This is a genomic window from Ignisphaera sp., assembly GCA_038735125.1.
GTDB lineage: Archaea > Thermoproteota > Thermoprotei_A > Sulfolobales > Ignisphaeraceae > Ignisphaera.
In genome coordinates this window covers 156,487-260,182 of sequence record JAVYNU010000002.1, presented here as the reverse complement: position 1 = coordinate 260,182, position 103,696 = coordinate 156,487, and the positions used below count along the sequence as shown (strand labels likewise).

Genomic DNA, 103,696 nt, shown 5'->3' with positions numbered 1-103,696 from the left:
CTTACCACTCCCATTAGGCCCAACCAAAGCATATATCTCACCATCGCCAACAGTAAAAGAAAGGCCATCAACACCTACAGACCCCCTACCATAGACCTTAACAAGATCCCTAACAACAACAGCAGACACAACCACCCAAACAAAAGGCCGTCAAAACCCAGATAAACGGTTACAAAACACCAAACAACTGCCTAAACATCCCAAAACACAGATAGGCCAAATACATAACATTAGCTAACACAATACTTTCTAGCCAACAATGTGAGGATGGCAATGATGGCCAGAAGAAGTGCAAATACGTAGACCAGGAAGACAATGATAGCAAAACTGATATCTGTATTGAGTAGTCTCTCTAAAACTAGTTTCGCATACCATGCAAATTCAGGCGATAGTACGCCTGTAATAGGCACAACTAGTGTATATAGTTTGAAGCTGATCCTCATCACTCCAAGCCCACAAAATAATATAAATGTATATGCCATTGCTAGGGACATTAATAAAAGCACTGCAAACGCCACCCAATACCCAAAAGCCTTTATCAAAAGCAATGAAAACCAGGGAAGGGAAAACCCAACAGCCACAACTATTGCACCATCAATAAACAAAAGTAGGAGCACAATCTTCAAAGACAGCTCTTTCCCCGAAACCTGCTGCACCATACAATACATCACCTAAATATTGAATATTAATAAAAAATTATTAAGTTCTTATCTCTGTCCCCTAGCCAAAGGACATTGCTTTTACATACAAACCACTTGTTCTACCATGATTCACTGTATATATTGTCTATATTGTATTGTGCCACGACGCAAAAACCAAGATATTTATTTTTCGCTGGTTTGCTAACAAGAAATGTGATAGGTGTGGCTATGGGATGTTTTTGCGGTTTTGGCACACCGACAACTTTTTGAATATAAACACGAAGATCGTGTTCATCAGTATAAGAAAGGCGAGGAAGGGGGCCATAACAGTAAATGATTTGACAATGTCTTCAGCAAGGTCTTTGACGTCTGTGAGCTCCTCTAAGCTAAATGTAACGCCATTCACAGCCACAACTGCTAATGCAAGAATGAGATACTCCACAAAATTACTTATTTCGAGTGTGAAAGGTTGACAAAATGCTGAAACTGCTACCAACAATGCATATATACACATCAGCGACATGGCCAGGAACAGCATTATCAAAAACGTTGGCCAAGAACCCAAAGAATCGATAAGCGAATAGATAAACACCCTTGAAAATAAGACAATTGCTATAAACAATGCAGCGGCGATCAACACAACACCAAGCAACTTAATCTCTTTATTTTTAAGAGGTTGCCGAGCCATAAACAACACCAAAAAAGTCAATTAAAAATAAAATTTTTAAGTTTTGTTTGCTACCCTCCAGCAGGAGGCGGCCAACGACAGTTAGAACCCATAACCCGACCACTAAGTATTCCACCTATCCCAATACCAATTGATATATAATCTCTTGTCGTCGCGCTGATTGCTATCACCCCTACTCTTATTGCTGCGTTTATTCCCGCCCCAAGAACAAGTAATCCAATACCTACTGCAAAGGCTCCATAGCATGCAAGATCTCTATTACCAGTTGCATAACCAATTATTGTAGCAGCAATTCCTGCTGCTGTAATTATTGCTCCAATAGCCAAAAGCCATGGAAAGTCTATCACTAGTGCATATCCTTTTTCTACTGGCTTGTCTATTTCTTTTGGTATATTGTTTGCCAACCCATTTAATGCGTTGGCTATTTGCGGATATGCTGTCGGTACGTATCCTCCCTTTCCACCTGTTTTAGCATAGCCTGGGCTTGTGCCGTTGTAGAGGTTTGCTGATAGCCATTTGACTCCGTTTGCAATTAGGTTGTAGTATTGTGATAGTGTATTAGCTCCTTCTGGTAGCACTATCCAGTCTCCGAAGAATGTTGTTTTGTTTTTGAACCAGTAGTTTGCTAGTGTGAAGACATAGCTATATCCGCTTCCATCTGGTGTTAGTTCGCCGATTGTAGTAACATATATTCTGTGGGTGGTGCTAACATTTCTGGTTAGCCCTATCAGGATGTAGTTGGCTATACTGTCGCTATAGTTTGCCTTCACCTCTCTCCAGTACATGACTGTGTTGCTGTCAATGCTCTTGTTGTATACTGGGCCTAGCCACAGACTCCAGCTGCTATCGTTAGACATGTATTCGAGTCCCATGAACAGACTGTTGTTGACATATATGTATATGCCTGTACTGTTAGAGACTGTAGAGACGTTTAGCTGCCCAGATCTAATCTCGTTTCTTATGTCAATAGCGATCTTAGTTAGATTCAGCACCAAGTTGCTGTCTAGATAGGGCTGGTTGACGAGAGCCATAGAGCCGTTTCTATAGATGTATAGTGTGTGGAAAAGCTCATACCTCTCAACCTGGTCTAGAGGCATGTTGCTCAAAGCCATAGCCAAAATCGATAACATTATAAGCTTGAATTCGTCAGACCCATCGTCAGCTCTAACAACTCTGAAGACAGCTGACACTGGAGCTAGGCTATAGATTGTTATGGCTACTGCAACCACTATTGCTATTGATTTGAACAACAGATTTCTACTCATTTGAAACACCAAAGAGTGGTAGGAGTATCCTCGATATATATATCGCTCAAAAAAGAGTTGAAACAAACACGAAAAACAATTGAACAACACAAAACATAAACATATAAAGAGTATTACTGCGAGATAATATGGCGCTAGAATAGATATGTTAGCTGCATCGAATCTTTGTACATAGCACTAGCTATAATTATGTATTTACATTGGCGAGTCATCGGCAGGTGTTTGCAATTTGTGCATACCTAGGCTACGTTAAAACAGGTGGAAGTGGAGGATATATATCAACAGCATACCACGGATAGCCAAAGCATTATTCTTTTTACTTTGATCGGTGCACCAACCTTTTTTTAAGTTTTTAGCCAGCTTAGCTATTCGCGCCTTAGCTTCCCCACCCTTACTGCTTGTACGCATCATATGTTTAATTAAATTAAATCTTTTGGAATTTACTAAGGCCTTGAAGAATCTAAGAAAACTCCTTTAGAGTACATGTTGATAATGCATATTACTTCTATTAGCCATAGGCCTAGCCTATGCTTCGACATTCAATGTGTTGATAAGGATGTCAGGCAACATATTAGGTTAACGACCTAGCTGCAAAAGAGCCAAAACAGTACTTAGGGTCTTCTAGAGCTGTCTCAGCCACCACCATCCATAATCCTTTGACAGCTGCTTTCCTTGAGATTCTGTGTGTTCCTGGTGGCCGGGGTCTACTCACCTTCTAGACCTTTTGAAGTTGGATAGTCTGAGAGAAGTCGATATGGGTACCCCCACGCAGTGTCCACAGGAAAAATTAAGAGTCTTTGTGTAGTCGCAACGCATTAATGGGAGCCATCTACATGTTTGATGGATAAGCAAAACTTATATAGGACTTATCACTAAGGATAGCTATCTTGAGGGGTTGAACATGAGCCAATGGTAAATAACCTAGATCTTATAAAATATAGAGATGAGATTCTACCAAAGTATTGGTATAACATAATCCCTGATTTGCCAAAGCCGTTGCCGCCTCCGATGGATCCAAAAGACGGGTTCTCAAGAATAGAACTGTTGCAGAAGATACTGCCGAGAGAGGTTCTCAGACAGCAGTTCACTGTCGACAGATTCATTAGCATTCCTGATGAGCTTCTAGAGAAGTACACTATAGTTGGTAGGCCAACACCGATCTTCAGGGCTATTGGTCTAGAAAAGTATTTGGATACCCCGGCGAGGATCTACTTCAAGTATGAGGGGGCTCTTCCAACAGGCTCTCACAAGATAAATACTGCTATTGCACAGGTTTACTATGCTTATAGCGATGGTGTAGAGGGGGTTACTACAGAGACTGGCGCTGGTCAGTGGGGGTCTGCTGTAGCTCTTTCAGCGTCTCTCTATGGGCTAAAGTCATTTGTGTTTATGGTGAGGGTTAGCTATGAGCATAAGCCCGGTAGAAGGGGTCTTATGGAGTTCTACGGCGCTGAGGTGATTCCAAGCCCATCTAATTTAACTAGATTTGGGTCTGAGTTGCTTAAGAAGGATCCCAGCAACCCTGGTTCGCTTGGCATAGCCATTAGCGAGGCTATAGAGTATGCCCTTGACCACGGCTATAAATATGTCATGGGAAGTGTGATGGATGTTGTCCTACTGCATCAAAGTGTCATAGGGCTAGAGGCTATGAAGCAGATGGAGATCATTGGTGAGGAGCCAGATGTTATAGTTGGTTGTGTTGGTGGTGGAAGCAATTTTGCTGGCCTTGCCTATCCGTTCATAGGTCTTAGGGGGAAGGGGAAAAGATTTGTTGCTGTAGGCTCGGCGGAGGTTCCAAAGTTTAGCAAGGGTGTGTACAGATATGACTACCCAGACGCTGCCGGCATTCTGCCAATGCTGAAGATGATAACACTTGGGAAAGACTTTGTCCCACCACCTATATACTCTGGTGGCCTGAGATACCACGGTCTCGCACCATCGCTTAGTCTGCTGGTTAAGGAGGGTGTTGTCGAGTGGGTTGAGTATAGAGAGCCAGAGATATACAGGGCTGCAGCAATATTTGCTAGAACACAGGGGATTGTGCCAGCACCAGAGTCTGCACATGCTGTAAAGGCTGTTATAGACATTGCTCTAGAGGCTAAGAAAAGGAATGAGAAGACTGTGATACTATTCAATATGAGTGGCCATGGACTGCTCGACATAGACAACTACAGGTCTATGATGATGAGGTATGGAAGGCTGTAGCGAGGAAGAGGACTGGTGGTCTGTCTATGAAGAGGATACTCGTAGCTTATACCACACTTGGCTATCCATCAAAAGAGAGGTTCCTAGAGTTTGTTTCAAAGGCTGGGAAATTTGGCGTAGACTATCTAGAGATTGGCATACCCCCAAGCTTTGCAAAATATGATGGGCCTGCTATTAGGAGAAGCTATGAACATGTCAAGAAACTTGGCATAGACACTAGAGAAGCTCTTAGGGCTGTAGCTAAAAATGCTAGTGCACCCATTATAGCATTGACCTATCTAGACGACTATGCAACTGTGCTAAACAGATTTGCTGAAGAGTTGAGCAGTATCGGTATAGAGTATCTTCTTCTGCCAGATCTGCTAATAGACTATCTAGACTCCTACAAAGAGGTTCTAGAGACTCTTAGAGCCTGTGGTGTGAAGCCCACACTATTTGTATCGTCTTCAATGCCCGATAGACTCATAGAGGAGGTTTCGAAGCATTCAGAGCCGTTTCTATACCTCGGCATAAGACCGGCTACAGGTATTCCGATTCCCGTTGACCCTGTTGTCGTGGTCAGAAGGGTTAGAAAACTTGTTGACAACACTCTCGTTGTCGGCTTTGGGCTATCTATAGACGACATAGCTAATGCTGTGAACGCTGGGGCAGACGGTATTGCTGTTGGGACGGCGATTATAGAGGCTATTGAGAGGGGTGGTATTGAGGAGGCATTCAAGTTGTTGACCAAGCTTAGAGGTGTCCTCAATGAGCTATAACACAGCTCTTAGAAGGGTTGTGGAAGGCTATAGCCTGTCTGAGGAAGAGGCTAGAGAGCTGGCAACAGGCATAATAAACGGTGCAATACCAGACGTCATCGTATCGGCTATTCTAGTCGCTTTGCGAATGAAGGGAGAGTCGCCTGAGGAGATCGTGGGGTTCGCCAAGGCTATGAGGGAAAAGGCTCTGAGGATAGAGGCTAGCCATGCAATAGATGTTGTTGGCACAGGTGGGGATGGGATCGGCACACTAAATGTTAGCACAGCCACAGCCATTCTAACATCAATTGTTCATCCAGTTGCCAAGCACGGGAATAGAGCTGTTAGCGGTAGAAGTGGTGCAGCAGATGTTCTAGAGGCTCTTGGCTATAGAATCGATGTAGAGCCTCAACAGGCTGCAGAGCTTCTAAGAAAAACGGGGTTTGTATTCCTATTCGCCCCTAGGTATCATCCGGCAATGAAAAATGTTGCGCCAATTAGAAAGGCGCTGGGGATTAGAACGATATTCAATGTTCTTGGCCCCTTGACCAACCCCGGTGGCACTAAGAGACAGGTTATAGGTGTGTTCTCAAACAGCTTTGCAAGGACTGTTGCTAAAGCTGTTCGAAGGCTGGGCTACGAACATGTTGTGGTGGTACATGGAGAGCCTGGGATGGATGAGGTTAGCCCGGCTGGGAAGACACATGTATACGAGGTTAGAGGAGACAAGGTGGAGTACTACACTGTTGAGCCAGAGGACTTCGGTGTTAGCAGAATATCGGTGGAGAGGCTAATTGTGTCAGATCCCACAGAATCTGCTGTAAGGATATTGAGGGCTTCGAAAGGTCTTGACAAATATGCTGAGATTTTCATAAAGCTGAACACGGCATTCGCTCTATATGTAGCACATGTTGTTAGAGATCCTAGAGACGGTTTTGAGTATGCAGATCAGCTTTTGCCGATGCTAGTAAATAGGATTGAAAGTCTCGTAAAATACAATGGGGATGTACGGAAATTCGAGGAGCTGATGAGGATGATACAATGAGGGTAAAGCTCAAAATATGCGGTGTTGCAAACATCGACGACGCTATTGAAATTGATAGAATTGGCGTTGACTTCATAGGGATGGTAACAGATCCGATAAGCCCTAGGTACGTGCCGGAAGACATCGTTGCAGAGATTAGGAAACATGTCTCTACACCAGTTGTTAGTGTAAAGGTCCGCGGATCTCCTGCGGAACTCGCCAACAGCTTTGCCGATTACGTGCAGGTGCACAGAGTTTTGAGTATCGACGAGCTTGAGGAGCTTGCAAGCTTCAATTCAAAAAGGTTTATACTATATGTTCCCGCATCCCTCGACTACATAGACTATCTCAAAAAGGTTCAGAAATACTTCGACCTAGTACTGTTTGACTCTCCTGCCAAGGGACAGCCAAGCGATCCGAAGGTGCTGAAGACCCTTCTCGACTATCATCCAGGGGCCGGTGTGGCGGGTGGCATAACTCTTGAGAATGTTCATCTCTACCTAGCTTTGGAGCCTGGCTGGATAGATGTATCGAGTGGTGTGGAGGTTAGACCCGGTAAGAAGGATTTGGACAAGGTTAGAAGATTGAGGGAGGTGGTCTACAAGTGGAGGTCATGAAGCTAGGCGATGTTGCTGGAATAGAGGATGTTGTTAAGTGTCTCTACGAGGAAGAGGATGTGTTTGCCGTGTACGAGGATCTGACAAAGAGTCTTTACAGCATTGTTGCATGGGGCTCTAGAAACACTGTGAGTAGTAGTGGCAGCAATGCTCTTGATGAGGTTGTGCAAGCTCTGAAAAATGCTAGGAAGAGGGATTATCTCTACCCACTGGACATAGGGTTGATAGGCTATGTAAGCTACGATGCTGTGAGGCTATGGGAGAGGATACCAGATATAAAGCCATATCCAGAGGAGTGGCCGCTAATCCAAATGTTTGAGCCGATTAACATGGCTGTGTATGACCATGGCAAAGGCGTTGTATATGTAGATGGAGATCCGAGTCTACTGAAGATCTGTAGAAGCAGAAGAGGAGACACAAACGCTGTACACAAGGTCAGTTTGTATGACTCTATGCTAGATGGAGACAAATTTGTTAGAGCTGTTGAAGAGACTCTAAAATATGTTAGAGACGGCTATGCGTTTCAAGTAGTTATATCGAGGTTCCAGAGATATGTCTACAGCGGCGATCTCACACAGTACTATTTGAATTTGAGAGCGATTAATCCATCGCCATACACATACTTCATAAAATTTGGTGACAGAGCACTGATTGGCGCTAGTCCAGAGCTTCTATTCTCTCTTAGGAGAGGGGTTGTCGAAACATATCCTATTGCGGGTACTAGGCCTAGGGGCAGAACAGAGGAGGAGGACAAGGCTCTTGAGAAAGAGCTTATGGAGTCTGAAAAGGATAGGGCTGAGCATCTAATGCTCGTCGACCTGGCTAGAAACGATATTGGAAAGGTTTGTGAGCCGGGGACTGTGAGGGTAGAGAACCTCATGTACATAGAGAAGTATAGCCATGTGCAGCACATAGTATCTCGTGTTGTGGGAACCCTAAGAAAGAGGTTTACAGCAGTTGATGTGCTGAAAGCTGTTCTGCCTGCGGGGACTGTGAGCGGAGCTCCAAAGCCATTTGCCATGAAACTGATTGAAGAGCTTGAGGAGTATAAGAGGGGGCCATATGCAGGCTCAGTAGGGTTCTTCACAACATCTGGAGAGGCCACAATGGCGATAGCGATAAGAACGGCGTTTGTGTTTAGAGACCTTATCAGGTTGCAGGCTGGTGCAGGCATTGTCTACGACTCCAACCCGTATATGGAGCTGGAGGAAACAGAGCACAAGCTGGCTGCTTTAAAGAAGGTTCTCGGCATAGGTGGTTGGTGAGCATGGTGGACGTTGTTCTCATAATAGACAACTATGACAGCTTTGTCTATAACATTGCTCAGATAGTTGGAGAGCTTGGTGCAATGCCGATTGTTGTGAGAAACGATGAGATTTCGATTTCAGCTGTTGAGAGAATCAATCCCGATAGAATAATCATTTCTCCTGGCCCTGGGTCGCCGGAGAAGGCTGAGGATGTTGGGATTTCCACTGAAGTTGTTAGAAGATTCTATAGGAGTATTCCAATTCTAGGCGTTTGTCTGGGGCACCAGGTGATAGGCTATGCATTTGGCGCGAAGATTAGGAAGGCTAGAAGGATAATGCATGGAAAGATATCAACAATAAAGATTGTGAATAGGACAAACCTGTTTAGGGGTGTCCCAGAGGTTTTCAAGGCCACGAGATACAACAGCCTTGTGGTCGGCTCTCTACCAAACAACCTTGTTCTAGACGCCATATCTCTAGACGACGGCGAGATCATGGCTATTCACCACATAGAGTATCCAGTCTATGGGGTGCAGTTCCATCCAGAAAGCATTGGGACGGAGTATGGAAAGGTTATACTCAGAAACTTTCTGGATTTGGTGTAGCTGATGAGTAGGGCTCTTCCAGAGTGGTTGGAGAAGGTAATTAGATACAATATGTCTAGACAGCCAATGAAGATGAGCAGGTTTAGAGCTGTTCACAGCCTTAGATCGAGAATCGAGGAGTTTTACAACGCTGGTAAAACAGCTATTATAGCTGAGTACAAGACCAGGTCCCCATCCGGTTTGCATGTGGAGAGGGATCTGATGGACTATATAAGAACTGTTGAACTGCATGCAGTTGGTTTGAGTGTTCTAACCGAGGAGCTATACTTTGGAGGTTCTTACAGCAATCTTGTTAGAGCGGCTTCTGCAACCAGCATACCTATACTCATCAAAGATATTATTGTTTCGCATAGCCAAATAGAGACGGCTTATAATGTTGGGGCAGACGCTGTTCTTCTAATAGCGTCTATACTAGGTGATAGAGAGCTTGACAAACTATATGAAGAGGCTAGGGGATATGGTCTAGAAGCCTTTGTAGAGGTTCACACAGTTGAAGAGGCTAGAAATGTTGTGGAGATGGGCTATCCGATGATCGGTGTAAACTCTAGAAACCTGTTAACACTAGAGGTTAGCGTGGATCATGCATACAAAGTTCTAGAGATAATACCAAATAGGTTCACGAAAGTTGCTGAGAGTGGTATTAGAGGCAGAAGCGATATTGTGTACCTCAGGAGAGCAGGAGCGAAGGCTTTTCTAGTTGGGACAGAGCTTATGAAGAACCCTCTAAAGATATTTGATCTAGTATCTTCATTTTAGCTGTATTAATATTAACATTTTTAATGTTGCTAAAGCCCTTTAGTGTGTGGCTGGTCATATTGGAATGCAAAGACATTGAGTGTATTCTTGACGAGGTTGACCAAAAAATTTTTGAGAAGATTGTTGAACGTGTAAAGGCTTTGCAGAGTCTTGGATATGACCAGGCCAAGCAGATTCTTTTGTCGAGAAGAGAGAGGGTTGCTGAGATCATTAGCCAGGGGAATGGGCTTCCCAAAGAATCTGCCAAGCTGCTGCTCAGCTACATAGACGATCTAACACTTCGACTCATAAAGCCTTTGACAGTTGCTTTCCTCGGCCCTAGAGGCAGCTTCACCGAGGAGGCAACACTAAAAATCTTCTCTGGTGCCGGTGTCAAGTTAGTCCCATACCCATCAATCTCAGATGTTTTTAGAGCTGTTGAGAATGGAGAGGTAGACTATGGTGTTGTTCCTCTTGAGAACTCTACCGAGGGTAGTGTGGGGGAGACCCTAGATATGCTGGCCACATCATCTGTTAGAATCTGTGGAGAAACCGAGGTGAGGATAATCCACAACCTAATAGCCAAGCCAGGTACGAGACTAGAGGATATCAAGGTTGTTATAAGCCACCCAATGGCATTGGCACAGTGTAGAAACTTCATATATTCGAGGCTCAAAGGTGTTAGGATAGAGACGAGGGCCAGCACGGCAGAGGCTGTTAGAGAGGCTATCGAAACAGATGGTGTAGCGGCCATAGGATCTGAGCTAGCAGCCAGAATCTATGGCGGTGAGATAATTGTTAGAGGTATAGAAGACAATAAAGAAAACTACACAAGATTCGTAGTAGTTGGTTTCAAGCCCCTTGAAAAAGGCTCGGAAACAAAAACATCCATCATTTTCACCGTTAAACACATTCCAGGAGCATTATACAAGGCTCTAGAGCCATTTGCAAATAGAGGCATAAACCTGACAAAAATCGAGTCAAGACCGATAAAAGGAAAGCCGTGGGAGTACATGTTCTTTCTAGACCTCCAAGGTTCACTAGATAATCCAGAGGTGGCAGAAGCAATAGATGAGCTAAGAAATAGAACAACATATATAAAGATTTTAGGATCATATAAGAAAATATAATAAATATTTAAGTTATGTAGAAACTGTTTTCATTTCTATTTCGAATAATGAATAACATCATAAGACATGTCATGAGATTGGCTATAACGTGTATGTTGAATGTGAATAACATATTAATTGATGAAAAAGAATTTCTATTTTGCGAAATCTAATATACGCCATATTTAAGAGCTGCATTGATATATGCTCTCACATTCTGAGGTGGTGTTCCAGCAGGCAATTCGTTTATACCTAGAGACAGCATGAAGCCTCCTTCTGGCTTTATTTCTTTGAGCAAATTCCTTATATACTCATCGATTTTCTCTGGGGTTCCACCAGCTACTAGAGATACTGGGACTCCTCCCATAACTGTTGTATGTCCTTTCAATTTTTCCCAAACTTTTACGAAGTCTTTTGGTCTTTCAAACCATGCTATACCCCATCCCTTCGGAAGCTCTAGTAATGTGTCTACATGTGGTGAGTGATCACCTTCGAAGAATATGAATCCCTTGTATCCCTTTCCAACAAGTGTCTCGATAATCTTCTTTAGGTATGGCCAGTAGAATTCGTTGTATAGCTTTGGCGGTAGCATTTCGTTGAGATGTAGAGGTATGAAGAATGTTGTTAATGGTTGTATTGGTGGTATGGCTGTGGCGACTTTTAGAATGGGTCCAACAAGTGCTTCGCAAGCTGCTTTGAATTCATCTGGATGTCTTCTCATGTCAAGCATTGCACCGGTTGGATGTCTAAGGAAGTCGCCTATTATATCTGCTGGTGCATATGCGTTTGTCAATGGAAAAGCTGGGTTGCCTGCTTTTGCAATTTCTGTAAATACATCCATTTGATATGTTGTTATTCTCTGCATAGTCATTCCAACCCTAATCCATGTACCGTTCCACTGTGCCGTCCCTGGTTTTCCAAGGCCTTCGCATACTCTTGGTAAAATGGTTGTATGCATGAACTCAACAGGATTTTCAATCAGTTTCTTGTACTCTTCAGGCTTCATATATTCTCCTCCTGGAAACTGTGGATGCATATCCTCTCTAAGCTCTCTACCAGGCCATCTACTCCACTTATCCTTTAAAATATCGTGAACAGGTCCTGTTAAGAACCTAATTGTATTGGAGAAGTCCGGAAAGTCGGCAAAGGCAAGTGCAAGTGCAAAGCCTTCTAGCATCATAGGCACGAATATTATGCCCCAATCACTTGGAAAGTCATGTACAAACTTGAGAACAGCATTCTTAACCTTATCAGTTAAGCTATATGATAACTCATACCACGTTATTCCTGTATATTTGCAGAGGAAGTCCCCCATAACACCTGCAACAGGAATTCTGTCAGGAACTTTGAGATCTACGATTCTTAAGAATCTTTCAGCCTTTTCTTTAGCAACTATATCTGGTTCTTTTTCGTGTCTTTCAATCCATTCGTCTATGGGTTCTTTTCTTGTTGTGGTCATTTGTCTTCACCTCTTTTTCTTTTCTTCTATCCATTTTAGCATTATTTTTATTCCTTGTGATGCGTCGTTTGTCCATGCGTCTGCTCCTATGTATTGGCATGCGTGTTGGTCTACTCTGCCCCCTCCTATTATTATCTTTACCTTGTCTCTCAAGCCAGCTTCTTTTATTGTGTCTACGGTTCTCTTCATTGAGTCTATTGCTAGTGTTAATAATCCTGACATTCCCACTATATCTGGGTTGTACTGTTTTATTGCTTCAACGAATTTTTGTGGCGGTACATCAACACCTAGATCAATAACCTCGAAGCCTGCTGCCTCAGCCATTGTGATAACAATGTTCTTCCCAATATCATGTATATCACCCTCAACAGTACCAATAACAAACCTTCCAACAACCTCCCTAGCCTTCCCAAGAGCCCTAAGCTTTTCTCTAGCCAACTCAGAAATTGTTTTGAGAATCTCGCCAGCCATAACAAGATCAGCAACAAAATACTCACCCCTCTCATACCTCTCACCAATAATCTCAGCAGCCCTCCTCAAATCATTCAAAACAACCGCTGGATCCTCAACCTCAAGCCTCCTCCTAGCAATCTCAACAGCCCTAGCCTCATCCAAATCAACAATAGCCCTAACAAACTCCTCCGACAAAGACATAGAGACCACAAAAAAGTTGTAAGAAGTAGAAATATAAAAAGTTTACTAATCATATGGCTAGGCTAACCACATTTAGTTGCATATATCTTAAGAAAAATCTGAGTTATACAACGTTATAAATGTTCTAGGCGGTTTTATAAGGTATCTAGCTACGAATACTAAGAAGGATTCAACATCCATTAAGTACAGAACTAAAAACAGTTTCACCAAATTTATATGAATAACCCCTTGCATACACATATTACAAATTAACTTAAAATTAAAGGTTATGCTGAATCTATAAATGGCTATTGGCAAAACAATTTTATCTATATTATCTATAGAGAGTTATTAATAGCGTTTATCATTAAACAAATATGGTATAGGATTAAGAAATGTAGTATAATTCTTGTGAAAAATACGATGAGGTTGGTAAATCCAAAAGGCGAACTATTTCATAAACATAGATGGAGGATGAAACCTAAGTAAGAAAGAATTTTTATCATTATTAAGTTATGCTTAAGTATGGGGAAATGAAAGATGAAAACTTATATGCTATAGTTTTTCGTTTTCCTTTTTGGTGTTTTGAATGAGAGTTTATGCTGAGGATATTGTGAGGCTATTGAACAACTATATTTTGCAGTATTCTTTGGGTTGGTATACCCTCTCTTACTTTAGTGGTGGTTGGAGAGATATCTATGAGTGGAGGGATGCTGCTAGGGAGAAACTAAGGGAAATTCTTTTGCCTAAATTCCCTACGCGTTTTTCGAAGCCTTCCATAGACTCGACTTTTAGGAAAAATAACTTAGTTGTTGAGAGAATATCCTATGAGCTTCCCTATGGATCTAGGGTAGAGGGGTATTTTATGTATCCAGCCAATAGGGGTAGTGGTGGCAGGTTTCCCGGGGTATTAGCGCTTCACTGTCATGGGGGTTTCAAGTACTTCGGTAAGGAGAAAATAGTTGAAGTTGATGATGAGCCTCCAATTCTTAGGAACTATAAGATAAGGCTCTATGGTGGTAGAAGCTGGGCTACAGAACTAGCTAAAAGAGGCTTTGCTGTATTGGTTACCGATGTTTTTCTTTTTGGGAGTAGAAGAATACCTGTAGTGGATTTTGTTGGCAGGTTAAGCTTAGATATCGATGAAGAGGTGAAGAAGTATAATGAGGTTTCGTATATGGTAGAGAATTTCGCTTCTAAAGCTCTTTTATTAGCAGGGCTAAGCATAGCGGGTTTAATAGCTTATGAAGATCTTGTAGCATTAGAGTATCTGGTAAGTAGGCCGGAGGTTGATTCTAGTAGAATTGGTGTTGGCGGTGTATCACTCGGTGGTATGAGGAGCATGTTTATATCTGCTCTCGATGATAGGGTTAAGTGTGGTGTAGTTGCTTCTGCTGTATCCACAATCGATGAAATAGTTAAAAGAGGTATTGAACATACATGGGCCCTCTACATCCCGGGAATGGCTAAGTTCTTCGACATACCAGATATTGCTGCATTGCATGTACCCCAGCCACTTCTAGTTCAGTACGGTAAGCAAGACCCTATATTCCCCTACGAAGGACAGCTAAAGGCACATAAAAAAATCTCTGAGGTGTATCGGGCGGCAGGTGTTGAGGAAAACTACAAGGGTATGTTCTACGATAAACCACATGTATTTGATGTAGAGATGCAGGAAGACGCATTTAACTGGCTAAGCAAATGCCTAGGCAACAGCTAATAGAGGTGTACTTTGAAAATCAAAATAAAAATATTTGTAGATCTAATTAAATTACCACTACCTCCTTCTTAAAAACAGCGACCCTACCCCCAAGCCCACGCCAAGTAATACTATTCCTACAATTGCTGTTGTTGTCCACTCCACCTCTCTTATTGTTGTTGGGCTAGCAGTTGTTGTAATTGTTTTCTCGCTGACAACTGTAGTTGGGCTTGCCACAGACACTAGCACAGTTGTTGGAACTGTTACCGATGCTGTTGTGGCCATTGTTGTAGTGACAGCTGATGTAACTGTTGTTGGCATAGCGATTGTCTGTGTAGTGACATAAGATGTTGTATAAGTTTTCTCAATAGTTGAGGTAATAGTTGTTGGAACAGCAGTTGTCAGTGTCCTCACAGAAGTTGTTGTATACATTGATGTGTATGTCGTCGGCGATGTAACAGTTGCCGGCGAAGGCGTCACCAAAACAACTACTGGGGCGATGGTTTGAACCATTGAAATATTTACGTATGCTGTGCTAGATACTAATAGGATAGACCCTCCTACAGTCTTCATTAGTACGATAATATTGTAAATGCCTGGAGCTGAATATGTGTGTCGTACCACCAAATCTCTTGTGGTTAGGTTTAAGAAGTCTAGGGGGGTTCCCACATATTTAGTTCCATCGCCCATGTACCACTCTATTTCTATTATCTCATTCTCTGGGGATTTGTATGGAGTTACATCGATTATGAAATACGCTGTAAGCCCTGAAATGTATGCTGGTAATGGTAAATCCCATTCATATTCGCCCCACAGAATCATTGGGTGGTATGTCATTAGCCTCGGTGATAGGGGGAAGTCTGTACCTGCATACATCATTATTTTACGCTTAAGATCTTCATTAGCAGGTTCAACTCTTGCTGGGTAAGGTCTTGAATAGGTGATGTTGGTCCAACATCCATCTATTATAGCATTTGCTCCTGGAGGTCTTATGATCCGGTTGCTAATGTTGAAGAAGTAGCCAGGGGCCTCGCCTGGCCATGTACAATCAGCTATCTCAGTATCTTTTCCAGGCACCAATTCGTATATGTTTGCCTCAGCATACACTATACCTCCTTGAGAAATACTGCTGCCTTCGCCTACCCAGTAGAGATAGTTGTTATACATATCAACAATTCCGAATCTAAGCCTTGGATGTCTGTACTCGGTCATAAAGTAGAAGTTGTGGTGTAGGGTAACCCTGAAGTTTCTATCCGTTGTTCTTGTAGCAGTATTACCTATTAATGTGACTTTGACATGGTTCCAGAACCTTGACCAAGATATAGTTATATTGCTTGTTCCTGTCGATAAAGCTTCAGCTAAATCTACTGTTCCATCAGACCAGTTGGTGAAGTCACAGTGATGAATCCATATATTTGTTGATCTTCTAATCTCAATAGCATCAATATTTTGCGTATCAGTAGAGTCAAACCTTATATTCACAATAATAATATTTCTAGCATCATATATACGCAAAGCTTGGCCACGAGCAGAACCTCCAAAACGCGTGGTTATGGTTATCTGTGCCCCTCTACCATCTATCGTTTTGTCAGAAGTGACTGATATCCTGTCTTTAAGAACTATTGTACCATTAACTAAGAAGAATATCCATAGAGGCTCTGGCTGGGTTAATGCATGTCTAAGTGTACCAGGCTGAGGGTTGTTGGGATCGTCTTCGAGTGATGTAACAAAGTATATGTATCCGTTTAGTCCCCCAGTAGCATTGCGTGCATAACCTTCTCTTTCAGCAAGCAAATCTCTTATACAGTAAACGCCCTTAAAACAGTAATCTGGAGTAGCAATAATATTGGTTTTACCCCCTGCAGTCTCTGAACCTACTTTAACCATATGGTTAGATATGCTTATTGGTAGTATAAATCCCAAGACTATTATTAAAGCCACCAAAACCGATGTTGCAAAGAGCTTTTTATTTTGTTTTTCTTCCATAGTTTTTGAGACACCTCCATATAAATTATGTTAATTGTTTATAAATAAGTCTTTTGCATCATTATATAAAAATTCGTTTTAGGTTCAACCTGAAAGTATAAGAAGTTTAATAGCGATTATATTCTATGGCATTGAATGGGCAGATAGAGAAACAAAGCCCGCAGTTATCGCATTTATCTTCATCTATTACCGGAGGTTTTAATCCTCTATCAATTATCGCTCTATACGGACATACTCTAATACATATCTTGCAAATAGTGCACTTGCTTTCGTTAATTGTATACCTGTAGATCTTCTCTCTATTTAATTTATCGAGAGGAATTACATTGTTTAATGCTTTTCCACGAAAATCATCAATGCTTGCGAATCCATGTTTCTTCATCCAGTTCTTTAACTCGTCTAGCAAAACTTTTATTGCCTCATAGCCTTGAACAATAATCGTTGTACAGACTTGCGTAGCTCTAGCACCAGTTAATATGAATCTGGCCATATCCAGACCCGAGGAAATGCCTCCAGATCCTATAACAGGTATGTCGCCCACTTCCTTCATTATATAATATGTCCAGGCCAAGCTTATTGGCAGTTGCCATGGTCCTCCATATCCCCCTAAACCACCCCATAGAATAGGTTTCATAGTTTCAACATCTATTACTAATCCTTGGAATCTAGCTGTAGACACCAAAATATCTGCACCTGCTTTAACCATTGTTTTTGCTAATTCGATAGGATTGGCGCCATGAGGTGTTAGCTTCCCTATAACAGGAAGATTAGTATTTTCCTTAACTATTTTCACTATGTTTGACACAACCTCAGGATTCGCGGCAGCTGCTCTACCCATAAGCTCTGGGCGAGAGGGGTCGACATGAGGGCAGGATAGGTTAAGCTCTAGCGCATCTGCACCTGCTTCGGTCATTAGTTTCGCTAGTTCTTCCCATTCTTCATAAGTTCTCCCAGCTATGCTAGCTATAAGAACTCCCTCAAGCTTCCTCCTCCTTATCTCATCTTTCGCCCTTCTTATGAACTTAACCCACTGTTCTGGAGGATGCTCAGACATCAAGTCCACGGAATAGAAGGAATAGAACTTTGTTCTAGCTAATGCACTATGCTTATCAATTACATACATCCTAGGCTTTGGCTGTATCTGCATATTAGTGTCGTAGGTTATTGTTTTAGTGACAACACCTCCTGCACCTGCTTCCAAACCCCGTATAATATCTTCATCATTTTTAACTGAGGGGCCTGAGGCTATTATAAGGGGGTTTGGTAGTAAAAGATATTTATGGAGCTGAACTACAAGGTTTAGCTCCATATACTAAAAACCCTATATTAATTTCAGTTGCTTCAGTACTGCTCTAATCCTTTCTTTTTCTTCGCCTGTTATAGGTTGGAGGGGTGGTCTTACATAAGCTGTCTCTAGTACTCCCATCATAACTAAAGCTTCTTTCAGTCTTACCCTATAGTTTCTCACAGGTGGAGCAAATATTACCTCCTCTAAGGGTAATATTGTCTCCCAAATTTCGAAAGCTTCTTGGTACCGCTTTTTAGCCACCAGGTTAAACATCTCGACCTGTTCCTTAACAGCTATAGTTCCAAAGCCTAGTAACCCCCCTTCTGCCCCAAGAACAAGAGATTCATATATGAAATTATCGTTTCCTGTAAGAATCATTATCCTATTTTCTAGTCTTTTGATAGCCCTAACTATGTCAATAAATTTCTTTGCATCAAAGGATGCCTCTTTAATAGCCACAACAGTTCTTAAGGAAGATAACATCTCTATAGCTTTAATAGTATACTCAACTCCTCCTAGAGCTGGTTGAAGATTGAACACTATTAGAGGGATTTCAACATTATCAGATAATGCTTTATGGTAGTAGTATATAACATCTTCGTTTGGATAACCTATGAACGATGAATGAGGAAATACCAGAAGAACCTCTGCCCCTACCTCCTTTAGCTGTTTGGCTGTTTCAACAGCATCCATAGTGTTTATAGCTTGCAGCCCTGCTACTACCGGCACTCTTCCTTTTACAACTTGGCTCACAAATTTAATTAGTTCGAGTTTCTCGTGTTTATACAGCGAAGGTCCCTCACCTGTATCTACAGCTACAGCAAGACCTCCTATATCGAACTTTAGCAGCCATTTAAGATAGTTTTCCATCTGGCCAAAATCTATACTGTAATCAGCTTTCATGGGTGTTACTATTGCCGGAATCAAGCAGTAGGGCTTAAATGGATTGGAAATTTTATTGTGCATCATTACACCTACATATGCGTGGAGTTTAGAAAATAAAAATTTTTACCTTTATTTATAATAAAATCCTTTAACCTTAGCGAATTTGCCTAACATTGTAGCTGGCTAAGCTATTATTTGAGGGTGAAGAGGTAGCTTCACCGGCTGCTTTATAGTGGATGAAATGTATAAGGCCCTAACTATTTCTAGGCTTTTCAATCCTTCTTCCCCATTTATGGGAAAATCTCTATCTTCTCTTAATGCTATTAAGAAATCCTTTAATAATCTTGCATGAAGTTCATGTTGAACTCTCAGCGTTTCTGATGCAGGTGTTGATATCTTATCTATGTCTATACCTGAATCGGATTTAAGTATTCGGAGTTCATCGTTATGCAGCTCGGCTAATCCTTTTGAGCCAAAGATTTTTATTTTTGTGTACTGGTAAGATGGTGGCCTTGTGCATAAGCTAGCTGATATGGATGCATATGTCTTTCCTCTGAATTTTATCAACGCTATACCCATATCTTCTACATTTATTGAGGGGTGCATTAGGTTGTCTATGTATCCGTAAACCTCTTCAGCTACGCTGCAGCTAAACCATTGAATTAGGTCTACGATGTGTATTGCTTGGTTTATCATTGCTCCTCCTCCTTCTGTGCTCCACATACCCCTCCAGCTCCTGGCAACCTCGTCTTTTAAGTAATATGCTGATTCCTCTCTCCACCACATAACCTCTCCCTGAATATAGTGTATATCTCCCATTACTCCCTCATCTATATACTCCTTGAGAAGCTTCACATCATCTGCATACCTATGCTGAAAAACCACACCAAGCCTAACACCTTTTTTCTTAGCCTTAGATATCATCTCCTTTGCAGCTGTAATGTTTATAGCTATAGGTTTTTCAACTATTACATGTTTTCCATACTCCATTAACAGCATTGCTTGGCCATGGTGAAGATAATGTGGTGTAGCGATTACCACAACATCGATCATGTTGTCCTTTGCTACTTCGTTTAATGACATATATGTTTTGCATCCGTAAGTATTTTTGTAGTAATCTGCTTTAGCAGGACTAGATGTGAGAACCCCTATTGTGTCTACGTATCCCTCCTTTCTCAATTCCGACAACGCTTTTACATGGATTTCGCCTATCATTCCCAAACCTACAACACATACATTAAATTTTCTCATAATGAAACCCATTTCTTTTGATCAGTTTGGGCTCTATATTAACATGATGTTTTTGAGGTAAATTTAATTTTATATAGGTGTGAGCGGATAAAACAGAATCTAGATAGTGTAGATAAGATTAGCCTCTAGAACAGCTACAAGTAGGGCTATAAAAAGTGCTTTGCCGAAAGGGCTTTTGTAATAGAGTCTAATCCTAAGTTAGTCTATGGACTTATTAATCTAAGTGGTATCTCCGATGCAAGTAAATACTACGTTGAGATATTCTATAAATTATGTAGAGTCTTGTGACTTGTTTTCCTCCTTTACATAACTTTATTTTAAACTTAAAAAGGATTTACATAATAATATTGCTAATAGTGTGATTACTATGAACATTGTAAAGGTTAAGATCTGCACAAATGAGATGGGGTGTATAGATGCTGAGCTAACTGATTCGTATAGCCCAAATACGTTTAAAAAAGTAGTTGAGGCACTTCCAATAGAGTCCACAGCATATAGATGGGGAGACGAGATATACTTCTCAACAAACATATCAATGCTGGAAGAAAATGCTAAAGAGGTGGTTGAAAAAGGAACGATAGCCTATTGGCCACCTGGACAAGCACTATGCATATTCTGGGGACCAACACCGGTAAGCAGATCAGAAGATGAGATAAGACCTGCAAGCCCCGTTAACATAATTGGAAAGGTTTTAGGGGATCCAACAAAATTTTCAAAAGTTAGAAATGGAAGTCGTATAAAAATTGAGAGAGTATCTTAAACAGTAGATAAATCCAACCAAAAATATTTTCTTCCATAAAATTTAATGTTGCTAAACGATAAACCATGTAATCAATGACCACATTCATAAAATATGTATAATTCTTGGACTAAAACACCTTAATTTATAGTTGAATTTGGATAGTACCATAGATAAGACAAAAACACTTAGTTAGGGTGGGTGGGGGTCGTGTAAAAATGGTTTTATTTTGGTTTTTGTTTAAAAAATGTTTATTTTCTTTTTATTGTCCATCCGATTGCTATTCCAACTACTAGAAGCACTATTGCTATTACTGTTGTTGTTGTCCATTCTGTTACTGTTATTGTTGTTGGTGTTGTTGATACCGTTGTTGATAGTACTGTTGACATTATTGTTGCTGTTGTTGGTATTGTAACGCTCTTCACAATTGTTGCTGTAACTGTTGCTGTTTGTGTTGTTGTTGGTGTGGTGGTTGTGGCCGGGGATGTTGTTGTAGTCACTGGAGATGTTGTAGTTGGTGTAGTGGTAGTCACAGTCGTGGTTGGGGATGTTGTTGGAGGTGTGGTGGTTGTTCTAGGCTGTGTAGCTGGAGATGTTGTTACTGTGGATGTTTGTTGTTGAATAACCTTCAGAGCGTCTTCCCAGAATTTGTCTGCTGGTATTAGTAAACCTCCTTCAGATATTGGTTTAACCCATTTTGGTGGCGATGGCTGTTTTCCACTAGCTGTACTGACTATTCCGAAGAGTACTGGAAATGTATCAGAGGTTGATGAAGCAACCCAGGCTGGCCACCACCATGGGTTGTCAGCTGTTGGCCAACCAATCCAGTAGTTGAAGTTGTATTGAACCCATGTAGCCCTCTGTGCATATGCTATTATCGGCATGTCTCTATATATTATCTCCTGGATCTTGCTAGCCGCTATCATTCTTTCAGTTTCGTTAAGTGATGCTAAAAGATCTATCCACTTTATAATCTCGCTGTTGTTGTATCTCGGCTGATTACCTGACGGTGGTTTGAGTCTCGGGTCTAATCTTAGCCTATAGTAATCCCATGGAAATTGCCATGAAATGCTTGGCATGCCATATCGAAGCACCATATCAAATGTTCCTTGCTCTACATAATTGTCTATCACTGATGAACTAACCATCTGCACTGTGATATCAAAGCCCAACTTTCTAAGTTCATTAGATATCAGATCTGAAATTATTTGTCTTACAGTCCAACCACTTTGTACTAGTATAGTGAAGCGTACGGGGGTTCCATCTGGTAGCTCTCTAATACCATCACCATTTCTATCGAAAATCCCAGCTTCGTCTAGTATTCTCCTAGCCTTTCCTGGATCATAGGGTATTAAACACTGTTCATTGCCCCAATACTGTTTACATAGCGTTCTGTTAATGTATTTCGTTAGATCTCCTACATCTGGAATCAAAGATGCTGATGGCTGTTTTGCTGCACCGCCGAATGCATATTCAATTATTTGGCTATAGGGTATTACATATGCTATAGCCTTTCTAATAGCTACATTCTGGAATATCTTGTTTTGAAGATTCATCAGTATTATATCCATTATATCAGTAACATAGTATGGTGCTGATGTAGACCATGTGTAGACGTTATATGGCCATAGATTCCAGGGGTCAGTCAAAGCTACGTTGTCCCAGTCAAGATCGCCTTGCTGTAATGCTAGAGCTCTCTGTTGATCACCTCCATAGTTAGTCCATACTAAGTATTTTGGTCCTGGAAGGCCAAATATGTCTTTGCCCCACCAATCGTCTATTCTCACATAGATTATGTAGCCAGCAGCTTTGTCGTAGGAATATAGTTTGTAGGGTCCTGAAACGACCTGTGTTTTTGGATCGTCATTTAGCCAGCTCTTTATTTTTCCTGTGGCATTTATTTGTTCGAATATGTGCTTAGGATAGACTCTTACATCTACCCAACAGCCTAGAAATCTCATGTAATCGGTATTGCCATTGATATAAGCAGTTCTATTCATTCTTATCTCCATAACCTTATCGCTAATCTTCTTAACATACTCAAAATGTGTTGTTAAACAGCCTTGGCCCGGCCCTCTCTTAGCAAAATCTGAAAGCCTGAATGTGTATATATAGTCGTCAACAGTTATGGGAGTGCCATCACTCCACCTAGCCTCAGGCCTTATATAAATCCTGACAGTAAATGGGTCAACCCACTCATACTTCTCAGCCAGCAAAGGTAAGAACCCATCCTTATAATAGCTATATGTGAACAGCGACAAATACATATATCCGAAAAGGTGAGGAACACTACCTGCATATTCATTCCAGTTATATCTAGCTGTACCAGAGCTTGCATAAAGAGTCTCTGCCCTAGGTAGTTGCAACGCCTTTGTTGTATACAATGCAGAATACGACGTTAATATTATCTGCATTAACAGCAACATTAATAGAGGTGATATGTATAAAATCCTATTTAGTTTTATTGGCATTCACCTTCACCAGTTATGCCCCACCTATAATAACTTGTGTAGCTCGCTCCTTAATATTCTTTTTGATATATCGGGTTATAATTTTTAGAATGTGGCTACGAATTTTTAAGTTGTATAAACTTATAGAGATTCAAGTTTAAGGCATACAAAAACAGGTAAAGTATGAGATTCTATGATTTTGGTTTATTTGTCAAACAAAATCGGGGTTTATACTATGATTTTGTTTATATGCCGAGGTTATGGCATGTCTTCCCATTTTCTGTATAGTCTAGGCATGCTCTCAATTAGATGTTTTGTGTATTCATTTTTAGGCGAGCGTATTATTTCATCAGGCTCGCCTTCCTCAACTATCTTTCCACGATACATAACCAAAATTCTATCCGATATAGAACTGGCAAGAAATATATCATGCGTGATAAACAGTATTGATGTGCCATAATCATCACTCATTTTCTTAAACAAAGCCACAATACTACCCCTAAGCGATGCATCAACCATAGAAACAGCCTCATCCGCAACAATAAGTTTCGGTTTAATTATCCAGCACCTAGCTATGAGTATTCTCTGTCTTTGTCCACCAGATAACTGATGAGGATATTTGCCGAGGATCTCTGATGGGTTAAGACCTACATACTCTAGCGCCTCTCTTATCATATCTCTTCCTGTAGCACTATCTTCGTCTATTCCTATGAACCTTAGGGCAAGGTTTAGTACCCTATCCACTTTATAAGAGGGGTTGAAGCTTGCATATGGGTCTTGAAAAACTGGTTGAACCATACGCCAATAGTTTTTAACTTCAGAGTTATTTTTGATATCTCTCCATATATCCTTTCCCTCAAACTTTACGCTGCCTGAAGTTGGAGGAAGCAATCTTAATATTATTCTGCCTGTAGTTGTCTTTCCTGAGCCGCTTTCACCTACAAGTGAGACTATCTCTTTGCTTTTTATGTCAAATGATACATTATCTACAGCGACAGTAGCTCTACGGCTTAGAAATCCTGATTCAAATATCTTTGTAAGATTTCTTACTTCAACTAAAGCCATTTTACAGTCACCTCTTTGCATATAGCCAGCATGCAACAAAACGATTCTTCTCAACCTCTATCATTGGTGGCTCCTCCCTCCTACAAACGTCCATAGCAAACGGGCATCTAGGATGAAACCTACAGCCAGGCGGCGGATTGGATAGATCTGGTGGTTGTCCTGGTATATATGATATTTTCTTTTTTATAATCTCTCCTCCTCTAATCTCTATATCGGGAACAGATGCTACAAGACCCTGAGTATACGGATGAAGGGGATTATCGATAATAGTCTCAATGGGTGCTTGCTCAACCAGTTTTCCTGCATACATTACACCACCTACATTAGCTATTTGCCTCACTGTTGCAATATCATGGGATATGAACACGAGGCTCTCAATAAGACTCTCTTTTAACATTATTGCCAGAGTCTTCAAAACGCTTCTCTGTGTAACAACGTCTAAAGCGGATGTGGGTTCATCTGCTATTAGAATTCTTGGATTTAGTAGTGCAACAATAGCTAAAACAGCTCTTTGTCTCATACCGCCAGAAAGCTCAAAAGGATATCTATTTATTGTGTCTTCCGGTAGCCCAATAGCGGAGAATATCTTTGTCAATTTTTGTTCAACAGAGTATTCATCTATATCAGGATAATGTGCATGCATTATATCATATGCTATTTTTCTGATTCTCAGCGTGGGCATTAGTGCATTCATAGCAGATTGAGGTACCATAGCTACTTCCACTCCCCATACATATCTCTTTAAGGCATCTCTATGAAGTTTAGTTAAATCTATCTTTTCGCCTCTCTTTGAATGTAGCACTATTTTTCCATCAACATATTTGAGGGGGGGATTGAAATTAGCCATCATTACGCTAGCTAGTGTTGATTTTCCACACCCACTTTCCCCCATTATTCCTAGGCTCATACCTTTTGTTATGGTTAGCGAAATCCCATCTACAGCTCTAATCTCTCTTCTTTCTAACCCTATTTTTTGTATATACCAAGCCCTAACATTATCCAACTCCATTATGATGCTCATTTCACCACCCTATCCTTTTCTTAATCTCGGATTGAATATTTCATCAAGTGATGTAGAGATCAAGAGAAGTGAGATTAAAACAAGTGTAGTAATGGCTCCTGGTGGTACAAACCACCACCAAACACCCATTCTAATAGCACCCATACCCTGTGCTTGCTGAAGCATTAGACCTAGTGAATAAACTTTTGTACCTTGTGGCTGAAGACCTAAAAGACTTAGGGTTGCTTCTCCAAGTATACCATCATCTACATGGCTTGCAAATCCTATTAGTATATATGGCATGAGGCCTGGTAGCATATCCTCCAAAACGATTCTTATGGTGCTTAGACCTGACACCCTTGATAGGTATATGTAGTCGAGTTCTTTAAGGCTTAACAGTCTTGCTCTTAAGGATCTTGCAAAACCAGGCCAACCTGTTAGTGCTATTATGAATGCTATAACCTCAAAGCTTCTGATAGGTGAATAGAATGCGAATATGAGTGCTAGGAGTGTTGATGGGATTGAAAGGAAGAAGTTTATAATGGCCATTATCACATCGTCGACTATACCTGGAAATGCTACTGCTAGAACAGCTGCTGATATACCTATAGCAACAGCGAATAAGGCTGTCAGCAATCCTACGTAGAGGGAAGTTCGGACTCCCACCATAAGAAGTGCAAGCACATCTCTTCCGAGGACATCTGTTCCCAGTGGAAATTCTTTACTTGGTGGAGCTAGCCTACGTCCCACTATCGCAAATGGATCTCTCTGATACATTAAAGGCCCTATAATGCCGAATAGAGATACTCCTAACAGAATTGCGAATCCTATCATAAACCTTGTATTCGTTAGTATCATGTATAAGGTAGTAGGCATTTTAATCAGCTTTTTTTCTGACTTTACTCTTATTCTAAAAATTGAAGGGACTTTTGCAATCATCTTCTCATCCCTCTAGGTGTTGCATAACCTAGTCTCACACGCGGATCTATTAAAGCATGGATAAAGTCTGTTAAGAATGTTGCTATATAGACTGTTGCAACCAATATCACAAATATGCCTTGTAGAAGCATGTAATCCATATTGCTTATTGCTTGCGCAAGATAGTACCCCATCCCAGGATAACTAAACAACGTCTCGATGACAGCTTGGCCCGCGATTATTCTTCCAAATCTTATAGCAAGGTTAACAACTTGCGGCATCATGGCATTTCTGAAAGCGTATTTGTATAACGTGTTATCTGGTACGCCTAAACTATCGGAAAAGGTTAAGTAATCTGCCCTCAGTTCATATATTATAAGATTCCTCATAGATATTATTTGAGCAAATAAATATCTAGTTGTTACAGCTATAAATGGTAAGGCATAGTGCCATAGCACATCCAAAATGAATTTAGGGTCTGTCCAGTTAGGGATATAGCCTTTGGAATAGGCTTTCCCTAATGGGAACCATCCTAAATATACAGCAAAAGCAAATATCAATAACATGGCAAACCAGTATTCTGGAATCTGGGAAATGACCATAGACAGGCCAACAGATGCTCTTTCAAAGTTTGAACCACGTTTATAGCCTGCTCGAGCCCCCCATGTATTGCCAATATACCATCCCACTATTGTTGATGGTACCAAGAGAAGGAGTGTCCATGGAATGGCGGTAGCTATAACATCATTGACTTTCAGGGGGAAAAATTGTGATGATATGCATGTCCCTAAATCGCCTCGAAAAACTTTGCTAAGGAAATCTATATATTGTTGCCATAGTGGCTTTCCGTACCCAAATTCTTCAACAAGGGATCTGTATATAGCAGGTATCTGTTCATAAGTATATGCACCACTATAATATGTTCCATAAATATCTTGAACAAGACTTAAGATGGGGTTAGCCGGTATAAGTCTAGGTAACATGAAAAGTATTGTAAGTGTTACAAAATACATGACTACCAAATATGCTATTCTAGTAGCTAGATATCTAACAATAGTTCTCGATATCATTAACAATCCCAAGAAGCAACTGGCGCCGGAGATTTAAATACTTTTTTTGTTTTTAGAGTTCATAATACTTTACACCAAGTTTAAAAATTAAAGCCTTGGCTATAAACTCTAATTACATAGATTAATGCGATGTTGATTTATGATTAAAAATCCTCGGCTGATTTGTGTAAAAAGTTTGCTAAGCTAAAGGATAGCAGAGATTGCTTGTTTTTCCATCAAATTGTTGGCATTTAGGGCTTGCCACATCTTCTTTCAAAGCTTTCTAAGAATTAGCTTCTATGATAATCAGATGCCAAAGCAGATTCATTTGTAGAGACTGTTGTTGCATAATTGTTGGATATGTAAAATACCTTATATTTGGTGTCTTCCGTGAATGTTATTCGCCAAAGCTAAAATCTGTGGTATACAAAGGCATGGTTGTTGAGCAACATGTTTAGAATCTTCATCAGCTTCTACAGCAATGTTGCTAGGGTTTCTCCGTTTCTTAGATATAATTAAATTAATTATATTTAAATTGTGTGAATTTTTAAAACTAATAATCTTGAGTTTTGATTAGTTTATGGTGGGTGGTAGTATTGAAAATGTTGGGTACGGCAGTTGTAGGTTTGGGGGCTATTGGGCGTAGGCATGTGGAGAGCTTGAAGGAGCTTGAGCAAGAAGGTTTTAATGTCAAACTAGTTGGTGTCATGGATGCTATAAAGGCTAGGGTTGACGATTTTGCCGCTAAATACCATTGTAAGGGGTATTACTCCTACGATGAGGTGGTTAAGGATCCTGCTGTAGATGTTGTCTTCATTGCAACCCCCCATTATTTGCATGCTCAGCAATCTATTTACGCTATGGAGTACAAGAAGCATGTTATAGTGGAGAAGCCTATGGCGATAACCCTTGCCTCAGCTAGGGAAATGATAGCAAAGGCTAAGGATAATGGGGTTAGATTGGGGGTTATATACCAGAGGCGCTATGCCGATGGTGTTCAAAAACTAAAGCACATTGTCTCAAACGGTATGTTGGGAAAGACATTCTTGGCAGAAGCATCGTTGATGTGGTATAGAAGTGAAGAAGAGTACTTCCTAAAAGATGAGGTTGCTAGGAGCTGGAGGGGTATGTGGAGCACAGAAGGAGGTGGACTGCTCATGACACAAGCCATACATGTAATAGATCTTCTGCTATACATTCTTGGCGATGCAGAGGAAATCTATGGCTATATAAGCAATGTATCTCATCCTGCCGTAACTGTCGAAGATACAACTGCAGCCATTATAAAGTTCAAGAATAATGTCATGGCCACTCTCACCTCATCTATTTCGTTTCAGCCCCAGGATAAGCAATACTGGAGGATAAGGGTTTTTGGATTAAAAGGTTTTGCCGAAGTAGAAAATGAGTATTTATCTCAGGTAGCGTTGAAAGATCAATCCGTAGACCCTTCATTACTAGAAAAAAGGAGGGAAAATCTGCATAAAAAACTGTTTAAAGACTTTCTAACGAAATTAATGAACGATGAGGACTTTCCGATAAACGGAGAAGAAGGTTATAAAAGCCTTGAGCTAGCAAAAGCAATATATTTTGCAACGTTAGTAAATAAACCAGTAAAATTACCTCTTAACATAGATTTAGTAATATAATAAAAAATATAACAACATTTTTTAATTAAACCTAAATGTGGTATGCCAATTAGCTAAGTTGCACCTCTACAGAGTTCAGGTACATAAAAATACCTAGTTCCAAGTTCTGGGTTTGCATTGTTTAACGTTTTATTAAAATGGTTTTCATTATTGTCTATTAATTGTTGAAAAGCAATTTTTAAGTTAGTCAACAATCTATGTTATGTATTAGATTGCTGTGGTGATGTAGTTGCAAAGATTTATATACTTTTGAATAGGAAATGCTATTTAGAATATCATGGTATTGTGATAACATGGAGGATTTAGTTAAGGTAGTGTTATCGTTTGCTTATACAATTATTTTGCTTGCCTTATTTTCAATATTTTTGAGCGGGGGCGAAGTACTTCATACACCATTAGCACCATTACTAGCTTTTTCTATAGCTGTAGGCATAATTATGATTATTTTAGCTATACTAATAGCTAAAGGTAAAATAGGTTTCTTAGTCGTTAAAGGCGCGGAAGAAGAACAGGGTTAAATCTATAACATTGTTTATGATCAACACCAAGTATAGCTGGTCATAGCAAATGTTATTCAATGCTAAAAATAGACTAAGGTTTATTGCTACTATATATCATCTATTCTATCTTTTTTCGGTATAACAAAACTTTTAGCCCTTTTAAACCAAATGGTCTTAGAACATAATGGTCTTTCCACTTCTCATCTATGGTATAGAATGTTTCTGGAGACATCCACCATGTATCTTCTTTATGGAGAGGTCCAAGAGTATTTCTAAGCGTTCCCACAAGTATTATCTTGATCACGTTTTCACCTTTTTTAACTAAATTCGTTATATCTATTGACGACCTTGAGGTGTGTATTATTTTCCCAGCTTCAAAGCCATTAACATAGACCAAAGCTAGCGCAGCATCTAGTTTCTCTATAAATAGCTCAGCTTTATCGAAATCCATGGACGGCTCAATATATACCCTGTTTTCAAGTTCCATCTCACCGCTATAAAATGGGTAACCATATTGGCACAAATCTAGGTCATCTTCTGCATCAATCTCCAGAACCTCTGGTATAATGCGTGATTCACCATAGGGAGCCTCTTTTACAGCAAAATCTCCGAGTATATACATAGGCTCTATCTCTGGTTCTAACGTTACAACACCTTCTACTTCTATAATGTTTTCCCCAGCCTTAATTAAATTGGTCACATCGTATTTCTTGAAGTTCCAATCTATCCACAAACCACAACTTTTTGAAAGATCTATTTCAACTCCATTAACTCTCAAACACTTGTACATAGACGGGTTTTCGATAACGAGGTAAGTATTGGTTTTGGGTTTGAATTCAGCTATAAACCTAAACCTCAGCTTATAATTTGATCCAAAACCTGTTGAAACAAGGTCCTCTCTAATCCTTATTAAATGCTTGAAATCGCTCCACATAGTGTTGTTTAGGGATAGCTGAGCAAAGTCAAGTACAAGTATATTTGGATTTCTTCTTCTTATTTTGTAGTTACCTTTAACATATATTTCATATATTTTCTCGAAAGCTTCACGAACCATGCCTTTGGTGGGGGTACCAGGTTTTAAAACAAACAGTCTTGATTCAACAGGTTTTAATGTTAGGTAAATCCATGTTCTCCCATTCTTAATATCTCCACTATATTTCGTTATATTACCTGTAAACGGATCCCACAACTCAACATCGTAGAGGCCTTTTACCCCTATTTTTATTGCGTAGTCTCTATCTCTACTAACGTTAGCTATGAAAACAACTCTAGAGCCATCAACATCTCTTGTGTGGATCAGTATGTTCTCATCTAAGTTCTCTCCTTCGACCGTTACTTCCATATCTATTGCTTTTAGAATTTTCACAGCCTCTTCCTCGGATTGCACCACCAAGGCCTTTCTTAGCAATTCTTCTACCTTAGGCGACTCAGAGCCATCTACATACTTTGGGAAGCCGCCAACGAGTATGACCATGCCTCCTGAATCAAGGTATCTCTTCAGCAGTTCAAGAACTGGATATGTAATATTGATTGCTCTAGGCATTATAACTGCCTTATACCTAACTCTTCCCACAACAAGCTCTCTGCCATCAACTCTGCCATAGCGTGCAAGAATCATTTCATCTCCTAACTCAAAGTCTATATGATTCCTTAGCAGAGTCATAAGCAATTTGGAGAATTCTTCATCTATCTTCTTAGCCTTTGATACATTGAGAGGCGTGTACAAGCACCATACACTTGTTATAGGACTTATCACCAAAACCTCAGCAACTCTAACACCCTGTGATAGCACATAGCTTAAGCGTGAAAAGTAGTCTTCCAAAACCCTATTATACTTCCACCAAGGCTGCCCCCAATGAAAGTTTAAACCATAATCAGCTTTTCTTCTACCCCTCATCGAATATGGGACTAGGTGGTGTACCAACATATTTACTCCTAGAGCATAGAGGAAATCCCCTATCCATTTCCTATCTTCAAATGTTGGGTAGTTTCCTAAGCAACCATATGTTTCACACATAACCCTATCTCTGCTAAGCTGATTAGCAACACTTGCAACTTGTTTTACTGTGAGAAGGGAGTTCCATATCTGATAGCCTAGATGATCTATGCCAGGGATGTGCATGTACTCGTAGTGAGGCATTGCAGCTCCTACAACAATTTGTGACACCAGGGCGTCTTCGGATAGTAGATGACCTGTAAACTTAAGACCGTGTTTATCGCACCAATCATATAACTGTTTTGTGAAAGCCTCTAAGAATAGCTGTGTAATGGTTTTCCAGAAATCGTAGCGTGTTTTAGTATAATCACCTATATCGAAGAATAGTTCAGGTAGTTTATCAAGAATATCATACTTATTTATTCTCCTAAAGTACTCTGGGAAGTTATCTGTCCAAGGAATAGCAAATATATGGAATCTACCCCCTCTAGGGGGTACCAAGAACCTTCTACCAGTTGGAGCAATCCTAAAATGGTAGGCTCTAGGTTCATCTGTGAAAACCCCAGGTATAACAGAACCTATATAACTCTTGAATCTATCTACATAAGGCTTGTATGCTATATCTATGAATTTTTGTATAGCCTCAGGATTCAAGGTATCTACATAGGAGAATCCCGAGTACCATACATCGCCTATAGGCGCAGTATACCTTACAAAGGTTAGATATAAGTATTTGCTATGTGCCTCGCCCTTATATATTCTCTCGCATTCTGTGGGTAACCCAAATTCGCTAACCTTACATCTAAACATAGCAACAGTATCAACACCTTCAAAACATTTAGAATCGATAATCATTAACAACGCCTTCGCTCTATATCTATCACTAAGAGCAGGTACATACCCTCCAGCAAATCCAGAAGGCCACCTATCTTCATCATAGATCCAGATAGTCATACCTCTTCTAAGAGCCTCTTCAACAGCTGCTTCAAATGAATTGAACCATTCCTCACTTAGGAAAGGCGTAACCAGACCTTCTCTAGCATGAAAGAAAGCCCCGCCAAAACCAGCCTCATCCAAAATAGATACTTGTTTCGAGATCTCCTCTTCTTTAAGCACATCGTTTATAGACCAAAAAGGCACACCCCTAAATATCTTTGGAGGATTTAGAAACAACTCACGATTTACCATATACCTGCCACAGAGATGATCTTAGCATGGAGCAATTTATAAGCTTAACATCTAAAGCTTTCTCAAGGCCATAAATATGTAACAACAGTGAATTCTACCACAAACTTTAATCTTTAAATGTTATTACAACTGAAAGCCTCGCCCTTTGGGGGTGGGAGAGGAGGTCAGAGTTACCATAGCAGTTGTGATAGTCTCAATAGCTATTCAGTGATCTGTATGCAAGGTTTTAGGCTTTTATTATTGCTTTTTCATCTTCTATGGATTTGTATCGCTATAGAGGTTCAATAGGCTAGCAACCTCTTCTTGTAGGTAATATTATGTGCACATCTTTATGTGATGTATAACATAATGCTTGGTAGGTAAATACATCGTTAATGTGATCATAGAGTTGATTACATAATCAGTGAGAACATAGCTTAAATCTAGTTTTCGTTAAACTGGTTTCTATAGTCTGATTGGCGTCTTATGATATAGAATTCATTATATAAATAAGGCTTTAGTAAAGTTTTTAAAACTGGGTTGTCATTATCCTTGAATTAAGTTTTAACATGAATCTAATGTAGGGTGTGATGATTAAATGAAGGTTGTGGAATGTTTAGGTAGAGGTGTTATTGCACTTAGGGTTTCTGAGAATGAAGTGTTTGTTAGTTGGAGGTTTTTGGTTAATGATCCCGATGATATCAGGTTTAATGTCTATAGGAAGATTGCTGATAATGCTATTAAGATTAATAGTGAGCCCTTAACCCAAACTAATATGCTGGATAAGGTTGGAGATTTCTCTAGAGGTATAGAGTATCTTGTTGTTCCAGTTGTTAATGGTAAAGAGCTTTGGGATAAAGCCTCTAGCTCCCCCCTAGGAAAACTACCTCCCAACCCACCTATAAGAAACTACATATCGATACCTCTAAGACAAGATGCTTTCGATTTCTTTGGCAGGGTTCAAGGGGTTCAGGCTGCAGCTGTAGGCGATCTTGATGGGGATGGCGAGTACGAGTTGGTGGTTAAAAGGGGTAACCAGGGTCTTGACCCAGCTTTTAAGGTTTACCCAATCCATATGCCTATAGAGACCTACAAAATTGAGGCATACAAACTAGACGGATCTTTTCTATGGAGGATAGACCTAGGGCCAAACATAAGGCCGGGTGTATGGTACTCGCCCTTCATAGTGTTCGACTTAGACTCTGATGGAAAGGCAGAAGTTGTTGTTAAAATTGGTGAAGGAGCCAAGTTCTACACTAGGAATGGAGAGGTTATAGATGTTGGTGACATCAATGGCGATGGCATTGTGAATTACGTTGATGAGCTGGGAAGGCAAACACACGGTCCAGAGTACTTTGCTATAGTGGATGGTTTTACAGGAAAGCCATTGGCTATAGCTCCATGGATTCCAATGCGTGATTGGAGCTTCTGGGGCGATAACTATGGTAATAGAGCGTCGAGACATATGATGGCTGTGGCTTATTTGGATGGTGAAAAACCTTCGCTTATAATTGCTAGGGGCATCTATACACATATCTTTATTGAGGCATGGAATTGGAGGGATGGAAAACTTGAGAAGGTATGGAGTTTCTATCTTCCAAATCCAGGTGTTGCTAAAGGTGGACACAATATAAGGGTTGCTGATATCGATGGGGATGGAAGGGATGAGATAGTATATGGGGCGATAGCAATTGACGATGATGGTAAGCTGCTTTGGGATTCAGGGTTGGTTCACGGTGATAGATTCCATGTAGCGGATATAGATCCTTCAAGACCAGGGCTAGAGATATTCTATGTCCAGGAATTTGCTGATGTCAAGGAGAAGAAAAAACCTGGTATAGCTATGGTTGATGCTGCGACAGGGAAAATTCTATGGAGTCTTTCAGGGCCAGGTATAAGCGACGTTGATGTTGATCAAGCTGTCTGTGCAGATATTGACCCTAGGTATCCTGGGTTAGAGTGCTGGACCAGTTATGGAGCCCCCCACGCAGGTAAGGGGGCATTCATAGGGTTGTTCAACGCAAAAGGGGAGATAATAGGGCCTGCTCCACCACTTTGCAACATGGCTATATGGTGGGATGGAGATCTGCTTAGGGAACATATAGACATAGCCTATGGATTGCTATACATAAACAAATGGGATTATGAAAAACAGCAATTCAAGCCTCTATTTGTTGGTGACTGCATGGGCTATAGAACTCCCGCTCTTTACGGCGATATAATAGGTGATTGGAGGGAAGAAGTAGTATGCATATCAAATGATAAGAAAGAACTAAGAATATATGTAACAACAATGCCAACCAACTACAGATTCCATACCCTTGTGCAAGACCCACAATACCGAATAGATATTGCACAAGAAAGCGTTGGATACATGCAAACGACTTACACAAGCTTCTACCTAGCATCGGATATGAAACTCCCACCTCCAAAACCTAATGTAAGACCATGCTGTAAATAAATATGAAAGCATTTCAAATAAAGATGTTAACAAATGAAATCAGATAAAAAAATGCTAAACCTGGAATATGATAAAACTATTTCTTATCTGAAGGTATTAACCAAAATTTCTCCTAGTCTCCTCCAAAGCTCCCCTAATAATATCACTTATAGCCACACAATATCTTTTCAACTTTTCATGGAGCCCCTTATCCTAGTAGAAACAGTTACATATCCTAATTGAGGCACTATCATATAGTATGGTGATTGTGATGCATAAGATTTGTTATAGTTATTTTGGCAAAACTTAACATAGAGTTCAAAGAACTTGCATCGATGCTTATTAATTCGCTTGGTAAAGAGCTAGCTGGCTTAGGGTTAAGGGTTAGGTTAGGTGTATAGATATGAAGTTTGATGTCATTAAACTCAGAGATGATAGACTTGTAAAACTGTATACATATATTCTTGATCTTTCACCACAGATAGCATGGAGAAAAAGACCAGCTGTAATTGTTTGCCCTGGAGGATCATTTCTTTATACATCTGATAGAGAGGCTGAACCCGTAGCCATGACGTTTCTGTCTAGGGGGTACCACGCTTTTGTCTTAAGGTATACCACGGCTGATATGGGGGTCAGAAAAGTCTACCCAGACATTATCTACGACTTGGCGAACTCTTTGACCTTAATCCGGGGTCATGCAGGCGAATGGGGGGTAGACCCAGATAAGATAGCTATTATCGGGTTCTCAGCCGGAGGTGCTTTAGCGGCTCTATATAGCGTTAACTGGCATAGGGATTGGCTAAGCAAATCACTTAATATTTCGAAGGAGAATCTAAAGCCAAACGCGGTTATACTCGCTTATCCAGCAGCACTAGACTATATAACCATGTATGAAGCTCTTAAAAGACGTGGTGGCGCAGCTATAGAGGCTTTCCACAGGATAATCTCAGCATTACTTGGCGAAGCAAATATCTCAGTAGAAAAACTGAAAGAAGTTAGCGCTGTGTATTATGTTGATCAGAATACGCCACCAACATTTATATGGTCAACGGCTGATGATAGTATAGTACCTGTTGAGAGCATTCTTACCTATGTGAAAGCTCTTGCAGAAAACGGGGTACCGTTTGAACTCCATATATTTGATAAGGGTGTGCATGGACTGTCGTTAGCTAATAGAACTACTGCTAAAAATCCTGAGCAAATAAACCCACACGTCGCAAAATGGGTTGAACTTGCCTTAAACTGGCTAGATAAACAATTCGAAGCATATCCCTAAAAACAATAACCTAAAATTTAATCATCGAATATTTTATTGACAACTACACGGAAAAATGAAGGGTGAGCTAATTTGCATTGAGTTAAAACCATAGCTTACCTCGGTACCGGCAGTTAATGCAGTTAGATCTAAATACATCACTGTGAGGAATCTGGTGATTGAGAGAACCACTATAGGGATAGAGTTTTCGAGACAAACTTCTCAAGGATAGAAAGTAGAATTATGGACAACAGCTGGCACGGCACAAATCTTTACAGAGCATCATACACGTTGTTACAAATAACACAGTTGTTAACGGTTATGTGAACACAGCCCTTGGAGAATCTTTTTTAACAATACCATTGCAAATAACAGTGCTGTTGGCATTTTCATAGTATATTCCAATAAAAATATCATTTATAACAATTGTTTAATAACATTGAAGATGTTGACATTATCGATAGCATGAACTACTGGAATACCATCCTATCCCCTGGCAAGAATATTGTTAGGGGCAACAGGAGTGGTGGAAACTACTGGGCATCGCCAAATGGAACAGGCTTTAGCTAGGTATGCAGAGATTTTGAGGAGCCTTGTAGAGACAATATAAAGCTTTTTCACTACAAAGTAGTTAAAATACAATGTGCTGGATAGTCTGTGCTGTGAGCTAAGTGCTTTCTTTGGTTTTTCAGAGTCCAATCCTATAGTGAACTATTTTTGTGTGGGGGAGAATAGCTTTAACTGCATCGGCAACATTTTTGTTGTTGTCTTAGATCTTGGTTATTTTGTATTTGTTTTGGGTTTGTGATCTTTTTTGTAGTTTTTTGTGGGTCTGAAGAATATTTTGTTGTATGGTGTTATAGCTTCTTTAAGCTGCTTGTTTGTGTAGTGTTTTTGTTCAAACAAAACACCATCCAAATCAAAAACAGCGCATCTAATCATAATCTCATCCTGTATTCTCTAGAAACATGCTAGCCAAGCACACAAGCCATAATCCTAGCTTTGTCCTAGCAAAGAAGATGCCTAGATAGCTAGGTTCAAGGTGGGCATTGTCAGCAACACCATCTAACATATAAATTAGTCTAGGTGTTCGACAGTCTTTTCTCAATATATTCAGAAAAGCTTACATATGTAGCTGTATGGATAACCACATCAAAGTTTATACAGCCTTCAAAGAATCTGGCGCCCAGCTCTGGCTACAGGTGTACCAGTATTCCTAAGTATATTTAAAACGGTTGCATCAAAGTCCTTCCCAGCTAAATACAAGACTAAGTTATGTCCTATAAGCCCAGCACCATTAATTATCAAAATCTTCATAAATGACCTTTGCCTCTATTCTCGTTAGTTCTACGGGGGTTTAACTTCTCTGAACTTCACATCTGCTATCTCTCCCCCAACACCCCAATTCTCTTTGGGAACCTCGTGGATTATCACCTCAACAGCTTGGGGCGGAATTCCAAGCTCTTCAAAAACCTTGGTTATACCCTTAACTATCCTCTCCTTAGCTTCTCTAGATACGCCACTCCACATATACACAACAACTACAGGCATAGAACAAACCCCCGAAAAGTTATACAAAAACTTTTACATATTTGCACATATTTTTAGTTTTCGTAAAATAAATAATACATAGCTGGAGATTGTTGTTGATCTTACCTTTTTGATATTTGTAGATGTTTCTATGCGCTCAATGAGGGCACAAAAAGCTGGGTCTGGATGACATTTCTAACAGCCTAAAACACTTTAGAATGCTTTGCCTCATACTCTCATACCTGGCTCCCTTTTCTTCTACAAGAGCTAGTGCATAGCTAAAAAAGCCTTATTCTTTGTTGTAAGAGGTAGAACTGTCGCTGATCATAGCTTTCAACAAATTCTTTAAATTCTCAATGCTTTCTTGCGACAATCTTTCCAGCTTACTTATAACAGGTTTAGCTATAGACTCTACATCTATTTCATTGAAACATTTTTCGAGAACCTTCCTCAAACTTCCTTCTGCTAGCTGAAATAGGCATGGGTATTCGCCAACAATACTTTTAATAGCATTTGTTTTAGATGCTATAAATGGTTTTCTAAATCCTACAGCTTCCCATATCGCTGATAACATTGTGTATTCTCTATTAGTTGCCGCTATAACGGCTCTGCTATGCTCTATAACCCATCGATACTGAGGCTCCTCAAGATACCCAGATATCACAACCTTGTCTAGACTAGAAAACTTTTTTAGAGTGTTTTCAACTCTTCTATATAGCCGCATATTTCTTCTAAAATCGTTTGTTATAACGAGCTTGAACTCCTCGGATATTTCTGATGACAAAAACTCTTTAACTATAAAGTCTATGGGCTCGTCTGAAGCCCACGAAGCTGGGAATACAATGTATTTTCCAGGATCCAAACCCTCAACTTGTTTATCAACATCCTTAATGTATTTTGGTATCGGATCATAAACAACAATAGTCTTTTCCTCTACAAGCCCAAGCTTTTCAATAATATAGCTTCTCTGCAAAGGATTGTGAGCAATAACTAAGTCAGCATCTTTAAGCATGTGGTTAAAAGGCTTGTTGAGTACAAAGCCTTTAAAAGATGTGATATAAACAAAGCCTGTATGAACATCGGCAACAATCCTAAAGCCAAGCCTCTTAGAAAGTCTTAGAGCAAGCCAGAGGAGAGGGCCCTGAGGAAGCTGGACAAAGACAACATCAGGTTTCTCACGCTCTAAAAACCTTCTAGTCTTCTCAAATGTAGATAGATATGGGGGTTTATCGGCAAAGAAAATGAGGTTTGCACCAAGCTCTCTAGCTAAATCACGAGACCTTCTACTAAGCTTAGACCAAGCAATAAAAACAATTCCTTGTTTCATAAACACCGCCTAGTGAAACATATAAACAAAAAGCATTTAAAGATACTATGCAATCTAGCAGACATTATCATATTACATCCTCAACGCTTTTCTGATGATAGCCACCTCCTCCATTATCTCTCTCCAACTCTTTCCCGAACGGCGGACGCAACAAGAAGAGGTGCATTTTGAAGTGCCTTGAATACTCCTTTAATGATCTTAAAGCCCTTAAACCTCCGCCACTATAAATAGGCGAAGGATTTGCTACGCATATTATACTAGGCTTTTCTGTAGTGTTGTAATAGCTTTCCATGCCTACAAGACCCTCGTTAGAATTTTCGACAACCTCTCAACGAATTTCTCTAGTGTTAGATCCTTTGCTTTCTCAATAGAATGCCTTGAGAGTTTTTTCCATGTTTTTTCATCTGTTAAGAGCTTTGCTATAGCTTCTACAGCCTCTTCTGGGTTTGTATACCCTAGCGCATATACCCCCTCTTCTGCTAGGTCGCTCCAAGCACCACCAGACTTGTGTAGCACTACAGGTAGGCCTCTAGCCATCGCCTCTGCTATTGCTACTCCCCAATGCTCATTGACCGTTGCATGCAGAAATACTTTTGCATTGTCCATAACCATATTTATTGCGCTTCTTGATGCATTTGGTATTAGATACACATCTGCCTCTGCATCAATATCCTTAGACACCTTGAATCCCATTTCAAATGCTAATTTCTCTAACTTTGCTAGATAATTTAGACTTGTTTTTGTTTTTGCACCTCCAAAAATGTACAGCTTTGTATTTAATGCTTCTCTTCTTAGTTTTGGCAAAACCTCTCTTACAATCCAGTGATACCTTTTCTCTTCTGCAAATCTCCCCAACATAACCACAGCATTCTCTCTTTCACTAAACTCTCTTGGTTTCTCAACAATCTCTACATTTGGTGCTATTGGAGGATTTAAAACTTCTGGACTCTCGCCATAGAGTTGCTTAATGATGTTTGCAGTCCACTTAGAGTTTGCCAAAACGAGTGACGCTACTTGAAATGGATTTTCCCTTAAATATCTTGGCAAAAGCTTTACATACATCTTCCAATAGATGCTAAGTGGAAATTTGCTAAATCTCTCAAGGATATAGGGATCTTCTGTATAGTGAAGCCCAGAACCTTTAAATCTCGCATCTATCGATGCTTCAATTGGCGAGTGGATATATTCGATAAGTTTCACATTTCTCTCCTTTAGAATATTTATAACAGGTCTGTATGTAGGCTCATCAACAAAAACTATTTGTGGAGAAAACCTCTCTACAGCCTTCTTAATAACTCTCCACATCAAAAGTCTTAGATAGATACCGAAAAACCCAATCTTAAAGGGATATAAAGTAATTTTAGGGTATTTATCCAAGAAATTTATCCCAAACCAACTATCATATTCACCAATATCAATACCGCCAATAGATGCCAGAACAGGTTTGAAGCCCATAATATCGAATGTATATGCCGTTGCTGCGCATACAACCTCTCCTCCACCAGGTCTATTCCAAAAGCGATGAGCTATAACAGCATAGCTATCCATATTAAATAACACCCATGTATAACAAAACTGAAGAGGCCAAGGTTTATAAATTTACTAACCTAAAATGCTTTAGTTTAAGCTATATGAATCTGCTATATAATGTTAATATGTAATGCCATGCAGTACAACATCACATAAGCTTCTGTTTCCAAATTTTCTTGTCCTTTTTAATAAGTAAATAATATAATAATAGTAGTACTTGGTGTAGTAAGAGGCTCTTTCTCTCCATATTGTAATGCCTTTGCCTAGAGACTTGTATGCCTTGCTGGAATAATAGATGTAGCCTGGCAAACCAAAAACTACTTTAAGTACTTGTGATAATGATATGGTTTTAAGATTTAACAGCGAGGCTGCTTTCGCCATTGACACAAAATCTTCTTTAGAAAGTCTATCTCCAGCATATCTAAGATGTATGTTGTTTACGTCAATTATAATCCATTTAAAGCCTTTACATTCAACATATCTCTTTATCCATGCATCTTCATATACATGTAGCCATGGGGGCAGCCTAACCCCCTCTATAGCCTCGCGCCTGAGCAAGGTATCATGTAAACCACCTCTAATAGCAAAGTTTTGTATGGCATAGCTTTTCTCTTGAAATCCTCTTGCTGACATCCATTCAATTCTTCCTCGCCAATACGGTGTATAATCTATACCCCAAATTAGCCCAACATCACTTTGTGAGATATGCTGTAGCGCCTTCTCCCACCAGCCATCGCCAAGAACGAAGTCGTCATCTTGGAAAAACAGCCAATCTGCTTTGGTATTCTCAAAGAATATGTCTATAGCTGTTTGCCTAGCAGTCGCTCTTGTCGCTTTGTGATAGCCATAAAGCCTGCTCTTCAACACTATTAGCTCTTTTCCATGCTCATCAGCAAACCTTTTAACAAAATCTCTGGTTCTAGAAGAGATAGAGTCATCGACAAGTATTATGAGTTTATATGGTATCTGAAGAGAGGACTTCCATACCTTGTAAAATGCCTCCTCCCCAACCTTCTCAGTGCTATCCCTTGTAATCATAGACATTACTATATCCATGATGAAACCACACAAGATCATATTATCTATGTGCAATATATAAAGGTTATTCATATGGGCATTGAAGTTGAAGAATTATGAACACATCATAGTATTCTAATCTTCTCTTTAATAGTGATAAAATGTTGATAAGATAAAAAGGTGATTCATATCTGTTTTCTTATGTTTCTCTAAGTCTAGGGTTAAATATTATTTCGGCTCCTAGTGAAAGTAATTGCATAGACAGCATTAATAGGATTATTGTTAGGCCTGCTGGAATGAAATACCACCATGCACCTCTTACATATGCTTGGTATACCTGTGCCCAGTAGAGCATCATACCAAGGGAAACGTGTTTTGTTACACCAACGCCTATTACAGCCAAACCAGCTTCTCCACCAATCCCTGTAGCTATAAATGATGTGAAAGATGATAGTATGAATGCGCCCATGTTAGGTAGTATATCTTCGAAAGCCACTCTTAAGTCGCTGTAGCCTGCAATTCTTGATAGATAAACAAAATCTCTTTCCCTAAAGCTATAGAATTGTGCTCTAATAGCTCTTGCAAACCAGGGCCAGCTGAATAACCCTAATATTGCACCTACGATTTCTACACCTCTTTGTTCTGAGGGAATCATAGATAAGACTAGAATTGCCACTAACCATGATGGTATAGACAAAACTATGTTTGTTAACCCCATTAGCACCTCATCCAAAAACGTGCCTCCTCTCATACCTGAAACAACACCTATGGGTAACCCTATTAGTGTTGCTATCACAGCTGTTATAAAGCCTACGTATAAGGAGTTCCTTATGCCATTAAGAAACATTGCAAACACGTCTCTCCCTAGAGCATCGGTGCCTAGGGGATGCTCCAAAGATGGCGGTAAATCGGCTGGATAATTCCCTATAGCTAATGGGTTTACTCTATATATCAAAGGCCCGATAGTTCCCATAACAAAAAGCACAACAAATATTATTAAGCCCAAGATAAATCTTCTGTTACCCAAAAGGATGTATAATAATGTCATTTTTGGCCTACGCATTGTAGTTTCTAAAGCCATTTCTATCGCCCCCCACCAATTCTTATTCTAGGATCTATAATAACATAGATGAAGTCAACTAAAAAGTTTGCAAGATATGTTGTAGCTATTAAGATCACAAAGATTCCTTGTATAAGTGGGTAATCTATTGATCCTATTGCCATCTGCAAGTAGTATCCAAGACCTGGATAACCAAACACAGCCTCAACCAATGCTTGACCAGCTATTGCAGATCCTAGTGATAGTGCTAAACCTGTTACTTGAGGCAATAGAGAGTTTCTGAGGACGTATCTAAATAGAATTCCATCTCTGGTTCCAAGAGATTCGCTAAATTGTATGTAATCCGAGCCAAGTTCTGGTGTCGCTACGAACCTCATACTCCTCATCCAGCCCGCTATACTAATTATGACAATTGATAGAAATGGTAATGTGTAGTGCCAGAGGAAGTCAGTGATAAATGACAGTGACAATGATGGTGGAATGCTACTACCTCCAAAAGCTGGGAATAATCTCAATCCATATGCAAATACAAATATCAGCATCATTGCAAGCCAATACTGAGGAATGAAAGATGCTATGAATGAATATCCGAGAATAATTTTTTCAGCTGTCTTACCTCGTTTATAGCTAGCATAAGCACCAATATAGTTTCCAAGAGTCCATGACACAATTGTTGCTGGAACCATCAGTGCCAGCGTCCATGGAAGGGCCATCATGATTATGTCTGAGACGCTCCTAGGGAACATTGATATCGAAATCCCAAAATCCCCGACAAAAGCTCCCTTTAAAAACGTCAAAAACTGTTCATAAACAGGCTTGTCTACAGCGAAATAGCTCAGTACTCTCGCATAGACCTCTGGGATTAGTTCAGGGGTCCAGATATATTGGCTAATAATTCTGCCTAATAATGTTGCAAAGGGATTGGCAGGTATGTACCTAGGAAGTAAAAAAACTATTAGCAAGGCAATTATATAAACAAATACGAACATAGCCAACTTTTCTATTACATACATAACCAAAGGACTTCTGAATGCATCACTTATTTTCCTTATTACATAGCTCGTACTTGATACACCCCTTAACCTTTTTAATATTAAGGTTGAGCCACAAATTTAAGATTAAAATTAAAAAATATATATTTATATATTTATTTTCTTTTTATTGTCCATCCTATTGCTATTCCGACTGCTAGAAGCACTACTGCTAACACTGTTGTCATAGTCCAATTTGTTTGAGCTATTGTTGTTGGTGATGCTGATACTATTGTTGTTATTTTTGTTGATAATACTGTTACTGTTGACGGTACTGTAACACTCCTCTCAATTGTTGCTGTAACTGTTACTGTTGGTGTTGGTGTGGCAACGGTCTGTGTTTGTGTTGGAGATGGGGATGTTGCAGGAGGTGTTGTTGTGGCTGGGGATGATGTTGGGGGAGTAGTGGTTGTCGCAGTTGTGACAGGAGTAGTCGGGGATGTTACAGGAGTAGTAGTTGTTGGTGAAGATGGTACTACAGTCCATGTTGTCGATGTGGCATTTCTTATAGCAAGTCCCTGAGCTTTGTAGAAGTCGTACCATCCATGTATTGTTGCACCTCCTTTTGATATGTGTTTTAGATACCACGGCATTTGTGGAGTTTGTCCCTTAGGAACTATTAGGAAGTAGAAGAAGGTTTCACCCCACCAGCATGGTATATACCACCAAGCTCTTTCTGCATTCGGGAACCCGTCCCAGTACTTTGTGTTATACATGTAATACACTATATCGTACATTACTGGTATTGCAGGCAGTCTATCGAATAGTATAACCTCTTGGAATGTTTTCACAACATCTTTTAGCTGATCTGGGAACATGTAGTTGAAGTTCATCTCACTTATAAATGATGTAACATCGTCGTCTCTATAGTTGAACCAGAGAGCCCACTGCTTGTAGTTGTTGTATTCAAATGCGTTTCCATACATGTCTGTAAATGGTGTGGCCGTCCCTATCCCACCGCCTGCGTTTCCGAGGGTTGCCATGAGTTTGCCTGCTCTACGATTCTGATCCCAAACTCTATAATCTTGTGTATCCACATCAACTTTCATTCCAATTTGGTTTAGGGCGTTGGCTATTAGCTGTGCAGCTATCACATAGGTTGTATAGGTTGCTGGAACAGCTATCGTGAACTTCAGCTTTGTTCCATCTGGAAGTTCTCTAATTCCATCTTTATCCCTATCCACAATACCAGCACTATCCAGTATCTGCTTTGCTTTAGTCAAGTTTTGTGCAGGTCTACATGTTGGTGTGCCCCAGTACTCTTTGCATGCATCTGTATTGATGAAGTCTCTTAGGAATGGGTACTGATCATTTAGACCTGTCATAGATGGCTGTACTGTCAAGCCTAGCGCTGCATAGTTTACTATCTGATCCCATGGCATTGCCCATGCAATAGCTCTTCTAACCTCGATTGGCTGGAATATTGAGTAGTTGAAGTTGAAGAAGAGCCACACTGCTCCAGAAGATAGGAAGTATGGCGATTTTTTATACCATGTCCCTATACCTGCAGCAATCAAATCTTGTGGGCGTGGTGCATAACCGAGGTATACATCGACATCTCCACTCTGTAGTGCTGCAACAGCTGTTTGTGCATCTCTGTAGTAGACGAACTTTATGTACTTTGGAGCTGGAAGGCCAAATATATCTTTGCCCCACCAATTGTCAATTCTCTGGTAGATTATCTGTGTTGAGTCGAAGTAGTATAGTTTATATGGTCCTGACACCACTTGCTCATCTGGTTTATCGTTACACCACTTGCTTTTCATTGCATCGCCCATTTCATCAACCTTAGCTTTTAGCACATGGTATGGCAGTGGTCTTACATATATAACTCCTCCTTGTACTACGCTTCTTATTGATTCTCTCTTCGGCATATCCTGACCTGGCCTTCTCCCTATGTAGTATTCAAATGTTTTATCATCTACTGCAACATAGTTGTAGACATTCCAGTCACCCCACCAGCCACCGCCAATTTGTCTGCTGAGATTGAAGCTCCCTATAATGTCTTTAACTGTTATTGGTGTTCCATCACTCCACTTAGCATTATCCCATATTTTTACCCTAGCGACAATGTTTTGGCCATCAAATGTTAGGCTTTGTGCTAGTAGAAATGTCCATGTAAGGTTGTATCCATTTAGAGCAGCTGTTGGAATGTAGGATAGATGTCTCATTGCATCATCAATTCCAACTACTCCCCCAGCAAATGGATTCCAACAAAGGGTTGGGTTTGAACCGGCATATGCTATTACTAGTGTTTGCTCTCTTGGGAGTGTTACTTGGGCTTGGACAATGAAGGTTTTGATTTCCAAGGCAATCAATAATATGAGTATTGCAGATATCATTAGTGCTCTTGACACATCCTTTCTTGAAATACCGAGATATGGCATTCTTCACACCATAAATAAGAAAAATCGTTCTGGCTTTAAAAGTTTTATCGTTCTAGTGCGGTTTAAACTATAAAAACTGTATTTTAAATTATAAAATTGTTTTAAGTTTCTGTTAATCCAATGCCGCTTGCAATCATTTGTAGGTGTTGTAGCTCTGCTTTCTTCATACTAGCTTGTAGTTCGTCTTTGGTGATTTCACCACTATTTATAGCTTTGGCAAGCTCTAGCGCTGTACTGATATCTAGCTTAATTGGGGTGTTTGTTCTAGGATCTGTAAAGGTTGGGATCTTGCCCATTTCGTTGATAATGCTGTAGTATGCATTTAAGTCAATCGAGCCTTCTATATATTTCTTTGCTAGCGCCTTGACAATATTTTTGAGCATCGACTGAACCTCACTATCGAAGAGAACTCCTAGATATGTCTTCACAACAGGATCTAACTTTGATGCTAGTGTGCTGTTATACTTGCCATAGATATTATCAACTAGTTGTTTGTAGTAAACAGCAAATTTGCTGGGGTTGTTAGTTGGGTTTGTCGGGTATTCTCCTCTCCAACGGGTAAGCATGACATCGTTTTGTGCAGCTGTTAACATATATCCTATGAGTCTTGACATTCCTTCTGTAGCCTCGGCATCCGCATTTCTAGCAATACCTGCAATACCTATGCTATATGTTACTAAGCCTCTGGGAACAATTATTGTCAGGTTCTTGCCAAGAGCTGTTCCATCAGCAGCACTACCAAAGTCCATTACAGCCATCATGGTTTTTGAGAATGCAACCTCTGACCTGGCTTCAGGGACGCTTGCTGCCATATGGGAGATGGCAACAAGATATTTTATATAGACCCAGCCCTGCTCCCAACCATAACGCTGAAGAATTGCATCAAACATTGCAATAGTTGGGGTCTCATCAAGGCTACCCCAAACTAAGACATCTTTACCTTTGAGTAAGACCGCGGCGTACTGTGGATTAAGAAGATCTTCAATGGATTGCGGTATACTAACATTTAGCCTTTGTGCTACCCTGGTATTGACAAACCATACATTGTTTGCATAAAACCACATCGCAACCCAACACAGCTTTCCATCATCAGTATAACCCTTAAAGATTTGGGGAAGATTTTGAGCTACCGAAACTACGTATACAGACTCAATGGGCTTGAAAACCCCGGCTTTACATAGCTTGGTGGCATTTTCATAGCTTATTCCTTCTGTCATAAAGCCTGAAACTTCGCCAGACATCGCCAGCTCAGCCCATTTGCTGATATTAAGTTTACTCGATGTGAACTCCATTTTGGTTATTCCAAGAGTTTGTGCGGCTGGGGGTTTTACTATCATAGCCCCTCCCAATCCAACACCACTTTGATAATACATCCACTGCCTAAAGTCATCGATACGCCATTGACTCCATGTAGTCACAATGTATAGTGTATAATTGCCTTTGGCACCCAGTTCAGGTAGTTGTACGACGGGTTTAGCTGCTAGTAGAAGGTATATGACTGATGCAACTAAAATTATTATGATTGCCCAACCAACAATAGTGTCTATATTCTTATTCATTTACAACACACTTCACTTAGCTTTTTCATTATATTACGAACTTTTATAGAGTTTAAAAATATTCATAATGTCGCGCTGAATGCCGTGACAAGATCGTTATATTATGATAGGGGCCATGGCATGGCATCATTTCATTCGTTTTCTACTGCCCAATCTCATCAATAGAGTATCTTTCCCAATAAACATTATTGTTCCTATCACTATAAACATTGAGCCTATATTCATTGTAAATATTGATATCGCTAAATAAGTTACGTTTAATCCCTTAACATACTTTATGAAGTAGTTATACGCTGTTTGAGGGGAGAAGTTTATTCCAAGAACACTTCTTGTATTATTTACTATTGCTATGCCAGATACTGCTAAATAGTATATTGTTGTGTTATAGTTAGATAAAACATTAACTCTGTAGCTACCCTGTGGAAGAACAGCGTCGACTATGAATTGTCCATCTAGATATGGTGTGCTATTAGATGGTGTTATCCCCCCAATTACAGTGTTTGTAGAGGCATTTATGAACTGTATATAGAGGTTGATAGGCTGTTTAATCGATCTAGCTCTAATCGTTATGATTATTGGGTAGTAGGATCTATTCTTAATACTGAACTCCGAGATATCCTTAGCCACCCCTCCAATTAATTCAACATTTCTCACTAAAGAAATATTCTCATAGACTATACGGTATGGAGGAACACCTATCTCTACTTCGCCATAGAAAGACCTAGGAATAGATAATACCGATTCATCAATTATCACATCAATGCCTTTGAAAAGCAGCAACATAAGCCCCCCAATTTCTAGCATAATGCCAACAATTATCAAAACGATTGGTACACCCCCTCCAATAATATTTCTGATGGTACTACCTCTAGATTTTACACGTTTTGACATGGTTAACAGCCACCTTTACAACTCGACTTGAAATATGCATTTAAAAACAGTGTTGAGACTTGTATTAAGTATTGTCTTGATGATATCATGTCACAACATTAAAGTCGCCAGAAAATCGATAATGGTTCTACCACAATGTAAATGTGATACTGGCTTTATTCGATGTATTTGAATCCCATGCACATTATTTCTAAACCTAGACCTAGAATAACTAGAGTTAGCGAGTACATCATAACTGCTACGACTTTTCATTACCATATGATTTTCCTCATATAACACTCTTGGTTGGAGTTTTTGAAAATCTTGACATGATATCACAACTTGTGTACTTTTAAGTGTCCCTATATGCTGTGATACAATGTCATAATCATTTACAAACGATTTGGCGAAGGTTTATAGAGATGGGTTTTACTACTTGTATAGAATGCTGGTTTCTGATGGACTTGTAGGAGTTCTCTCTAAGCAGTATGGTGCTAGGATAGAAGTTGTCTATGGTGAAGAACCTAAAGATGCATACCAAGAGCTAGTCGAGGACTTGGCAGCCACAGTAACATCATTCGCTGGAAAGCTCTACAGTATGAGAAGCCACAGGAAGAAGAAGCTAGTAGAAGACTTCAGAGGACTCCTAGAAGAGGTTGAGAAGAGTGGCTAGAATAGCGAGGACTGTTATCGTTAGAAGTGTTAAGCTCCCGAGAAAAGCATTTAGGGTATTTGCTGAGCTGGAGGGCATGTACTGCAACATCGTTGAGCAGCTAACAATATTTGCTGTTAGAAGCAATGCAAAGAGTTTCACGAGATTAAAAGCTTTGAAGTACCGTGAGGGTGGAAACGCCTCACTCTTGCTGGTAGCCGCGGGGCTTTTTCCACTGTCTGGTGGATGCTTTGAGTCCAAGCCATTCGATTGCTGTTGTGAGCCCCAGTCCTGGTAGGAGGCCTGCGTGACCTAGTGTGTAGGTGTGGACGTAGTGGATGAGGTTATGGTCTGAGAGCCCCACAAGTACGAGGACTAGGTTCAGGAGATAGATTGCTATGGCAACGTACAGGTAGGGTTTGGAGAGTCTGAGAACACCCCACAGAGTTGAGTAGAGTGCTAGATGCACCAGCACCACATAGAACACCCATACAATCGTGTAGACGCCGAGGAGAAGGCCATACCTATTACAGACCAGTGGAGGTTTCTCGCAAAAGCCTTTAGCCTAGCAGTCAACGAGAAGATCACCATATACGATGCACTCTTCATTGTAGCCGCAAAAGAGATGGGAACAGAGCTTGTGACAAGCGATAGAAAACAAGTGGATATAGCTATTGTCTGTGCAACTATCCTCATAGAATATGTCGAATTTTTCTGCTATTCGTCGAACATCCTATTGAAGTTTTGGGTCATTATCCTATCAAGCCAGCTAAGAGCTTCTCCTCTGTCAGGAAACACCCCATTCTATTATGGGATCACTCAATCCAGTTTAACATCGCTCTAGGAAAATAGTTAATGAAACTTAGATCAAATTCGATGAACATTAAAAATATTCTGAACAATGTTTATACCTAAAAACTGCATTAAATAGGATCAACCTATAACATATACGTAAGCTCCACGCCTATCACCATGTTTTTAAGCTTGTTTTCTCTTACCTATCTTCTCGGTGGTTTGAATGGCCTGTACAAAGCCTGTTAAGGTTAAGATGCCTGAGGGTGGAGAGAAGGAGCTTGTTCCAAAGAAGGTCTGGAGCCTGTCTCCAAAGGGTAGGAAAGGGGTTAAGATAGGCCTATTCCAAGATCCAGCATCAGGAAAATACTTCAGAGCAAAAGTACCAGACGACTACCCAGAATGCAGCTAAAACAAAATTTAGATTTAGAAAAGCAAATATTTTTTAATAACGTTCTACAAATATTCTTTAAGGATACCTCCTTGAGGATGGCTAGATTAAACAACATTTTATCTGACATAATCAGAAGTGGTAGGGTTGTTGTTATATCACCTTACAGCAACTTTAACATAGCTTTCTCTATACACCTTTTAGAGGGTTTGGATAATAGAGGTATTGGTGCATGCATAGATTTTGGGGGTTCCAACATCTCAGAACATGTGGTTGTAGATCTATGTGGCGATAGCGAGATTAGAAATGGTCTTTGCATATCCTCTACCAGACAATATCATGTCATAAAAATTGTTGATGAAGCTAGTAATTGTTTTGGTAATGAGGGCACAAACGTGATATGTATTACAAGTCGCTTTGGGAAGAGACCAGGGTTTGAGAAAATGTCTTATGCTGTTTATAGTGTGAGGGGCTGCGGGCCTAATCTATACAGATTATCGAGGATTTCAGGTGGCAGAGAAGAGTTTTACACATTTCTAAAGATTGCTAACTGCAGGGTTGTCGAGTACGAGATTCCCCAAGATCTCCAATACATCATTGATGAGTTGGATGTTATTGTTAGAAACTTTGGATCTGTGAAAGCCTCTGATTTCCTCAAATATGTCTCTAAAAAGTTGAATATGGATAGAGAAAGTGTTTTAAACTTGATTAGGCTTGGCATATCTCTAGGTGTTATAAAATATGAAGGAGGCTATCTATTTGTTTACCAATGAGTTTATAATCTAAAACCATAATATTCTATATCAGGTGTTCGTGAATTGGGTGGAATATTCGCTGCACTATCCCCTAAGAAACTCAATGTTATTGACGTTGTCTCTAAGGGTCTTAAGCTTCTTGAGTACAGAGGCTTTAATGGTAGCGGAATAGCGATAACAGGTGACAATGGCGTTGCTGTATACAAAGATGTTCTGAGGATAGATGGTGTGTATGACAAGTATGGGCTGGGTAGCCTCTCTTCATGGATTGCACTAGGGCATACGAGATATCCTACACATGGCAAGCCACATATAAGCAATACCCAGCCACACACAGATTGCAACAATAGAATAGCTGTAGCTGGAGACGGGGCTATAGCCAACTATGAAATGCTGAAAGACGAGATGATTATGAGGGAACACAAAGTTATTTCTAAATGCGACTTCGAGGTTGTTGCACATATCATTGAGGAGCATCTCAACAAAGGTGAGGACATTTTAACTGCTGTTAGAAACGGTTTGAAGGATGTTAATGGATACTACAGCTTATCTATATTGGATTCGAGGTGTAGATGCATTGCAGCCTATGTTCATGGGCCACCTCTATACATAGGTGTATCCAGCGACTATGTGGTGGTATCATCTGGTAAAGGAGCTATGCATGGACTTGCTGAAAAGTATTTCAAGCTTAATGAAGGTGAAATAGCTGTCGTCAGCGAAGATGGTGTTGTCGTTGAGAATACTAAGGGGTATAGAGTAGATAAGGAGTTCAAACAAATGGATATCGATGCCAGGTATGTTGATAAAGATGGGTATCCACACCACATGCTTAGAGAAATTTATGAGGTTCCAGAATCTCTTTTAAGAACCTTGTATTCTGTTCAAGAGAAATACCTATCTTTTGCAGCCAAGCTTGTTGCAGATGCTGAAAAAGTTTTTATTATAGGCAACGGCTCTAGCCTCTACGCGGCTAATATAGGCTCTTACTACCTCTCGGAATTAGCTGGAATAGCATCTACTGTTGTGAGTGCTGCTGAGTTCCCACTATACCATGTAGATAGTGTTAAGCCTGGAACAGTTGTTATAGCAATTTCACAATCTGGTGAAACAAGTGATGTACTAGCATCTGTTTTCGAGGCTAAGCTAAGAGGAGCAACAATTCTCGGCATCACAAATTATATCGGCTCTAGATTAGCTAATCTATCGAATCTTTACCTACCAATTGGTGCTGGTCCAGAAGTGGCTATTCCAGCTACCAAGACGTTTACATCTACCTTATTGCTACTATACCTCCTTGCATTGAAGGCTGGCGTTGCGAATCATAGGATTGGCAAAGATGAATATGGTGACATGGTTGAGAAGGTTAGAAGGCTTGCTAGCGAATTGGCTAGCTATACAAGTTTTGTTGATGTACAGGTGGGGAATATTGTTAAAAGTATAGCTGGTTGTAGGAGTGGTTATGTGATTTCCAGAGGTATTACATATCCGCTAGCATTAGAAGCTGCACTAAAATTGAAAGAAACTGCGTATATCCACGCTGAAGGTATTGAAGCAGGCGAGTTTAAGCATGGGTCGCAGACAATAATTGAGCAAGGAATCTTCACAATATTTATAATGCCTATAGAGCAACAAGCTTTACAAGCAACCTACGAACTCATATCAATGGCATCAGAAAAAGGCTCTACAACCATTGCTATAGGATTTGAAACCGATTCCAAACTCCGCGAAATGACAAATATTGAAAAGATTCTTATCCCCCCTACACCAAGACACCTAGCGCCAATAGTACTATCACTTCCAATACAGTTTATAGCATATAGGCTAGGTTTAATCTTGAATAGACCTGTCGACAATCCAAGATACCTATCAAAAACCATCCACTAACATATTCCCAACAACACGATATTTTAAAAGAATATAGCGTTATAATGAACATTGCTACGATTACTAGAAAACAATCTACAAAAATAAACCTGTCAGAGGCTTTATTCTGGGCACTGATACCTATAGCCATATCTAACGTTGCTTATATCTATACCTGCTGACTTGCCTAGTGATATTATTAGTCTTGCCAACAGAACCCCGCCCATGATTGAGGCTGCTTCGCATTCGAGGTAGCTAGAAACGTTTTTGTCATATAACAGTGAGACTGATGATGGCATGCCTTCCTCGCCAAACCATATAGCAACAACTATTGGGACTCTCGGCAATGTATACACCTTCACAGCTGCATCCCCAAAATCTATTTTCTCGTAGTTAAATGTCTCAGCAGCTTTGTATAGAAGGTCTGGATTGGATGAGAAGACAGAATCTACAAGTACCTTGAACGCATCTATATTTTGCTTTACCATGGGGCAGTGAACAGCAGGGCATATCTGTGTTAATGTGATGTATTCTCTGCTTTCCCCAATATCAATAGCTGTTTGTGCATAGTTATACAGCACATAGTATAGCCCATATCTCTCCCTCTCACTTAAAAACCTCTCTAAAACCTCATCAAAAACCTCTCCCGACTCTAGATCAACCCTAAGTCTAAAAAACCTCAAATACCTATTCCTCTCGAAACCAAGCCTACCAGGCAAAGTCCTTAAAACATCTTTAACCCTATCCCAACCCCAAACCTCTTTCCACCAAGGAGTATAACCAGAGCACATAACCACCACAGCCCTGTATTAATTTAAACGGGTTAAATATACCTAGCTTCTATAATAAAGCATTCAAAATACTAACTAGCAGGTAACCTCTTATTCTATTTTTCGCCAACCCTTTCTTTGACCCAATTCACAACCTCTTCTATAACCCTTGTCTTGGATTCATATGTAGAGAATACATGCCCTCCTGACTCTAATAAAACCAGTTTCTTGTCTTTGGCGGCCAGCTTCTCGAAGAATTGTTGTGATTGTGTGTATGGTATGGCTTGATCGTCTTTCGCATGTATTATCAACATTGGCACATATATTTTGTCTGCCCATTCAATGAGGTTGTCTCTGTGAAGCTCCTCAACCTGGTCTTCGGTTAGTCTATAGGCGCCGAAGTAGTAGTAGTTGCCGATCTTAACAATAGATCTCTTCATCCTCTCTCTAAGCTCAACGCCGTTGAGACCAGGTGAGAGTAGGACTGCACCAGAGATCCTATTGCTATAGGTCTTCGCTAGTCTAACAGCTATATTGCCTCCCATGCTCAATCCGATCAAAAAGATCTTTGAGGGTCTGTAAGCCTCTGAGATATACCTCAAAGCATTTTCAGCATCTTCAACAGCATACTCAAATCTGAACTCCTCGAAGTCTAGGGGGAATCTCCGTGCCCCCTATAATCGAATCTGAAGACAGCAACGCCATTTTTACACAAAGCCCTTGCAATATCGATGAAAAGCCTGTTGACCTCGCTTTTAAAACCTGTGAAGCCGTGAAGCATGAGAACCATGTTCTTTGGGCCTTGAGGCGGGATGTGGACATGGGCTGAAAGCTCATAGCCAGCACTCGGAAATGTTGTAGGTTTTTCGAAGCAGATCATAGGCATGGTCACGCAGTATAATAATCGTATTTCCAGTATATAAGTTTTATATTTTTTATAACTGTTTTTGCAATGGCAATTGAGTTGATTTGCTAGCTCATTTCCCATATCCATCTTGGGGCGCTCATTTGGTTAATCTGTAGAAGAGGTTTCTTATTATAAGCATTATCTCATCTGGTGTTAGAAACTGCCTGAGTTTGCTGTATTCCGAGGCGTATATGTGGTCTATGCTTTTTGTGTTGTGGTATTTTCCGAAGTGCCATATGAGTGCGTCTAGGTTTAGTGGTGGGGTAGAGGATTTCCTGCCTATCTCCATCCACACGTCTCTAATTGTTTTGCTGTATTTGAGTAGGGGGTGGCCCTCGCTAGTAGCCTCGCCAACTACGTCTATAGCTCCTGATAGATAGGTTATTGCGGCAACTCTGCTGTCTACAGGTATTGGAATTGTCATCGGTATAGACACCTTTTTGCTGAGTGCCTTGTGCACATAGTAAACCATTTTAGCTGAGAAAACAACGGTCTTGGAGTCTTGTTCCACATCTAGGCACAGAGCTATCTCCCTCCTAACAGCCTCTAGATCCGTCGACAAAACAGCCTGCTCCAGCTGGCTACACCTAGCAATCTTCTCAAGTCTTCTAAGCTTCTGATCAACTGCAACCCTGTTATACATTCTCGCAAACTCTTTGACAAGCCCAACAGCTTTTTCCAGCCCCTCGATCGACCTACACCTGCTTTTTGCATAGTCTGAGAAGAGGCTCCAGTAAACCTCCCCAGGCTGGGAAAGCCTATAGCTGATAACGCTATTGAGAACAGCTAGGAGATAGGCTGTAGAGCCGCAGACCCTAGACAGGTTCTTGATAGCCTCGAACTGGGGGTCAATATCCTCAAAAACCACTATCTTTTCCAGCCCAATGGCTCTAACCATTTCAGCCAGCTCATCAACTCTTCTACTGTTTATAGCCAGCAACCCCCCTCCCCATATAAGAACCTGCTGACAAGATCCACAGCTAGGCTATTGGTTTAGCGAGAAAACCTATTAACTATTTCTAGCCACAGCAATGGTTTTGGAGAATACAAGTCTTCATAGCCAAGACCTTCTTATCTTGTCCAAAAACCTCTCGACAAAGACTATATACCGCTCGTGAACACCCTCACCAACAACCCTCTCACCAAGGAACGTCCTAACACTGAAAACAAGCTTTCTACCCTCCCTAGAGACAAGCTCTGCCTCAACTCTAACAACAGCGTTTGGAGGGGCTGGACTGACATGCCTCACATTAACAGAAAAGCCAACGGTTGTGTAGCCAATGGGAATATACTTTTCAACACATCGCATTGCAGTCAACTCCATAAAAAGTATCATAGAGGGGGTTGACAGAGCACCGACATGCCACGCAACATGTGCATCCCCAACCCTATAAAACTCTGTGCATCTAATGCCCACAGGTATAACCACATCGTTAAGGTCTTGGTGCATGGCACAACCCCAACTATATGTTTGGACATAAGAATTTGCAGGGAAATCCTTATAGGTTTTTCCATGTGAATAAACGTTCCCGCATAGACTAGGCTATTGGATGAGGTTAACACAGTAAACTTTTTAATGTTTTCCAACTCTTTTATTAGATTGTGGTGCATGAAAATGGAGATAAGGTTTTCAACTGGTATATGGGTCTTCGGAGCTGGTGTAGAGAGGTTTGCTCCAACGGGCTACAAACCTGCCAAGCCAATTGTTGAGCTGATAAAAGAGGCCGGCAGGGTTGAGGGTCTCCAGGGCCTGGAGTTCCACTATCCAACAGAAGTCAATGAAGAGAACGTCAAGCAGGTTAAAGACGCTCTATCAACTGCAAATCTAAGGGCTGTGGCTATAGCCCCTGTGCTTTCCCAGGAGGCTCAGTGGGCTAGGGGAGCGCTATCGGCACTCGATGAGAGTACTAGGAGGAGGGCTGTTGAAAGATGTAAGAAGGCAATAGATATAGCTAGGGAGTTGGGGGCAGAGATACTAATTATATGGCCAGGTAGAGAAGGTTTTGACTTCCCATTCACAACAGACTATAGGAAGCTCTGGAACAACTATGTCTCTTCTATAAGAGAGGTAGCCGAGTATGGGCCAGAGATAAAGGTTGCGTTGGAGTACAAGATAGAGGATCCATCGAGCTACCTCCTACACGGCTCAGCAGCAAGAGCCCTGACAACAATACTAGAGCTTAGGATGCAGGGCATAAAGAATGTTGGTATAAACGTAGAGTTTGCCCATGCAAAACTAGCTAAAGAGTATGTGCCAGAGGCAATAGTCCTCATATCCAGATACAACGCATTGTACCACCTACACCTAAACGACATATTCACAGAGGTAGACCTAGACCTATTCCCAGCAAGCGTCCACCTACTAGAGTTTGCAGAGCTCCTATACTGGCTAAAAGAAACAAACTACAGCGGCTGGTTCGGCCTAGACCTATTCCCAAGATACCTAGACGCAGCCGAGATGGTCAGACAAAGCATAGAGAACGTAAGAGCCATATACAGAGCTCTAGAGAGCATCGGATGGGAGAGAATAAGAAAAGTCATAGACTCCAACAACCCGATAGAAGCCCAGAAACTGATAAGAGAGCTGTTGAGGCATTAGCATACACTAAAACACTTTTTTACTTTTTAATAGCATAGAGCGAAGCTCTATTCGTAGATCATTGTGGATATTATTTCGAATGGCATTAGGCTTAGAATGTCGTAGACGCTCATAGCTATGCTTTCAAATGATTTTATGAACTCTAGGAACCAGTAGTAGTCTCTTCCCTCTTCAGCCAGCTTTATTCTCAAGCTCCTCATAGAGTCTCTAACATTCAAGCATGTTTTCATGTGTTGTCTTAGCTCTGATATTTCGATGGATTTTTCATGTGCTTTCATAACGACGTTTTTGTAGATCTCGTCTACTCTGTTGACGGCGTCTTCTATTTGGGTGGCGTAGTTTTCATCTATTTTGAGATTTTTTGAGAAGGCTTCTATCAATGCAGAGGCAGCGTTTTTGGCTTCGTCTCCTATCTCCTCTATGAATTTTATGAGCATTCTCATATCGACTAGCTTTAGAAGTGTTTTTGGGTCTAGGGAGACTGTCTGTATCTTTCTTCTTATAGTTCTTGTTAGGTAGAAGTAGAGTTTGTTTACATCCCTGTCTCTCAGAACAACAGCTTTTGCCAGCTCAACATCGTTTTGTTTGAGGGAGTTTAGGGCGTCTAGATACATGGACCTAACTGTTTTGTGCATGTTTCTGACCATCGAGTCCATCTCCATGTCTTCTGATGCAAGAACCCTCAAAACTATGTAGCTACTCTCAATCTCCACCGCCTCCAGGCCTAGGAGAAGATCCTTGGCAGAGTCTATAACACTCTTAACCTCTCTTTCAATAGCACTTGTAGAGAATCTAAGTGTTATCATGTCGAAACCCCTTAGATATGCTGTTAAAAGCGATGTGTAGACATCGCCAGGCCTCTCAACAAAAATCTCTATCTCACTCAAATGCTTCTTCTCCTCGCCAGCCCCCTCACCACCTTCTCTAATAGGGGCTATCCTAAGACTTCCATCAGACTCCAGAGAGACCTCGACAGCAGAGCCCTTATCCAAGTTGAATCTTCTGAGCCACTCCTTAGGCAATGCAACATATATAGAGCCTCCAATACCCTGCAACCTATAGATTTTCCTCAATAGCAACACCCAATATCACTTCAGTGTTTAAACTAGTTTAAAAAGTTTTAACTAGATAGCTCTTAGAGAGCCAACCTTATATAGCAAAACAGCTCAGCCGATCCATATACACATGCTAGGTGGGCAAACCATGGGCAGTTCCGCAACGGCGAGCCCAAGTTTTAAGGTAATGAAAACGGTGACCAACATAGTCGAGCTGGTTTTGATACTTGTTTTGACTGCTCTTGCAATAGTGCTACACATATACCAGTGGCCATTCCCCTTAGCACCATTTCTAAAATTCGACTTGGCTGGGGTGCCAATAGCCATTATAGCGCTAATCGATATGAGATACACATTGATTTCTGCACCAATTTTCTGGCTCGGCAGCGTGTTGCTAACATCTGATCCGACAAAGGTTGTGGGGCCGACAATGAAGATTGTAGCAGAAATTGCAACTGCCCTGCCGCTTGCAGCAACAATACAAATACTCTCAAGAAGGGGTGCAAGCGCTAAAACATCATCTATTATAGCATTTGCCTCTGCTTTGATATGCAGAGTCGGCCTAATGTCTCTGCTAAACTATTTGGTGACCCCATACTGGCTTGTGTGGGCTGGGTGGGTAAAGTCGCTGGAGGCTGGATATAGCTTCACAGTTGCCTATCTACCATTTATAGCATTGTTCAACGCGATTATTGTTTGCTATGTAGCCCCACTATCGATTTCCATATGGGCATCGCTTAAAAGGCTTCGAATTATCTAATACTCTGTTTTATTATTGAAGGAGGCTATCAATGAACAGGGTAGTGGATGTCAAGAATCTCTGGCTTAGATATGGGGAAGAGGACTGGGTTCTGAAAAACATAAGCTTTTCTGTAGATACTGAAAAGACTGTGCTCATCATTGGTAGGAGTGGGTGTGGAAAAACATCTTTTGCAAGAGCATTGACAGGTGTGGCCCAAAGCATTTTTGGTGCCGAGGTCAAGGGGGAGATACAGCTGTGCGGAAAAAGATTAGAGGAGATGGGTTTGAGGGAGATCCAAAGCTGTGTCCAGATGGTCAACCAAGACCCATACACACATTTTTTAGAGCCCATACCAATAGACGACCTAGTCAGCTATGCGGAAACAGTCTATGGAGAAAGCGCATTAGAGCATGTTTATAGAGTTGCACAAGCAGTTGGAGTTAAAGACCTTCTGGAGAGGCCAATAACAAGCCTCTCGGGGGGACAGCTAAAGAGGTTGTCTATAGCAAAAGCCCTCATAACAAATCCAAGTGTCTTGATACTTGACGAACCTCTTATGTGGCTTGACGATGTTGATGGGACTGAAGTTATTTTGAATACCATTAGAGTTGCTAGAAGCTCTGGAAAAACGGTTATAGTCTTTGAGCACAGATTCAAACATCTGCTGGATCTAGTCGACGAGATTTATATAATGCGGCGAGACTTGCTGGAAAAGCTTGGCAAAGAGCTCTTCAGAGGTTTGAATACAGATGGGTCTGCACCGCCTGCACATAGCGAGTATAGATATGGTGGCGGTGGCCCGGCGAGTAGATGTGATGTTGTTTTGGAGTTGAGAGATGTTTGGCACAGGTATGAGGATTCGAAATGGGTTTTAAGAGGGGTCAACATGGAGATTTGCAGAGGGGATACCATAGTTGTTTACGGTGCTAATGGATCTGGCAAATCAACTCTTCTAAGAATCTTGGCAGGGGTTGTAAAGCCTGTAAAAGGGGTTGTTAAAAGATATGCTGATGTTGTGTACGTTCCGCAGATACCCCACCTATTCATCACCGAGGACAGTATTGCAGAGGAGATCAACTCTATCTGTAGACACAAAAAGATTGGCGGCAACTGCATCGAGTATGGAACTAGCATTGTAAAGAGCTTTGGCTATACAGACCTTGGCGCAACCCCACTAAATTTGTCGTGGGGCCAGGTAACGAGGTTGTCGACAGTCCTAGCCTATATAGCTTCGAAAAATGGTGTTATACTGCTCGACGAGCCCTTTACAGGCTCTACATATTTCGAGGCACACCAGATTATAGAGGCTCTGCAGAGACTGGAGAGCTCTGCAAAGATTGTGACACTAAGCTCTAAAGACTACATACCTCTGATTAGAGGTGGCAAGATATACAAGATCGAGGATGGGGTGCTGAAACCGTTTAGCTATAACGAGAACGGTATACAGCGCCTTGTAGATTTGGCGAAGAGGATATACGTATATGAGTAGATGCTAGGCGCAGATATGCGTTGGGGGATGGTTGATGAGCCTGGTTAGAGACTTCTCAAATTTGTTTATATCGAGAAGAGGGGGTGCAAGCTTCTCGCTGTACACAAAAATGCTTTTGCTGGCTGTGCTTCTAGTAGAGGTTACAATATCTATAACACTCTTCAAAGAGTCTAACATAGTATTCACGGTATATTCGATTGCATTGCTGTTTGCACTAACGTTTTGGGTCGGCGGGTTTAAGAGGGTTTTAAACGCCTTGAAACTGCCGCTAATATTCATTTTAATAGGTTTTGCAACAATGCTTTTTTCCGTGGCTATGGGGTATGCAGCCCCATCCCCCCAAGCAGTGATACTCTCAACAGCAAAACTCACAGCTCTCTTCCTCATTATCGCCCTAGGTTTTCAGTGGATTAGCCTAAGAGAGCTTAGATGGGTTCTCAGCAAAGCTGGTCTCGGATCAATAGCAAGTCTAACAACTGTTGTGCTCACCCTCATACCCGCTGTGCTAAACCTCTATTCAGAGGCTTACACAGCTACGCTTCTAAAATATGGTAGGAGATATGCATACAAATCTTTGAAGCCGCTGATAACACACTCTATACTGCTTTCAAGAGATGTTGCACAGGCCGTGTACTGGTATGGTCTTCCACAAACGCCTAGAACAAAAGTTGATAGGCCTAGGCTTAGCGAGGTTCTAGTGGTTCTTGCCGTCAGTGTTGTTGGGGGTTGTACGCTGTTTCTAGCTCCTTGAAAAAAGGCCTTGGGCAAACCTCTGTCTGCGGGCTATCTCCATTTCTTGACCAGGTTCTCTCTTAGGGCTATCTCCATAAACCTTCTCGGTCTTTCGATAGCCTCTCTAATCTCCTTCTCCAATTCGCTTCTAGACATCTTTCTTCTTGCATATCCTAGCTCCATAGCCTTCTCCGCTACTGCTATAGCCTCTCTCACATACATCTCTGTCTCCTGCATTGTCGGCACTATCCTATCCTCGTGCAGACCAGTCTCCTCTGTGTACCTAGCTATTGCGTGTGCAGCTGCCAAAAACATTTCATCTGTCATCTTCCTGGCTCTAACAGTTAGAACACCCCTGAAGACAGCTGGGAACCCAAGGCTGTTGTTTATCTGATTCGGAAAATCACTCCTACCTGTAGCAACTATTCTTGCGCCAGCCTCCTTGGCTTCCCAAGGCCATATCTCTGGAACTGGGTTTGCCTCTGCAAAAACAATGGCGTCTTTGTTCATAGACCTTATCCACTCCTTCTTAATAACGCCTGGGCCAGGAGATGAAGCCGCTATAACGACATCTGCTCCCTCAAAAGCCTTTGCAACATCTCTAACCTCTTCAGCGTTGCTCTCAACAGCAATTCTATACTTCCATGGGTTGCCCCTCTTCATCTCCTCCAAATCAGCTCTACCCCTATGCAAAGGCCCCTTGCTATCGACAACAACTATGTTACCAGGTTTCGCGCCAACAGCCTTGAGATACTTGTATGTGCATATATTCGCCGCTCCAGCGCCAAACAAAACGATTCTAGCATCTCCAATCTTTTTACCGACAATCTTCAAAGCGTTTAGCAGACCCGCTATGGTTACTAGGGCCGTCCCCTGCTGATCGTCGTGCCAAACAGGTATGTCTAGAATCTCCTGGAGCCTCTCGAGGATGTAGAAGCACTTCGGCGACTCTATATCCTCTAGATTAACAGCTCCAAAACTCGGCTCAAGAGCCTTGACAATATAGATGAATTTATCTGGATCCCTCTCACCAACAACAAGTGGGATGGCGTCCACGCCACCGAGATACTTAAACAAAAGGGCCTTGCCCTCCATAACAGGCAAAGCAGCTGCAGGGCCGATGCTACCCAAGCCAAGAACCCTTGTACCATCGCTTACAACAACAGCCGTGTTCCACCTCCAGGTATACTCGAACGAGAGGTCATCACCTTCTTGATAAATCCTCTTGCTAGGCTCGGCCACGCCAGGTGTATACCAAATAGAGAAATCGTCTAAACCTGTTACGGGAACCTTTGGAACAATCTCGATCTTGCCTCTATACAGCTGGTGAAGCTCAAGAGACTTCAAAAACCAGTTAGACTCCAACACACATCACATCAAATTCTTCGCAAAATCACAGAATATAAGTTTAATTACAGCAAATACTGCTATTCTCCTTCTTTTAATTTCTTAACCTTTTCTTTGATTATCCAAAGACTAGTAGCTAGAAATAATACCCCTCCTGAAGCCATTAAAGCGGCTAGGACATTTCCAGATAGTACACCTATTGCTATCTCTCTAACGAGTATGATTATGGCAAGTTCGATGAATCCCTCTAAAAAACGCTCTCTCCCTATAGAAGATATGATGAAACTACGGGTAAGTTCAATAAGTATTATAGCAACTAGAACATCGGTTACAATTAAATTAATTTCATTCCAAGCACTTTCAACTCTAAGACTTGTTATATCTTTAAAAATATATATCATTGCAATCAGGGTAAGTCCAATAATAATCAATATCAAGGTAGCTTCTAAGACCTCGACAATATATCTAGCAATTCTAGCTACATTAACTACAAACCTTTGTACAGCTTCACGAAGATCCATATCTTCCTCACAATACAGAGTAATTCATAAATCTAATTTAATGCTTATGATTACATTAGGTATTGTATTAATAAATGCGCTGCCACAGTTACCATATATCAATCCACTTTGTCCCAGATTCAATAGAATAGCAATATACAGAGTTTGCAAAATTATTTCATAATATTGATAAATTGAGCTAGCAACAATCTAGTAGACAATCTCCTCACTGCGGGGCCTCATCACTATTCAGAATCGGAGATCGCAGTCATCTCTAAGTGTTCTAGGGCAACCAGTTTTTAAGGGTTCGGGTCTAAATGATGCTTTTAATTGCTTTTGAATACTTCTGATTACTTGCTTCATCCCCTCATCTCTTTTCCCCTGCTCTGTCGGGTTTCACCCTTCATCGTAGGGGCTCTTTGGGGAGACCCAGGCTCCCCCGCATACGCTTGGAGTGCCCTAATCCAGATGTTTATGGCTCCAACAGAGTCTCTGTCTCTTTTGAACCCGCATTTTCTGCAAATCGCTAGTCTATGTGTATAGGTTAGTTTGGAAATGCATTTTGGGCAAATCGATGACGTGTTTCTTGGGTCTACAACAACTATTGGGACGTCATATTCGATTGCCTTAGCTATTGAGGTTCTTCGTATAATTCTTCGTATAAACTGCTTATAACAATTTATTTTTCTACAAGGAGTAGTTCCAACATCGACTCTAAAGCTGTTCTCAATGGTTTTACTTCATACACATTGATGTTCATAGCGTTCAACATCTTTATTATGCGTGGGACATCATTTAATAGATTGTCAACTCGAACTATTATGAAACCAGGGTGTTTTTCAACTATATCGATGTTCTCCATCTCCAAGACGGCAACGGCTTTGTCTGTCTGTTCGCTGGGAAACCTTATAATGACCTCGACATTTCTTGTGTGTGATCTTAGCTCATCGTATGTATATGTACTAATGAGCTTGCCATTCTTTAGTATAACTAGCTTCATGTTAGGACTTAAAGAGCTCATCATTTCTATCTCTTCGTTTCTATGTGTTGACAGTATCACTGTGCGCCCATAGACCTCGATGTATTCCCTAATAATGTTTCTAACAATACCTAGGCTTTCAATATCTAGCTCTGTGAAAGGCTCGTCGAGAACAAGCACCTCTGGACTATGCATTATAGCTCTGGCAAGCGCCAATCTCTTTCTAAGGCCTTGGCTTAGAGAGCCCGCTAACTTATTCCTATAGCTACCCAACTTCATTGCTTCGAGAACTTGGTTTACCCTATCAAGATCTACACCGTATATCTTAGCGAAAAACTCTAGGTTTTCCCATACAGAAAGCATAGGGTATACCCTAGATCCCTCGGGGAGATAGCCAATAAGTTTCTTAACATCGTCTAGACAGGGATCCATACCCAGAACCCTCACATAGCCTTTGGCAGGTCTTAACACACCTACAATAGTGCGAAATAGTGTTGATTTTCCAGACCCGTTAGGCCCTACAACAACGCATATGGTGTTCCTGGGGACGTCGAAGGATATGTCTTGCAATACATAGTTATATCTGTCATAACCTACATAAAGTCCTCCAACCTCAACAGCGTTGCTCAACATATCTCACCCAATATTTGCTATTAGATCTCTGCCAGTGACAAGTCTGTCTGCATAGTAGATAGATACGATTATGAGGGCCAGTCCTGTCGATAGGCAGAGAATCCAGGGTCTCACCAATGTAGCTATATCTGCTATCGGGAGCAGAAATGTGCTTATCAAAGGTATTAGAAGTAGAAGTGCGCCTGCTTGAACCGTACCCCTACTGCCTTTGACACCTGCAACTGTTCCTATACCACATGCAAGAAACACCAAGCTGAGGGGATAGAGAAATAGTAACTCGGTAATGACATATGTTGGAGTTCACACAGTAGAGAGCGTAGCAATCACTATGTACTCTACGAACAGAAGTATCGCCATACTCGAAGAGATGCAGACTAGAACCCCAATTACGAGCCCCACAACTATTTTGCTGGCAACCAAGCACCTTCTCGAAATAGGTGTTGCCAATATATATTCTCCCGTGCCTAAAAGCTTCTCCAATTGCCATGACTGCGATATAAATAGGTATGCTATGGCATAGCCCAGAGGCGCTGACGTACCTAGAGGTAGCTGTATTAACACAGCTGAGAGAACCATCAGCAGATCTGGGTCGATGCTTTTTACAGAACTGTGGGGTATGCCCATCAGCTCAGCAAGTCTATTAAGATATTGAATAGCCAATGCTCGCGATACTGATGTGAGTAGCATACCACGGCTAAGATACACCGGCACGATCAGAAATAGAGTTATCAGAACCCCAAAGACTAGCAGAAAGACCGGTTGCCTCGATCTCTTGAGATACCCAATCTCTTTGGATATTAAGGCACTAAAGCTCTAGACCTCATCACTATTCTACACCTCTACACAGATACCTAAGGTTTTCTGGAAGCCAAAACAAATACTTCTTACCATCAACAGTCTCTACCAAAAGACTTAGCTTAGTATCGGTATACGCATAGACGGTAGAGCCATCTATAGAAGTGAATAGGCCGACAGCGATTCCAGGGAAGCCCAAGCCAAACACCCTCACACTAAGGTATCTACCCGTTCTCACACATTCAATGCTATTGTAAGTATACTCTTTAGTACCACGCCTAGTCTTAGTGATAACTTTTCTATTCTTAAAATCTACTTCTATGTCTATGGGAATGTCCATGAAATGGCGTAGTAGAGGTATCAATGTAATTGCTACAATAATTGCAGGAACTAATCCAAGTATAATTGCAACTACGTGGAAATGCGTTACAAATGCTATACACACTACTACTAGAATAAGGGCTATAACCACCAGCATCATTGTTAGCAATAGTATATGAGAACGCCTTAAACGCAATCCTCTCGCCTAATCCTTACCTATTTTCATCCCTAATTATATCCTTATATCTCTATTAAAATAAAAATCTACTATGGACTTCCCATCAACTTCGATATATCCGTACATAAACAATTGACACAATGCACTAACAAGATCTTTCTTTAACATATTTTCATCTACATTGCTATACCCATTCCTCAACATTTCTAATAGCCACTCCATAGAAACTTCTTGTCTACTACATATCGCCAAGTCCTACAGCAAGTCATTTGCATCTCCATCAACAACCTCAGCATCTGCCTTAAAGGCTTTGTAGTATGTACCCTCAGGCATCCACCTACTGATTAGGTGGATAGACGCCTTCATTGGGTGTTCACCAGTTTAAGCATTTAGAATACATATTTACAAGCTTTTGTATCCCAACATTAGCAGAGGGTGTGCTATGGTCTCAATATATGTATTTGAGACAAAGATTGTTAAAACCATGGGGAAGTTCCTAATATACCCACCGAAGGAATACCAAGAAAAGCTATCAAAGCTGCACGGAAAGAAAGTTAAGGTGGTGGTGATAGAAGAAAGTGATTAAAAGTAATTAGAATTCACGAGAAGTAATGTAAACTCTTAGCGGCTATTAGGGTTGCTGTAGAGATTATTGTTATCAGTATGTTGTCGTCTATGTAGCCAAACTCAAACCTCTCTGCTATTGTTGCAAGGGCACCTGCTATTGCGCCTGGGATTCCCGCTAGGCTATAGCCTATCGGTATCGTGGTTACAGCCATTGCTAGGTTTCCAATCCAATGCTTTGTTCTTTTGCCAAATATAGCGTTTCTCACAACACCTGTAACAGCATCGCCTATTGATATGAAGAGAGCCGGCAAAATAGATATCCATGCATTGTTGAAGTAGAGCCACAGGACAAGGATAGAGGATCCCCAAGCAATACAGAAATTCACCTCATATGCATTGTCCTTTGTTTGAAACCAGCTTAATTCACTTCCCTTCAAATGCGGATACAGAGTTATTACCGCTAGTATGAGGGCGAAGACAAATGGTGTGAAAGGCTCTCTGAATATCATTGGAACTAGAAGCGCTATAACCCCACCTGTCGAAACATGTATAATCTTTCTATTGTAGTAAACAGCAACATTTCTCTTAACCCCCCTCCCAACCATATAGTCATATAAACGTTTTGTCACGATAGACACTATAAGCATGACGTATATGAATAGAGGTATCGCAATAGCAAAATCCCATAAAATATCTTTTATACCCAATTCCATGGATGTTCATCGAATAGAGGTTCTTTTGCAGAACTATAAAAGACTTTCTGGTTATCTGCCTGTAGAATATCAGTGGATCTGGTATAAATAGAACATTAACTCCTATATTACCTGCTTAACAGACACTGAGATCTGAGACCAATTTTAGCTGTGTAATATTAGCCTCTCTAAAGTATGCTCTTTACTGAATAGAGATGTTCGTAGAGATTGAGCGTAGAAACCCTGGCATTGTTGCCCATCTACTTAGAAAAGAGTTGAAGGAGCTTATGGATAGAGATCCGTGGATTAGAAAGAGCGTCAAAGCCGTTATAACATCTCATGACAGGTTCTTGATAATAGTTGAAAACACTTTGGATAGTGTAAAGGTTTTAGACTCTATTGTTGAGCTCATCGGGAGGTTCTTTAACGACTATGAGATTAGAAAGATTGGGAGGGAGCTCAAGTCAGGATAATACTTCACATTTTGAATATTCCCGATTGCATTGCTATACCCTTCATTGCAGAGCTTTTGAACCCTAGCCCTCTCTATATCTGTAAAGCACTTGACCATGTATTTGCTACTTCAGCACGGTCTCCACATCATTTGAATTCACATTTCTTCTATAATATGACCGTAATGTTACCCCATATGTTTCCTCGATTATCTCTCGCTATTTCCAGCAACAATTGCTTGTAATGTTCCTAGCAAAGGTTAAGAACTAGCAAAGGCCAGCTCACAGCTATTGTTATGAGGGTGTAGAGCAATATAGTTAATGTTACGCTCTTTAGGTTCTTTGGAGGATATCCTCCGAGGAGTTTCATCGGCATTGTTACTGCTTTTGCTAGTGGCTTTGGCAAGGGGATTAGGAAAGGTGTTTTTCTGCGATACTCCTCATATTTCTCGCCATACTTCTTAACCATTTCTATCTCCTCCATCATCGCAATTCCTATCACTACATCTGTTGAGATGAGCCATATTATAGCTGGTGGCGTTGTAAAAGCCCCCTTTATGTAACCACGTATGCTAACTTCTATTAGTAGTCCATAGCTCCATATTATAAAGCCAAGATATTGAGGGTGCCTGCTATATCTGTATATCCAGAAGTCTATGACTGTACATCCTTTGAACTTGCCATAGAGCCAAGTTGTAGAGCCCAGGACAAAGATGAATATGCCTACGAACATTAAAAATGTTGAAATTAAACTGATCCTACCAAATGTAAGGGGTAGGTAGACTATACAACCTAGTTTTAGTAGCTTTGGTGAGTAGTCAAGAATTGGTAGCCATAGAGCCCTTAGAGCCCCCAACCCCGTCAGGATGAACATGGCACCGGCGAAGTAGCCAAAGATCGGCAGGTACATGGCTAGAGACCCTGCTAAAGATATTAAGCCTTTCTTTAAAGCAAAACCCAAGAGTATTAGAGCAACGGTTACTACGAAAGCGGTATAGCCTATTGGTCTTAGGATATTGAGTATCTTGTTCCTCTCCTCTGGATCCCAATAAGCTTCTGGGAAGTACCGTTGGAGAACTTTGTCGAGTATCAATGTAACCTCGGATATTGTATAGAGGAGCGCAATGGTAAACAGAATCGATAAAAATAATGCTAGTATAAGTTCTTTTCTGTAACCCACTGACATATCGCCTCGACTGTTATACTTCATTCCAAATATTTAGAGGTTCTTCTCTCTTATAAAACATTTTAATCATAGGTATTCTTCTACAAGCTGTGAAAGGATACTCTATGACTCTCTTAAACGATTCTAACAACAATTACCAATTCGTTGGCTCTTTCAAAATTCTGCAGAACATGTCCATGAAAGGCGATTAGAAGCGCCTTGGATGTGGTTAAAATAAATATTTGAAAGCCAGTTACAACTAAACCTGTTGGCTTGCCATAGCATTTCTTTGCTGTGCTAGTTTTTTGAGTATTGGTATAGACTCTATCTTTTCTTTTGATAGATGCTCCCACATTATTCCGGGCGGTCTTCGCTTTTCGCCCAGGCATTTCATTGTTTTTGTTGGTGTGAATATGTAGTCTACTGTGAAGTCCCATGGTGCTAGGGGTATGTGGTGCTCAACAACTTGTACATCGTGTACAGTTGTTACTATAGGGGTTTCTTCAGAGGCTTTGCCGAATTCTCTTAGTATTGAGTATTCGAGTTCTGAGTATCCCTCCCCTTTTCCAAGTCTCTCGCCATAGATGCTGACAGCAACAGAGCCGGCAACAATCAGATCTATCTCTGGAAGGTCTTGGGGGTCTACAAATGTTCCATATTTGAAAGCGCCTTGGATTGTTGATGCAACTGTATAGAGGTTTGGGCTTATCTTCTTGGGGTCTAGAAGTAGGAAACCCCTGGAGATTCTGGGTGTTGGCATGACCAAAACTTTGTTGCTTTTCAAAACAGCTTCTCTAACGGGTTTCTGCGGAGCATCGGGATTCACCTTGACTACCGCAGCCTTCTTAAATAGATCGGATTGGACAAGTCTTTGCGCAGCGTCTTCCGCACCAACAAAATTTGGTATCCTGCCGAACACTGGTCTGGGGAACCTAGCTATGTTCCTCTCCTCCATGATTCTCCATATCCTGTTTCTAAGCTCATTCCTAAAAACGCTGTCCACTACCCTCACCAGCAACGGTTACCCCGTCAACAGCTATGGCAGGCACCAAATAGTTTGAAACTGCGTCGAATTCTTTTGAAATGCCGATCAAATTGTCTTTGAGTATCTTGTATATATCACCAGATATGACAACGCCTTTAACAGCCTGTTTGATCTCGCCACCCTCTATTAGTAGACCATGTGTTACAGTTGCGTTGAGAAAACCGCTAACAGCATTCGATAGCCACTCTCCTATGGTTCCATAGACTATTATACCTCTTCTAACATCTCTTATAATGGAATCTAGGGGCTCTGTCCCTGGGAGCACAATAATGTTTGTGGCGTCTGGAAATGTATTAGATGAACCCGATCTCCTAGCATTTCCGGTGCTCTCCCTGCCATCGATGTTAGCTGTATATGTATCGTATAGATATGTTCTCAGAACACCTCTATCAAAAACTGTTTTCCTCTTCGTTGCCACACCCTCATCGTCGAACGGCCCCGACCCAGGCATGTTTGGAGCTGCCCCATCGTCTATAACTGTTAGCTGTTGTGATAGCACTTCAGAGAATAGCTTGTTTGCTAGTGGAGACCTCTTCTTCTGCACCATATCAGCTCTGACAGCAGGTACTATAAGTGCTTGTAGAATTGATGCGAAAACCCTTGGGGTGAACACAACTTTGTAGACACCTGTTTCAACGGGCTTCGCCTTAAGGGTTGACAAAGCGATCTTTGTAGCCTCTTCAACAACTTTATCCATCTTAAACTCTTTTAGGGTTGGCGCGTTGTAGTAGCTGTGGAAGCTAGACTCAGAGCCCTCTCCAACAGCTTTAACCTCTATGCCAAACACAAAATCTGTTTTCTCATAGGATATGGGGGAGCTGTAGCTGTTCCCAATAGCCCTCTCGCTAAACGACAGCGAGACCCCTGCCTGATTAACTAAGACATTTCTGCTTATCTCGCTAGGCTTTCCAAGAGCCTCCTTAACAATCTGTGTATAGAACTCTATATCAGGACTTTTGACCTTCTCATCAACAATGTCCATTATCTGCGATGAGGAGATTCTCTTTGGAAGCGAAACCCAGTTGGGGTCCTCGGGAGATGCCCTAGCAATCTTAACAGCATTTTCGACAAGCGTTTCAATGTCACTTGGCTTTGACATCATTGCTCCTTGCACAGACAGCCTCTTCCCAATAACAACCCTCACAAACGCGCTTATAGATTCTCCGCTTAATACAGACTCCACACCCCTGCTATCTCCAGTTATAGACGTTGAATACTCTCTAACGATGTACACCTCAGCCTCCGATGCCCCTAGCTGCTCCGCTTTTCTAACACCATTTACAACCATGTCTATCAAGTCCATGTCTACTCACCACCCACAACAATCTTGGCCACTCTTACATGTGGCCCTCCATCACCAACTCTTGCAAGCTGGGATGATTTTCCACAACCACCAAAAACGCTTGTAGAAACCTTCAGATCGTTTGCAACAATCTCAACGCTCTTCAGAACATCTAGTATGTTGCCAGATACCGTAACACCTCTGACAAGCTTGTCAACCTCACCATTTTTGATTGTGTATGAGGGCCCTACACTAAATGTGAATGTCCCCATCGAAGGGTCTACCTGTCCCCCCATAGCCCCTCTGCCCCTCAGATATATCCCCTCGGAAACCCCTTCGAAAAGCTCCTCAACCTTTGCATCACCTGGAAGCATATAAAAGTTTGTCTGCCTCACAATAGCATTGAATGTTATGTCCTGTGCACGTGCATTTCCAGTCAGCTCGATTCCCAGCTCCCCAGCAACATACCTGCTACTCAAGTGCCTTCTCAAAACACCTCTTTCAACAACAACTGTCTGCCTCTTCTCAACACCTTCATCATCGTAGTATACGGGGTAGCCACCATCAACACGACCATCGTCAACTATGGTCACAAGCTCGCTAGCAACCTTCTCACCTATTCTACCCCTCAAAACAGATGCGTTATAGAGAACAAGGTCACCCTCAGATGCATGTCCAAAGGCCTCGTGGAGCATAAGTCCTATCAACTCATTGTCGATAACAGCTCTATAAACACCAGCCTTTGGGGCCCTGGCCTGAGAAGCCTTCACAGCAAGATCGTTCACCTCATCCACGAAGCCATGCCAATCAAATCTTTTAACATGCTCGTAACCGCCAACAAATGTTTTCTGGTCGTAGACTCTCTCCATAACTTCGCCAGATCTGGCAACAGCCATGTGGCTTAAGCCAACTGCTGTAACCTCGTTAAAAACCTCTACACCTCTGCTAGAAACAACAACCCTCCTATCCCTTTCACAAGCAAATCTAGTGACAGCAGAAACGATGTTGGAGAACCTCATGCTCCCAACGTTAAGGTCTCTAACAAGCGAAATCTTGTCGGAAGGATCAACAGCAAATGGGTCTTCAGCATAACCCGTTCTATAGAAGCCCTTCACACCAGAGACCTCGGCAAACCTCCGCGGCTTCGCAACATTTGCCAACGCCTTAGCGTTTTTGATGGCCCTATCAACAGCGTTTTCAATGCTGTCCAAAGACAGTGAGGATGTGTAGCTATAGCCTGTAAAACCATTCACAAAGACTTGTATGCCAATGCCAACAACCTTGGATATGCCATAGCTTCTAAGAACACCATTATCAAACACTATCAGTTCATAGCTCCTCTCCTGAAGCCTAACCAAACCCTCCTCAACACCTCTCTTTAGCACCCTATCCAAAACCTCTTTCCCAAAATCAATCGATATATCCGCAGACATAGATTCACAGCCTCCTCTATTACATGTAAAACACTGTACATAAATATAAAGCTTAGCCACCTCTCAGTCCAAATTTGATGTGTTGTGTGAAAGAGTTCTACAAGCTTGTTATAAAGGTTTTGAATGGCAGGGAAACAGCTTCTGACTATATAACACCTGCAAAAATGTATATAGAGCTGTGGCTAAGCGAGAGAAGCCTCAAGGGCTAGAAACAGTGGTTGGAAAATTCTGGAGGGACGCTGGCATAACAGAAATGGAAAAATCTTTACTATTCAAATTTTATTAGATCAAAAGAGTGTCTAGCAATCTTTATACCAATCCTAATTTCCTCACCAACATCCTCAGCATCAACCGCCTTCGCCGCACCCAGTTCAAAGCCAGCAAAATTGGATATGCCAAGCATCTTCTTGTTGACTACAAGACCAAGGTAGTTGTTATACAGATTGTTGTTCACTAAGGCGATGCTCCTAGACCTGTACACAACTACAGCTATATCCGAAGTCTCATTGGAATTGGGGTCACGAGCTCTAGACTCTATCTTAACGCCAATGAAACTGTATAGAGCGTCTCTTAGTGCCTGCCTAGCTATCTCTGGGAACTGGTGTAGGTATGCCAGAGAGTTTCTGGTTATGGTAGCGACAACCACTTTCGCATTTCCATGGTCAACCACGTAAATCGCTGGGTATTTCCAGCCCCTCTCATCAACACCATATAGAAGCACCCTGATGCTAGCACTTCTATCCATTTTTAAGACAGGGCCAAAGGCATATACATAAGGTCTTCTATGACTTCTATCAGCATAGGTTTTCCCATCGGTGAAGGCCACAGCTTCGACAACGCTATGAAGAATCGGCTCATCCATATCAGCACCCACAACACTAATAGCATCATAACCTAGAGCACCTCTGGCAATGCTCTCTGTTGCCGCGGCTGTTAAGACGATGTTAACCCCCTTCCTCAGCAGATCGAATATATCCACATATCTAAGAACATGTCTTTTCACCAAAACAACATCTCCTTGCCTCAGCTTGTCAATGGGCTTGGCTGTTAATGGTATTCCCATAGACCCGAGAACATCTTCTATGTATCCATCGTATGGATCGCTCCAAGTCGGTTGGATAGCTGGGGAGACAACACCGATCTTCTCCTCAGTCAACAGGTTTTCAACAGATCTTAGAAGAGGTAAGCTCCTCTCAACATGTGCTATATGCTCTCTTCTGCTCTCATCTAATATGAAGAGACTCTTCATATCATGCTTATACTCGTCAACGACAAAATCTATGTATTCTGTTCCCTGGAAAAATGTTATCTCATCGACTTTGCCTAGAAAGCTATACCACAGCTGCTCCTCAAATGTTTCTGGAGCCATTGTAGTAGGTATTCCAAGCCCATTGTACGAATCGAACCACGCGCCTCTGAGCTTCTCTCCCACAAATGCTCTTACATAGTCTATTATAAAAAGAGATCCAAATCTCTTTGTTCCCTCTCTAGACTCTGTACCAACATATATACCATCGAATATCTTTGCCATGAGTGGCAGGTCAAGACCTCTATGCAGAAAATGCTCGCGCCACTCAGCAACCTTCAAAACAACTCTAACATTGTTGTTAACAGCCTTGGCACTATTGTATATTCTCCTCGATACATTGGCTAGAAGAGTTTTTGAGTATTCTGACCACAGCCTCCTAACCTCGTCATCAACCATCAAAAGCCTTCTCAAACTAGATAGTGTTAGTGAAACACCAAATGATTTGTTGAGATATTCAACCCCTTCGTTGGAATAGCACCAGTTGGCCCAGAAATCATCGATTAGAACCTCGTCAAACACCTTAGCCTGCTGAGCAACAGCCTTTTCAAATAAGCCAACATTCCTCTCATCATCTATACAAGCACAGACACTCCAAAAATCGGCGTTTCTACCCATGCCAGGCCCCCAAGTACCTATAGCAACACCACCAGCAACCCTAAACTCCTTCTCAAACATGTCTCTAACTCTGGCCATCTCACCCTCGCTCAGCAGCTTACCGTCTCTATAGTTCTCAAGATAGACCTTCTCAAAACCCAAGCGCTTCAATAGTGAAACCAAAGCGTCAAACTTTCTCGAATCACGTAGTAGCGCATCTACAGAGGGGAGGGCAATGTACAAGGCGAGTTTTGTTCCCATGGTTTCACATTCTTGTATATGTCTTGGCTACCAATATTTTAGTGTTATCAAATTTAGGTAGTATTTTGCGGAGGTTAAAACCAGTGTTTAATATGGTATAAACACATATAAGCATATTTTAATAGAAATAAAAATCTAATCAATAGCAAAGTTTTTATAATTGTAGATCAAGATTTGGTTCAAAATCGGCGGATAGACATGCCTGAGAAAAAGCTTCCAACAGAGAATAGCAGTCTACTGGCTGGCACAAGAACTAGAAGCCCCGATATAACGCCTCTAAGCGGAATTTGCTCACTATGTATATACAGCTGCCCTATACTATGTGATATTGGCAAAGCCGCTTTCAGAGGCAGGGAGGTGCTGTATCCAGAGCCAGAAGAGTTCGGTGCGAGTACAGCAGCAGCCAACAAGGACTTTGGCCTAGACTGGTCAGATGTACAGTTGATGCCGAGACTATCCCAAGTGTTTGGTGTTGAGCCCATACCAGATAAGATGATATTTGAAAATGTCGATGTCTCCACAAGGTATGGTGGTGTCGATTTAAGAATACCAGTGTTTATAGCTGCGCTTGGCTCTACTGATGTGGCCAAGAGGAATTGGGATGGACTTGCATATGGAGCTGCGATATCTGGTACAGCAATGGTTGTTGGAGAAAATGTGTGTGGCATGGACAAAGAGGCTGTGTTTTCAAATGGCCAGGTTGTCAGCTCTAAGGATATGGAGTACAGGGTTAGGACATATAGAGAGTTTTGGGATGGTAGACATGGAGACATAGCCGTTCAGACAAATGTTGAAGACGAGATGATGGGGGTTGACATATATGCTGCATCTAAGCTAGAGGTGAACACAATTGAGAAGAAGTTTGGCCAGGGAGCAAAATCTATAGGTGGTGAGGTAAGGGTAAGCGATATTAATAGGGCTATAGAGCTTAAGAGAAGAGGCTACATCGTTATTCCAGACCCAGAAGACAAAAACGTTCAAGAGGCATACAAGCTTGGTGCTATAAAGACGTTTGAAAGGCATAGCAGAATAGCTAAGCCAGACCCGCAGCACTTCCTAGAGAGGATAGACAAGCTCAGATCAATGGGTGTTAAGAGGATATGGATAAAGACTGGCACATATAGACCAGCAGAAATAGCATTTGTTTTAAAGCTAGCCTCAGAGGCTAAAGCAGATGGTGTGACATTTGATGGTGCTGGCGGAGGAACAGGAATGTCACCAATACCAATGATGAATGAAAGCGGCGTTCCAACACTATACATGGAGGCCTGGGTTCTAAAAGCATGCAACATAATGAAGAAGAGGGGTATGCACATACCAGACATTGCAATGGCTGGCGGCTTCTCGAACGAGCACCAAATAGTCAAGGCCATTGCCCTCAGCAACTTTGGGGAAGGGCCATACGTTAAAGCAGTTGCAGTGGCCCGAGCACCAATAACAGCTGTCATGAAGTCAAAGTACTTCCTAGAGCTTGCCCAAAAAGGTGCGTTACCACCAGACTTCGCTAAAAGGTATGGCACAAAGCCAGAGCAGTTCTTCGTGGCAGCCCCAGAGATTGTGGCAAGATATGGAGCATCAAACTATGAGAAGCTGCTGAAATCGGGTGCAATAGGTCTATACACATACTTCACAAAAATTGCAGTAGGAATAAAGATTTTGATGGCTGGGCAGAGAAAGTATAAGCTGTGGCTGTTAGACAGATCGGATGTAGCAGCACTAACAGAAAGGGCTGCTAGGGTGTTGGGGATACCAACAGTAGATGAAGTAGACAAAGATGTGTTCGAGGCGATACTCTCCAAATAATCTTTTTTCCAACCCAATTATTCCTAGGTATCCACAGACACATCTCAAGTTTCATATCCTGATCAAATCAACCTCCACAACACCATTTCTACATGTAGCAACAGCAAACGCTCTCTGCACAGATTCATGTGGTCTCTTTACCCAGCACCCGGTATCGACAATCCTAAGTTTTTGTGAATGTACTGCTAAGTGGCTATGGCCATGAATAACCCAGTCGACGTCGCCGGTCTCAAGAATCTTTCTGAGAATGGTTCCTGTGAAAGGCTTAGAAAAAACTTTCAAAGTTATTGCATCAATTATGTGAGCGAATATACCATTCCTCGACGAATAGTCGCCATGCGTTATATACAAACTTCCAACACATCCGTCTACAGATAAAGCCAGCACCTCGGGAACCACCACAACTCTCTTGCCATTGAGTTGCCTCGATATTGGGCCAGTGGGCAGGGGCTTGATATCGTGGCTAGACGATGAGGGTACATAGAGAACATTTCTAATGTTCCCCACAAGAAATTTTTCGAGAAGATCGAAGATCTTGTCGCTGAATAGAGTTCTCTTGTCAAGCAAATCTCCAGCTATGACAAGTGTATGAAAACCACGCTTCGAAGCAATTCTAAGAACATCCTTGCCCAAACTATCTCTATTGCCTAGATGGATATCAGATACTATTAGAATGGGCAGATCGTCTCTGAAAAGCCTCAAATGATGTACTCTAAGCCTCCACAGCCTCACAATCCAAGGAAAGTTATGAGCTAACACTACAATAGACTCTAATAAAAATAGAGCTGAAGCTATTGGCAACAATATGTGTACACACATGTTGCAACCCTTTATAGTTATTTAAGAATACTGTCAATGTTAGAGGCTCTTTAGCTCATCTAAAGCCAGCATATCTAGGGAATTTTAGCGTATTTAGTGGGATTGGGGTGTTGAAAAGGTAGGCATATTCTCATAGCCAAGATTTTAGATGTGCTCCACATCGACTATGTACTCTTTGAATATCTTCTCAAACATGTTGTTATCGATTAGCGGTTTGTCAACATCTCTAGTTATGTTTGATTTGGCTGGGTGTATTGAGGGATACAAGGGGATTCTTTGCGAGTATCTCTCTTCTAGGGTGCTCTGGGTTTTGTCTATATAGAAGATCCCTATTGGTATTCTCTCTCCCCACTCAAAGCTTTTCTCAATAGCCTTGATCATCTTCTCTACTCTTTCCTCTGGCTTCTCCGCAACTGGATTCCACTCCGGTTGCTCATCCAGTTTATACACCCTCTTTCTATAGTACTCAGCTGTAAACACGTCATTGAATGTGACGCACGGCTGTAGAACATCTATAAAAGCAGCTCCTTTGTGCTCTATAGCCATCTTGATTAGATTTTTGAGGTGTTCACTATCAAATGCATAGCCCCTTGCCACGAACGTGTAGCCTGCTGAAATAGCCAGTGCTATGGGGTTTAGTGCCTGCTGGATATTCGGCTTGACCAAAGCCTTTGTCTTCACACCCATGGGTAGTGTTGGCGAGGCCTGACCCTTTGTAAGTCCGTAAACACCGTTGTTATGCATAATGACAACAATATCGAGGTTTCTTCTACCCAATGTGACAAAGTGTCCAGCTCCTATCCCCAGAAGGTCCCCGTCTCCACCGTGGACAACAACTGTTAGCTCTGGGTTAGCCAGTTTTATGCCTGTGGCGAAGGCGATTGCCCTGCCATGGATTGTGTGAACCCCGTTAACATTTACGAAGTGTGGTATTTTGCTTGAACATCCTATGCCAGAAACTATCACAGTTTTTGATGGGTCTAGCCCAAGCTCTTCAAAAGCTTTTACAACAGCTGTTAGAATACCGAAGTTTCCGCAGCCAGGGCACCAGTCAATCCATAGATCTGTTTTATAGGATCTAGGCACCATGCTTTAGCACCACCCTATCAACATTGTTAAGCAGTATTCTTTTGAGAGCGTCTACAAGCTCATCTAGTGTTATGGGTCTGCCTGTGAACTTGGCTACTGTTTTTCTAATCCTCATACCTGTGCCCATGGATATGAGCCTGGCTATTTGAACACCGTAGCTGTGTTCAACAGCTATAACCCTGTCTAGAGAGACTGAGGAGAGGATCTTCGAGACGTCATCTAGTGGGAAAGGCCACAGCAGTTTTAGGTTTAGGTAGGCCCCTTTCAAACCATCTTTTTCTAGAGTCTCTAGAGCATCTAGAGCAACCCCTTTAACGGATCCCCAGCCAACGACCAGGAAATCGGGTTTGTCAATGCCATGCAAACTGAATTTTCTCTCCGGGGGGAGTTCACGCAAAATAAGATCCATTTTCTCTATCCTCTTTGAGTACATAGAGACTCTATTCTCTGGATCCTCAACTATATGCCCAAGCTCATCATGCTCGTCGCCTGCATACCACATAACTGTGTCTGGCGTTCCTAGGAAAGCTCTTGGAGAGATTAGCTTGCTTAGATCAAACCTCTTGTAGTTTAGTCCACCGCTAGATATATCCCCTCTAAATATCTTTACCTTGTTAAGATCTGGGAGGGGAACAGTCTTCACGGTATTGGCCAAGAACTTGTCTAGAAGGTGTATGACCGGTACCTGAAATCTCTCAGCTATATTGAAAGCCTCTATAGCATCGTAAAAAGCCTCTTCATGATCTCCAGAGGCTATAACAACCCTCGCGAACTCTCCGTGCCCAGCAAACAAAGCGTTGAATAAATCGCTTTGACTTCCTCTAGTGGGCTGGCCAGTGCTAGGCCCTCCCCTCTGATAGTATGTTATCACCACCGGAACCTCGTTTGCACCTGCCCAGGAAAGCCCCTCAACCATCAAGTCAAAGCCAGGGCCGCTTGTGGCTGTAGCGCTTCTAGCACCTGTTAGAGCAGCACCTATAGCTGAGCATATAGCCGCTATCTCATCTTCTGTCTGCATAACTATTATAGGGCCAACAGAAACCCCGTCAACCTCTGAAAACTCGTATTTCTCTATAGTGAAGCTCTCGTCAGCAGCGGGTGTTATTGGATAGTAGCTTTGGTACCTAAGACCGCCCACAATCTTGCCCATGGCAACAACATCATTGCCTGTGGCAACCATCAACTTGCTGTAGCTATTAGAAGGCTTCTCAAGTGATGCCACACCCCTAAAGCTTCTCATACGCTCCTCGACAAACTTTAGCACATCCATGTTCTGAGCTACAAGATCTTCTCTACCAGCAAATTGGATAGAGAAGGACCATCTAATCGACTCTTCATCAAGGCCTAGAAGAACAGCTACAGCAGAGACTATGATACCGCTAACATATCTCGAAGCTCTTCTAGGATCAACCTTGTGTTTAGTCATAAGCGTTTTCAGAACATCAGCGAAGCTGATGCCGATAATCCCAGCGCCTTTACTGTCCCTAAGAAAATTCAGCACATCCTCGACTACAGGCTCTACACCAAGTCTCCTAAGCTCTTCTCTAACCCTATTCTTAGTCACATCCTCCATACTGGGTATCTCATCAAGCTTTTTCTGCAGAACCCCTGTATCGTAGATGACATACCCCCTCTCACCCAAGTCGTCTATATGGGTAAACACTGTTTCAGCATCCATGGCAGCCAAGATGTCGACGGGGTATCTCAGAGATCTGGGCAAAGACTTTGCAGACACATACATGTGGATATAGCTGTGGCGCCCTGTTATATTCGAGAAGTACTCTCTATCAGCTATGACACCATAGCCTCTCCGAGCTAGGGCTCTTGCCAAAACAGTCATAGAGGTTTCTACGCCAGCCCCCTGAGGACCCCCAAGAATCATAGACAAGCCTTCACGCGGCATTTGCTCAACCCTTAGCACTGTTATCAGTCAACAGAGTGAGCCTCCTCGGCCACAGCCTCATCTATAACTATCCCAGTAGAAACAAGGTGTTCTCTAACATGCTTCTCCAGCTCCTCAACATCGTGGATAACCTTCCTGCAATTCACACAATATAGCCACCCCTGCGCTTCTAGAGCTTTTTTAAGCTCATCAATAGAAGAAGGTCTGAAAGACTCGCAAACAGCAGGCTCTTCATAGAACCTTGTCTCTTTTTTGATGATGCAATAGCCTATATAAGGATAATAGATATTTGGTTTAAAAAATATGCATCTAGAACAAACATCTTTATCAGACATTGGCTAGCCCCTACTCAATTCTCTCGATCTTTATAGCGTTAACGGGACACACATCAGCTCCTGCCTTGGCGCAACTGTACAGCTCCTCGGGTATCTCCCCTATGGAAACACTATCATCTGTTTTAACACTATACTTTTCAACAACCCTGTTCTTCCCATTGTCAGACCCAAGCTCAAATATCTCAGGGCATGTAGCTGGAGCAGCACCACATGCAATACATGTAACTCTATCAACTACAACCCTATATCTAGCCATGGATACCACACCTCGTGTTCACCAAATAAAATCATTGGATCTTATATATAAATGTTTTTGTAGATACAGATTATGTTTCACAGTCATGAAAAGTCAAGCTCGTCTAAACAGCTATTGCAATATGTTTAGATTAGAACATGTCTAGGATTTACCACTACACCGAATTCGCTAAGCTTTGAGGCACATTTTTTGCAAAAAGCATCTCTCTTCATATCTACCTCGAAGACCGAGTTGCTGAAGTTCATTACACACCCAAATTGTTTGCAATGTTCTAATCCAAGTACGTGGCCTAGCTCATGTAGAACCTCTTTTCTTGTTCTCAACAAAAACAATTCTTTTGATTGTGTCTTCAGTCTCTGTAGAAACACCACAGCTCCCATATGTGGATATGCCACTCCAAAGACAAAGTTGAGCCCTTTTACATAGCCATCGGCATCTATGACTCCAAACACATATGTTTTCTCATATTTTCTTAGTGTAGCTATGTAGTCTAGAACCTCCTCAGCTCTATACTGTTTTCTGCGTTGATCGAATAGCCAGTCTGGCAGGGCTATATCGCGTTCATCAACTATCTTTAGATTGAGTATCTCTACAATTGCAGCTTCAACGCATTTCCTAACATCTATGTCTTCGGTTGTGTAGAAAACCTCTACACCCATTTCATACAGCCCTACAGCTATTTCATGTTTGGCGGGATCATAACTACAGGTACTATCGATAGGCATGCAGCATGGTCTGCAACAAGATCTTTGTACACATCGTATCTAAGCACAATGTTTACCATGTCTATGTAGTATAGAAATGGCTTTCCACTATCGCATGCTATCCTCCAATACCTCTTCTTATCAGCCTCTATAACACCTCTTCTACCATCCGAAATCTTCTCTAGAAGCTGTCTCGACACCCCCTTCTCAATGGCGTTTAAGACCTCTCCAACACTAGCCTCATAGAGGTCTAGAATAGTATAGTCAGCTATTCTCAGATGAAGCTTCCAAGAATTTGTATCCATATCTTTGCACACATTGACAACATCTGTCGAAATCTCTTTCAAATACCCAGAATATTTATTGCCTATGACAATAGCAGGCGATATATATGCTGATGATAGAGCCAAAAGCTCTACAACCTCTAGCGGAAGACCAGATGCCCTCCCCAACCTCTCTATAAAAATCTGGATAGAGTCTGTCGGAGAAACAAGCTCTCTAAATGGATTCCCATTCAAGTACCTCTCCAACAAACTCCTATACCTCTTAACAACACTTGGTACAATCCCAAGATCGCGATACCTAAACCGGTTAACAAGCCACATAACACTACTCCAAACACCATCCTCATCAATATCGGCTAGAACAACACCCCTCAAATTCTTGACAATTGCAGCATATCTAGCGAAACTCATAAAATACACATTCATGTATAGCAACAACAAAACTTATATCTTGTAGAGCAAATCACAACCTAAAACATGCCAACATACAATAGCCTTTTGATCAGGTCGGGGAGTTTCAATCACTGGTCATTCCGTCTTGAACTCATCATCTACAGCAATACCTTGACACAACATACTCTAATAAGCATTATCGAAAACAGCTAGATGTGTAGAGATCCTCAGCTGTTTTACTGCGGCCTCACCTTGGTTAGATCATATATCTGGTTATTTTCATTTGCAATGCCTATTAATGCTATGTATCCTCTTCTCCCAGTCTCTACAGCTGCCACCTTGTATACATGGTTTTTCGGTATATCGCTATAGCTTTTGACTGTGATAACAGCTGTGTTTATAGGGAGAACAACATATGTAGAGTCGTCTATTTGATATCCCAGATTCTTCAAATTCTTTATGTGTTTCTCAAGATTCTTGATGGGCTCAATATATGTTGTTTTCCATAGCCATATCTTCAAAATTGTGAATAATGCTATGATAGGTGTTAAAATAATCAATGTGTTTAGCAATAGGCTAATGCTTTTCAGTATATATGAAAAAATTATGACGGCTATTATAATTGGTGTGGGAGGCAAAACCACGAAGATTATCATTGCCCTTAGAATCCTCTTCTCAATATCCTCGATGATGCCCATTTTAATCAAGAGAAATATATGCTTTAAAATATTAAAAATTTTGATTGGAAAACAGCTGCTGTGATGATGGCTGTGAACACTGATTGATATGTGATGAGGTGTTTCAAGGCTGATGAGCACTACTTTACCTGCTTCAGTACTGCAATTCCCTTTTCCATTCTTGGTCTAACAGCTATTGTCTCCCATATCCTCAGTTTGTGATAGCCGTTTTCAGGTCCGAGATAGTCTATTTTTGTATCCACGCCAACGACAACATCTAGAACATATGGGTTGGCAGATACAAGTAGTGCTGTATCATCTGGTAGTATCGGTGTGGCAACAACTTCTTTCACAATGCCTTTAATCCTTGTTATCTCCATCACGCCTGTCCTTTCGTGAACAGCCAACAGCTTTGCATATCTAGCAGGACTTACGAATAATATGAATGGCTCTCTAACACCACCTCCAAGCATTTTCGATATAGCTTCTGAAACCTCTCGCAGTGCTTGTCCTGGCTCGTCCCAGCTACCAATATCGAGTTTTATAGTGTTTGAGAGCTTCAGCAGCTTTTCGAGTATGAATCTATCCTCCATTGAGGCGAATTCTACAGCAGCTCTATAGCCATCGCCAAGCTCTGTAGGAAGCTTGTAGACCTCTCCATAGTCAACAGATCTCTGCGAAACCTTAAACTCAACGCTTATCTCCTCCAAGGGTATCACAACTCTGGTGCCAGAGCCAACAGCCTCTAGCGGAACTCCGTCAACACCTCTGCCAACAACTGTTACAGGCAGGTACTTTCTAAAGATCCTAACAGAGTCAACAGTCTTTGCAATAACATCCAAAACACCCTTCCACACATCCTCAGAGCCATTATTTGGAGGATCCTTAACTTCAAGTCCAGTTAACCTACTGACCTCTTCAGCACCTTTTCTAAGCTCCTCAACCTGCTCGCTATCCAAAGACTTTAAAACCGCTAGAAACTCGCCAACATGTGTTTTCTCCTCTTTGGCAATGTCCTCGAAAACCTTTCTAATCTTCTCGTCTTCAATGGCTCTGGCAAGCTGTAGATAGAGGTTGATAGCGTCAAGCTCGGCTATTACAGCAAGCCTAAGAGCCTCTGCAACCTCTTCCCTAGTCAGCTTCCTGCCAACAGGCAAGTCGAGTGGGTGTTTGGAAAGCATGTACAGCACCAAAGAGTTAAGGGCGAAGTATCTATATAAACTTTGCTATACTGAATACTCTATCTCTAGGCGATTTTCTGTGGCTACAGATTTGCTATACCAAAAAGATAGCTACCTGAAAGAGTTTACAGCAACTGTGAAAAGAGTTGATAAAGAGGTTATAGTCTTAGATAAAACAGCTTTCAACCCTCGAAGCGGTGGCTTGGAGCACGACACTGGCTATATCTACAAGGGCAGTAAGGGCTATAGGGTTGTTAAAGTTGTCATGGATAAGGATAGTGGCGAGGTTCTACACTATCTAGAGTCCGAAAACCACGATATTGTTGCCGGTGATGAGGTTAGAGGTGTTATAGACTGGGATAGGAGATACAGAATAATGAGAATGCACACAGCTGCACACATACTCTCAGCAATTATGTATAGAGATTATGGAGCGCTGATTACAGGCGGTAACATAGACTCAGAGAAAGCGTATGACGACTACAGCTTGGAGCAATTCAATCCAGAAATATTTAAAGATGCTGTGAATAAAGCTAACCAGGTTGTTCAGCAGGGGATCGAGGTCAAGATATACTGGCTGAAGAGGGAAGAGGCTATGAAGATACCGGGGATAGTGAAGCTAGCGTCTAGAATGCCGCCTGAGATAGATGTTCTCAGAATAGTTGAGATACCAGGGGTTGACATACAAGCAGATGGAGGGCCTCATGTGAGAAACACGAGGGAGATAGGGGAGATAGTCTTTCTGAAGGCAGAAAACAAGGGAAGAAACAAAAAGAGGTTATATTATACTGTCAAACCGTGACAAACCAAATAGAGGATAGTCAAACACACGATACTGTGTCGCTAAATAAATTGCAAAGATATTGTCGTAGAAGCTTTGGGCAAATCTAAGCTAATTTCATATACTCTTCCAATATCTTTATAACCTCGCCCACACTTTTACATTGCTGAAGCTTTTGGGCAAGCATTTTAGCGCCTAGCGTTTCAGAAAGCCATTTTGGTAGATAGCCCTTCTCTATATGTCTCATAACATCCTTTTCTGGTATAAAACCATGTTTTATCGCTATATACAGTTTTTCAATGCTATCTATTTTCAGTGGTAGCGGAGAATCCTTCTCGTCTGTGAATATATATGCAAGTCTTTCCTCAACAAACTTTTTGGCTGTGTCAAAAGCCTCCATATATATTGTTGCTTTGTCAGAAACCACATACTTGTCATATCCGACCTCTCTAATCAGACCCTGCCTCAGCATCTCTCTTACATACCTCTTTGCAGTGTTGGGAGATATGTTACCTCTAGAGATGAGGTCTTCAAGGGAGAACTCCCTATCTTTAAATGGGGCGATAATTTGGATAAGCCTCTTGATTGTTATAACCATATACAGACCCTCTACCCAGTAGTACTGTGTGTTCTCCACATTTTTAAATCTTTTAGTAGTAGAAGCATTAAACCGGTATACAGCGTTGTCTGCTTGGGTTGGCTAAAATGCGATTTGATTACGAGGGCTGTGTAGACATAATAGTTACTTGTAGGCTTGGCATGGAGAGGGTAGTAGCCTCATACATAGCGGAGCTGGATCCCAATGCAAAGGCTGTTCCAGCCCCCGACAATTTCATGGGTCTCGTCATCGTCTATGGCGTTAGGGACAAGAGCGTTTTTGCAGAAGAGATTAGAAGAAGGGTTCCAGAAGCAGAGAAAATCTATACCGTTTTAACATGTTCGAAAGCCGATGTCAATAGCATTGTAGATGCTGTGAAAAGCGTTGTGAAGAACCTCATATCCCCTAGCGACAGCTTTGCTGTTAGAACAACTAGAAGGGGCACACACAGCTTCACAAGCATAGATGTCAATGTGGCTGTCGGGGCAGCTGTAAAGGAGATGACCAATGCTAGGGTGGATCTGGAGAACCCTGATAAGGTTATTGTGATTCAGATAATCAAGGACTACGCATATATAAGCATTGTCCCAGGCAGCGAGTTCTACAAGAAGATGAAGCCCTATAAATACCCCATGTACAAAATATTCAACAAGCTTGTTGTTGCTCACGAGCCATATCTAGGCCCCGCCGATGCAGCATACACATTTGGGACTAGAATAGGTAGGGAGGTGCAGACCTACGAGGTTGGAGAACTTGTTGTAGCACCAATAGGCCCTGTCGATGCCCACAGCCTATACAACTTTTTGAGGGGGCTGTTCGAAGGGATAGAATCGAGATATGAGATACAGAGAAAGAGCTATGGAAGAGAGGTTGTGAAAACCAAGGTCGTGGTCCAAGACATGTACCAGTTCGTCAGGTCGAGAATAGGCGAACCGCTAATAATATTCGAGCCAGAGGGAGAGCCCATTTCAAGGGTGTCAAACGAGGTTGCAGAATTTGTAATGAGCTCGCTGAAAAAAGGGAAAAGAATCAATATCATGATTGGCGCTAGAGAGGGTGTTCCAACAAGCCTCTTCAGATACGCAAACTTTGTACTAGATGTGGCGCCCGGCATAGTGATTTCAACCGAGTATGCACTCTCATCAGCCCTAATAGCATTGACAACAATTCTGCATGAAAAGCTTGTTGAGGAAAAAGAGCAAATAGCTTGATTTAACTATGTTGATATGCTTCACCATATATAGCATCGTCCTTATTCCGCCACCATATACCTCAGAGGCGATGCTAAACATGCTTTGTCTATTCGATCACCAAACCAGTGTCGCTTTGGTCTAAACAAAAAACTTTAACTGGCACTTTAAGTGAGACCACATAGTCTAACCACATTCTAACATTTTTAAGCTACTAAATGGTTTTCAAATTAAAATGAATTTGTGTTTCCAATAACTGTATTACTAGAGCTTTGGAGAGAGTTCCATAGAAGTTTATAAAACTGCCTCAAGAAATTTTAACTGGGCTTGAAAGAATGAAGGTATCAGATGTTGTGAAGATAGCGGCTAGAGGCGTTTATGACCAGACAATTAACTGTGTTAAGTATAATCTTCGCTGTTTAGACCCCCCATGCCTGACCTCGGGTATGCTAGATAGCTATGGACTGCACAACTATTCTGCAAAGACAAGTTTTTGGAGGGCTGTAGAGAATATTATAAGCAAGTACAACGGTGTTGAGATCTATCGCAGCAAATTCGGCTCTTTCAAACTGTTTCTCCATCACGGTATTGAGGAGGCGTATAGAATTGAAAATACGAACATATATGTTGATGCGCTTGACTGCGATCTTGTCAACTGCGGTATTACTCCTAGAAGCCATGTTCTGAGGGTGTATCTCGAGGGTGCATATAGCGATAGAGTTGTTCTGAAAATCAATGTAGTGACAATGACTAAGATAGCTATTTCCGAAAACCCATACTTCAAGGACTGTCTAGAGGTGTTTGCCTCAGATCCGCTATCACCAGCATCGATACTCACTCTAACAAAATGTATTGCAGCTACACTGCACAGACACCAGAGCATATATGAGATACTCTTTGCAAAGAAGCCGAGGAGCGCCATGGATATAATCAGGCAGTCCCCGCTAATAAGAAGGTTTGCAGATATATATAAGGAATTCGAGGAATCTGCATAGCATTGTTTAAAAATGGATGGTATTGGAAAATTTGCTATGTGGTTGAGGGAGCAACCTTACTTGCAATCTTTTTTGCAACCTCAATAAATGTTTCGAGCAATTCTCTATCAAAGCTCTTCAAATATTTGATTATCTCCCCCCTGTTTATAGCTTGTGCCAGCTCCGGTTTTATCGGTATCTCAGCAAGTATTTGAATGTCCTCTGCACTGTATTCGCCAAATATTTTGTGGATGGTTCCGCAAACCGGGCATCTAAAGTAGGCCATGTTTACTATAGCCCCTAGAAGATCTATGCCAACCCCCTTCAGGAACTCCCTAGCCTTTTTAACAACATGGAGAACTAGGTCACCTGGTGTCAGAACTAGGACAGCTCCCTTGACAAAGGGTTTGAGGAACTGGGCTATTGTCAAATGCTCGTCTCCCGTCCCAGGAGGCATGTCAACAACCATAAAGTCTCTGTAGCCCCAACTAGTTTTAGATACAAGCTCGAGTATAGCCCTAGTCTTTAAAGGGCCCCTCCAAACAATGGGGCTCTCTCTCGACGGTAGCAAAAGCTCGAATGAAGCCACTGCAATACCGTCTACATCTAAAGGTACTATGCTCCCATCTATTGAGGCTCCCATAGACCCTGACTCGACACCTAGCATCCAGGGAATGCTAGGCCCATGTATATCCGCATCGAGTATAGCAACGCTATAGCCAAGCTCTCTAAAAGCTATTGCCAATGCCGCTGATACAAACGACTTTCCAACACCACCCTTCCCACTCATAACTGCAACAATGTTCCTAACATCTTTAAGATTTCTGAGATCTGCTCTCATCATATATCTTCCAACCCTACAGCACGAAACTCTACCACAAAATATTAAGCTATTGCAATGTGACACACGAACACATAATGTTATTATCTGGAGATGTGAAACCTATCCAGGGTCAAAACCAATGAAAAAAGCTAGGATTAGAAAGAAAAGCAAGGCTAGACCATTAATCATATCCTTGATAGCAATAATAGCTGTTATCGCAGTCATATGGATTCTTCTCTCTCTTCATAACACAGCTAACACAACTAACAACGCATACAAAGCTTTCTGGCAAGCTTTGGTAGAAGCAGAACTGTCAAGCAACATACAAGAAAGCCTTGTCTATGCAGTTCCACATATCGTTATAGTGAACAACAATACTGTAACAGCAATTGAAATAGGTGAAATAGTGAACAAAACCTTCTGGGACTCTATATTGTCTTTACAAGCCAAGAAGAGCGCTGGAGTGGTACAGATACCTGTTTATACTGGACAGACTGTAATAGGTTATGTGAATATAAATGAAAGTAGGTTAAACGAATTGCTGAAGAGTATTGTAAGTGGAAGCGGTCCGCACATTATAATGTTCGGTTTGACCACGTGCCCTCATTGTCATAACATGTACACATTCTTTAAGCAGAATTATGCGGGTATTTTCACTGTTTACTGGCTTGACACCAATAAGGTTGAGTATTGAGCTATGTTTTTATGATAGGCTTTGCCCAAGACCCCTTAAGAACCCATAGTAAAGAGGCTATGCCTGAGAATATGTTGCTCAATGCAAATGCAATCCATATTCCTGTCGATCCTAGTGACAGCGACAAGATGTATCCAAAACCTATTCTTATTACCCATAGCCTTACAATACCGATTATAGTTGGGTATACTGTGTGTCCAGAGCCTCTCCCAACAGACATTCCGACGAAGAACAAGCCAAAGAATGGCAGGGTTAGAATAGCATAGTTTAAGAAGTTTTCTGTTTCAAGGAATATATCGTCTGCTAGCGGATCGTTATTTGATAGAAACAAGGATATTATGTTTCTCTTAATTAGATATGCGATTAACGCTCCCAAACCGACACTTAAACCGACCAAAACATTGGATTTGTTTGCATACTGCTTGGCCTTCCCAATTTGCTGAGCACCAAGACACTGACCAACTGTAATAGCTGTTGCCTGTGTTAATCCGAACAAAGTTGCATCGGCAACATCTATAACTGTAAACCCGATTCCCCAAGCAGTTGCCGAGACAACGCCAAACATGTTAACGAGTCTAAGCTGAAATGTAAATGCAAGTGAGTTTAGGATGTTCATCAGAAGTATTGGTCCTCCAACACGAGTTATCGATTCTATCCATGAAGGCTCTATATTCTTTGTAAACATATTTTTTATAGCTGGCAACCTCTTTATCGTTACATAGACTAGTAGTGCACTTCCAGTTGCACGAGATATAACAGTTGCTATAGCAGCTCCAGCCACACCCATCTGAGGAAAAGGGCCTATTCCCATAATCATTAAAGGATCTAAAACAATATTTATAGTAGCTGAAACGCCGTTTACTATAGAAGGTGTCTTTGTATCTCCAATACTTTGAAGAATTGTTGAAAAGCATATACCGAAATAGCTTGCCGCAAGATCTAGTGATATTATTCCAGAATAGGTTAAAACATCATTGTAGATTTCTGGGGGTACAGAAGTTATAGAACCAAATATCAAAGGTCTAAGCAAATAATATGAAAACCCAAAGAAACTCCCTAAAGCAGCCGAAACTGTGATATACTGCCTAGAAATTCTAGCGGCTTCTTCAAACATTTTAGCGCCAATATACTGCGAAATCAATGTCTGGTTTGCAGCACTCAAAGCCATTGCAAGAGCCTGAAAAAGAAAGAAAGTTGGCCAAATCTGCCTAGGGATGCTTACAAGAATAGGAGAGTACTGGGAAAGCCAATAGGCATCTGCTAGATTATAAGATATATTGACTAGTTGAACAACGATAAGAGGTGCGCCAAGCAATATAAGCATCTTTGTTACAGGGCCGTTCAGGATTCTATCTCTGTAGATGCCAAGCCTCTCACTACCATCCATATATATATATCACCACAACCAGTGGTTTTAATAGGAATCGTTTCGCAACCTTGAGCTATATTAAAGACTTTATGTTACAAAACCTAGAGCTAAATTTTTATATATTGCTATAGCCTCTTCTCAAAATCATTAATATTATGGTTTGCACTATATCGTTTTGAATTTAAGAACATTCCATAACTCGTGAAGTAAAAATAAAAAATGAGATTAAAATTATGAATCAAGAGTTTATGCGATATTACACCTATAGTAATTCTGGCGGTATTTGAACCTTCGTAATATGGAGTACAGGCTTTGGTTTGTAAGGTTCTTCAAGATATCTTATCTCATCTTCTTTAAGCTTTATATTTAAAGCTTCAACATCTTCTTCTAGGTGCTCTACTTTAGAGGTTGCTATTATTGGGATGACATCTTTGTGTAAAAGCCATGCCAATGCTATTTGTGTTGGTGTGGCACCTTTATTTTTTGCTATCTCTATAACTCTTTTGAGTATTTCAGCATTTTCTGGCGGCTCTACATAGATCTTATACCAATAGCCAACACCTGGTCTAAGCCGTTCTGGAGCATCTGGCGGTACAACTATTTTTCCATCCTTAAAGTATTTACCAGATAGCACTCCTACAGCAGTTGGTGAGTATGCCATATATGCTATATTATGAGCTTTGCAAAATGGTATTATCTCCCTTTCCTCTTCTCTATAAAGCAAATTATATGGCGTTTGAATACTAACAGGTTTCTCATATCCCTTAAACTCAGCCACAAAGTACATTTTAGCGAATTGCCATCCCCACATACTAGAAGCTCCAATGTATCTCACAAGACCTTGTCTAACTAAGTCAGTTAGTGCTGAAAGTGTTTCTTCGATAGGTGTTGTATCATCCCATCTATGAATCTGATACAAATCTATATAATCTGTTTTAAGTCTCTGTAAAGATTCTTTAACAGCTCTCATAATATGTTTTCTAGACAACCCCCAATCATTGATGCCTGAACCTATCTGAAAGTAAACCTTTGTGGCTATAACTACCTCCTCTCTATCAAGTCCCTGCACAAATTCGCCCAATATTTCCTCTGACTTACCTCTTGAATACACGTTAGCTGTGTCAAAGAAGTTTATTCCGAGATCCCAGGCCTTCTTCAAAACCTTGAAAGCCTCCTCCTTTCCAACAACCCATCCACCACCACCATGAGTCTGAAGCTTGGGATCACCAAATGACATCGTTCCTAAGCAAAATCTGGAAACTTTTAAACCAGACCATCCAAGACGGGTGTATTGCATAGTTTCCTCACCTATTAATATAGCTAATAGTTAATAGACTATATCATACGTTTCTTGTATAAATGCTTAAATTTTCATTATATCCCTATTTAAAATAATAAAATGATGAATTTGGCACGTGACATTAATGTCGTTAACAATAATATTATTTATAATCTCAACATTGTTGGCCTTTATCTTAATACTATATGGATTCAACATTGCTATAGCAATTGGATTAGCCATACTGGTATACTCCTTGCCTTTGCAGGGTCTGGAAATAATAGAAATAATTAAAGATTCTTTCAATTTGATTCTTCTAAACACAGTTTTGTCTCTTATACTAGCGATGTTCCTGGCCGACTTATTTAGATCTAGTGGCATAGGCAATAAAATGGTTGCTTCTCTAGAGTCTCTCAGCCCTAGATTGGCAGCTTTTTCTGTTCCTGCAATCATAGGTCTTCTTCCAATGCCTGCTGGCGCCTATATTTCAGCAACCATTATAGATCCTCTATACACTAATTGCAAATTGGGTTCTGAAGATAAAACATTTCTCAACTATTGGTTTAGACATGTTTGGGTAACTGTATGGCCGCTTTACCAGGTTGTTATACTAGCTTCAGCTATACTTAATATGAGCTTTAATGATATACTCTATTACAATTGGCCGATATTTGTCGGAGCCTTAACCAGCGGATTGATAAAGTCAATGCCTATTATGCTTGCATTTAGTGGTAATTGTATCAAGAGAGAAAAGCATAGGAGTTATAGTGGATTACTCTATCTGTGGCCCTTCATAGTCATAGCGATACTGGTTATGGTTGTGAAGATGCCTCTTCCATTATCGCTAATAACAACAATCATCTTATTTATTGCTATCCATAAGCCATCAAAATACGCAATTAAGAATGGATTGAAGTATTCAATTGATCCAACGATAACAATGCTCATAATAGAGTCATTGATATTCAGCAATGTAATAGAAAGATCCGGTTTATCAAATCAACTAGCTCAGCATCTATATCGATACGCTGATATAGCTGTTTTTGCAATACCATTTCTAATGGTTATTGCCACGGGATTTGAATTCACATTTGCAACACTTGCCTTCCCATCTATCCTTCCACTATTGAAAGGCTATAGAATAACACTTGCCTTTCTCGGAGGCTTCACAGGCGCTATGTTATCACCTTCGCATGCATGCTTCGTGCTTTCAGCCAAATACTTCAAATCGAGTTTGGTTAGCGTATACATAAAACATCTGATACAATCAATTGTTTTGACAATAATAATTACATTGAGCATAACAATCTTATTGATGATTTGATGATATAGAATTGATTAGATCATTCAATAGCATCTACGGACCATGTCCATGATATGCCATAAAGTATTCGCTGAAAACAAAAAAGCACAAATATAGGGGTAGCTATAACGATTATAGTAGAACTGCTTTTGGTGTTTATAATGAGCAGAATCCTTATATTCGCATATAATGCCGGTTATAGGCATAACTATATATCAACTGCCATAGAGGTTTTAACGAGGCTGGGTGAAGAGTCTAGGCTTTTCAGAGCCTACGCCACAGAGGATCTAGAGGAGTTCAACCTGGATGTGATTTCAGGTTTCAGCGCTATTTTATTTCTCACATCGGGGGAGATCCCCTTTTCAGAAAAACAAAAAGAGTTGCTGATAAACTTTGTCAGGGATGGGGGCGGGTTTGTAGGCATTCACAACGCTGCTGACACCCTCTATAGCTATCCCCCCTACGGCGAGATGCTTGGAGGCTATTTCCACTCACATCCATGGACACAAGAAGCCGTTTTCATTGTCGAGGACTCTAAGCATCCATCTACAAAACATCTTCCAAAGACGTTTAGAGCCTTCGAAGAGATATACCTGTTTAAGAACTGGCTTGGTAGAGAGAAGACACATGTGCTCATAAGCCTAGACACAACATCTGTAGACATGGGCAAGGCACCCAAAGAAGTTTCTGACTATCCCATCGCCTGGTGCCACAGATACGGAGGTGGAAAAGTCTTCTACACGGCTTTTGGCCATCAGACAAAGAGGTGGAGGGAGGAGTGGTTCCAAAGGCATGTTCTAGGGGGTATTGCATGGGTTTTAGACAAGGAGATATAGCCAAGCAAATGAGTTTATATTCCAAATAGTGCAGAAGGTATTCGGTGATTCTACTTGGCCTACAACGCCATTGGGAAGAGGGTCAGGCTCTCAAGAATATTGAGAGATGGAAAAGCAGTTGTATTCGCATTTGATCATGGTGTTGAGCACGGTCCAAAGGACTTCCCACCTGAGCACATAGACCCTAGGGTAATACTCAAGAAAGTTGTTGACGCTAGTGTTGATGCTGTCATGCTCCTACCTGGCATGGCTTATCTAACCCACGAGGTTTGGGCAAATAAAACAGCTCTAATTGTCAAGGTAACCAGCAAAACCAATCTGAGGCCAGAGGATCAGAGGATGCTCCAAAGCGTCTTTGGCTATGTAGAGGATGCTGTGGCGCTTGGCGCAGACGCTGTTGCCGCAACTGTTTATTGGGGCAGCCAATACGAGGATGCCATGCTGAACATGTGGTTTAGTGTGAGAGAAGCTGCTGAGAGATATGGGCTGCCATGTCTTCAGCTGGCATATCCGAGGGGGCCAGCTATAAAGAATATGTATGATGTTGAGATTGTTAAATACGGTGTTAGAGCGGCTATTGAGAGTGGCGCTGACTTGATCAAAACCTACTATACAGGATCGAAAGAAACATTTGAAGAGGTTGTGAAGGTTGCTGCAGGTATACCCGTGCTCATGAGTGGTGGCCCCGCTAGGGAGAAGCCAATAGAGTTTCTCAAAGATGTCAAGAATGTTATGGAGGCTGGGGCCAGAGGCGTTGTTGTGGGGAGAAATGTTTTCCAGCACAAGAACCCGGCTGGGATGATAAAAGCCATAATGTCTATTGTTCACGAGGGTAAAGAGCCGGAGGAAGCCATAAAATATGTTGAGTAAGAGGACTTTGTGATGCAGCCAAGATACGACCTGGTCACTGTTGGGCATGCCCTCGTCGACATTAGAATAGTTGTCGAAAGGTTTCCAGGGCCAGATGAGGAGTCTATTGTCCTCAGCCAGGTTTGGGGTGGCGGAGGCTCGGCTGTGAATGTTGCTATAGACGGCTGTAGGCTTGGTCTAAAAACAGCTATAGTAGCTAAAATAGGTTTTGACAGTTTTGGGAGGATTATAGTAGATGAGCTTCTCAGAGAAGGTGTTGATATAACGGGTCTGAGAGTTTCCTCAAAGGGGCAGACAGGATTCACAATAGTTGTCATAGACAAGAATGGCAATATAACAATGTATGGCTTCAAAGGTGTTGCAGAAGAGCTTGAGCCAAGCGATGTGGTAGACGATGTTATTGCAAACACACGCTATATCCACATAGCCAGCTTGAGGGTTGACACATCTCTTAAAGCTATTGAGATAGCTAAAAAGAATGGTGTAAAGGTTTCTTGGGATCCTGGAAGAGTGTTATCTAGAAAAGGGCTAAAAGAGCTCGAAGCACTTGTGAAACAAGTTGACATTGTTTCGCTGAACAACCACGAGGCCGCTGCTCTAACAGGTACAAGCCCCGACAACTACAGAGAAGCGGCAAAGATCATCAAAGGTCTTGGGCCAGAGCTTGTTGTTGTAAAGCTTGGGCCAAGGGGTGTCTACGCACTTGGAAACGGCATTGACGAAGAGGTTCCAGCTGTAAGGGTAGACAAGGTTGTTGACACAACAGGTGCTGGAGACGCGTTTGCAGCAGGCCTCATAGCAGGGCTTGTCAGGGGCTATTCAACAAGAAAGGCTATTCTATATGCAAACGCTGTTGCTGCTCTGAAGATAACTAGGCTGGGATCCCACGAAACCCCTAGACACGAAGAGGTAGTAGACTATATCTGGGAGGCCACATAGAGCTAAACAATTTTTGAATGCTATGAAGACAGAATCCTTCTGGCTAGATGCGGAGCGACATGGGATAGCAGCTCCCTGTTTCTCAAGACCCTCACCAACTTCTTTTCATGGTTTTTCAGAGGCTTTGAAACCTCTCTTGGATAAACAGAAACATCGTCGCCGAAAAGCCTAGAGTATCTTTTGCTAACATCTCTCAGCAAGTCAATTTCCTGCGAAAAGCTTGTAGATTTGGTGCCAGACTCTACAACGTGTCTATAAACATCGTAGAGTGTTAGCCGGATAGCAGCATCTCTCAAGAGGTGTGCCCCGCAGCAATCGCTAGCTGTGTGAAAATCGAATAGACCTTCCTTACATGTTGCAAACGCTATCCCATGCTTTTCAAGCTCTCGACTAAGAATATGATATATGCCCTCAACTATTTTCAGAGAAGCTCTTGAAACAGGCTTTAAACCGTCTACTTCCCTGATGCTATAGCCCTCAAAAACAATGTTGGTTATGCCTAGCCTTCTGAGCAGATCCCCTATACCACTACTCTCAAACCTGATTGTTTCTACAATAACGTGTTTAACCCCCACTTCCTTGGCTAACAAAGCAAACTGCTCTATGTCCTCTCTAGTCGATGGTGATGCAAATGGTATGAAAGGCGATAAGCGAATAGCTATGGGGACATCGGTAGATCCAAGCTCTTTGACTGCATCCAGCCTCTTTATAGGATCTGGTGCAACAGGTTCTAGAACCCTTGCCACGCTTTCTCTAAGTACTGAAACAGATATTTGTAGTATTGCCAGCCTCTTGTCCAGTAGTCCAAGCAAATACTTTTTTATGGGGTCATAGGCAAAATACACACTCTTAGTGTTTATGATGAGTGGGTATTCATAGTCGCTAGCCACACTAAGCATTTTTTCAGAGAATCTGTAGAGTTGCTCGTGAGGAGGGAAAGGGTCTACAAGGGTTGAGAGCCTAAATGGGATAGGCTTCAAACCTCTTCTATAAACCTTTTTGACGAATGATCTGAACATGTCTAAAGCTTTGTATCTAGGGTAAACAATATTTGTAGGGGATTTCATATACCATCTAGCGTAACAGTAAACGCATTTGAATGGACATGTTGTGTAGGGCTCTAGCCTAAGTACTGTGTAGCAGAGAGGTGATATGAAGTTGCTGACATTTATAACAAGTTCTGGCATATGCTTACCCACATTATATGGTGGTTCAAGATCGTATAACCGTCCTTGAAAAGTTAAAATAGTTGGTGGTGTTTGCATTGATAAACTTGTTGAATAAATTTAAATTGTCCTCGACCCCACAGTATTGTTGTGGGTGGTGGCAATGGCTAGCAGGATGGTGACAATAGCAGTTATAGTAATAGTGCTTGTGATAGGGTTTGCCGGAGGCTATATGTACAGCTCTCTCACAAGCCAGCCAACAACAAAAACAGTTGTTTTCACAACCCCTGTCGAGCATAGATATACAGAAACAGAGACTGTGACCCTCACATCTATAGAGACTCTAACCACATTCCTGCCAACAGAGCTTAGTGTGACGCAAACTGTGACACAAACCTTTTATTCCACATTCACAAAAGAGATGGCTACGACTATAACATATACTGTGGTGGGTACAGTGACAAAAACAGTTGCCCAGGCAACCCAGATAGTGCTCAGCTACCCATCGAAGCCGTCAGCAGAGCTTGACCTCAATGGCGATGGGGTTACAGATCTATTTGCAGAGGTTAATCCATGGAATCTAAACAGCTATAAAGGTGTTCAACAGATGGTAATAGACCTCATCAAAAGAGAGTTTAGAACAGAGATAAACATTACAGATGCAAACCCGCGGCAGTGGACCAACGGATACCCTGAGATCTACATAGGCAGGAAGCCATGGGGTGGAAGATACGCCAATGGATTTGGAGTGCCATTCCCAATGAAGATAAGCAACATGACACCGTTCACAATATCTTTCTACATATGTGTTGAGAGAATAGACCCCTCAATGCCATTCAACATAGCGGCTGATGCATGGATAGTAAGAGAGAGCGTTGCCCTAAAACCAGCGACAGCTCCGGCAAAGGGAGATGTAGAGATAATGGTCTGGGTCTATAGACAGAACCTCAGCCCAGCAGGCAGAAAGGTTGGGGAGGTCACAATACCAATAGTAATCAACGGAACGAGGACAAACGCAACATTTGAGGTTTGGAGACACGATAGTGTTGAATGGGGCGGCTGGCAATATATAGCTTTTGCCCCCAAGGGCTGGGGAGTCAAATGCGGGCAGATCGCCTACGACCCAACACTCTTCGTACAAACCGCTAAAAATTATGCAACATTCAATATCACAGACTACTACCTGCTGGACTGGGAGATAGGAACAGAGTGGGGAACAATGTCATCAAATGGGGCAGCAATGTTTGAGTGGGTCATAAGAGACTTTGTTGCTGTGCCAGGGGCAACTATATAATTTTACCAATAGCTATACGATTTAGACTCGAAAACCATTTAAAACTTTTTATTTTATTACATTGTACTACATTATTTGGTGAGAGGAATGCGTTTTGTTAGAAGGGTTGGTCCTGGAACTAGGTTGAGGGGTAGGGTTGTGGCTATTATTGCTGCTAATGAGTTTGAGGATGTTGAGCTTCTCTATCCATTTGTTAGGCTTAGTGAGGAGGGTGCTGAGGTCATAGTAATTCCTGTTAGAAAAGGTTTGCATCCAAGACCTGCTGACCCTAGCAAACCTGTTACTGGTAGGTATGGAACTCCCATCCCACTTGAGGTTTTCAGCCTTGGGGAGAGGTATGTTGTTAAGGAGTTGAGTGAGGTTAGTCCAGAAGATATAGATGCTCTCATAATACCAGGTGGCTTCTCCCCAGACGCTCTTAGAATAGATGAAGAAGTTCTAAACTTTGTTAGAAGGGTGTATGAAAAAGGTAAAATAGTTGCTGCAATATGCCACGGACCACAAGTGCTAATATCAGCTGGCCTAGTAAAGGGAAAGAGGGTTACAGCGTACAAAGCAGTGAAAGACGATTTGATAAATGCAGGTGCAATATTTGTTGACGAACCAGCTGTAAGAGATGGAAACATCATAACAGCTAGAGTACCAGACGACCTACCAGAATTTGTGCAACTAATAATAGAGGCGCTTTCGCAAAAAACATAAAATTGGTTTTTAAAAATTTCAATATTTACTGTGATTTGATGAGATTTAGGATTGTGGAAATCACGATCTCAAATGCCTTATCCAGATCTGGGCTTCCCGATTTGGACTATGCCTTAAATCCGTATATAGGATGTTCTCACAGATGTCTTTACTGCTATGCTAGAGATTATGTACCAAACCGAGAAGTTGTTGATAACTGGGGGTATGTCATCTATGTAAAGAAGAATCTTCTGGATGTTTTGGAGAGAGAGGTTAAGAGGTTTAGAAAGGGTGTTGTTGGGCTTGGAACAATAACTGATGGCTACCAGCCTGTGGAGGCTCTGTACAAACTCTCCATAAGATCTATTGAGATTCTAGTCAAAAACGAGTTCAAGGTCAGTATACAGACCAAAAGCTCCTTGATTCTAAGAGATCTAGATGTTTTGAAGAGGTATAGAAGCTATATAGACGTGGGGATAACAATAACCTCAACAAAAAATGACTCGCCTATGAAAAGCCTAGAGGTTTTCTCATCGCCACCATCTGCAAGAATAGAAGCTCTAAAGAGGCTCGCCTCTGAGGGTATAAAAACATGGATTTTCCTCGGACCCATAATACCGGGCTACAACGACGATATTACAGAAATCAGCGAGGTTCTGAATATAGCTAGAGAAACCAACAGTATTGTCTATTTCGATAAGCTAAGAGTCAAAAGTTTTATGTGGAGAAATAGGCTATTGTCTCAACTAGCTAAAAAAGCCATTAAATACGATTGGAATGGTTTCTTTAAGCAGATATTTGACTTGTGTAAGAGTTTGGGTGTTGAATGCAGATATGCTTTTGAGTCTGAGGAGAGGGAAAAAATCAAAACATTGGACTTATATAGAAAATCAATACCTTAATGTATACACATGAACAGAACACGATATACATGGATCAAAGGATCTCACAATCATCTCAACAAATCTTCTAGCCATAGCTTCATTAACCACAACATCGCCAAATCTCTTACCCAAAAATTCTAATGACAACTCCTCCATAGAAGCGAGGTTCTGAGCTGTCGGGGTAATGATATTGCATTCCAAAATCTTTAACTGATTGTCTATTGCATACCTGTGATAGAGAATGCCACGAGGGGCCTCAATAGCTGCTACACATGTTGTTTTATTCACATCGAGTTTAAACTCCTTTTCAACGCTAGTCACATCAGGCTTTTTGTATCTCTCAAAGAACTCTTTCATAGTTAGTAATGCATCGTACATCTCGGCTATTCTAGCAACTATTTGCTGTCTTACATCACGTAGAGGAGGCAGCCAATCATAGCTCTTCAACATATCGCGAACCTCTCCATGCAATTTTGAGAAAGCCTTATTGAATCTTGCAATGGGTCCCACCAGATAGCTCGAACCCTTGTATCTATACAATAAAGCATTCTTACCTTTTTTCTGCTCTGAATGAACTATGTGCTCAAAGTCTTTAATATTTATTCTCTCCTCATCGGTAAGACTAGAGAATACAATTTCATCTGATAGATGTGGATATTCATTTTCATATGATAATAGTAGATGCGGTCTATTTAAACCATCGTTTGGAATGGGTTTAAGAGATAAGACAAAATCTGCTAAAGGTTTAAACAACTTAATGGACTCTTCAACGAATTTAAGAATTTTTGCGGCTTCGCCTTCATTAAATGCTTTATATATACCTCCAATTTTTATGTTAACAACATTGTGGAACCTTCCACCAAGAAGATCCATAATATTGCTTGAGTAAGTCACAAACCTCATAATATCCTTGAACATATCTTTATTTGCTAATCTAAATTCAAATGTGTTATGTGTTTCAAGGAAATCTGGCAAATTCAATAGAAATATGTGTAGAGCATGGCTTTTGACTCTTTCAGCTAAATGAATTATCTTCCTAAGTTCATCTATTTCCTCAGGTACATCGATATCTAAGCATTTTTCGAATGCTTTTGTAGCTACAAGAACGTATGAAGATCCGCAAAGGCCACAGATTCTACTTACTATATCTGGTATGTAGTTAATCTTCTTACCTCTAACAATATATTCAAAAAATCTTGGGGCCTCTGAAATCTCTATATCAACCTGGCTAACCTTACCATCTTTAATATATATGTGTACTTTTCCCTCCCCCTCAACTCTTGCAATAAAGTTGTATCCCATTTGGATCACTTTTCAAATGCTTTAATCAATTTACTGAATTCCTTAAATGAAAAAGCTCTTAATAGATAATCAACTATTTCTTTGCCAAGGCCTAATCTACCCAATAAACCAATGTAATTACCTACATTAGTTAAAGTTTCGTCAAAACCTCTTAACCCATAGCATCCATAGCATCCTCTTCTAAAGGATGGGCATATAGCTCCACAACCACTAATTGTTATGGGCCCTAAACATGAAATTCCATGAGAAACAACCAAGCATTGTATCCCCCTTCTCTTGCATTCTCCACATACACTCTCTAGTATTGGAGTTGGAAGCCCACCTCTAGCAAACTTCTCTAAGAGAGACTTTACAGCATCTCCTCTTACTGGGCAACCAGGTATGTAAAAATCTATTTTTGTAGCATATGCAACAGGCTTTACATCACTTTCAACTTCTATTAACTTTGGATCAGGGTACACATAAGCCTTTACAGCCTCGATATTTTCCCCAACTCTAAGAGCTTGAACGCCACCATGGATAGCACAAGCACCTATGGCAACCATAAAATCTGTTAAGCCTCTAAACATCTTGACCATATCCTCCTGCTCCTTTGTTGTTATAGACCCCTCAACAAATACAATGTCATATTTACTAACATTCTCAACAGAATCTGTGATCTCGTTGAAATAGACAAACTCATATATATCTAGAAGTTTTGGATCAAGGGCCACGACCTTAACTATCTCATTTATACAGCCAGAACATGATGTCAACTTTATAACTGCAACTCTCAATTTTATATCCCTTCAACAGCTAGGTAATTCTCTATTTCACTAAATTTGAAGACCGGGCCATCTTTACATACAAACATATGTCCAAATTGACATGATCCGCATATGCCGGAGCCGCATCTCATTCTCCTCTCAAGGGAGAGAAATATCTTGTCTTTGCTAAAGCCTCTCTCCAAAAGCTTCTTTACACCCACTCTCATCATAACCTCTGGTCCACACATAAACACATAGGTGTTTTTAACATCGACATCAGCAAACTTTATCAAATCAGTTACAAATCCAACAAAATGTTGCCAGCCAGGATATGGCGCATCTATTGATAGTAAAAATCTGGAGTTTGGTATTTGTGAATAGCTCTCAAATTCATATTTGAATAGAAACTCATTTGGATTTCTAGCACCATATAATATATTAATTCTTCCAAAAGCTTGTCTAAATCTCATTAAATACTTTACAACAGGTCTTAAAGGGGCAAAGCCAATGCCACCACCAACTATCATAATATCGCTTCCCTCAACTTCTTTAATAGGCCATCCAATTCCATAAGGGCCTCTAATACCTATTATAGAACCTAATCTAATGGATTTCATAATGGCTCTCGTAACAGCCCCAACAAATCTTATTGTATGTTCAAATACATCTCCTCTATTATATATATTTGAAAATGATATTGGGACCTCTCCAACACCAAAAACATAAACCATATTAAATTGACCTGGCGAGGCCTTCATTTCACTATTAAGAAGTCTTATAGTTAATGTCTTAATTGTTGGAGTTTCAACAACCTCATTAACTACAATGCCTTTTTGCATTTCTTTGAATGGATTAGCCATGTTTTTCACCATATTCATTGACAACGCTCTTTATAGTTTCTCTAATATCTATTCCAACAGGACACCAAACGATACATCTACCACAACCAACACATCCTAAAAGACCTGTTTGCTTTGGATAGAATAGGAATTTATGTAAAACAAAGTGTCTATATCTTGTGTAAAGCTCTTTTCTAAAATGCCCTCCAGCAACGAGCCCATAGATATATGAGAGACATCCAATCCACTGAGCAATTCTCCTACTTCTATCATTCTCAATTTCATCTACAATCTCTGTACAGAAACATGTTGGACAGACCATATTACAGTTAGCACACCCTAGGCACTTTTCAGATAGCTTTCTCCATAGATGCTCATTTGGTATAGAAATGCTTAGAGCTTTTTGCATATCCTCAACGGAAATACCAATACTAGTTTTCTTCTTGGCCTCTTCAACAAGCTTTCTATAGACGCCAACATCGCTTTCATTAGCTCTTTCAAGTCTAAGTTTATTTACAATGATTTTGCCGAAAGATGATCCAACCTTAAATAAAACAAAATCTCTGTCAATTCTAGCAAAAGCTAGATCAAAACCATCAGTTACGTCAGGCCCTGTACCTACAGAACCGCAAAAACATGTTTCACTAGGATACAAGCATTCCTCAACTACTATACCAGCAATCCCTCTCCTTCTATTGAAGTAATACGGATTAAAATTTGATGCAAATAGCTCATCAAAAACTCTTATAGCAGCTAAATCACATGGCTTAACACCAAACAACACAACACTTTTTATATTATTTTCAAGAACCTCAACATATAGATTCTCTGTCA

The 103,696-nt window shown here is 41.1% G+C and carries 101 protein-coding genes and 2 pseudogenes (1 of these 103 cut by a window edge); 40 read left to right on the top strand and 63 right to left on the bottom strand.

From position 1 onward, the window contains the following. Positions 1 to 230: 230 nt before the first annotated feature. The 3 genes from QW284_04550 to QW284_04540 form a co-directional block, all read right to left on the bottom strand. The gene (locus QW284_04550) at positions 231 to 659 is read right to left on the bottom strand and encodes a hypothetical protein (GenBank protein MEM0338938.1); all 429 of its coding nucleotides are present in this window, start codon (positions 657 to 659) and stop codon (positions 231 to 233) included. A gap of 208 nt (positions 660 to 867) precedes the next feature. After that, a complete protein-coding gene (locus QW284_04545; protein ID MEM0338937.1) occupies positions 868 to 1,329 on the bottom strand; it encodes a hypothetical protein in 462 nt (153 codons plus the stop codon). A gap of 50 nt (positions 1,330 to 1,379) precedes the next feature. Beyond that, positions 1,380 to 2,594: a hypothetical protein gene (locus QW284_04540; GenBank protein MEM0338936.1), complete on the bottom strand. Its 1,215-nt coding sequence runs from the start codon at positions 2,592 to 2,594 to the stop codon at positions 1,380 to 1,382. Positions 2,595 to 3,503: 909 nt separating this feature from the next. On the opposite strand from QW284_04540, the gene QW284_04535 reads away from it, so the two are divergent. From QW284_04535 to pheA, 8 genes are read left to right on the top strand one after another with little or no spacing between them, the layout of a single operon-like run. Beyond that, positions 3,504 to 4,799, top strand: a complete 1,296-nt coding sequence (locus QW284_04535) for a TrpB-like pyridoxal phosphate-dependent enzyme (GenBank protein MEM0338935.1) — start codon at positions 3,504 to 3,506, stop codon at positions 4,797 to 4,799. Between the two features lie 26 nt (positions 4,800 to 4,825). Continuing rightward, entirely contained in the window at positions 4,826 to 5,557 is a 732-nt protein-coding gene (gene trpA, locus QW284_04530) for a tryptophan synthase subunit alpha (protein MEM0338934.1), read from the top strand. Further along, positions 5,547 to 6,581 carry an anthranilate phosphoribosyltransferase gene (gene trpD / locus QW284_04525; protein ID MEM0338933.1) on the top strand — a complete coding sequence of 345 codons (1,035 nt, stop codon included), beginning with the start codon at positions 5,547 to 5,549 and terminating at the stop codon, positions 6,579 to 6,581. Before trpA ends, trpD begins: the two co-directional genes overlap by 11 nt. Further along, a complete protein-coding gene (locus QW284_04520) occupies positions 6,578 to 7,177 on the top strand; it encodes a hypothetical protein (protein ID MEM0338932.1) in 600 nt (199 codons plus the stop codon). The genes trpD and QW284_04520 overlap by 4 nt, the downstream gene beginning before the upstream one ends. After that, positions 7,174 to 8,442 carry an anthranilate synthase component I gene (locus QW284_04515; GenBank protein ID MEM0338931.1) on the top strand — a complete coding sequence of 423 codons (1,269 nt, stop codon included), beginning with the start codon at positions 7,174 to 7,176 and terminating at the stop codon, positions 8,440 to 8,442. The genes QW284_04520 and QW284_04515 overlap by 4 nt, the downstream gene beginning before the upstream one ends. 2 nt (positions 8,443 to 8,444) lie before the next feature. Next, positions 8,445 to 9,029: an aminodeoxychorismate/anthranilate synthase component II gene (locus QW284_04510; protein MEM0338930.1), complete on the top strand. Its 585-nt coding sequence runs from the start codon at positions 8,445 to 8,447 to the stop codon at positions 9,027 to 9,029. A gap of 3 nt (positions 9,030 to 9,032) precedes the next feature. Further along, a complete protein-coding gene (gene trpC, locus QW284_04505) occupies positions 9,033 to 9,785 on the top strand; it encodes an indole-3-glycerol phosphate synthase TrpC (GenBank protein MEM0338929.1) in 753 nt (250 codons plus the stop codon). A gap of 59 nt (positions 9,786 to 9,844) precedes the next feature. Beyond that, a complete protein-coding gene (gene pheA / locus QW284_04500) occupies positions 9,845 to 10,894 on the top strand; it encodes a prephenate dehydratase (protein ID MEM0338928.1) in 1,050 nt (349 codons plus the stop codon). A gap of 148 nt (positions 10,895 to 11,042) precedes the next feature. On the opposite strand, the gene QW284_04495 is transcribed toward pheA, so the two are convergent. Continuing rightward, complete coding sequence (locus QW284_04495; GenBank protein MEM0338927.1) at positions 11,043 to 12,332, bottom strand: uroporphyrinogen decarboxylase family protein; 1,290 nt, start codon at positions 12,330 to 12,332, stop codon at positions 11,043 to 11,045. Positions 12,333 to 12,338: 6 nt separating this feature from the next. Further along, the gene (locus tag QW284_04490; GenBank protein MEM0338926.1) at positions 12,339 to 12,986 is read right to left on the bottom strand and encodes a cobalamin-dependent protein; all 648 of its coding nucleotides are present in this window, start codon (positions 12,984 to 12,986) and stop codon (positions 12,339 to 12,341) included. A 568-nt stretch (positions 12,987 to 13,554) separates the two neighbouring features. On the opposite strand from QW284_04490, the gene QW284_04485 reads away from it, so the two are divergent. After that, complete coding sequence (locus QW284_04485) at positions 13,555 to 14,685, top strand: alpha/beta hydrolase family protein (GenBank protein ID MEM0338925.1); 1,131 nt, start codon at positions 13,555 to 13,557, stop codon at positions 14,683 to 14,685. Between the two features lie 57 nt (positions 14,686 to 14,742). On the opposite strand, the gene QW284_04480 is transcribed toward QW284_04485, so the two are convergent. From QW284_04480 to QW284_04465, 4 genes are all read right to left on the bottom strand, one after another. Beyond that, positions 14,743 to 16,650, bottom strand: coding sequence for a hypothetical protein (locus QW284_04480; GenBank protein MEM0338924.1), 1,908 nt, complete (start codon positions 16,648 to 16,650; stop codon positions 14,743 to 14,745). A 106-nt stretch (positions 16,651 to 16,756) separates the two neighbouring features. Beyond that, entirely contained in the window at positions 16,757 to 17,959 is a 1,203-nt protein-coding gene (locus QW284_04475) for a 4Fe-4S binding protein (GenBank protein ID MEM0338923.1), read from the bottom strand. A 12-nt stretch (positions 17,960 to 17,971) separates the two neighbouring features. Then, complete coding sequence (locus tag QW284_04470) at positions 17,972 to 18,904, bottom strand: dihydrodipicolinate synthase family protein (GenBank protein ID MEM0338922.1); 933 nt, start codon at positions 18,902 to 18,904, stop codon at positions 17,972 to 17,974. Positions 18,905 to 19,006: 102 nt separating this feature from the next. Then, on the bottom strand, positions 19,007 to 20,074 hold the full coding sequence (locus QW284_04465) for a Gfo/Idh/MocA family oxidoreductase (protein MEM0338921.1): 1,068 nt from the start codon (positions 20,072 to 20,074) through the stop codon (positions 19,007 to 19,009). Between the two features lie 367 nt (positions 20,075 to 20,441). Between QW284_04465 and QW284_04460 the strand changes: the two genes are divergently transcribed. Further along, positions 20,442 to 20,834, top strand: coding sequence for a cyclophilin-like fold protein (locus tag QW284_04460; protein ID MEM0338920.1), 393 nt, complete (start codon positions 20,442 to 20,444; stop codon positions 20,832 to 20,834). A 230-nt stretch (positions 20,835 to 21,064) separates the two neighbouring features. Here QW284_04460 and QW284_04455 read toward each other — a convergent pair whose 3' ends face one another. From QW284_04455 to QW284_04435, 5 genes are all read right to left on the bottom strand, one after another. Next, on the bottom strand, positions 21,065 to 23,284 hold the full coding sequence (locus QW284_04455; protein MEM0338919.1) for an ABC transporter substrate-binding protein: 2,220 nt from the start codon (positions 23,282 to 23,284) through the stop codon (positions 21,065 to 21,067). Between the two features lie 237 nt (positions 23,285 to 23,521). Continuing rightward, a complete protein-coding gene (locus QW284_04450) occupies positions 23,522 to 24,328 on the bottom strand; it encodes an ABC transporter ATP-binding protein (GenBank protein MEM0338918.1) in 807 nt (268 codons plus the stop codon). 7 nt (positions 24,329 to 24,335) lie between these two features. Continuing rightward, complete coding sequence (locus QW284_04445) at positions 24,336 to 25,349, bottom strand: ABC transporter ATP-binding protein (GenBank protein MEM0338917.1); 1,014 nt, start codon at positions 25,347 to 25,349, stop codon at positions 24,336 to 24,338. A 9-nt stretch (positions 25,350 to 25,358) separates the two neighbouring features. Beyond that, entirely contained in the window at positions 25,359 to 26,204 is an 846-nt protein-coding gene (locus tag QW284_04440; protein ID MEM0338916.1) for an ABC transporter permease, read from the bottom strand. A 59-nt stretch (positions 26,205 to 26,263) separates the two neighbouring features. Beyond that, a complete protein-coding gene (locus QW284_04435; GenBank protein MEM0338915.1) occupies positions 26,264 to 27,316 on the bottom strand; it encodes an ABC transporter permease in 1,053 nt (350 codons plus the stop codon). Between the two features lie 581 nt (positions 27,317 to 27,897). On the opposite strand from QW284_04435, the gene QW284_04430 reads away from it, so the two are divergent. Together QW284_04430 and QW284_04425 are read left to right on the top strand one after the other, a co-directional pair. Further along, positions 27,898 to 28,941, top strand: coding sequence for a Gfo/Idh/MocA family oxidoreductase (locus tag QW284_04430; GenBank protein ID MEM0338914.1), 1,044 nt, complete (start codon positions 27,898 to 27,900; stop codon positions 28,939 to 28,941). A 293-nt stretch (positions 28,942 to 29,234) separates the two neighbouring features. After that, a complete protein-coding gene (locus QW284_04425; GenBank protein ID MEM0338913.1) occupies positions 29,235 to 29,459 on the top strand; it encodes a hypothetical protein in 225 nt (74 codons plus the stop codon). Between the two features lie 100 nt (positions 29,460 to 29,559). Here the strand turns inward: QW284_04425 and QW284_04420 are convergent, their stop codons facing one another. Then, positions 29,560 to 32,565 (bottom strand): glycosyl hydrolase, encoded by a 3,006-nt coding sequence (locus QW284_04420; GenBank protein MEM0338912.1) that lies wholly within the window; start codon positions 32,563 to 32,565, stop codon positions 29,560 to 29,562. A gap of 577 nt (positions 32,566 to 33,142) precedes the next feature. Here QW284_04420 and QW284_04415 point away from each other — a divergent pair. The 3 genes from QW284_04415 (at position 33,143) to QW284_04405 (ending at position 36,809) form a co-directional block, all read left to right on the top strand. After that, positions 33,143 to 35,005 carry a rhamnogalacturonan lyase gene (locus QW284_04415; protein MEM0338911.1) on the top strand — a complete coding sequence of 621 codons (1,863 nt, stop codon included), beginning with the start codon at positions 33,143 to 33,145 and terminating at the stop codon, positions 35,003 to 35,005. Between the two features lie 382 nt (positions 35,006 to 35,387). Further along, entirely contained in the window at positions 35,388 to 36,260 is an 873-nt protein-coding gene (locus QW284_04410; protein ID MEM0338910.1) for an alpha/beta hydrolase, read from the top strand. Positions 36,261 to 36,665: 405 nt separating this feature from the next. Further along, positions 36,666 to 36,809 carry a NosD domain-containing protein gene (locus QW284_04405; protein MEM0338909.1) on the top strand — a complete coding sequence of 48 codons (144 nt, stop codon included), beginning with the start codon at positions 36,666 to 36,668 and terminating at the stop codon, positions 36,807 to 36,809. Between the two features lie 777 nt (positions 36,810 to 37,586). On the opposite strand, the gene QW284_04400 is transcribed toward QW284_04405, so the two are convergent. The 10 genes from QW284_04400 to QW284_04355 all read right to left on the bottom strand — a co-directional run bounded on the left by QW284_04400 (position 37,587) and on the right by QW284_04355 (position 48,571). Continuing rightward, on the bottom strand, positions 37,587 to 37,790 hold the full coding sequence (locus QW284_04400) for a 2-hydroxymuconate tautomerase family protein (GenBank protein MEM0338908.1): 204 nt from the start codon (positions 37,788 to 37,790) through the stop codon (positions 37,587 to 37,589). A 268-nt stretch (positions 37,791 to 38,058) separates the two neighbouring features. Continuing rightward, a complete protein-coding gene (locus QW284_04395) occupies positions 38,059 to 39,096 on the bottom strand; it encodes a glycosyltransferase (protein ID MEM0338907.1) in 1,038 nt (345 codons plus the stop codon). Between the two features lie 67 nt (positions 39,097 to 39,163). Further along, entirely contained in the window at positions 39,164 to 39,388 is a 225-nt protein-coding gene (locus QW284_04390; GenBank protein ID MEM0338906.1) for a hypothetical protein, read from the bottom strand. Positions 39,389 to 39,390: 2 nt separating this feature from the next. Continuing rightward, positions 39,391 to 40,644, bottom strand: coding sequence for a glycosyltransferase family 4 protein (locus QW284_04385; protein MEM0338905.1), 1,254 nt, complete (start codon positions 40,642 to 40,644; stop codon positions 39,391 to 39,393). A gap of 102 nt (positions 40,645 to 40,746) precedes the next feature. Next, the gene (locus QW284_04380) at positions 40,747 to 41,682 is read right to left on the bottom strand and encodes a glycosyltransferase (protein MEM0338904.1); all 936 of its coding nucleotides are present in this window, start codon (positions 41,680 to 41,682) and stop codon (positions 40,747 to 40,749) included. A gap of 160 nt (positions 41,683 to 41,842) precedes the next feature. Continuing rightward, positions 41,843 to 42,724, bottom strand: coding sequence for an ABC transporter permease (locus QW284_04375; protein MEM0338903.1), 882 nt, complete (start codon positions 42,722 to 42,724; stop codon positions 41,843 to 41,845). A gap of 2 nt (positions 42,725 to 42,726) precedes the next feature. Further along, on the bottom strand, positions 42,727 to 43,716 hold the full coding sequence (locus QW284_04370) for an ABC transporter permease (protein ID MEM0338902.1): 990 nt from the start codon (positions 43,714 to 43,716) through the stop codon (positions 42,727 to 42,729). A 134-nt stretch (positions 43,717 to 43,850) separates the two neighbouring features. Then, a complete protein-coding gene (locus QW284_04365; GenBank protein ID MEM0338901.1) occupies positions 43,851 to 46,121 on the bottom strand; it encodes an ABC transporter substrate-binding protein in 2,271 nt (756 codons plus the stop codon). Positions 46,122 to 46,222: 101 nt separating this feature from the next. After that, positions 46,223 to 47,680 (bottom strand): extracellular solute-binding protein, encoded by a 1,458-nt coding sequence (locus tag QW284_04360; GenBank protein MEM0338900.1) that lies wholly within the window; start codon positions 47,678 to 47,680, stop codon positions 46,223 to 46,225. A gap of 126 nt (positions 47,681 to 47,806) precedes the next feature. Continuing rightward, on the bottom strand, positions 47,807 to 48,571 hold the full coding sequence (locus QW284_04355; GenBank protein ID MEM0338899.1) for a hypothetical protein: 765 nt from the start codon (positions 48,569 to 48,571) through the stop codon (positions 47,807 to 47,809). A 466-nt stretch (positions 48,572 to 49,037) separates the two neighbouring features. Between QW284_04355 and QW284_04350 the strand changes: the two are divergent. From QW284_04350 to glmS, 6 genes and pseudogenes are all read left to right on the top strand, one after another. After that, positions 49,038 to 49,223, top strand: a pseudogene (locus QW284_04350) (IS607 family transposase). Continuing rightward, positions 49,216 to 49,500 carry a hypothetical protein gene (locus QW284_04345; GenBank protein ID MEM0338898.1) on the top strand — a complete coding sequence of 95 codons (285 nt, stop codon included), beginning with the start codon at positions 49,216 to 49,218 and terminating at the stop codon, positions 49,498 to 49,500. Before QW284_04350 ends, QW284_04345 begins: the two are co-directional and overlap by 8 nt. 165 nt (positions 49,501 to 49,665) lie before the next feature. Continuing rightward, positions 49,666 to 50,046, top strand: coding sequence for a type II toxin-antitoxin system VapC family toxin (locus QW284_04340; GenBank protein MEM0338897.1), 381 nt, complete (start codon positions 49,666 to 49,668; stop codon positions 50,044 to 50,046). Positions 50,047 to 50,220: 174 nt separating this feature from the next. After that, a complete protein-coding gene (locus QW284_04335) occupies positions 50,221 to 50,406 on the top strand; it encodes a chromatin protein Cren7 (protein ID MEM0338896.1) in 186 nt (61 codons plus the stop codon). 71 nt (positions 50,407 to 50,477) lie between these two features. Further along, positions 50,478 to 51,158: a hypothetical protein gene (locus QW284_04330; GenBank protein ID MEM0338895.1), complete on the top strand. Its 681-nt coding sequence runs from the start codon at positions 50,478 to 50,480 to the stop codon at positions 51,156 to 51,158. A gap of 45 nt (positions 51,159 to 51,203) precedes the next feature. Further along, positions 51,204 to 53,024, top strand: a complete 1,821-nt coding sequence (glmS, locus tag QW284_04325) for a glutamine--fructose-6-phosphate transaminase (isomerizing) (GenBank protein MEM0338894.1) — start codon at positions 51,204 to 51,206, stop codon at positions 53,022 to 53,024. Between the two features lie 101 nt (positions 53,025 to 53,125). Here glmS and QW284_04320 read toward each other — a convergent pair whose 3' ends face one another. From QW284_04320 to QW284_04300, 5 genes and pseudogenes are all read right to left on the bottom strand, one after another. Beyond that, positions 53,126 to 53,794, bottom strand: a complete 669-nt coding sequence (locus QW284_04320; GenBank protein ID MEM0338893.1) for a DUF3786 domain-containing protein — start codon at positions 53,792 to 53,794, stop codon at positions 53,126 to 53,128. 95 nt (positions 53,795 to 53,889) lie between these two features. Continuing rightward, positions 53,890 to 54,405, bottom strand: a pseudogene (locus QW284_04315) (alpha/beta fold hydrolase). Positions 54,406 to 54,425: 20 nt separating this feature from the next. Then, entirely contained in the window at positions 54,426 to 54,659 is a 234-nt protein-coding gene (locus tag QW284_04310) for an alpha/beta hydrolase (GenBank protein MEM0338892.1), read from the bottom strand. Between the two features lie 118 nt (positions 54,660 to 54,777). Next, a complete protein-coding gene (locus QW284_04305; protein MEM0338891.1) occupies positions 54,778 to 55,620 on the bottom strand; it encodes an N-glycosylase/DNA lyase in 843 nt (280 codons plus the stop codon). Positions 55,621 to 55,734: 114 nt separating this feature from the next. Beyond that, the gene (locus tag QW284_04300) at positions 55,735 to 56,130 is read right to left on the bottom strand and encodes a hotdog domain-containing protein (GenBank protein ID MEM0338890.1); all 396 of its coding nucleotides are present in this window, start codon (positions 56,128 to 56,130) and stop codon (positions 55,735 to 55,737) included. 165 nt (positions 56,131 to 56,295) lie between these two features. Between QW284_04300 and QW284_04295 the strand changes: the two genes are divergently transcribed. Beyond that, positions 56,296 to 57,279 (top strand): sugar phosphate isomerase/epimerase family protein, encoded by a 984-nt coding sequence (locus tag QW284_04295; GenBank protein ID MEM0338889.1) that lies wholly within the window; start codon positions 56,296 to 56,298, stop codon positions 57,277 to 57,279. A 47-nt stretch (positions 57,280 to 57,326) separates the two neighbouring features. Here the strand turns inward: QW284_04295 and QW284_04290 are convergent, their stop codons facing one another. Then, complete coding sequence (locus QW284_04290; protein ID MEM0338888.1) at positions 57,327 to 58,352, bottom strand: phosphate uptake regulator PhoU; 1,026 nt, start codon at positions 58,350 to 58,352, stop codon at positions 57,327 to 57,329. A 130-nt stretch (positions 58,353 to 58,482) separates the two neighbouring features. Between QW284_04290 and QW284_04285 the strand changes: the two genes are divergently transcribed. From QW284_04285 to QW284_04275, 3 genes are read left to right on the top strand one after another with little or no spacing between them, the layout of a single operon-like run. After that, on the top strand, positions 58,483 to 59,094 hold the full coding sequence (locus QW284_04285) for a hypothetical protein (GenBank protein ID MEM0338887.1): 612 nt from the start codon (positions 58,483 to 58,485) through the stop codon (positions 59,092 to 59,094). Between the two features lie 31 nt (positions 59,095 to 59,125). Then, entirely contained in the window at positions 59,126 to 60,565 is a 1,440-nt protein-coding gene (locus QW284_04280) for an ATP-binding cassette domain-containing protein (protein MEM0338886.1), read from the top strand. Positions 60,566 to 60,599: 34 nt separating this feature from the next. Further along, entirely contained in the window at positions 60,600 to 61,316 is a 717-nt protein-coding gene (locus QW284_04275; protein MEM0338885.1) for a hypothetical protein, read from the top strand. Positions 61,317 to 61,348: 32 nt separating this feature from the next. Here QW284_04275 and QW284_04270 read toward each other — a convergent pair whose 3' ends face one another. The 8 genes from QW284_04270 to QW284_04235 form a co-directional block, all read right to left on the bottom strand. Further along, entirely contained in the window at positions 61,349 to 62,662 is a 1,314-nt protein-coding gene (locus QW284_04270; protein MEM0338884.1) for an NADP-dependent malic enzyme, read from the bottom strand. Between the two features lie 62 nt (positions 62,663 to 62,724). Beyond that, positions 62,725 to 63,165 carry a phosphate-starvation-inducible PsiE family protein gene (locus tag QW284_04265; GenBank protein ID MEM0338883.1) on the bottom strand — a complete coding sequence of 147 codons (441 nt, stop codon included), beginning with the start codon at positions 63,163 to 63,165 and terminating at the stop codon, positions 62,725 to 62,727. A gap of 338 nt (positions 63,166 to 63,503) precedes the next feature. Next, complete coding sequence (locus tag QW284_04260; GenBank protein ID MEM0338882.1) at positions 63,504 to 63,716, bottom strand: zinc ribbon domain-containing protein; 213 nt, start codon at positions 63,714 to 63,716, stop codon at positions 63,504 to 63,506. 107 nt (positions 63,717 to 63,823) lie between these two features. Further along, on the bottom strand, positions 63,824 to 64,753 hold the full coding sequence (locus tag QW284_04255) for an ABC transporter ATP-binding protein (protein ID MEM0338881.1): 930 nt from the start codon (positions 64,751 to 64,753) through the stop codon (positions 63,824 to 63,826). A 6-nt stretch (positions 64,754 to 64,759) separates the two neighbouring features. After that, positions 64,760 to 65,008, bottom strand: coding sequence for a hypothetical protein (locus QW284_04250; GenBank protein MEM0338880.1), 249 nt, complete (start codon positions 65,006 to 65,008; stop codon positions 64,760 to 64,762). Between the two features lie 48 nt (positions 65,009 to 65,056). Continuing rightward, complete coding sequence (locus QW284_04245; protein ID MEM0338879.1) at positions 65,057 to 65,461, bottom strand: hypothetical protein; 405 nt, start codon at positions 65,459 to 65,461, stop codon at positions 65,057 to 65,059. Positions 65,462 to 65,582: 121 nt separating this feature from the next. Continuing rightward, a complete protein-coding gene (locus QW284_04240; protein MEM0338878.1) occupies positions 65,583 to 66,068 on the bottom strand; it encodes a PH domain-containing protein in 486 nt (161 codons plus the stop codon). A gap of 36 nt (positions 66,069 to 66,104) precedes the next feature. Further along, entirely contained in the window at positions 66,105 to 66,302 is a 198-nt protein-coding gene (locus QW284_04235) for a hypothetical protein (GenBank protein ID MEM0338877.1), read from the bottom strand. 190 nt (positions 66,303 to 66,492) lie between these two features. Between QW284_04235 and QW284_04230 the strand changes: the two genes are divergently transcribed. Then, entirely contained in the window at positions 66,493 to 66,636 is a 144-nt protein-coding gene (locus QW284_04230) for a hypothetical protein (protein ID MEM0338876.1), read from the top strand. 13 nt (positions 66,637 to 66,649) lie between these two features. Here QW284_04230 and QW284_04225 read toward each other — a convergent pair whose 3' ends face one another. Continuing rightward, positions 66,650 to 67,330 carry a dolichol kinase gene (locus QW284_04225; GenBank protein MEM0338875.1) on the bottom strand — a complete coding sequence of 227 codons (681 nt, stop codon included), beginning with the start codon at positions 67,328 to 67,330 and terminating at the stop codon, positions 66,650 to 66,652. Between the two features lie 194 nt (positions 67,331 to 67,524). Here QW284_04225 and QW284_04220 point away from each other — a divergent pair, with 194 nt between their 5' ends. Beyond that, positions 67,525 to 67,782: a hypothetical protein gene (locus QW284_04220; protein ID MEM0338874.1), complete on the top strand. Its 258-nt coding sequence runs from the start codon at positions 67,525 to 67,527 to the stop codon at positions 67,780 to 67,782. Between the two features lie 229 nt (positions 67,783 to 68,011). Here QW284_04220 and QW284_04215 read toward each other — a convergent pair whose 3' ends face one another. The 4 genes from QW284_04215 to QW284_04200 all read right to left on the bottom strand — a co-directional run bounded on the left by QW284_04215 (position 68,012) and on the right by QW284_04200 (position 72,686). After that, positions 68,012 to 68,941, bottom strand: coding sequence for a DUF1295 domain-containing protein (locus tag QW284_04215; protein MEM0338873.1), 930 nt, complete (start codon positions 68,939 to 68,941; stop codon positions 68,012 to 68,014). A 244-nt stretch (positions 68,942 to 69,185) separates the two neighbouring features. After that, on the bottom strand, positions 69,186 to 69,929 hold the full coding sequence (locus QW284_04210) for a 5-formyltetrahydrofolate cyclo-ligase (protein MEM0338872.1): 744 nt from the start codon (positions 69,927 to 69,929) through the stop codon (positions 69,186 to 69,188). Continuing rightward, positions 69,913 to 71,274 carry a TldD/PmbA family protein gene (locus QW284_04205; GenBank protein ID MEM0338871.1) on the bottom strand — a complete coding sequence of 454 codons (1,362 nt, stop codon included), beginning with the start codon at positions 71,272 to 71,274 and terminating at the stop codon, positions 69,913 to 69,915. The genes QW284_04210 and QW284_04205 overlap by 17 nt, the downstream gene beginning before the upstream one ends. Positions 71,275 to 71,276: 2 nt before the next feature. Next, positions 71,277 to 72,686 (bottom strand): TldD/PmbA family protein, encoded by a 1,410-nt coding sequence (locus QW284_04200; protein ID MEM0338870.1) that lies wholly within the window; start codon positions 72,684 to 72,686, stop codon positions 71,277 to 71,279. 86 nt (positions 72,687 to 72,772) lie between these two features. Between QW284_04200 and QW284_04195 the strand changes: the two genes are divergently transcribed. Then, the gene (locus QW284_04195) at positions 72,773 to 72,895 is read left to right on the top strand and encodes a hypothetical protein (protein MEM0338869.1); all 123 of its coding nucleotides are present in this window, start codon (positions 72,773 to 72,775) and stop codon (positions 72,893 to 72,895) included. A 59-nt stretch (positions 72,896 to 72,954) separates the two neighbouring features. Here QW284_04195 and QW284_04190 read toward each other — a convergent pair whose 3' ends face one another. Beyond that, a complete protein-coding gene (locus QW284_04190; GenBank protein ID MEM0338868.1) occupies positions 72,955 to 74,850 on the bottom strand; it encodes a hypothetical protein in 1,896 nt (631 codons plus the stop codon). A gap of 198 nt (positions 74,851 to 75,048) precedes the next feature. On the opposite strand from QW284_04190, the gene QW284_04185 reads away from it, so the two are divergent. Further along, complete coding sequence (locus QW284_04185) at positions 75,049 to 76,653, top strand: glutamate synthase-related protein (GenBank protein ID MEM0338867.1); 1,605 nt, start codon at positions 75,049 to 75,051, stop codon at positions 76,651 to 76,653. Between the two features lie 51 nt (positions 76,654 to 76,704). On the opposite strand, the gene QW284_04180 is transcribed toward QW284_04185, so the two are convergent. From QW284_04180 to QW284_04140, 9 genes are all read right to left on the bottom strand, one after another. Then, the gene (locus QW284_04180) at positions 76,705 to 77,472 is read right to left on the bottom strand and encodes a metallophosphoesterase (GenBank protein MEM0338866.1); all 768 of its coding nucleotides are present in this window, start codon (positions 77,470 to 77,472) and stop codon (positions 76,705 to 76,707) included. 144 nt (positions 77,473 to 77,616) lie between these two features. Next, on the bottom strand, positions 77,617 to 78,561 hold the full coding sequence (locus QW284_04175; GenBank protein MEM0338865.1) for a 2-oxoacid:ferredoxin oxidoreductase subunit beta: 945 nt from the start codon (positions 78,559 to 78,561) through the stop codon (positions 77,617 to 77,619). Continuing rightward, positions 78,551 to 80,464 (bottom strand): 2-oxoacid:ferredoxin oxidoreductase subunit alpha, encoded by a 1,914-nt coding sequence (locus tag QW284_04170; protein MEM0338864.1) that lies wholly within the window; start codon positions 80,462 to 80,464, stop codon positions 78,551 to 78,553. Before QW284_04170 ends, QW284_04175 begins: the two co-directional genes overlap by 11 nt. Positions 80,465 to 80,487: 23 nt before the next feature. Further along, positions 80,488 to 80,799, bottom strand: coding sequence for a hypothetical protein (locus QW284_04165; GenBank protein MEM0338863.1), 312 nt, complete (start codon positions 80,797 to 80,799; stop codon positions 80,488 to 80,490). A gap of 10 nt (positions 80,800 to 80,809) precedes the next feature. Continuing rightward, the gene (locus QW284_04160) at positions 80,810 to 81,055 is read right to left on the bottom strand and encodes a ferredoxin (GenBank protein ID MEM0338862.1); all 246 of its coding nucleotides are present in this window, start codon (positions 81,053 to 81,055) and stop codon (positions 80,810 to 80,812) included. A 125-nt stretch (positions 81,056 to 81,180) separates the two neighbouring features. Then, complete coding sequence (locus QW284_04155) at positions 81,181 to 81,714, bottom strand: archaemetzincin family Zn-dependent metalloprotease (protein ID MEM0338861.1); 534 nt, start codon at positions 81,712 to 81,714, stop codon at positions 81,181 to 81,183. A gap of 17 nt (positions 81,715 to 81,731) precedes the next feature. Further along, complete coding sequence (locus QW284_04150) at positions 81,732 to 82,454, bottom strand: hypothetical protein (GenBank protein ID MEM0338860.1); 723 nt, start codon at positions 82,452 to 82,454, stop codon at positions 81,732 to 81,734. Positions 82,455 to 82,672: 218 nt separating this feature from the next. Continuing rightward, positions 82,673 to 83,134, bottom strand: a complete 462-nt coding sequence (locus QW284_04145; GenBank protein MEM0338859.1) for a hypothetical protein — start codon at positions 83,132 to 83,134, stop codon at positions 82,673 to 82,675. Between the two features lie 119 nt (positions 83,135 to 83,253). Beyond that, positions 83,254 to 84,294 (bottom strand): family 1 encapsulin nanocompartment shell protein, encoded by a 1,041-nt coding sequence (locus QW284_04140; protein ID MEM0338858.1) that lies wholly within the window; start codon positions 84,292 to 84,294, stop codon positions 83,254 to 83,256. 79 nt (positions 84,295 to 84,373) lie between these two features. Between QW284_04140 and alaXM the strand changes: the two genes are divergently transcribed. Next, entirely contained in the window at positions 84,374 to 85,096 is a 723-nt protein-coding gene (gene alaXM / locus QW284_04135) for an alanyl-tRNA editing protein AlaXM (protein MEM0338857.1), read from the top strand. 85 nt (positions 85,097 to 85,181) lie between these two features. On the opposite strand, the gene QW284_04130 is transcribed toward alaXM, so the two are convergent. Further along, the gene (locus QW284_04130; protein ID MEM0338856.1) at positions 85,182 to 85,712 is read right to left on the bottom strand and encodes a hypothetical protein; all 531 of its coding nucleotides are present in this window, start codon (positions 85,710 to 85,712) and stop codon (positions 85,182 to 85,184) included. Between the two features lie 68 nt (positions 85,713 to 85,780). Between QW284_04130 and QW284_04125 the strand changes: the two genes are divergently transcribed. Beyond that, complete coding sequence (locus QW284_04125) at positions 85,781 to 86,884, top strand: SPOUT family RNA methylase (GenBank protein MEM0338855.1); 1,104 nt, start codon at positions 85,781 to 85,783, stop codon at positions 86,882 to 86,884. A 314-nt stretch (positions 86,885 to 87,198) separates the two neighbouring features. Further along, on the top strand, positions 87,199 to 87,858 hold the full coding sequence (locus tag QW284_04120) for a hypothetical protein (GenBank protein MEM0338854.1): 660 nt from the start codon (positions 87,199 to 87,201) through the stop codon (positions 87,856 to 87,858). 34 nt (positions 87,859 to 87,892) lie between these two features. Here the strand turns inward: QW284_04120 and QW284_04115 are convergent, their stop codons facing one another. Then, positions 87,893 to 88,681: an Mrp/NBP35 family ATP-binding protein gene (locus tag QW284_04115; GenBank protein MEM0338853.1), complete on the bottom strand. Its 789-nt coding sequence runs from the start codon at positions 88,679 to 88,681 to the stop codon at positions 87,893 to 87,895. A 118-nt stretch (positions 88,682 to 88,799) separates the two neighbouring features. Between QW284_04115 and QW284_04110 the strand changes: the two genes are divergently transcribed. Then, the gene (locus QW284_04110; GenBank protein ID MEM0338852.1) at positions 88,800 to 89,354 is read left to right on the top strand and encodes a hypothetical protein; all 555 of its coding nucleotides are present in this window, start codon (positions 88,800 to 88,802) and stop codon (positions 89,352 to 89,354) included. Between the two features lies 1 nt (position 89,355). Here QW284_04110 and QW284_04105 read toward each other — a convergent pair whose 3' ends face one another. Both QW284_04105 and QW284_04100 read right to left on the bottom strand, forming a co-directional pair. Continuing rightward, positions 89,356 to 90,741 (bottom strand): MATE family efflux transporter, encoded by a 1,386-nt coding sequence (locus tag QW284_04105; protein ID MEM0338851.1) that lies wholly within the window; start codon positions 90,739 to 90,741, stop codon positions 89,356 to 89,358. 244 nt (positions 90,742 to 90,985) lie between these two features. Further along, the gene (locus tag QW284_04100; protein MEM0338850.1) at positions 90,986 to 92,020 is read right to left on the bottom strand and encodes an aldo/keto reductase; all 1,035 of its coding nucleotides are present in this window, start codon (positions 92,018 to 92,020) and stop codon (positions 90,986 to 90,988) included. A 127-nt stretch (positions 92,021 to 92,147) separates the two neighbouring features. Between QW284_04100 and QW284_04095 the strand changes: the two genes are divergently transcribed. The 4 genes from QW284_04095 to QW284_04080 all read left to right on the top strand — a co-directional run bounded on the left by QW284_04095 (position 92,148) and on the right by QW284_04080 (position 95,950). Further along, positions 92,148 to 93,326 carry a DUF401 family protein gene (locus QW284_04095; GenBank protein MEM0338849.1) on the top strand — a complete coding sequence of 393 codons (1,179 nt, stop codon included), beginning with the start codon at positions 92,148 to 92,150 and terminating at the stop codon, positions 93,324 to 93,326. Between the two features lie 140 nt (positions 93,327 to 93,466). Continuing rightward, positions 93,467 to 94,141: a ThuA domain-containing protein gene (locus QW284_04090; GenBank protein MEM0338848.1), complete on the top strand. Its 675-nt coding sequence runs from the start codon at positions 93,467 to 93,469 to the stop codon at positions 94,139 to 94,141. Between the two features lie 54 nt (positions 94,142 to 94,195). Beyond that, entirely contained in the window at positions 94,196 to 95,011 is an 816-nt protein-coding gene (gene fba, locus QW284_04085) for a class I fructose-bisphosphate aldolase (protein ID MEM0338847.1), read from the top strand. Between the two features lie 12 nt (positions 95,012 to 95,023). Further along, on the top strand, positions 95,024 to 95,950 hold the full coding sequence (locus QW284_04080) for a carbohydrate kinase family protein (GenBank protein ID MEM0338846.1): 927 nt from the start codon (positions 95,024 to 95,026) through the stop codon (positions 95,948 to 95,950). 20 nt (positions 95,951 to 95,970) lie between these two features. Here the strand turns inward: QW284_04080 and QW284_04075 are convergent, their stop codons facing one another. After that, positions 95,971 to 97,137: a hypothetical protein gene (locus QW284_04075; protein MEM0338845.1), complete on the bottom strand. Its 1,167-nt coding sequence runs from the start codon at positions 97,135 to 97,137 to the stop codon at positions 95,971 to 95,973. 142 nt (positions 97,138 to 97,279) lie between these two features. On the opposite strand from QW284_04075, the gene QW284_04070 reads away from it, so the two are divergent. The 3 genes from QW284_04070 to QW284_04060 all read left to right on the top strand — a co-directional run bounded on the left by QW284_04070 (position 97,280) and on the right by QW284_04060 (position 99,993). After that, the gene (locus QW284_04070; protein MEM0338844.1) at positions 97,280 to 98,410 is read left to right on the top strand and encodes an endoglucanase; all 1,131 of its coding nucleotides are present in this window, start codon (positions 97,280 to 97,282) and stop codon (positions 98,408 to 98,410) included. A gap of 87 nt (positions 98,411 to 98,497) precedes the next feature. Continuing rightward, a complete protein-coding gene (locus tag QW284_04065; GenBank protein MEM0338843.1) occupies positions 98,498 to 99,112 on the top strand; it encodes a type 1 glutamine amidotransferase domain-containing protein in 615 nt (204 codons plus the stop codon). A 38-nt stretch (positions 99,113 to 99,150) separates the two neighbouring features. After that, positions 99,151 to 99,993: a radical SAM protein gene (locus tag QW284_04060; GenBank protein ID MEM0338842.1), complete on the top strand. Its 843-nt coding sequence runs from the start codon at positions 99,151 to 99,153 to the stop codon at positions 99,991 to 99,993. Here QW284_04060 and QW284_04055 read toward each other — a convergent pair. The 4 genes in view from QW284_04055 to QW284_04040 are tightly spaced (at most 5 nt apart) and all read right to left on the bottom strand, a layout consistent with a single transcriptional unit that may run on beyond the window. Further along, positions 99,982 to 101,277 carry a nickel-dependent hydrogenase large subunit gene (locus tag QW284_04055; protein MEM0338841.1) on the bottom strand — a complete coding sequence of 432 codons (1,296 nt, stop codon included), beginning with the start codon at positions 101,275 to 101,277 and terminating at the stop codon, positions 99,982 to 99,984. The genes QW284_04060 and QW284_04055 overlap by 12 nt on opposite strands. A 5-nt stretch (positions 101,278 to 101,282) precedes the next feature. Then, positions 101,283 to 102,053 carry a hypothetical protein gene (locus QW284_04050; protein MEM0338840.1) on the bottom strand — a complete coding sequence of 257 codons (771 nt, stop codon included), beginning with the start codon at positions 102,051 to 102,053 and terminating at the stop codon, positions 101,283 to 101,285. A 2-nt stretch (positions 102,054 to 102,055) separates the two neighbouring features. Further along, positions 102,056 to 102,883, bottom strand: a complete 828-nt coding sequence (locus QW284_04045) for an FAD/NAD(P)-binding protein (protein MEM0338839.1) — start codon at positions 102,881 to 102,883, stop codon at positions 102,056 to 102,058. Then, positions 102,876 to 103,696: the 3' portion of a 4Fe-4S dicluster domain-containing protein gene (locus QW284_04040; protein MEM0338838.1), read on the bottom strand. 256 nt of this gene lie beyond the right edge of the window; 821 of the gene's 1,077 nt are visible here — the last part of the coding sequence; the start codon falls outside the window, past its right edge; it ends in the stop codon at positions 102,876 to 102,878. Before QW284_04040 ends, QW284_04045 begins: the two co-directional genes overlap by 8 nt.

Coding starts and splice junctions, on each gene's coding strand:
- QW284_04150 (MEM0338860.1), bottom strand. CDS start 82,454: ATGAGTTTCGCTAGATATGCTGCAATTGTCAAGAATTTGAGGGGTGTT.
- QW284_04060 (MEM0338842.1), top strand. CDS start 99,151: ATGAGATTTAGGATTGTGGAAATCACGATCTCAAATGCCTTATCCAGA.
- QW284_04295 (MEM0338889.1), top strand. CDS start 56,296: ATGGAGATAAGGTTTTCAACTGGTATATGGGTCTTCGGAGCTGGTGTA.
- QW284_04365 (MEM0338901.1), bottom strand. CDS start 46,121: ATGCCATATCTCGGTATTTCAAGAAAGGATGTGTCAAGAGCACTAATG.
- QW284_04460 (MEM0338920.1), top strand. CDS start 20,442: ATGAACATTGTAAAGGTTAAGATCTGCACAAATGAGATGGGGTGTATA.
- QW284_04280 (MEM0338886.1), top strand. CDS start 59,126: ATGAACAGGGTAGTGGATGTCAAGAATCTCTGGCTTAGATATGGGGAA.
- QW284_04465 (MEM0338921.1), bottom strand. CDS start 20,074: ATGAGAAAATTTAATGTATGTGTTGTAGGTTTGGGAATGATAGGCGAA.
- QW284_04470 (MEM0338922.1), bottom strand. CDS start 18,904: ATGCACAATAAAATTTCCAATCCATTTAAGCCCTACTGCTTGATTCCG.
- QW284_04410 (MEM0338910.1), top strand. CDS start 35,388: ATGAAGTTTGATGTCATTAAACTCAGAGATGATAGACTTGTAAAACTG.
- QW284_04490 (MEM0338926.1), bottom strand. CDS start 12,986: ATGTCTTTGTCGGAGGAGTTTGTTAGGGCTATTGTTGATTTGGATGAG.
- QW284_04160 (MEM0338862.1), bottom strand. CDS start 81,055: ATGGCTAGATATAGGGTTGTAGTTGATAGAGTTACATGTATTGCATGT.
- QW284_04390 (MEM0338906.1), bottom strand. CDS start 39,388: ATGGAAAGCTATTACAACACTACAGAAAAGCCTAGTATAATATGCGTA.
- QW284_04065 (MEM0338843.1), top strand. CDS start 98,498: ATGCGTTTTGTTAGAAGGGTTGGTCCTGGAACTAGGTTGAGGGGTAGG.
- QW284_04385 (MEM0338905.1), bottom strand. CDS start 40,644: ATGGATAGCTATGCTGTTATAGCTCATCGCTTTTGGAATAGACCTGGT.
- QW284_04455 (MEM0338919.1), bottom strand. CDS start 23,284: ATGCCAATAAAACTAAATAGGATTTTATACATATCACCTCTATTAATG.
- QW284_04310 (MEM0338892.1), bottom strand. CDS start 54,659: ATGCCTATGATCTGCTTCGAAAAACCTACAACATTTCCGAGTGCTGGC.
- QW284_04400 (MEM0338908.1), bottom strand. CDS start 37,790: ATGCCTGTAGTTGTTGTGTATATGTGGAGTGGCGTATCTAGAGAAGCT.
- QW284_04105 (MEM0338851.1), bottom strand. CDS start 90,741: ATGGATGGTAGTGAGAGGCTTGGCATCTACAGAGATAGAATCCTGAAC.
- QW284_04070 (MEM0338844.1), top strand. CDS start 97,280: ATGGCTAGCAGGATGGTGACAATAGCAGTTATAGTAATAGTGCTTGTG.
- QW284_04370 (MEM0338902.1), bottom strand. CDS start 43,716: ATGTATGTAATAGAAAAGTTGGCTATGTTCGTATTTGTTTATATAATT.
- QW284_04520 (MEM0338932.1), top strand. CDS start 6,578: ATGAGGGTAAAGCTCAAAATATGCGGTGTTGCAAACATCGACGACGCT.
- QW284_04450 (MEM0338918.1), bottom strand. CDS start 24,328: ATGGCTTTAGTTGAAGTAAGAAATCTTACAAAGATATTTGAATCAGGA.
- QW284_04415 (MEM0338911.1), top strand. CDS start 33,143: ATGAAGGTTGTGGAATGTTTAGGTAGAGGTGTTATTGCACTTAGGGTT.
- QW284_04485 (MEM0338925.1), top strand. CDS start 13,555: ATGAGAGTTTATGCTGAGGATATTGTGAGGCTATTGAACAACTATATT.
- QW284_04445 (MEM0338917.1), bottom strand. CDS start 25,349: ATGAGCATCATAATGGAGTTGGATAATGTTAGGGCTTGGTATATACAA.
- QW284_04180 (MEM0338866.1), bottom strand. CDS start 77,472: ATGTGTGTACACATATTGTTGCCAATAGCTTCAGCTCTATTTTTATTA.
- QW284_04125 (MEM0338855.1), top strand. CDS start 85,781: ATGCGATTTGATTACGAGGGCTGTGTAGACATAATAGTTACTTGTAGG.
- QW284_04185 (MEM0338867.1), top strand. CDS start 75,049: ATGCCTGAGAAAAAGCTTCCAACAGAGAATAGCAGTCTACTGGCTGGC.
- QW284_04300 (MEM0338890.1), bottom strand. CDS start 56,130: ATGCACCAAGACCTTAACGATGTGGTTATACCTGTGGGCATTAGATGC.
- QW284_04080 (MEM0338846.1), top strand. CDS start 95,024: ATGCAGCCAAGATACGACCTGGTCACTGTTGGGCATGCCCTCGTCGAC.
- QW284_04100 (MEM0338850.1), bottom strand. CDS start 92,020: ATGCAATACACCCGTCTTGGATGGTCTGGTTTAAAAGTTTCCAGATTT.
- QW284_04075 (MEM0338845.1), bottom strand. CDS start 97,137: ATGCCAGAACTTGTTATAAATGTCAGCAACTTCATATCACCTCTCTGC.
- QW284_04395 (MEM0338907.1), bottom strand. CDS start 39,096: ATGAAACAAGGAATTGTTTTTATTGCTTGGTCTAAGCTTAGTAGAAGG.
- QW284_04510 (MEM0338930.1), top strand. CDS start 8,445: ATGGTGGACGTTGTTCTCATAATAGACAACTATGACAGCTTTGTCTAT.
- QW284_04110 (MEM0338852.1), top strand. CDS start 88,800: ATGAAAAAAGCTAGGATTAGAAAGAAAAGCAAGGCTAGACCATTAATC.
- QW284_04190 (MEM0338868.1), bottom strand. CDS start 74,850: ATGGGAACAAAACTCGCCTTGTACATTGCCCTCCCCTCTGTAGATGCG.
- QW284_04360 (MEM0338900.1), bottom strand. CDS start 47,680: ATGAATAAGAATATAGACACTATTGTTGGTTGGGCAATCATAATAATT.
- QW284_04375 (MEM0338903.1), bottom strand. CDS start 42,724: ATGGCTTTAGAAACTACAATGCGTAGGCCAAAAATGACATTATTATAC.
- QW284_04515 (MEM0338931.1), top strand. CDS start 7,174: ATGAAGCTAGGCGATGTTGCTGGAATAGAGGATGTTGTTAAGTGTCTC.
- QW284_04205 (MEM0338871.1), bottom strand. CDS start 71,274: ATGGACTTGATAGACATGGTTGTAAATGGTGTTAGAAAAGCGGAGCAG.
- trpD (MEM0338933.1), top strand. CDS start 5,547: ATGAGCTATAACACAGCTCTTAGAAGGGTTGTGGAAGGCTATAGCCTG.
- QW284_04320 (MEM0338893.1), bottom strand. CDS start 53,794: ATGTGCTCTGGTTATACTCCTTGGTGGAAAGAGGTTTGGGGTTGGGAT.
- QW284_04175 (MEM0338865.1), bottom strand. CDS start 78,561: ATGGTGCCTAGATCCTATAAAACAGATCTATGGATTGACTGGTGCCCT.
- QW284_04055 (MEM0338841.1), bottom strand. CDS start 101,277: ATGGGATACAACTTTATTGCAAGAGTTGAGGGGGAGGGAAAAGTACAC.
- QW284_04265 (MEM0338883.1), bottom strand. CDS start 63,165: ATGGATCTTCGTGAAGCTGTACAAAGGTTTGTAGTTAATGTAGCTAGA.
- QW284_04120 (MEM0338854.1), top strand. CDS start 87,199: ATGAAGGTATCAGATGTTGTGAAGATAGCGGCTAGAGGCGTTTATGAC.
- QW284_04170 (MEM0338864.1), bottom strand. CDS start 80,464: ATGCCGCGTGAAGGCTTGTCTATGATTCTTGGGGGTCCTCAGGGGGCT.
- QW284_04480 (MEM0338924.1), bottom strand. CDS start 16,650: ATGGAAGAAAAACAAAATAAAAAGCTCTTTGCAACATCGGTTTTGGTG.
- QW284_04430 (MEM0338914.1), top strand. CDS start 27,898: ATGTTGGGTACGGCAGTTGTAGGTTTGGGGGCTATTGGGCGTAGGCAT.
- QW284_04440 (MEM0338916.1), bottom strand. CDS start 26,204: ATGCCTACTACCTTATACATGATACTAACGAATACAAGGTTTATGATA.
- QW284_04145 (MEM0338859.1), bottom strand. CDS start 83,134: ATGGGCATCATCGAGGATATTGAGAAGAGGATTCTAAGGGCAATGATA.
- QW284_04550 (MEM0338938.1), bottom strand. CDS start 659: ATGGTGCAGCAGGTTTCGGGGAAAGAGCTGTCTTTGAAGATTGTGCTC.
- trpC (MEM0338929.1), top strand. CDS start 9,033: ATGAGTAGGGCTCTTCCAGAGTGGTTGGAGAAGGTAATTAGATACAAT.
- QW284_04200 (MEM0338870.1), bottom strand. CDS start 72,686: ATGTCTGCGGATATATCGATTGATTTTGGGAAAGAGGTTTTGGATAGG.
- QW284_04230 (MEM0338876.1), top strand. CDS start 66,493: ATGGTCTCAATATATGTATTTGAGACAAAGATTGTTAAAACCATGGGG.
- QW284_04545 (MEM0338937.1), bottom strand. CDS start 1,329: ATGGCTCGGCAACCTCTTAAAAATAAAGAGATTAAGTTGCTTGGTGTT.
- QW284_04355 (MEM0338899.1), bottom strand. CDS start 48,571: ATGTCAAAACGTGTAAAATCTAGAGGTAGTACCATCAGAAATATTATT.
- QW284_04090 (MEM0338848.1), top strand. CDS start 93,467: ATGAGCAGAATCCTTATATTCGCATATAATGCCGGTTATAGGCATAAC.
- QW284_04425 (MEM0338913.1), top strand. CDS start 29,235: ATGGAGGATTTAGTTAAGGTAGTGTTATCGTTTGCTTATACAATTATT.
- QW284_04140 (MEM0338858.1), bottom strand. CDS start 84,294: ATGCTTTCCAAACACCCACTCGACTTGCCTGTTGGCAGGAAGCTGACT.
- QW284_04335 (MEM0338896.1), top strand. CDS start 50,221: ATGGCCTGTACAAAGCCTGTTAAGGTTAAGATGCCTGAGGGTGGAGAG.
- QW284_04045 (MEM0338839.1), bottom strand. CDS start 102,883: ATGGCTAATCCATTCAAAGAAATGCAAAAAGGCATTGTAGTTAATGAG.
- QW284_04115 (MEM0338853.1), bottom strand. CDS start 88,681: ATGATGAGAGCAGATCTCAGAAATCTTAAAGATGTTAGGAACATTGTT.
- QW284_04095 (MEM0338849.1), top strand. CDS start 92,148: ATGTCGTTAACAATAATATTATTTATAATCTCAACATTGTTGGCCTTT.
- QW284_04340 (MEM0338897.1), top strand. CDS start 49,666: ATGCACCAGCACCACATAGAACACCCATACAATCGTGTAGACGCCGAG.
- QW284_04540 (MEM0338936.1), bottom strand. CDS start 2,594: ATGAGTAGAAATCTGTTGTTCAAATCAATAGCAATAGTGGTTGCAGTA.
- QW284_04225 (MEM0338875.1), bottom strand. CDS start 67,330: ATGGAATTGGGTATAAAAGATATTTTATGGGATTTTGCTATTGCGATA.
- QW284_04475 (MEM0338923.1), bottom strand. CDS start 17,959: ATGGAGCTAAACCTTGTAGTTCAGCTCCATAAATATCTTTTACTACCA.
- trpA (MEM0338934.1), top strand. CDS start 4,826: ATGAAGAGGATACTCGTAGCTTATACCACACTTGGCTATCCATCAAAA.
- QW284_04435 (MEM0338915.1), bottom strand. CDS start 27,316: ATGATATCGAGAACTATTGTTAGATATCTAGCTACTAGAATAGCATAT.
- QW284_04285 (MEM0338887.1), top strand. CDS start 58,483: ATGGGCAGTTCCGCAACGGCGAGCCCAAGTTTTAAGGTAATGAAAACG.
- QW284_04155 (MEM0338861.1), bottom strand. CDS start 81,714: ATGGGTGTAGAGGTTTTCTACACAACCGAAGACATAGATGTTAGGAAA.
- QW284_04220 (MEM0338874.1), top strand. CDS start 67,525: ATGTTCGTAGAGATTGAGCGTAGAAACCCTGGCATTGTTGCCCATCTA.
- QW284_04275 (MEM0338885.1), top strand. CDS start 60,600: ATGAGCCTGGTTAGAGACTTCTCAAATTTGTTTATATCGAGAAGAGGG.
- QW284_04535 (MEM0338935.1), top strand. CDS start 3,504: ATGGTAAATAACCTAGATCTTATAAAATATAGAGATGAGATTCTACCA.
- QW284_04380 (MEM0338904.1), bottom strand. CDS start 41,682: ATGGATATAGTAATGTCTATGATTACAAGGGATAGCACTGAGAAGGTT.
- QW284_04495 (MEM0338927.1), bottom strand. CDS start 12,332: ATGACCACAACAAGAAAAGAACCCATAGACGAATGGATTGAAAGACAC.
- QW284_04420 (MEM0338912.1), bottom strand. CDS start 32,565: ATGGTAAATCGTGAGTTGTTTCTAAATCCTCCAAAGATATTTAGGGGT.
- QW284_04165 (MEM0338863.1), bottom strand. CDS start 80,799: ATGTCTGATAAAGATGTTTGTTCTAGATGCATATTTTTTAAACCAAAT.